This window comes from Novosphingobium bradum (genome assembly GCF_042646485.1).
In the GTDB taxonomy this organism is placed as follows: domain Bacteria; phylum Pseudomonadota; class Alphaproteobacteria; order Sphingomonadales; family Sphingomonadaceae; genus Novosphingobium; species Novosphingobium bradum.
In genome coordinates this window covers 55,513-168,463 of sequence record NZ_JBHRTQ010000009.1, presented here as the reverse complement: position 1 = coordinate 168,463, position 112,951 = coordinate 55,513, and the positions used below count along the sequence as shown (strand labels likewise).

At 68.4% G+C, this 112,951-nt stretch carries 104 protein-coding genes, 4 tRNA genes and 1 other RNA gene (1 of these 109 cut by a window edge); 44 read left to right on the top strand and 65 right to left on the bottom strand.

Translation table 11 applies throughout. The annotated features are described in order from the left end of the window. The 22 genes from ACFOD9_RS11115 to rpsB form a co-directional block, all read right to left on the bottom strand. Window positions 1-516 carry the 5' portion of a hypothetical protein gene (locus ACFOD9_RS11115; protein WP_379510184.1) on the bottom strand. 15 nt of this gene lie to the left of the window's left edge, so only the first 516 of its 531 coding nucleotides appear in the window; its start codon is at window positions 514-516; the stop codon falls past the left edge of the window. A 17-nt stretch (window positions 517-533) separates the two neighbouring features. Next, a complete protein-coding gene (locus ACFOD9_RS11110) occupies window positions 534-2,492 on the bottom strand; it encodes a potassium transporter Kup (RefSeq protein ID WP_379510183.1) in 1,959 nt (652 codons plus the stop codon). Window positions 2,493-2,589: 97 nt separating this feature from the next. Then, window positions 2,590-3,237, bottom strand: a complete 648-nt coding sequence (locus ACFOD9_RS11105; RefSeq protein WP_379510182.1) for a tetratricopeptide repeat protein — start codon at window positions 3,235-3,237, stop codon at window positions 2,590-2,592. Continuing rightward, window positions 3,234-3,671, bottom strand: a complete 438-nt coding sequence (locus ACFOD9_RS11100; RefSeq protein WP_379510181.1) for a cytochrome c-type biogenesis protein — start codon at window positions 3,669-3,671, stop codon at window positions 3,234-3,236. The genes ACFOD9_RS11105 and ACFOD9_RS11100 overlap by 4 nt, the downstream gene beginning before the upstream one ends. Continuing rightward, on the bottom strand, window positions 3,668-4,216 hold the full coding sequence (locus ACFOD9_RS11095) for a redoxin family protein (protein WP_379510180.1): 549 nt from the start codon (window positions 4,214-4,216) through the stop codon (window positions 3,668-3,670). The genes ACFOD9_RS11100 and ACFOD9_RS11095 overlap by 4 nt, the downstream gene beginning before the upstream one ends. Continuing rightward, the gene (locus tag ACFOD9_RS11090; protein ID WP_379510179.1) at window positions 4,213-6,159 is read right to left on the bottom strand and encodes a heme lyase CcmF/NrfE family subunit; all 1,947 of its coding nucleotides are present in this window, start codon (window positions 6,157-6,159) and stop codon (window positions 4,213-4,215) included. Before ACFOD9_RS11090 ends, ACFOD9_RS11095 begins: the two co-directional genes overlap by 4 nt. Further along, window positions 6,156-6,626 (bottom strand): cytochrome c maturation protein CcmE, encoded by a 471-nt coding sequence (gene ccmE / locus ACFOD9_RS11085; RefSeq protein ID WP_379510178.1) that lies wholly within the window; start codon window positions 6,624-6,626, stop codon window positions 6,156-6,158. The genes ACFOD9_RS11090 and ccmE overlap by 4 nt, the downstream gene beginning before the upstream one ends. Further along, on the bottom strand, window positions 6,623-6,766 hold the full coding sequence (locus ACFOD9_RS11080; RefSeq protein WP_379510177.1) for a hypothetical protein: 144 nt from the start codon (window positions 6,764-6,766) through the stop codon (window positions 6,623-6,625). The genes ccmE and ACFOD9_RS11080 overlap by 4 nt, the downstream gene beginning before the upstream one ends. A 14-nt stretch (window positions 6,767-6,780) precedes the next feature. Beyond that, entirely contained in the window at window positions 6,781-7,530 is a 750-nt protein-coding gene (gene ccmC / locus ACFOD9_RS11075; protein WP_379510176.1) for a heme ABC transporter permease CcmC, read from the bottom strand. Window positions 7,531-7,653: 123 nt separating this feature from the next. After that, window positions 7,654-7,730 (bottom strand) — tRNA-His (locus ACFOD9_RS11070). A gap of 161 nt (window positions 7,731-7,891) precedes the next feature. Continuing rightward, a complete protein-coding gene (gene rpmE / locus ACFOD9_RS11065) occupies window positions 7,892-8,116 on the bottom strand; it encodes a 50S ribosomal protein L31 (protein WP_379510175.1) in 225 nt (74 codons plus the stop codon). Between the two features lie 228 nt (window positions 8,117-8,344). Further along, entirely contained in the window at window positions 8,345-8,806 is a 462-nt protein-coding gene (gene fabZ / locus ACFOD9_RS11060; protein ID WP_379510232.1) for a 3-hydroxyacyl-ACP dehydratase FabZ, read from the bottom strand. Window positions 8,807-8,845: 39 nt separating this feature from the next. Continuing rightward, entirely contained in the window at window positions 8,846-9,517 is a 672-nt protein-coding gene (locus ACFOD9_RS11055) for an OmpH family outer membrane protein (RefSeq protein WP_379510174.1), read from the bottom strand. Next, entirely contained in the window at window positions 9,517-12,219 is a 2,703-nt protein-coding gene (gene bamA, locus ACFOD9_RS11050) for an outer membrane protein assembly factor BamA (RefSeq protein ID WP_379510173.1), read from the bottom strand. Before bamA ends, ACFOD9_RS11055 begins: the two co-directional genes overlap by 1 nt. Window positions 12,220-12,431: 212 nt before the next feature. Next, window positions 12,432-13,553, bottom strand: coding sequence for an RIP metalloprotease RseP (gene rseP, locus ACFOD9_RS11045; RefSeq protein ID WP_379510172.1), 1,122 nt, complete (start codon window positions 13,551-13,553; stop codon window positions 12,432-12,434). Between the two features lie 4 nt (window positions 13,554-13,557). Beyond that, complete coding sequence (locus ACFOD9_RS11040) at window positions 13,558-14,709, bottom strand: 1-deoxy-D-xylulose-5-phosphate reductoisomerase (RefSeq protein ID WP_379510171.1); 1,152 nt, start codon at window positions 14,707-14,709, stop codon at window positions 13,558-13,560. Window positions 14,710-14,721: 12 nt separating this feature from the next. After that, window positions 14,722-15,417 carry a phosphatidate cytidylyltransferase gene (locus ACFOD9_RS11035; protein WP_379510170.1) on the bottom strand — a complete coding sequence of 232 codons (696 nt, stop codon included), beginning with the start codon at window positions 15,415-15,417 and terminating at the stop codon, window positions 14,722-14,724. 144 nt (window positions 15,418-15,561) lie between these two features. Continuing rightward, window positions 15,562-16,236: a polyprenyl diphosphate synthase gene (gene uppS, locus ACFOD9_RS11030; protein WP_379510169.1), complete on the bottom strand. Its 675-nt coding sequence runs from the start codon at window positions 16,234-16,236 to the stop codon at window positions 15,562-15,564. 28 nt (window positions 16,237-16,264) lie between these two features. Further along, entirely contained in the window at window positions 16,265-16,822 is a 558-nt protein-coding gene (gene frr / locus ACFOD9_RS11025; RefSeq protein WP_379510168.1) for a ribosome recycling factor, read from the bottom strand. Between the two features lie 2 nt (window positions 16,823-16,824). Next, window positions 16,825-17,547, bottom strand: a complete 723-nt coding sequence (gene pyrH / locus ACFOD9_RS11020) for a UMP kinase (RefSeq protein ID WP_379510167.1) — start codon at window positions 17,545-17,547, stop codon at window positions 16,825-16,827. A 176-nt stretch (window positions 17,548-17,723) separates the two neighbouring features. Further along, window positions 17,724-18,668, bottom strand: coding sequence for a translation elongation factor Ts (gene tsf, locus ACFOD9_RS11015; protein ID WP_379510166.1), 945 nt, complete (start codon window positions 18,666-18,668; stop codon window positions 17,724-17,726). Window positions 18,669-18,781: 113 nt separating this feature from the next. Further along, the gene (rpsB, locus tag ACFOD9_RS11010) at window positions 18,782-19,534 is read right to left on the bottom strand and encodes a 30S ribosomal protein S2 (RefSeq protein ID WP_379510165.1); all 753 of its coding nucleotides are present in this window, start codon (window positions 19,532-19,534) and stop codon (window positions 18,782-18,784) included. 376 nt (window positions 19,535-19,910) lie between these two features. On the opposite strand from rpsB, the gene ACFOD9_RS11005 reads away from it, so the two are divergent. Further along, window positions 19,911-20,189 carry a hypothetical protein gene (locus tag ACFOD9_RS11005; RefSeq protein WP_379510164.1) on the top strand — a complete coding sequence of 93 codons (279 nt, stop codon included), beginning with the start codon at window positions 19,911-19,913 and terminating at the stop codon, window positions 20,187-20,189. On the opposite strand, the gene ACFOD9_RS11000 is transcribed toward ACFOD9_RS11005, so the two are convergent. From ACFOD9_RS11000 to ACFOD9_RS10990, 3 genes are all read right to left on the bottom strand, one after another. Next, on the bottom strand, window positions 20,128-20,976 hold the full coding sequence (locus ACFOD9_RS11000) for a CDP-alcohol phosphatidyltransferase family protein (RefSeq protein ID WP_379510231.1): 849 nt from the start codon (window positions 20,974-20,976) through the stop codon (window positions 20,128-20,130). The two genes, ACFOD9_RS11005 and ACFOD9_RS11000, sit on opposite strands and share 62 nt — an antisense overlap. Before the next feature lie 86 nt (window positions 20,977-21,062). Next, window positions 21,063-21,812: a phosphatidylserine decarboxylase gene (locus tag ACFOD9_RS10995; protein ID WP_379510163.1), complete on the bottom strand. Its 750-nt coding sequence runs from the start codon at window positions 21,810-21,812 to the stop codon at window positions 21,063-21,065. Between the two features lie 205 nt (window positions 21,813-22,017). After that, a tRNA-Tyr gene (locus ACFOD9_RS10990) sits at window positions 22,018-22,103 on the bottom strand. A 160-nt stretch (window positions 22,104-22,263) separates the two neighbouring features. Between ACFOD9_RS10990 and ACFOD9_RS10985 the strand changes: the two genes are divergently transcribed. Then, window positions 22,264-23,115: a TrmH family RNA methyltransferase gene (locus ACFOD9_RS10985; protein ID WP_379510162.1), complete on the top strand. Its 852-nt coding sequence runs from the start codon at window positions 22,264-22,266 to the stop codon at window positions 23,113-23,115. Between the two features lie 26 nt (window positions 23,116-23,141). Beyond that, window positions 23,142-24,008, top strand: coding sequence for a hypothetical protein (locus ACFOD9_RS10980; protein WP_379510161.1), 867 nt, complete (start codon window positions 23,142-23,144; stop codon window positions 24,006-24,008). Window positions 24,009-24,221: 213 nt separating this feature from the next. On the opposite strand, the gene ACFOD9_RS10975 is transcribed toward ACFOD9_RS10980, so the two are convergent. The 7 genes from ACFOD9_RS10975 to recR form a co-directional block, all read right to left on the bottom strand. Next, window positions 24,222-26,582, bottom strand: a complete 2,361-nt coding sequence (locus ACFOD9_RS10975; RefSeq protein WP_379510160.1) for a TonB-dependent receptor — start codon at window positions 26,580-26,582, stop codon at window positions 24,222-24,224. Between the two features lie 269 nt (window positions 26,583-26,851). Continuing rightward, window positions 26,852-27,124, bottom strand: a complete 273-nt coding sequence (locus ACFOD9_RS10970; RefSeq protein ID WP_379510159.1) for an HU family DNA-binding protein — start codon at window positions 27,122-27,124, stop codon at window positions 26,852-26,854. Between the two features lie 384 nt (window positions 27,125-27,508). Beyond that, on the bottom strand, window positions 27,509-29,941 hold the full coding sequence (gene lon, locus ACFOD9_RS10965) for an endopeptidase La (protein ID WP_379510158.1): 2,433 nt from the start codon (window positions 29,939-29,941) through the stop codon (window positions 27,509-27,511). 153 nt (window positions 29,942-30,094) lie between these two features. Further along, window positions 30,095-30,436: a YbaB/EbfC family nucleoid-associated protein gene (locus ACFOD9_RS10960; RefSeq protein WP_379510157.1), complete on the bottom strand. Its 342-nt coding sequence runs from the start codon at window positions 30,434-30,436 to the stop codon at window positions 30,095-30,097. Next, window positions 30,433-32,313, bottom strand: coding sequence for a DNA polymerase III subunit gamma/tau (locus ACFOD9_RS10955; protein WP_379510156.1), 1,881 nt, complete (start codon window positions 32,311-32,313; stop codon window positions 30,433-30,435). The genes ACFOD9_RS10960 and ACFOD9_RS10955 overlap by 4 nt, the downstream gene beginning before the upstream one ends. A gap of 81 nt (window positions 32,314-32,394) precedes the next feature. Further along, window positions 32,395-32,489: signal recognition particle sRNA small type (ffs, locus tag ACFOD9_RS10950), an RNA gene on the bottom strand. Window positions 32,490-32,528: 39 nt separating this feature from the next. After that, window positions 32,529-33,125: a recombination mediator RecR gene (recR, locus tag ACFOD9_RS10945; protein WP_379510155.1), complete on the bottom strand. Its 597-nt coding sequence runs from the start codon at window positions 33,123-33,125 to the stop codon at window positions 32,529-32,531. 58 nt (window positions 33,126-33,183) lie between these two features. Between recR and fmt the strand changes: the two genes are divergently transcribed. Both fmt and truA read left to right on the top strand, forming a co-directional pair. Then, window positions 33,184-34,092 carry a methionyl-tRNA formyltransferase gene (fmt, locus tag ACFOD9_RS10940; protein ID WP_379510154.1) on the top strand — a complete coding sequence of 303 codons (909 nt, stop codon included), beginning with the start codon at window positions 33,184-33,186 and terminating at the stop codon, window positions 34,090-34,092. Beyond that, complete coding sequence (gene truA, locus ACFOD9_RS10935; protein ID WP_379510153.1) at window positions 34,089-34,832, top strand: tRNA pseudouridine(38-40) synthase TruA; 744 nt, start codon at window positions 34,089-34,091, stop codon at window positions 34,830-34,832. Before fmt ends, truA begins: the two co-directional genes overlap by 4 nt. A 126-nt stretch (window positions 34,833-34,958) precedes the next feature. Here truA and cobS read toward each other — a convergent pair whose 3' ends face one another. Continuing rightward, window positions 34,959-35,951: a cobaltochelatase subunit CobS gene (cobS, locus tag ACFOD9_RS10930; RefSeq protein WP_379510152.1), complete on the bottom strand. Its 993-nt coding sequence runs from the start codon at window positions 35,949-35,951 to the stop codon at window positions 34,959-34,961. A 128-nt stretch (window positions 35,952-36,079) separates the two neighbouring features. Here cobS and ACFOD9_RS10925 point away from each other — a divergent pair, with 128 nt between their 5' ends. From ACFOD9_RS10925 to ACFOD9_RS10885, 9 genes are all read left to right on the top strand, one after another. Next, window positions 36,080-36,712, top strand: a complete 633-nt coding sequence (locus ACFOD9_RS10925; protein ID WP_379510151.1) for a glutathione S-transferase family protein — start codon at window positions 36,080-36,082, stop codon at window positions 36,710-36,712. 103 nt (window positions 36,713-36,815) lie between these two features. Further along, a complete protein-coding gene (locus ACFOD9_RS10920; protein ID WP_379510150.1) occupies window positions 36,816-37,271 on the top strand; it encodes a VOC family protein in 456 nt (151 codons plus the stop codon). Between the two features lie 42 nt (window positions 37,272-37,313). Continuing rightward, a complete protein-coding gene (locus ACFOD9_RS10915; RefSeq protein ID WP_379510149.1) occupies window positions 37,314-37,697 on the top strand; it encodes a DUF1428 domain-containing protein in 384 nt (127 codons plus the stop codon). Continuing rightward, a complete protein-coding gene (locus ACFOD9_RS10910) occupies window positions 37,694-38,488 on the top strand; it encodes a VOC family protein (protein WP_379510148.1) in 795 nt (264 codons plus the stop codon). Before ACFOD9_RS10915 ends, ACFOD9_RS10910 begins: the two co-directional genes overlap by 4 nt. Before the next feature lie 3 nt (window positions 38,489-38,491). Then, complete coding sequence (locus ACFOD9_RS10905) at window positions 38,492-39,124, top strand: glutathione S-transferase family protein (RefSeq protein WP_379510147.1); 633 nt, start codon at window positions 38,492-38,494, stop codon at window positions 39,122-39,124. Next, window positions 39,121-39,606, top strand: a complete 486-nt coding sequence (locus ACFOD9_RS10900) for a VOC family protein (RefSeq protein ID WP_379510146.1) — start codon at window positions 39,121-39,123, stop codon at window positions 39,604-39,606. The genes ACFOD9_RS10905 and ACFOD9_RS10900 overlap by 4 nt, the downstream gene beginning before the upstream one ends. Window positions 39,607-39,612: 6 nt before the next feature. After that, on the top strand, window positions 39,613-40,266 hold the full coding sequence (locus ACFOD9_RS10895) for a glutathione S-transferase family protein (protein WP_379510145.1): 654 nt from the start codon (window positions 39,613-39,615) through the stop codon (window positions 40,264-40,266). A gap of 4 nt (window positions 40,267-40,270) precedes the next feature. Further along, window positions 40,271-40,660, top strand: coding sequence for a VOC family protein (locus ACFOD9_RS10890; RefSeq protein ID WP_379510144.1), 390 nt, complete (start codon window positions 40,271-40,273; stop codon window positions 40,658-40,660). After that, complete coding sequence (locus ACFOD9_RS10885; protein WP_379510143.1) at window positions 40,657-41,103, top strand: SRPBCC domain-containing protein; 447 nt, start codon at window positions 40,657-40,659, stop codon at window positions 41,101-41,103. The genes ACFOD9_RS10890 and ACFOD9_RS10885 overlap by 4 nt, the downstream gene beginning before the upstream one ends. Window positions 41,104-41,156: 53 nt before the next feature. Here ACFOD9_RS10885 and ACFOD9_RS10880 read toward each other — a convergent pair whose 3' ends face one another. Continuing rightward, window positions 41,157-41,720: a J domain-containing protein gene (locus ACFOD9_RS10880; protein WP_379510142.1), complete on the bottom strand. Its 564-nt coding sequence runs from the start codon at window positions 41,718-41,720 to the stop codon at window positions 41,157-41,159. A gap of 66 nt (window positions 41,721-41,786) precedes the next feature. On the opposite strand from ACFOD9_RS10880, the gene ACFOD9_RS10875 reads away from it, so the two are divergent. The 6 genes from ACFOD9_RS10875 (at window position 41,787) to ACFOD9_RS10850 (ending at window position 47,717) form a co-directional block, all read left to right on the top strand. Further along, window positions 41,787-42,059: a BolA family protein gene (locus tag ACFOD9_RS10875; protein WP_379510141.1), complete on the top strand. Its 273-nt coding sequence runs from the start codon at window positions 41,787-41,789 to the stop codon at window positions 42,057-42,059. A gap of 63 nt (window positions 42,060-42,122) precedes the next feature. Then, window positions 42,123-42,803 carry an ATP phosphoribosyltransferase gene (gene hisG / locus ACFOD9_RS10870; RefSeq protein WP_379510140.1) on the top strand — a complete coding sequence of 227 codons (681 nt, stop codon included), beginning with the start codon at window positions 42,123-42,125 and terminating at the stop codon, window positions 42,801-42,803. Then, complete coding sequence (gene hisD / locus ACFOD9_RS10865) at window positions 42,803-44,095, top strand: histidinol dehydrogenase (RefSeq protein WP_379510139.1); 1,293 nt, start codon at window positions 42,803-42,805, stop codon at window positions 44,093-44,095. Before hisG ends, hisD begins: the two co-directional genes overlap by 1 nt. Then, complete coding sequence (gene nusB / locus ACFOD9_RS10860) at window positions 44,092-44,535, top strand: transcription antitermination factor NusB (RefSeq protein WP_379510138.1); 444 nt, start codon at window positions 44,092-44,094, stop codon at window positions 44,533-44,535. The genes hisD and nusB overlap by 4 nt, the downstream gene beginning before the upstream one ends. A 90-nt stretch (window positions 44,536-44,625) precedes the next feature. After that, a complete protein-coding gene (gene thiL, locus ACFOD9_RS10855) occupies window positions 44,626-45,498 on the top strand; it encodes a thiamine-phosphate kinase (RefSeq protein WP_379510137.1) in 873 nt (290 codons plus the stop codon). A 122-nt stretch (window positions 45,499-45,620) separates the two neighbouring features. After that, window positions 45,621-47,717, top strand: coding sequence for a sodium-translocating pyrophosphatase (locus tag ACFOD9_RS10850; RefSeq protein ID WP_379510136.1), 2,097 nt, complete (start codon window positions 45,621-45,623; stop codon window positions 47,715-47,717). 539 nt (window positions 47,718-48,256) lie between these two features. Here the strand turns inward: ACFOD9_RS10850 and ACFOD9_RS10845 are convergent. Continuing rightward, window positions 48,257-49,561, bottom strand: coding sequence for a bifunctional diguanylate cyclase/phosphodiesterase (locus ACFOD9_RS10845; RefSeq protein ID WP_379510135.1), 1,305 nt, complete (start codon window positions 49,559-49,561; stop codon window positions 48,257-48,259). 143 nt (window positions 49,562-49,704) lie between these two features. On the opposite strand from ACFOD9_RS10845, the gene ACFOD9_RS10840 reads away from it, so the two are divergent. The 9 genes from ACFOD9_RS10840 (at window position 49,705) to ACFOD9_RS10800 (ending at window position 58,057) form a co-directional block, all read left to right on the top strand. After that, a complete protein-coding gene (locus tag ACFOD9_RS10840) occupies window positions 49,705-50,487 on the top strand; it encodes an NAD kinase (protein ID WP_379510134.1) in 783 nt (260 codons plus the stop codon). Window positions 50,488-50,587: 100 nt separating this feature from the next. Then, window positions 50,588-50,662, top strand: a tRNA-Asn gene (locus ACFOD9_RS10835). Between the two features lie 192 nt (window positions 50,663-50,854). Then, complete coding sequence (locus ACFOD9_RS10830) at window positions 50,855-52,285, top strand: methyl-accepting chemotaxis protein (protein WP_379510133.1); 1,431 nt, start codon at window positions 50,855-50,857, stop codon at window positions 52,283-52,285. A gap of 29 nt (window positions 52,286-52,314) precedes the next feature. Continuing rightward, window positions 52,315-53,973 (top strand): methyl-accepting chemotaxis protein, encoded by a 1,659-nt coding sequence (locus ACFOD9_RS10825; protein WP_379510132.1) that lies wholly within the window; start codon window positions 52,315-52,317, stop codon window positions 53,971-53,973. A 188-nt stretch (window positions 53,974-54,161) separates the two neighbouring features. After that, window positions 54,162-54,563, top strand: coding sequence for a PDZ domain-containing protein (locus ACFOD9_RS10820; protein ID WP_379510131.1), 402 nt, complete (start codon window positions 54,162-54,164; stop codon window positions 54,561-54,563). Between the two features lie 3 nt (window positions 54,564-54,566). Continuing rightward, window positions 54,567-55,253, top strand: coding sequence for a winged helix-turn-helix domain-containing protein (locus ACFOD9_RS10815; protein ID WP_379510130.1), 687 nt, complete (start codon window positions 54,567-54,569; stop codon window positions 55,251-55,253). Further along, window positions 55,250-56,686: a sensor histidine kinase gene (locus ACFOD9_RS10810; protein ID WP_379510129.1), complete on the top strand. Its 1,437-nt coding sequence runs from the start codon at window positions 55,250-55,252 to the stop codon at window positions 56,684-56,686. The genes ACFOD9_RS10815 and ACFOD9_RS10810 overlap by 4 nt, the downstream gene beginning before the upstream one ends. Window positions 56,687-56,895: 209 nt before the next feature. After that, window positions 56,896-57,603: a calcium-binding protein gene (locus ACFOD9_RS10805; RefSeq protein WP_379510128.1), complete on the top strand. Its 708-nt coding sequence runs from the start codon at window positions 56,896-56,898 to the stop codon at window positions 57,601-57,603. 253 nt (window positions 57,604-57,856) lie between these two features. Further along, window positions 57,857-58,057, top strand: a complete 201-nt coding sequence (locus ACFOD9_RS10800) for a hypothetical protein (protein ID WP_379510127.1) — start codon at window positions 57,857-57,859, stop codon at window positions 58,055-58,057. A gap of 71 nt (window positions 58,058-58,128) precedes the next feature. Here the strand turns inward: ACFOD9_RS10800 and secA are convergent, their stop codons facing one another. Beyond that, on the bottom strand, window positions 58,129-60,849 hold the full coding sequence (gene secA, locus ACFOD9_RS10795) for a preprotein translocase subunit SecA (RefSeq protein ID WP_379510126.1): 2,721 nt from the start codon (window positions 60,847-60,849) through the stop codon (window positions 58,129-58,131). Window positions 60,850-60,944: 95 nt separating this feature from the next. Next, window positions 60,945-61,211, bottom strand: a complete 267-nt coding sequence (locus ACFOD9_RS10790; RefSeq protein WP_379510125.1) for a hypothetical protein — start codon at window positions 61,209-61,211, stop codon at window positions 60,945-60,947. 142 nt (window positions 61,212-61,353) lie between these two features. On the opposite strand from ACFOD9_RS10790, the gene ACFOD9_RS10785 reads away from it, so the two are divergent. The 3 genes from ACFOD9_RS10785 to ACFOD9_RS10775 are packed head-to-tail and all read left to right on the top strand — an operon-like array spanning window position 61,354 to window position 64,491. Further along, on the top strand, window positions 61,354-62,427 hold the full coding sequence (locus ACFOD9_RS10785; protein WP_379510124.1) for an acyltransferase family protein: 1,074 nt from the start codon (window positions 61,354-61,356) through the stop codon (window positions 62,425-62,427). A 31-nt stretch (window positions 62,428-62,458) separates the two neighbouring features. Continuing rightward, entirely contained in the window at window positions 62,459-63,685 is a 1,227-nt protein-coding gene (argJ, locus tag ACFOD9_RS10780) for a bifunctional glutamate N-acetyltransferase/amino-acid acetyltransferase ArgJ (protein ID WP_379510123.1), read from the top strand. A 5-nt stretch (window positions 63,686-63,690) separates the two neighbouring features. Next, window positions 63,691-64,491 carry an inositol monophosphatase family protein gene (locus ACFOD9_RS10775; protein WP_379510122.1) on the top strand — a complete coding sequence of 267 codons (801 nt, stop codon included), beginning with the start codon at window positions 63,691-63,693 and terminating at the stop codon, window positions 64,489-64,491. A 56-nt stretch (window positions 64,492-64,547) separates the two neighbouring features. Here ACFOD9_RS10775 and trxA read toward each other — a convergent pair whose 3' ends face one another. The 7 genes from trxA to ACFOD9_RS10740 form a co-directional block, all read right to left on the bottom strand. Beyond that, window positions 64,548-64,868, bottom strand: coding sequence for a thioredoxin (gene trxA, locus ACFOD9_RS10770; protein ID WP_379510121.1), 321 nt, complete (start codon window positions 64,866-64,868; stop codon window positions 64,548-64,550). Window positions 64,869-64,958: 90 nt separating this feature from the next. Then, window positions 64,959-68,462 (bottom strand): double-strand break repair helicase AddA, encoded by a 3,504-nt coding sequence (addA, locus tag ACFOD9_RS10765; protein ID WP_379510120.1) that lies wholly within the window; start codon window positions 68,460-68,462, stop codon window positions 64,959-64,961. Further along, a complete protein-coding gene (gene addB / locus ACFOD9_RS10760; RefSeq protein WP_379510119.1) occupies window positions 68,459-71,548 on the bottom strand; it encodes a double-strand break repair protein AddB in 3,090 nt (1,029 codons plus the stop codon). Before addB ends, addA begins: the two co-directional genes overlap by 4 nt. Further along, the gene (locus tag ACFOD9_RS10755; RefSeq protein ID WP_379510118.1) at window positions 71,541-72,269 is read right to left on the bottom strand and encodes a nucleotidyltransferase family protein; all 729 of its coding nucleotides are present in this window, start codon (window positions 72,267-72,269) and stop codon (window positions 71,541-71,543) included. Before ACFOD9_RS10755 ends, addB begins: the two co-directional genes overlap by 8 nt. Then, complete coding sequence (locus ACFOD9_RS10750; RefSeq protein ID WP_379510117.1) at window positions 72,266-73,249, bottom strand: aminoglycoside phosphotransferase family protein; 984 nt, start codon at window positions 73,247-73,249, stop codon at window positions 72,266-72,268. The genes ACFOD9_RS10755 and ACFOD9_RS10750 overlap by 4 nt, the downstream gene beginning before the upstream one ends. Then, window positions 73,246-73,707, bottom strand: coding sequence for a tRNA (adenosine(37)-N6)-threonylcarbamoyltransferase complex ATPase subunit type 1 TsaE (tsaE, locus tag ACFOD9_RS10745; protein ID WP_379510116.1), 462 nt, complete (start codon window positions 73,705-73,707; stop codon window positions 73,246-73,248). Before tsaE ends, ACFOD9_RS10750 begins: the two co-directional genes overlap by 4 nt. Further along, complete coding sequence (locus ACFOD9_RS10740) at window positions 73,704-76,073, bottom strand: sensor histidine kinase (protein WP_379510115.1); 2,370 nt, start codon at window positions 76,071-76,073, stop codon at window positions 73,704-73,706. The genes tsaE and ACFOD9_RS10740 overlap by 4 nt, the downstream gene beginning before the upstream one ends. 252 nt (window positions 76,074-76,325) lie before the next feature. Between ACFOD9_RS10740 and ACFOD9_RS10735 the strand changes: the two genes are divergently transcribed. Next, window positions 76,326-80,423: a beta strand repeat-containing protein gene (locus ACFOD9_RS10735; RefSeq protein ID WP_379510114.1), complete on the top strand. Its 4,098-nt coding sequence runs from the start codon at window positions 76,326-76,328 to the stop codon at window positions 80,421-80,423. Between the two features lie 51 nt (window positions 80,424-80,474). Here the strand turns inward: ACFOD9_RS10735 and ahcY are convergent, their stop codons facing one another. Beyond that, on the bottom strand, window positions 80,475-81,914 hold the full coding sequence (ahcY, locus tag ACFOD9_RS10730; protein WP_379510113.1) for an adenosylhomocysteinase: 1,440 nt from the start codon (window positions 81,912-81,914) through the stop codon (window positions 80,475-80,477). A 125-nt stretch (window positions 81,915-82,039) separates the two neighbouring features. Next, on the bottom strand, window positions 82,040-82,483 hold the full coding sequence (locus ACFOD9_RS10725) for an S-adenosyl-L-homocysteine hydrolase (RefSeq protein ID WP_379510112.1): 444 nt from the start codon (window positions 82,481-82,483) through the stop codon (window positions 82,040-82,042). A gap of 262 nt (window positions 82,484-82,745) precedes the next feature. Between ACFOD9_RS10725 and ACFOD9_RS10720 the strand changes: the two genes are divergently transcribed. After that, window positions 82,746-83,225, top strand: coding sequence for a peroxiredoxin (locus ACFOD9_RS10720; protein ID WP_379510111.1), 480 nt, complete (start codon window positions 82,746-82,748; stop codon window positions 83,223-83,225). Window positions 83,226-83,277: 52 nt separating this feature from the next. Here ACFOD9_RS10720 and ACFOD9_RS10715 read toward each other — a convergent pair whose 3' ends face one another. From ACFOD9_RS10715 to ACFOD9_RS10705, 3 genes are all read right to left on the bottom strand, one after another. After that, on the bottom strand, window positions 83,278-84,672 hold the full coding sequence (locus ACFOD9_RS10715; RefSeq protein WP_379510110.1) for a hypothetical protein: 1,395 nt from the start codon (window positions 84,670-84,672) through the stop codon (window positions 83,278-83,280). 142 nt (window positions 84,673-84,814) lie between these two features. Next, on the bottom strand, window positions 84,815-85,438 hold the full coding sequence (folE, locus tag ACFOD9_RS10710; RefSeq protein ID WP_379510109.1) for a GTP cyclohydrolase I FolE: 624 nt from the start codon (window positions 85,436-85,438) through the stop codon (window positions 84,815-84,817). Between the two features lie 14 nt (window positions 85,439-85,452). After that, window positions 85,453-86,973, bottom strand: a complete 1,521-nt coding sequence (locus ACFOD9_RS10705) for a phospholipase D-like domain-containing protein (RefSeq protein ID WP_379510108.1) — start codon at window positions 86,971-86,973, stop codon at window positions 85,453-85,455. A gap of 234 nt (window positions 86,974-87,207) precedes the next feature. On the opposite strand from ACFOD9_RS10705, the gene ACFOD9_RS10700 reads away from it, so the two are divergent. From ACFOD9_RS10700 to ACFOD9_RS10690, 3 genes are read left to right on the top strand one after another with little or no spacing between them, the layout of a single operon-like run. Beyond that, window positions 87,208-87,963 carry a glycosyltransferase family 2 protein gene (locus ACFOD9_RS10700; RefSeq protein ID WP_379510107.1) on the top strand — a complete coding sequence of 252 codons (756 nt, stop codon included), beginning with the start codon at window positions 87,208-87,210 and terminating at the stop codon, window positions 87,961-87,963. Continuing rightward, window positions 87,960-88,739, top strand: coding sequence for a methyltransferase domain-containing protein (locus tag ACFOD9_RS10695; protein ID WP_379510106.1), 780 nt, complete (start codon window positions 87,960-87,962; stop codon window positions 88,737-88,739). Before ACFOD9_RS10700 ends, ACFOD9_RS10695 begins: the two co-directional genes overlap by 4 nt. 42 nt (window positions 88,740-88,781) lie before the next feature. After that, window positions 88,782-88,988 (top strand): hypothetical protein, encoded by a 207-nt coding sequence (locus ACFOD9_RS10690; RefSeq protein ID WP_379510105.1) that lies wholly within the window; start codon window positions 88,782-88,784, stop codon window positions 88,986-88,988. Window positions 88,989-89,206: 218 nt separating this feature from the next. On the opposite strand, the gene ACFOD9_RS10685 is transcribed toward ACFOD9_RS10690, so the two are convergent. Together ACFOD9_RS10685 and ACFOD9_RS10680 are read right to left on the bottom strand one after the other, a co-directional pair. After that, window positions 89,207-89,283, bottom strand: a tRNA-Arg gene (locus tag ACFOD9_RS10685). A gap of 46 nt (window positions 89,284-89,329) precedes the next feature. Beyond that, on the bottom strand, window positions 89,330-89,740 hold the full coding sequence (locus ACFOD9_RS10680) for a (deoxy)nucleoside triphosphate pyrophosphohydrolase (protein WP_379510104.1): 411 nt from the start codon (window positions 89,738-89,740) through the stop codon (window positions 89,330-89,332). Window positions 89,741-89,929: 189 nt separating this feature from the next. Here ACFOD9_RS10680 and ACFOD9_RS10675 point away from each other — a divergent pair, with 189 nt between their 5' ends. After that, on the top strand, window positions 89,930-90,115 hold the full coding sequence (locus ACFOD9_RS10675) for a Flp family type IVb pilin (protein WP_379510103.1): 186 nt from the start codon (window positions 89,930-89,932) through the stop codon (window positions 90,113-90,115). A 114-nt stretch (window positions 90,116-90,229) separates the two neighbouring features. Further along, the gene (locus tag ACFOD9_RS10670; RefSeq protein ID WP_379510102.1) at window positions 90,230-90,403 is read left to right on the top strand and encodes a Flp family type IVb pilin; all 174 of its coding nucleotides are present in this window, start codon (window positions 90,230-90,232) and stop codon (window positions 90,401-90,403) included. Between the two features lie 347 nt (window positions 90,404-90,750). Here ACFOD9_RS10670 and ACFOD9_RS10665 read toward each other — a convergent pair whose 3' ends face one another. Genes ACFOD9_RS10665 through ACFOD9_RS10650 form a run of 4 tightly spaced genes read right to left on the bottom strand, consistent with a single transcriptional unit; the run spans window position 90,751 to window position 94,623 of the window. Further along, complete coding sequence (locus ACFOD9_RS10665; RefSeq protein WP_379510101.1) at window positions 90,751-91,695, bottom strand: acetyl-CoA carboxylase carboxyltransferase subunit alpha; 945 nt, start codon at window positions 91,693-91,695, stop codon at window positions 90,751-90,753. A gap of 11 nt (window positions 91,696-91,706) precedes the next feature. Further along, window positions 91,707-92,648: a tyrosine recombinase gene (locus ACFOD9_RS10660; RefSeq protein WP_379510100.1), complete on the bottom strand. Its 942-nt coding sequence runs from the start codon at window positions 92,646-92,648 to the stop codon at window positions 91,707-91,709. Next, window positions 92,645-94,486, bottom strand: coding sequence for a hypothetical protein (locus ACFOD9_RS10655; protein WP_379510099.1), 1,842 nt, complete (start codon window positions 94,484-94,486; stop codon window positions 92,645-92,647). The genes ACFOD9_RS10660 and ACFOD9_RS10655 overlap by 4 nt, the downstream gene beginning before the upstream one ends. Further along, entirely contained in the window at window positions 94,483-94,623 is a 141-nt protein-coding gene (locus ACFOD9_RS10650; RefSeq protein ID WP_379510098.1) for a hypothetical protein, read from the bottom strand. The genes ACFOD9_RS10655 and ACFOD9_RS10650 overlap by 4 nt, the downstream gene beginning before the upstream one ends. Window positions 94,624-94,753: 130 nt before the next feature. On the opposite strand from ACFOD9_RS10650, the gene ACFOD9_RS10645 reads away from it, so the two are divergent. Together ACFOD9_RS10645 and aroB are read left to right on the top strand one after the other, a co-directional pair. Continuing rightward, window positions 94,754-95,347 (top strand): shikimate kinase, encoded by a 594-nt coding sequence (locus ACFOD9_RS10645; protein ID WP_379510097.1) that lies wholly within the window; start codon window positions 94,754-94,756, stop codon window positions 95,345-95,347. Continuing rightward, window positions 95,338-96,447: a 3-dehydroquinate synthase gene (aroB, locus tag ACFOD9_RS10640; RefSeq protein WP_379510096.1), complete on the top strand. Its 1,110-nt coding sequence runs from the start codon at window positions 95,338-95,340 to the stop codon at window positions 96,445-96,447. Before ACFOD9_RS10645 ends, aroB begins: the two co-directional genes overlap by 10 nt. A 374-nt stretch (window positions 96,448-96,821) precedes the next feature. Here aroB and ACFOD9_RS10635 read toward each other — a convergent pair whose 3' ends face one another. The 8 genes from ACFOD9_RS10635 to ACFOD9_RS10600 all read right to left on the bottom strand — a co-directional run bounded on the left by ACFOD9_RS10635 (window position 96,822) and on the right by ACFOD9_RS10600 (window position 108,061). Continuing rightward, on the bottom strand, window positions 96,822-98,843 hold the full coding sequence (locus tag ACFOD9_RS10635) for an acetyl-CoA carboxylase biotin carboxylase subunit (RefSeq protein WP_379510095.1): 2,022 nt from the start codon (window positions 98,841-98,843) through the stop codon (window positions 96,822-96,824). Window positions 98,844-98,860: 17 nt separating this feature from the next. Further along, window positions 98,861-100,144 (bottom strand): O-acetylhomoserine aminocarboxypropyltransferase, encoded by a 1,284-nt coding sequence (locus ACFOD9_RS10630; RefSeq protein ID WP_379510094.1) that lies wholly within the window; start codon window positions 100,142-100,144, stop codon window positions 98,861-98,863. A 37-nt stretch (window positions 100,145-100,181) separates the two neighbouring features. Then, entirely contained in the window at window positions 100,182-102,329 is a 2,148-nt protein-coding gene (gene scpA / locus ACFOD9_RS10625; protein ID WP_379510093.1) for a methylmalonyl-CoA mutase, read from the bottom strand. 1 nt (window position 102,330) lies between these two features. Then, window positions 102,331-103,122, bottom strand: a complete 792-nt coding sequence (locus tag ACFOD9_RS10620; RefSeq protein WP_379510092.1) for an enoyl-CoA hydratase-related protein — start codon at window positions 103,120-103,122, stop codon at window positions 102,331-102,333. Beyond that, window positions 103,122-103,559, bottom strand: a complete 438-nt coding sequence (gene mce / locus ACFOD9_RS10615) for a methylmalonyl-CoA epimerase (protein ID WP_379510091.1) — start codon at window positions 103,557-103,559, stop codon at window positions 103,122-103,124. The genes ACFOD9_RS10620 and mce overlap by 1 nt, the downstream gene beginning before the upstream one ends. A 1-nt stretch (window position 103,560) precedes the next feature. After that, a complete protein-coding gene (gene bktB, locus ACFOD9_RS10610; protein WP_379510090.1) occupies window positions 103,561-104,739 on the bottom strand; it encodes a beta-ketothiolase BktB in 1,179 nt (392 codons plus the stop codon). Between the two features lie 20 nt (window positions 104,740-104,759). Further along, window positions 104,760-106,286: an acyl-CoA carboxylase subunit beta gene (locus tag ACFOD9_RS10605; protein WP_379510089.1), complete on the bottom strand. Its 1,527-nt coding sequence runs from the start codon at window positions 106,284-106,286 to the stop codon at window positions 104,760-104,762. Between the two features lie 134 nt (window positions 106,287-106,420). Next, window positions 106,421-108,061 carry a lysine--tRNA ligase gene (locus ACFOD9_RS10600; RefSeq protein WP_379510088.1) on the bottom strand — a complete coding sequence of 547 codons (1,641 nt, stop codon included), beginning with the start codon at window positions 108,059-108,061 and terminating at the stop codon, window positions 106,421-106,423. Between the two features lie 196 nt (window positions 108,062-108,257). Here ACFOD9_RS10600 and ACFOD9_RS10595 point away from each other — a divergent pair, with 196 nt between their 5' ends. The 3 genes from ACFOD9_RS10595 to ACFOD9_RS10585 all read left to right on the top strand — a co-directional run bounded on the left by ACFOD9_RS10595 (window position 108,258) and on the right by ACFOD9_RS10585 (window position 111,909). Beyond that, complete coding sequence (locus tag ACFOD9_RS10595) at window positions 108,258-108,419, top strand: hypothetical protein (protein WP_379510087.1); 162 nt, start codon at window positions 108,258-108,260, stop codon at window positions 108,417-108,419. A 67-nt stretch (window positions 108,420-108,486) separates the two neighbouring features. Next, window positions 108,487-111,321, top strand: coding sequence for an ATP-dependent DNA helicase (locus ACFOD9_RS10590; RefSeq protein WP_379510086.1), 2,835 nt, complete (start codon window positions 108,487-108,489; stop codon window positions 111,319-111,321). Window positions 111,322-111,357: 36 nt separating this feature from the next. Beyond that, a complete protein-coding gene (locus ACFOD9_RS10585) occupies window positions 111,358-111,909 on the top strand; it encodes a SixA phosphatase family protein (protein ID WP_379510085.1) in 552 nt (183 codons plus the stop codon). Window positions 111,910-111,940: 31 nt separating this feature from the next. On the opposite strand, the gene ACFOD9_RS10580 is transcribed toward ACFOD9_RS10585, so the two are convergent. Further along, window positions 111,941-112,429, bottom strand: coding sequence for a MerR family transcriptional regulator (locus ACFOD9_RS10580; protein ID WP_379510084.1), 489 nt, complete (start codon window positions 112,427-112,429; stop codon window positions 111,941-111,943). Window positions 112,430-112,449: 20 nt separating this feature from the next. Beyond that, entirely contained in the window at window positions 112,450-112,746 is a 297-nt protein-coding gene (locus tag ACFOD9_RS10575) for an integration host factor subunit alpha (RefSeq protein WP_379510083.1), read from the bottom strand. Between the last annotated feature and the right edge of the window lie 205 nt (window positions 112,747-112,951).

The following is a 112,951-nucleotide window of genomic DNA, read 5'->3' as shown; positions in this document are numbered from 1 at the left end:
CAGGAGCGGTTGCAGCGCGACATGGGCGGCCCAGTGCCCGGCCAGACCGGCGAGCCAGCCATGCCGGCAATAGAGCCAGCCCCACAGCACCCCGGCCGCCCCGTGGAGCAGCACCTCGCGGACCAGAGCCAGGGCCGACCAATGGAGGCTGGACAGGTAGGGCAGGACGGTCAGCGGCCAGACCAGCAATGCCGCCGCCAGGATCGCCGGCCAGAACGCCCGCCAGCCACCGAGCCCGCACCGCCGAGCCAGCCAGGCCAGGGTGGTCACCACCCCCAACCGCAGCGCCACCTCATCGCCCAGCGCTCCCCACCAATTGAAGGCGAGGCGCTGGGCAATGGTGAACTGGGCGACCATCTCGCGCTGAATCGGCGGCACCGCACCGCGCAGCATGGTGGCATCGGCCAGGGCCATCCAGGCTCCGAAGGTCAGCCCGCAGGCCACGGCGACCGCCAGCGAACGCCCGCCTTCGCGCAGGGTCAGGCAGAGGCCGAGATCGCGCAGGGCGCGCAGCACTGGCCGGCCGCCCCGGCTCAGATCTCGACCTGGCTGCCGAGTTCGACCACGCGGTTGGTCGGCAGGCGGAAGAATTCCATCGCGCTGGCCGCATTCCGCAGCATCCACGCAAACAGCTTTTCGCGCCAGATCGCCATACCCGGCTTGGACGAGGGGATCAGGGTCTGGCGCGAGAGGAAGAAGCTGGTCTTCATCATCTCGAACGGCTCGCCGCACATGGTTACCCCGGCGAGCGCGCTGGGCACGTCGGTTTCCTCAAGGAAGCCGAAGCGCAGGGTCACCTTGAAGAAGCCCTCGCCATATTGCTTGACCGAGCTGCGCTCCGCCACATCGACATAGGGCACGTCCTGGATCGCCACGGTCAGCACCACCACGCGGGCGTGCAGCACCTTGTTGTGCTTGATGTTGTGGAGCAGCGCCGAAGGCACGCCATGGGGGGTGGAGGCCATGAACACCGCGGTGCCGGGCACGCGCGCCGCGCTGGAATGGGCGCTCTTGGCGAAGACCTCGAAGGGGATCGTGCTTTCGGCCATCGACTGGCGCATCAGCGCGCGGCCCTTCGACCAGGTGGTCAGCAGGGTGAAGATCACCAGGCCCATCGCCAGCGGCACCCAGCCGCCATCGGGGATCTTGGTGAAGTTGGCCGAGAGGTAGGCCGCATCGAGGCTGAAGAACAGGGCCAGCAGCGGCACGGCCTGCCACCACTTCCAGTTCCACAGGTTGAACAGCACCACGGCCAGCAGCACGTTGTCGATCGCCATGGCGCCGGTGACGGCGATGCCGTAGGCCGCAGTCAGGTTGGAGGAATGCTGGAACATCAGCACCAGCAGGATGACCGCGATCATCAGCGCCCAGTTGACCACCGGGATGAAGATCTGCCCCGCGTTGAGGCTGGTGTACTTGATCGCCATGCGCGGCATGAAACCGAGCTGGATCGCCTGCTGGGTGACCGAGAAGGCGCCGGTGATCACCGCCTGGCTGGCAATCACCGCCGCGGCGCTGGCGATGATCAGCAGCGGCCACTGGAACCATTCCGGCGCCAGCAGGTAGAACGGGCTTTCCAGCGCCGGCTCACCCATGCGGACCAGCAGCGAGGCCTGGCCAAGGTAGTTCAGGACCAGGGCCGGCAACACGAAGACCAGCCACGAGACCCGGATCGGCGGGCGGCCGAAGTGGCCCATGTCGGCATAGAGCGCCTCGGCGCCGGTGACGGCCAGCACGGCCGAACCCATGGCGAGGAAGCCGCGGAACGGATCGGAGGCGAACAGCAGCACGGCATGATGCGGGCTGAGCGCCTCGATCACCTGGGGGTGCGCGGCGATCGAAATGCCGCCCAGCACCGCGATCACCGCGAAATAGAGCAGCATGACCGGGCCGAAGAAGGCCGCGACCTTGGCCGTGCCCCGGCTCTGGATCAGGAACAGGCCAACGAGGATCGTGATGACGATCGGCACAACGGCGCCGGCCAGCCCCGGCTCGTAGACCGACAGGCCTTCGATCGCGCCCATCACCGACACCGCCGGGGTGATCATCGAATCGCCATAGAACAGCGAGGTGGCGAAGACCCCCAGCAGGACGATTCCCGCCGACCAGCGCTTGCCGGAAATGTTCTGGTTGATCAGGGCCAGCAGCGCCAGGCTGCCGCCCTCGCCCTTGTTGTCGGCCCGCATGATCACGGTGACGTATTTCAGGGTCACGATGATCATCATCGACCAGAACATCAGGCTGACGATGCCGTAGATGTGCAGGAGATCCAGCGGCAGGCGATGGTGCCCCGCGAAGGTATCGCGCATCGCATAGAGCGGGCTGGTGCCGATGTCGCCGAAGACCACCCCGATCGCGCCGACCGCAAGGCCGATGACCGAGCCGTGCCCGTGTCCATGGCCGGCGCCATGGCCGGACGAATGCCCGCCATGCGCGGCGGCAGTGGCCGGCGCGCCCTGATCAGGCGTGGGATGCGTTGCAGCTTCGCTCATCGTCGACGACTAGCGCCATGCCCCCGAGTCGCCGCCCCTGCGGCAAGGTGCTGCCGCTTAGCAACGCTCCACCCCGGTAGCAACCGCGCCCGATGGCTCATTGCGCCGGGCCGGGGGCCGCCTGGCCGCGCGCCATGTAGGCATCAAGCTCGGCAAGCCGCTGTTCGAGATCGGCGCGCCACGGCGCCTGGGCCGGGCTGCGGGCGAGAAGGTCGGCCCAGATCGCCCGCCCTTCCCCCAGCCGTCCCGACTGGATCAGGGCCATGCCAAGGAAGAACGGCGGCCCCGGGCTGCCCGGCTCGGCCTTGGCCGCCTGGCCGAAGGCGTGGATCGCGGCCGGCGAGATCGTGCCATCGGCATGGGCGACCAGGGCATTGGCCATGGCCAGCCAGGCCGGGGCATTGGCCGGATCTTCCTCCACCGCGCCGCGCAGCACTTCAGCGGCATCGGCGAACTGGCCGTGGCGTGCGAGGGCGTCGGCGATGATGATCCGCTTGTCGCCCGAGGCATCGCCTGCGGCCAGCTTCTGGCGCTCGGCGATGGCGGCGGCGGAATTGCCGGCGATCTTCTCGGCCGGAGCCTTGGGCGCGCCCGGCAGGCCCGGCGCGCCTTGCAGCGAATAGCCGGCCAGGCCCAGCAGCAGCGCCGCCCCGATCACTTCCCACCCGCCGCGCGGCAGGCGGAACAGCAGGGCCAGCGCGGCGAAGACGGCCAGCGCGAGGCCGATCACCAGAACCCAGGTCATTCCTGTTCCCCTTGCGGCGCCTTGCCGCTGATGAACCGTCGCCGCAGCAGGAAGGCGGCCAGGGCCAGGATGAAGGCGGGCGCGGCGAACAGCGGCCAGGTCAGCCGGGTCACGCGCGGGGTATAGGTGATATAGTCGCCATAGCGCTGGATCAGCCAGGCCCGGATGGCCTCGGGCTGTTCACCGGCGGCGATCCGTTCGCGGATCTGGCTCCGCATATCGCCGGCCATCGAAGCGTCGGAATCGGCGATCGACTGGCTCTGGCAGGTCAGGCAGCGGATCGTTTCCATCAGGCCTTGCGCCTTGGCCTCCTTGGCCGGATCGTCGAGCTGGCGATAGGCATAGGGCGCGGGCGGCATCGAATCGTCGGCCATGGCCGGGGCCAAGCCCATCGCGCCGGCCAGCAGCGCCAGGATCAGCAGCAGCCGGTTCATTGCCCCGCCTCCCGAAGCTTGCCGAGCAGCATCGCCACGTCGTCGGGCCGGATATCGCCGATGTGCTGGTAGCGGATCACGCCCCGGCCATCGATCACGAAGGTTTCGGGAACGCCCGAGGAGCCGATCGCCAGCTGGACCTTGCCCAGGTTGTCCGCCCCGATGCGGGCATAGGGATTGCCGTGGCGGGCGAGGAAGCCGGCAAGGTCGTCCTTGTGATCGCGGATCGCCACGCCGTCGATCTCGGCGCCGGCGGCGGCCAGCGCGGCCAGCTGCGGCGCTTCGGCCGCGCAGGGGATGCACCACGAGGCAAAGACGTTGAGCAGCCGGGGCTTGCCGGTGAAATCGGTGCTGGCCAGCCCCGGCTTGCCATCGGCCGCGGGCGGCAGGGCGAAGGCCGGCAGCGGCTGGCCGACGAAGCGGCTGGGCACGGTATCGTCCTTGGGATGGACCAACCCCCAGGTGACCAGCACGGCGAACAGGGCGAACAGGCCCAGCGGCAGCCAGCGGGTCCAGCGCGAAGCGGGCGGCGGCGGCGCGGTCATCGGCCCTGCCTCTCGCGGCGGAAGGCGATCTTTTCGCGCGCGATCGTGCGGCGCAGGTCGGACCAGACCCGGCCCAGCAGGGCCAGCAGGCCGCCCAGCGCGATCAGCAGGCCGCCGATCCAGATCATCGGCACGAACGGCTTCCACCACAGCCGCAACTGCCAGCGCCCATCTTCCGCCTGATCGCCCAGCACGGTGTAGAGCTGGCCGTTCCACCGGGTCAGCAGAGCACTTTCCGCGGTATTCTGGGCCGGCGCCCAGAAGGTGCGCGCCTGGGGGTGGGTTTCGATCGGTGCACCGCCCTTGTAGCTGGCTTGCAGGCTCGCTTCGAGCGCGGTCCAGTTCGGCCCGGCGACCGGTTCGATCGCGGCAAGACGGATGCGCCACGGGCCGACCGGCGTGGTCTCGCCCACCTGCACCGCGACCAGCCGCTCGACCGTGAAGGCGCTGTCACAGGCCATGCCGAACAGGGCCACGGCGATCCCGAAGTGCGCGACGACCATACCCCACAGCGGCAGTTTCACCTGGCCCAGCTTGCGGCCCTTGAGCGGCAGCAGGCTGGCCACGGCGATCGCCGGCGCCAGGGTCAGGCCGATCACCGGCAGGACCTTGCCCGGCGCCACCACCACGGCCACGCCAAGCGCGGCCAGGGCCACCAGGCCCGCGACCAGCAGCATCAGCCGCACCCTCTTCAGGCTGTCACGCCGCCAGCGCAGCAGCGGACCAACCGCGAGGACCAGCAGCATCGGCACCACGAACACGGCGGTCATCGGGTTGAAATAGGGCGGGCCGACCGAAACCTTTTCATCGAAAGCCTCGGTCACCAGCGGGTAGAGCGTGCCCATCAGGACGATGCCGAGCGCGCCGGTGAGCATCACGTTGTTGAAGACCAGCGCGCTCTCGCGGCTGGTGACGGCGAAGCGTTCCCCCTCCGTCACCGTTGCCGCGCGCAGGGCGAACAGGGTCAGCGCGCCGCCGATGTAGATCGCCAGCAGCGCGAGGATGAAGGTGCCGCGCCGGGGATCGACCGCGAAGGCATGGACCGAAGTGAGGATGCCCGAGCGCACCAGGAAGGTGCCGACCATCGACATCGAGAAGGCGACCACGCCAAGCATCACCGTCCAGGCGCGCAGGGCGTTGCGCGCGGCGAGAACGCCGGCGGAGTGGAGCAGCGCGGTGGCCGCCAGCCAGGGCATCAGCGAGGCGTTCTCCACCGGGTCCCAGAACCACCAGCCGCCCCAGCCCAGCTCGTAATAGGCCCAGTAGGAGCCGGCAGTGATCCCCGCGGTGAGGAAGATCCACGCCCCCAGCACCCAGGGCCGCATGGCGCGGGCGAAGGCCGGTCCGACCTGGCGGGTGACCAGCGCCCCGATCGCGAAGGAAAAGGCGATCGAGAGGCCGACATAGCCGAGGTAGAGCGTGGGTGGGTGGAAGGCGAGGCCCGGATCCTGGAGCAGCGGGTTGAGCCCCTGCCCCTCCGGCGGCGCGGGATTGAGCCGCTCGAACGGGTTGGAGGCGAAGAGCAGGAACACGTAGAAGCCCAGGCTGACGAAGGCCTGGCCGGCCAGCGTGGCGAGCATGGTGGGTTCGGGCAGGCGCCGCTCGACCATGGCGACGAAAGCGCCGGCCAGGCCCATGACCGTGACCCACAGCAGCATCGAGCCTTCATGGTTCCCCCAGGCGCCGGCCACCTTGTAAAGCAGGGGCTTGGCCGAGTGGGAATTGAGGACGACAAGCTTCACCGAAAGGTCGGTTTCGGCAAAGACGATGAGCAGGGCGAGGAAGGCCATCGCCGCGAGCGCGCCCTGGACAATGGCAGCGGGCCGCACGACCGCGGCCAGGCTGGCGCTGCGCGGAGTCAGCGCCAGCGCGCCCGCGACAAGCTGCAACAGGGCCAGCGCCGCGGCGAACCACAGGGCGGCAAGGCCGATTTCGGCGATCACTTGGTTTCCTTCACCGTGGCGCGGGCCTGGTCGGCGGTCATGTCCTTCATTTCGCGCGGCACGTATTTCTCATCGTGCTTGGCGAGGAGATTGTCGGCCACGAAAGTGCCGGAGGCGTCGAGCCGGCCTTCCGCGACGACACCGGAGTTTTCCTTGAACAGGTCGGGCACGATGCCCTTGAAGCTGACCGGCACGCGGTTCTTGCCGTCGCCCACCACGAAGTGGACCGTGACCCCATCGGGCGCGGTGCGGATCGAGCCGCCTTCGACCATGCCGCCAAGCCGGATCGCCCGCCCCGCTTCGGGCCGATTGGCGGCGATATCGGCGGGGAGGTAGAAATAGCTGGCCTGGTTACGCAAGGCCCAGGCGGCGAGCAGGCCCGCCGCGACAAGCGCGGCCAGCGCGATCAGCACCAACACGAGCCGCTGGTGCTTGGCCTTCACGCCTGACGATCCCGTAATGCTCATTTCCCGCGTGTTCCATCCCGGCGGCGTTCGGCGCGGCGCATAGCCAGCCAGCCATGGGCCAGCAGGGCCACGGTGCCACCCAGGCCGATGGCATAGGCGGCGACAACGAAGTGCCATTGGTTGAGAGCTTCGTGCTGCATTTCCCGGCTTGCTCCTAGGCGGCCATGGCCTTGCGGCGCAGGCGGGCCTCGGCCTGCTGGTCGGCCAGCAGGGCGCGCATCCGCATCAGCACGACCGCGCCGAACAGCAGGCTGAACCCCACGGTGGAAACCAGCAGCGGCACCAGGAATTCCGGCGCCATCGCCGACTTGACCCCGCCTGCGCCAAACCCGAGCGAGGGCGGCTGGTGCAGGCTGTTCCACCACAGCACCGAATAGTGGATGATCGGAATGTTGACCGCGCCGACCAGCCCGAAGATCGCCGGAATGCGCGAGCCGCCCCCTGCTCCGCCGCCATTGCCATCGCGCTGGGCGGCATCGGCCAGGGCGAGATAGGCCAGATAGAGGAAGAACAGGACCAGCATCGAGGTCAGCCGCCCGTCCCAGACCCACCAGGTGCCCCAGGCCGGACGCCCCCAGATCGAGCCGGTGACCAGGCAGATCGCGGCGAAGACCGCGCCCGGCAGGGCGATCGCGCGGGCACCGATCCCGGCCAGAGGATGGCGCCAGACCAGTTCCGCAAGGCTGGCGAGCGCCAGGGCCGACCACCCGCCCATGCCGAGCCAGGCGGTGGGCACGTGGAGATAGACGATGCGGACCGTTTCGCCCTGGAGCTGATCGGCCGGGGCTACGAACAGGCCCCAGGCCATGGCCCCGCCGGCCAGCACGACCCCACAGGCCAGCAGCAGCGGGGTCAACCACCGGGCGAGGCGCAGGAAACGGGCGGGATTGGCTAAGCCGTGCATGGGGGCGGAATGGCTCTGACAGGACGATCCTGCCGCCCCTTTGGCAGGGTGCGCGACACCCGGCAAGCGGACTCTTGGGGCCGCTGGCGGAGCAGCCCGCGATATTCCGAAACGGGGAGAAAATGGGGCGACCGATGGGGTTCGAACCCACGACCTCCGGTACCACAAACCGGCGCTCTAACCAACTGAGCTACGATCGCCACACTTGCCGCGACCGCGCCTTGGCGGCGGTCCGGGCAGGGGCAGCCCATTTGCACAAGCCGCCCCGAATGGGAAGAGAAAACTTCGCCTCGCCAGGCTGCCTGGCAAAAACGAAAAGGGCGGCCAGTGGCCGCCCTTCCCTGCCGTGCTGGCGGCAAGCTTACTTCTTGAGCGTGAGCCCGCCGAAGCGCTTGTTGAACTGGGCAACGCGGCCGCCCTGATCGAGCTGGCGGGTGCCGCCGGTCCACGCCGGATGCGAGGTCGGATCGATATCGAGGGCCAGCGTGTCGCCTTCCTTGCCCCATGTGGAGCGGGTTTCGAACACGGTCCCGTCGGTCATCTGGACCTTGATCATGTGATAGTCGGGGTGGAGATCGGCCTTCATCGGTTTCTCTTTCAGCAATGACCGGTTCCGACCGGCCTGAAACAGGAAGCGGCGCCTTTAGCGGGGCGGCGCGGGATTGGCAAGCTGCACAGTTCCTCCCCGCTGGCGGGGAGGTGGCTGCCCGCAGGGCAGACGGAGGGGGAATTCCGACCAGCGCTGCGCCTGTTCGAGAGCCCCCTCCACCGCCGTTCCGGCGCCCCCTCCCCGCAAGCGGGGAGGAAGCAAAGCTCAGCTGTCCGCGATCATCGCCGTGAAATTGACTTCCGTTGCGATCTTGTCGCCCAGCATGGCCTTGCCGGCGAACTTGCAGACGCGGCTGCGCTTCTGGACGAAGCTGACGTGGAGATCGAGCAGGACGCCCGGTTCCACCGGGGTGCGGAACTTGGCATCCTCGATCGCCATGAAATAGACGAGCTTGCCGGAGCCGGACAGGCCGAGGCTTTCCACCGCGAGAATGCCCGCGGCCTGGGCCAGTGCCTCGATCTGGAGCACGCCCGGCATGATCGGACGGCCAGGGAAGTGGCCCTGGAAGAAATCCTCGTTGAAGCTGACAGCCTTGACCGCGTGGATCGACTCGTCCGCGACGAGATTCACCACCCGGTCGACCAGCAGCATCGGGTAGCGGTGCGGCAGGGCCGCAAGGATCGCCTTGATATCCAGCGACCTTGCGGCCTGCGCGCCATCTGCCATCGTGGCTTCGCCTTCGCTCATGCCCCTGCCCTGCCTGGCTCAGCGGCCCGAGGGCTGCGCGGCGGTCGACGGAGCGGCCGGCGCGGCGCCCTGCTGCTGGGCGCGGGCCTCGCGCACCTGGCGCGGCTCCCAGCCAGCCGGCGGCACGATCTGCGCGTTCGGGATGAGCGCGTTCAGTTCGGCCACGATCGCCGGGTTGAGGTTGTAGGAGGGGCTTTCGAGGATCACCGATTCCTGGCTGAGCAGCAGCTTGACGCCGCGCTTGGTCATCGCGGCATTGACCGCGGCGGGCATCTTCTCGGCCAGCTGCTCCTGCACATAGGCCTGCGAATAGACGATCGGCTGGGTGATCTGCTGCAGCTCGGCCTGGGCCGACTGCTGGAGCGCCTGGATCTGCTGGGCCTGCTGCTGGAGCGCGGCCTGGTTGGCGCCCGGCGCGGTGCGGGCCTTCTCGAAGGCCTGCTGCAGCCCCTGCATCTGGGCTTCCAGTTCGCCGCGACGCTTCTCGAAGGCGTCGTACTGGGCCTTGTAGGTGGTCTGGCGCTGCTGGTTGGCGACGCGGAAGGCGTTGCTCGCCTGGATCACGCCATCGGGGTTGGCATAGGCGATTTCCGGGCCGGCGGCAGCGGCGGCGGGAGCGGCGAGGACCGGAGTGGCGGCACCAAGGGCAAGTGCCGCGCCAAGGGCGGCCGAAGTCAGGAGCTTGGTCATCAGAACTGGGTTCCCACGTTGAAGGTGAAGGTCTTGGGATCATCGCCAGGTTGCTTCATCAGAGCCTTGGCGAAATCGAGGCGGAAGGGACCGAACGGCGAATTCCAGTTGAAGCCGATGCCCACCGATAGGCGCGGCCGGACCGAATCGCCGAGATAGAATTCACGCGACTGGAAGCCCGGCGCGGCGCAGCTTCCGCCGGCCGGGACGGCAACCTTGGACGAATCCGGGGCCGTGCCAGTCTTGGTGGGCAGGTAGTGCGTGGTCTGCGTGGAATCCGACGCGGTGCAGATGACCGTGTAGATGTCGTTCAGTTCCGGCTGGCGAATGCCCCAGACCGCGCCGACGTCGGCGAAGATCGAGGGCCGGATGCCCATCTCGCGCGCGCCGGAACCGAGCGGAATCTCGAGTTCGGCCCGGCCCTGGTAGTAGTACTTCCCACCCAGCGCGTCGTCCTGCCAGCTGTCGCGGTTCTGGGCGAAGGTGACATTGCCCGAAGAGTCGAGCACCGGGGCGCCTGCGCTGTCGAGCGCGACGGGCTTGCGGACCACGCGCGGGCCGATGCCGCGAATATCGAAGCCGCGGATGTCGGGTTCGCCCAGGTAGAACCGGTCGGTGAGATAGACGCCTTCGACTTCGATCGGGTTGCCGCTGGAATCCACGCCCATGCGGTGGTTGAGCGCCTTGATCGCGCCGGCCTCGCCCGAGACCGAGAACACGAAGCCCTTGCCCAGCGGCCAGTACTTGGCGGCATTGGCGCGGAAGCGGGCATATTTGACCGAGCCGCCCAGCCCGGCGAAATCGACGCTGGCCGAAGCGGTGTTGCCCTTGGTGGGCCGGGCGCGGTTATCCAGGTTGTCGTAGACCAGCGAGGCGCCGAGGATCGAGCTGGTGCGGTTGCCGATGGCATCGCACAGGTAGCGCCCGGCCAGGGCCGGATCGCAGGCCAGCACGCCGGCCGCGTTGAGCGAATAATAGCTGTTGCCCAGCGTCACCTTGTCGAAGTTGAGCGTGTAGCGCCCGATCAGGCTCATGAACTCGGTCAGCGGCACGCCGAGGCGGAGCTGGAAGCCAGTCGTGGTCTGCTGGTAGGTGTCGTTGCGGTTGGTGTTCAGGTAGTTGAACGAATTGTAGTCGCGCCGGTAGATGTTGCCGCCGAACGAGACGTTCCGATCGAACACGTAAGGCTCGGTGAAGCTCAGCTCCACGCTCTTGGAATAGCGCGAATAGGAGCCGCTGACGCCCACGGTCTGGCCGCGGCCGCGGAAGTTGTGCTGCTGGACCGAGGCCTGGAAGATGAAGCTCTCGATCGAGGAGAAGCCGGCGGAAAGCTGGAGTTCGCCGGTCGGTTTTTCCTCCACATTGGCTTCCAGCACGATCCGGTCGGGCGCGGAGCCGGGCTTCTGCTCGACCTCGAACTTCTCCTGGAAGTAGCCCAGGGACTTGATCCGGTTGGTCGACCGCTTGACCTGGAGCGAGTTGAACGCATCGCCTTCCGCGAGGCGGAACTCGCGGCGGATCACCTTGTCCTGGGTGAGCGTGTTGCCGTTGACGTCGATCCGTTCGACATAGACGCGCGGCGCCTCCGCGATCTGGAAGGTGACCCCCATGGTGAGGTCGTCCTTGTCGCGGTTGTAGGCCGGGCGCACGTCGGCGAAGGCATAGCCATATGTCCCGGCGGTCTGGTTCAGCTTGTCGATCGTGTCCTCGACCAGCTTGGCGTTGTACCAATCGCCCTTGTGCATCGGGAGCTGTTTGGCGAGGGTATCGCCATCGAAGTCGCGCAGCTGGCTTTCCACCTTCACGTCGCCGAACTTGTAGCGCTTCCCTTCCTCCACCACGTAGGTGATGATGAAATCGTGCTTGTCGGGGGTCAGCTCGGCCACGGCCGAGATCACGCGGAAATCGGCATAGCCCTTGGTCAGGTAGAACTGGCGCAGCTTTTGCTGGTCATAAGCCAGGCGATCCGGATCATAGCTGGTGCGCGAGGACATGAAGCGGAACGAGCGGGCCTGCTTGGTCACCATTTCGCTTCGCAGGTCACCGTCGGAGAACACCTCGTTGCCGATGATGTTAATCTGGCGGACCTTGGACTTGGGGCCTTCGCTGATCTCGAACACGATATCGACGCGGTTCTGTTCGAGCTGGACCATCTTCGGCTCGACCGTGGCGGCGAAGCGGCCCTGACGCTTGTAGAGCTCGATGATACGCGCAACGTCGGCGCGGACCTTGGAGCGGGTAAAGATCTGGCGCGGCGCCAGCTTGATCTCGGGATTGATCTTCTCATCCTTGAGGCGCTTGTTGCCCTCGAAGATGATGCGGTTGATGACCGGGTTTTCCTTGACCTGGATGGTCACCACGCCGCCTTCCTGGCGGACCTGGACATCGGCGAACAGTTCGGTGGCGAAGAGGTCCTTCAGTGTCTGGTCGGCGGCGGCCTCGCTGTAGGGCTGGCCGGGGCGCATCCGAATGTAGGACAGGATCGTGTCGGGCTCGAGCCGCTGGTTGCCGACGACGTTGATCCGCTGGATCAGTGTGGGCACGACCGGCACCGGGGCAGCAGCGACGCCCGGGGAAGCCTGGGCCGAAGCCTCCTGCGCGAGTGCCGCGGCGGGCGCGAGGAAGGTGGTTCCCATCAAGGCGAGGACCAGCGCCGAGGACCGGCGAAGTGCCGCGTTGTTGACCATGTTCCGTCCCTTCATCGACGCGTAATCCCGAATTCGTCCGCGCTCGTCGGATTGCCCGGCCCTGGCTGGGGCCATTGCCGGCCGGAAGCAGGCAACGGCCACCTGTCGGGCAGTCGCTGCCCTCTGCCCGATGCCGCAACGCCAATCAAGCAATCTGTCCGATCCCGCTATTAAGGTTTGGCAAGATTTCCGGGAGTTTTACCCGGTTTCGTTTCTTCTTCGGCGCTTCAACTTCCCCTGGCCGGCAACAGGCCGGCAAGGTCGTTGAGCGTGACGAACAGCATCAGCGCCAGCACCAAGGCCAGCCCGGTGCGATAGGCCCAGTCCTGGCTGCGGGCATCCAGCGGGCGGCGGCGGATCGCTTCCGCCGCGTAGAGCGCCAGGTGCCCCCCATCCAGCGCGGGGATTGGCAGGAGGTTGATGAATGCCAGATTGATCGAGATGAACGCGGCAAAGGAAACGAACGAAAGCCAGCCCAGGCTGAGTTGTTCGCCTGAATACTTGGCCGTCTTGATCGGCCCGCCCAGTTCGCTGAGCGAGCGCTGGCCGGTGACGATCTGCCGGATCCCCACCCCCAGCATCCGCACGATGCCCCAGGTCTGCCGCCCGGCCAGGGCCGCCGCCTCGACCGGCCCGACCGGCTCGATCCGCGCGCGGCCCGGCGAGATGCCGAGCCGGCCGATGCGGCTCTCGTTGCCGAACGCGTCCGTGAGGACCTTCGCCTCCAGCCGCACCGGGACCACATGGCGCGCGCCGTCACGGGCGATGGTGATCGCCACGGTCATCCCCGGATAGGGCACGACCAGGCCGACGATATCGGGAAACTGATCAATTGCATGGTCGTTCACCGCCACGATCCGGTCACCCACGCGGATGCCGGCATCGCGCGCGGCCGACTGTTCGGCAAAGCTGGCCACCACCGGCGGCGCGACGACCTTGCCGAAGGCCAGGTTGAAGGCGGTGAAGATCAGGACCGCGAACAGCAGGTTGGTGAGCGGGCCGGCCGCGACGATCGTGGCGCGCTGCCACAAGGCCTTGGCGTTGAAGGTCTGCGCGCGTTCCTCGGGGGCGAGATGGGCGAATTTCGCGTCATCGGGCCGCGAGGTCGGATCCATGTCGCCAGCGAACTGGACATAGCCGCCCAGCGGAATGGCCGAGAGCTTCCAGCGGGTGCCGCGCTTGTCGGTGAAGCCGAGCAGTTCCTTGCCGAAGCCGACCGAGAACGCCTCTGCCTTCACCCCGCACCACCGCGCGACAAGGTAATGGCCCAGCTCGTGGATCACCACCAGCGGCCCCAGCACCAGCACGAAGCCGATAATCATCATCAGGATGGACGGCGAATGGGTCATCAGGTCAGGCCGGTTCCATCAGTTCGCGGGTCCGGGCGCGGGCCTCGGCATCGAGCGCGATGACCTCTTCCAGAGTGGCCGGCACGCCCGGGGCGAAGGCGCCCAGGGTTTCTTCCACTTGTGCCGCGATCCGGGTGAACGCCAGCTTACCATCGAGAAAGGCGGCCACGGCCACTTCGTTCGCGGCATTCAGCACGGCCGGCACCCCGCCCCCGGCGGCGGCCGCCTCGCGCGCCAGCCGCGTGGCGGGAAAGCGCGTCTCGTCGGGCGAGCGGAAGGTCAGCTCGCCGATCGCGGCGAGATCAAGCGGGGCGCAGGGCGTGTCCATCCGCGCCGGCCAGGCCAGGGCGGAGGCGATCGGCACCCGCATATCCGAAGGGCCAAGCTGGGCGAGCGTCGAGCCGTCGCGGTATTCGACCATCGAGTGGACGATCGACTGCGGGTGAACAATGATCCTGAGGCGCTCGGTGCCCACCGGGAACAGGTGGAAGGCCTCGATATATTCGAGCCCCTTGTTCATCATGGTGGCGGAATCGACGCTGATCTTGGCACCCATCGCCCAGTTGGGATGCTTCACCGCCTCGGCCGGGGTGGCGTGGGCGAGGCGTTCGGCCGGCCAGTCGCGGAACGGGCCACCGCTGGCCGTCAGCGTGATCCAGCGGACGTGAGCCAGATCGTTGCCGGCCAGGCACTGGAAGATCGCGTTGTGCTCGGAATCGACCGGGAGCAGGGTCGCGCCCGACCGGGCCACGGCGGCGGTCATCACCTCGCCGGCGGAAACCAGCGCTTCCTTGTTGGCCAACGCCACGGTGCGCCCCTGGGCGATCGCGGCCATGGTCGGCGCGAGGCCCGCGCAGCCGACGATGGCGGCAACGGTGACATCGGCGGGCCGCGCCCCTGCCTCGATGAGGGCCGCACTGCCGGCCATTGCCGCAATGGACGTTCCCGAAAGGCTCTCGCGCAGCGCGGGCAGGCAGCCCTCGTCGGCGACAACGGCCACCTCGGCGGAAAATTCCCGGGCCAGTTTCGCCAGCTCGGCCGCGTTGCTGTTGGCGGTGAGCGCGACGACGCGCCATTGATCACGATTGCGGCGGATCAGGTCGAGCGTGGAGGCGCCGATGGAGCCGGTGGCGCCAAGGATGGAAATGGAGCGCATGGGGCGAGGCAGTCAGGCCGGGGTCGGCAAGAACGGCGCGCCACGCGCGAGGGCCAGGAGAACGGTGCCAAGCATCAGGAGGCCGATGGTAAAGCACACGGCCAGCAGGCCGTCCACCCGATCGAACAGGCCACCGTGTCCAGGGATCAGCTTGCCCGAATCCTTCACGCCCGCGCGGCGCTTCATCCAGGACTCGAAGAAATCGCCGGCCTGGGCGATGATCGCCACCAGCGGCCCGGCCAGGGCAAAGAGGCGGTTGCCGGGCAAGGTCAGGAACAGCATCAGGCTGGCCCCCGCCATGCCGCCAAGGAGGCCCGACCAGGTCTTGGACGGGCTGATGGCCGGGGCGATTTTCGGGCCGCCGAATTGCCGTCCGGCGAAATAGGCCCAGATGTCGACCGCGATCACCGTGCCGGCCACGACCGGCACCGGCAGCAATCCCTCGGCGCGCAGCATGATCAGCGCCACGCAGGCCAGGCCCACGTAAAGCAGCCCGCCCAGGTGCCATGCCAGCCGCGCCGCCGCGCCCGGTGCGAAGGCCAGCACCAGCTTCGACCATTCCATCAGCACTCCGGCCGCCACCAGCCCGACCAGCACGGCCCAGACCCCGCCGCCCAGCCACAGGCCGGTGCCGGCGACGGCGACCATGACGATGGCGGAGACCGTGCGAGCGGGCAGGTCGGATTTTTTCGCGGGAGCGTCAGTCATCACAAATCCTCCCCACTCGTGGGGAGGTGGCGGCCCGCCGGGCTGACGGAGGGGGTTCTCCCCCGCAGCGCAGCGCCTGCCTGAATGCCCCCTCCACCGCCGTTCCGGCGGTCCCCCTCCCCGCATACGGGGAGGTTTCGCTGCCTACCGCCCGCCATAGCGCCGCTCCCTGCCCGCGAAGTGATCCAGCGCGGCCTTGAGGTCGTCCGCCCCGAAATCGGGCCAGAGCGTATCGACGAACAGCATCTCGGCATAGGCCGCCTGCCACAGCAGGAAGTTCGACAGCCGCACTTCGCCCGAGGTGCGGATCAGGAGATCGAGCGGGGGCAGGTCGGCGGTATCGAGATGGGCGGCGATAGTTTCCGGGGTGATCTCCCCTGCCCGCGCCGCCGCGCGCGCGGCCCGGGCGATCTCGTCCTGCGAGCCATAGTTGAGCGCAACGGCGAGAGTCGTGCCCGAATTCCCCGCCGTGCGCGCCAGCGCACCTTCGATCAGGTCGACAAGATCGGGTGCAAAGGCCTTGTAATCGCCGATGATCTTGAGCCGAACGCCGGCCGCGGCAAATTCGTCGAGATCGGCCAGGATGAACTTCTTCATCAGGCCCATCAGGGCCGAGACCTCTTCCTCCGGCCGGGTCCAGTTCTCGGTCGAGAAGGCGTAGAGGGTCAGCGCCTCCAGCCCCAGGTCGCGGGCGGCGCGGACCGTGCGGCGCACGGCCTCGACCCCGCGCTGGTGGCCCAGCGCGCGCGGCAGGTGGCGCTGCTTCGCCCACCGGCCATTGCCATCCATGATGATGGCGACGTGGCGGGCCGCGGTCACACCCTGCCCTGTCGGAAAGCCGGGCGGATCACTTGCCGAGGATTTCCTTTTCCTTGGCACCGGCCACCTCGTCGGCGGCCTTGATCACCTCGTCGGTCAGCTTCTGCAGCTCGGTTTCCGAACGCTTGCGCTCGTCCTCGGAGATTTCCTTCTTGGCCTCGTCGGTCTTGAGCGCGTCCATGCCGTCGCGCCGCACGTTGCGGATCGCGATGCGCGCGTTCTCGGCATATTTGCCGGCCAGCTTGGCCAGTTCCTTGCGGCGCTCCTCGGTGAGGTCCGGGATCGGCAGGCGCAGGGTATTGCCATCGTTGATCGGATTTAGGCCAAGCCCGGCCGAGCGGATCGCCTTCTCGACCGGCGAGATGTTCGACTTGTCCCACACCTGGACCGAGAGCAGCCGCGGCTCGGGCACGGACACCGTGGCCACCTGGTTGAGCGGCATATGCGCGCCATAGACCTCGACCGTGATCGTATCGAGCAGCGCGGTGTTGGCGCGGCCGGTGCGAAGGCCGGACAGATCGTGCTTCAGCGCCTCGACCGCGCCCTGCATCCGGCGTTCGAGATCAGCCTTGTCGTATTTCGCCATGATCAGGTTCCTTGCTTGACGACCGTCTGGGTGCCCTCGCCCGACAGGACCTTGGCAAGGTTCCCCTGTTCGCGGATCGAGAAGACGACGATCGGAATGGAATTGTCCCGGCACAGGGCCACGGCAGAGGCGTCCATCACCTTGAGGTTACCCGCCAGGACTGTGCCATAATCCACTGTATCATAACGCTTTGCCGCAGGGTTCAGCTTGGGATCGGAATCATAGACCCCATCCACGCTGGTGCCCTTGAGGAGCGCATCGCACCGCATTTCCGCCGCCCGCAGCGCCGCGCCGGAATCGGTGGTGAAATAGGGTGCGCCAACCCCGGCGGCGAAGATCACCACGCGGCCCTTTTCCAGGTGCCGCTCGGCACGCCTGCGGATCACCGGCTCGCAGACCTGGTCCATCTGCACGGCGGACTGGACGCGCGTTTCCACGCCGATCTGTTCCAGCGCGTTCTGCATGGCCAGCGCGTTCATCACCGTGGCCAGCATTCCCATGTAGTCGGCCTGGGCGCGGTCCATCCCCTTGGCGGCGCCGGCCATGCCGCGGAAGATATTGCCGCCACCGATGACGAGGCAGATCTCCAGCCCCGTATCCTTGGCCGCCTTCACTTCCCTGGCCAGTTCGGCAACGAAATCGGGATCGATGCCGAAAGGCTGGCTGCCCATCAGGACTTCGCCGGAAAGCTTGAGCAGGATTCGTTTGTAGCCAGGCTTGCTCATGGGGCGAAAACGCTCATCGAATAGGTGGTGCGGGACTGCGCGAGGCGGATCGCAGCGGCCTTAGACCGCGCCCCGCCCTCTGCCAAGGGCACACGCGAAACGGGGCGCCGATCCCCTGTGGACCGGCGCCCCGTTCGGATTTGCGGCAGCCCGAAGACCGGGCCGCGCCGCGCTGCTTACTTCAGGCCGGCGGCGGCAGCCACTTCGGCGGCGAAGTCGCTCTCGACCTTCTCGATGCCTTCGCCGAGCTGGAAGCGGACGAAGTCCTTCAACACGATCCTGGCGCCGGCCTCCTTGCCGGCCTGGTCGACGACCTGGCTGATCGGGGTCTTGTTGTCCATGACGAAGACCTGGCTGAGCAGGGCGTTCTCCTTGGCGAACTTCGCCACGGCGCCATCGGCGCGCTTGGCGAGGATCTCGGCCGGGATTTCCTTGCCGCTCTTGGCAGCTTCCTCGGTCGCCTTTTCAAGGGCGATCTTGCGCTCGCGTTCCAGCGTGGTGGGATCGAGATCGTCAACCGAGAGCGCCTGCGGGAAGGCCGCGGCGATATGCATGGCGATCTGCTTGCCGAGCGCTTCCAGCTTGTCGGCCGGGGCTTCCGATTCGAGCGCGACGAGCACGCCGATCTTGCCGAGGTTCGGCGCGGCGGCATTGTGCATATAGGGCACGACGACGCCCCGGCTGACCGCAACGGTCTTCATGCGACGGACCTGCTGGTTCTCGCCGATGGTCGCAACGTTGTTGGTCAGCGTGTCGGCCACGGTGCCACCGCCCGGGTAGGCCGCGGACTTGAGCGCGTCGACGTCGTCGGCGGCCACGCCCAGCGCCACTTCGGTGGTCTTGCGGACGAAGTCCTGGAACTGGTCGTTCTTGGCAACGAAGTCGGTCTCGGAATTGACTTCCACGGCCACGCCGCGGGTACCGGCGACGGCCACGCCGACCAGGCCTTCGGCGGCCGTGCGGCTGGACTTCTTGGCGACGGCGGCCAGCCCCTTGGCGCGCAGCGCGTCGACCGCGGCCTCGAAATCGCCGCCCGATTCGTCGAGCGCCTTCTTGCAATCCATCATGCCGGCGCCAGTGCGCTCGCGCAGGTTCTTCACGTCAGCGGCGGTGTAAGCCATCGCGATTGTCCTTGTTCTGGAATGGAAACGGCGCCGGGTCGATGGACCCGGCGCGCGACAGATGTGTGACGGGCGGTCCCGCCCGGACGATCCCGGCGGCCACCCGCGCGGGATCAGCCCTCCAGGGCTTCCTCGACCGGATTGTCGAGCGCGCCGACATCCACGCCCGAATCGACGATGCCTTCACGGCGACCCTTGGTCGCGGCCTGGGCAACGGTTTCGCAGTAGAGGCGGATCGCGCGGCTGGCGTCGTCGTTGGCCGGGATCGGGAAGGCGATGCCATCGGGCGAGACGTTCGAATCGAGGATCGCGACGACCGGAATGCCAAGGACATTGGCTTCCTTGATCGCCAGCTCTTCCTTGTTCGCGTCGATCACGAACATCACGTCGGGAATGCCGCCCATGTCGCGGATGCCACCCAGCGAGAGCTCGAGCTTGTCACGCTCGCGGGTGAGCTGGAGGACTTCCTTCTTGGTGAGGCCGGCGGTGTCGCCGCCAAGCTGCTCTTCCAGCGACTTGAGGCGCTTGATCGAGCCCGAGATGGTCTTCCAGTTGGTCAGCATACCGCCGAGCCAGCGGTGGTTGACGAAGTGCTGGCCGCACTGGCGGGCCGCTTCGGCGATCGGCTGCTGGGCCTGGCGCTTGGTGCCGACGAACAGCACCTTGCCGCCGGCGCGAACCGTGGCATCGATGAAGTCGAGCGCGCGGGCGAAGAGCGGCACGGTCTGCGACAGGTCGAGGATGTGGACCCCGTTGCGGGCGCCGAAGATGTACGGCTTCATCCGCGGGTTCCAGCGGTGGGTCTGGTGGCCGAAGTGGGCACCGGCTTCGATGAGCTGGTTCATGGTGACGACGGGAGCCGCCATAGGTATTTCCTTTCCGGTTCGTGCCCCGAAGAGCCCTGGCGGGAAGCTGGAACCGTGCGGGAAAGGCCCGGAGGCCATGAGATCCGCTGCGGCACCGGGATGAGTGCTTCCCGTGTGGATTTTCCGCGTCAAGGCCATGTGCGGATCGCACGCCGCCTCCGCGGATCGCCGGCCCTTAGCCCCGCCCGCGCTGAAATTCCAGCGCTAATTCGGACCTGCGTCGTAAATGGAACAAACAGGGAATTTTTCGCTTGACCGATGGAACGCAAGCGGAACATAAAGTGATCACAAGCCCAAACGGGAACGCATCGGAAAGCCCCCGGTTGGATCTAGACAGGGAAGCCGGCAGCGGCCCCACCAGAAGGACGCCAGAGTGATGACCACCATGTTCGTCAGCTTCGCCCTCCCCTTCCTGTTCGTGGGCAGCGGCCTGTTCGCCCTCGCCGTTCTGGCCCTGACCTGGAAAGCCTATGGCCGCGAACTGGCGGGTCTGCGCGCGCAACTGGCGGCAACCCCTGATCTGCGCGAATTCGAGGTCCGCCTGGCCGTCACCCAGGTCCGCGAACTGGCCCCGATGGTGCGCCGTGGCAGCGTCAGGGTTCGGTCGGCGTCCGCTCCGGCGCGGCGCCCGGCAGGCCGGCGCGCTGCCGCCTGACCTTGGCATAGCGCCACATCCCGTAGGGGATCAGCAGGAGATAGACCGCATCGATCGCCACGAGGGTGAGCCAGGGTTCGGTCAGCAGGGCCGCGCAAACCAGGGCGATCCCGGCGATCAGTTCAAGCCGGATCGATCGGCGCGGCCGCAGCGAGGTCCACGACAAGGTCGGAACGCTGGAGATCAGCAGGAAGGCGATCACCACCAGCCAGCCGCCGACCAGCATGGGATCGCGGAACAGTTCGCGGCCCGTCGCCAGCCACACGAACAGGGGCAGGAAGGCCAGGCCAGCGCCGGCCGGGGCGGGAACGCCGGTGAGGAAGCCGGCGGACTTGTGCGGCTGTTCGACCATGTCGATCCGGGCGTTGAACCGGGCGAGGCGCAGGACGCAGCAGATCGCGAAGGCGAGCGCGGCAAACCAGCCAAGCCGTGGCAGGTCCTGGAGCGACCACAGGAACAGGATCAGCGCCGGGGCCACCCCGAACGAGATCGCGTCGGACAGGCTGTCCAGCTCGGCTCCGAAGCGCGATTGCGCCTTGAGCAGGCGGGCGATGCGGCCATCGATCCCGTCGAGCACCCCGGCCAGCAGCACGGCGAGCACGGCCTTCTGCCAATCGTCGAGCGGGAGGCCGGACGCGGCGCCGGGTTCGGGGGCGTGTCCGCTCGCCGCAGTGATGGCAAAGCGGATGCCGGTCAGGCCGAAGCACAGCGCGGACGCGGTGATCGCGTTGGGAATCAGCGCACGCAGGGTCAGCCCGCCGGGCAGGCGGACGGGCCTGGCCCGCACGGCGCTGGCGGCGCTGGCAACCTGTTCGCGCGGACGCGGGGACGCCGGGTCGTTACCGGCGCCGCCGCTGCCGCGCGCATCGCCTGTCACTGGCACACGCCTTCGAGCAGCGGCTCCTGGCCGATCTCGGCGAGAACCGTTTCGCCGGCGATGACCTTCTGGCCCATCAGCACCTTGGGCTCAGTGCCCGCCGGCAGGTAGACATCAACCCGGCTGCCGAAGCGGATCAGGCCCACGCGCTGGCCGGCGGCAAGGATGTCGCCCGGCTTGACGAAGGGCACGATTCGCCGCGCGACCAGCCCGGCGATCTGGGTGAACCCGATCATGGTGCCGTCGCTACGCTCGACCAGAAGGTGCTGGCGTTCGTTCTCCTCGCTCGCCTTGTCGAGGTCGGCGTTGAGGAAGCGGCCGGGAATATAGACCACCCGGCGCACGGTACCGCCGATGGGCGAGCGATTGATGTGGACATCGAACACACTCATGAAGATCGACACGCGCGTGACCGGCCCCTGGCCCAGCCCGCTGGCGCCCGTGCCATCATCCATCACCAGTTCGCGCGGCGGTTCGACCTTGCAGATCAGCGAGACCAGCCCATCGGCCGGCGAGATCACCAGGCGTTCGCCCTGCGGGGTGATCCGTTCCGGATCGCGGAAGAAGGCCAGCACCCCCAGGGTGAGGAAGCCGAGCGGCCAGGCCACCGTTTCCCAGGCAAGGAAGGCGAAGACCAGCGCGGCGGCGGCCACGATCAGAGCGAACTTGCGCCCTTCGGGGTGAATGCTGGGCCAGCGCCAGGCGGCGGAGCCGCGGCCACGATTATCGACGATTTCTCCGGACATGGCGTCCATCTAGGAGGAGATGCGTCGCGGGACAAGGCGATTGGCCAGTCCGCCCCGGGATCGCCCGCGCGGCGCGGCCGAGCGCGGATAATCATCTGGAGCGCGATGCCCCTTGTCGATGATCAGCGGCTAAATGGGCTGGGGCAGTGGCGGGTGGGGCAGTGGCGGCTGAGCCGGGTAGCGGCCGGGCCGGGAAGAAGCTGGGTGGTGGACAGGGCTAGATTCGAACTAGCGTACGCTTGCGCGGGCAGATTTACAGTCTGCTGCCTTTAACCACTCGGCCACCTGTCCACACCAGCTTGCCGGTGGCGGTTACCCGCCGTCTGTGTGGTCCCGCAAGGGGACCTTCCGGCCGAGAGGCGGCCCCAATGGCGAAGCGAGGCTTGCCTGTCAATGGGGTGGCGGGCATGAGCGCCACAAGTTTGCGTGAACGAAAAGGAACAGCACGGACATGGCCAAGCGCCGGGGTGGTCAGCATGACCGGGGACAGGGCAGCCAGGACAGCGGCGAGGCGCGGCCTTCGCGCGCCCTGCGCGGCCGGGCCGGGCGGATGTCCGGGGGGCGCGGCTCGGGCCGGGGCTCGGCCGGCGCCGTGCGCCTGTGGGGCCGCCACGCGGTGGAAGCCGCACTGATGAATCCCGAGCGCAAGCACCGCAAGTTGTGGGCAACGCGCGAGGGCGTGGCCGCGCTCGATGGCGAATTGCCGGCCGATTTCCCGGTGGAATGGGCCGACGTGGCCGACCTTGCGCGGCTGGTAGCCCGCGATGCGCCACACCAGGGGCTGGTGCTCGACTGCGAGCCCCTGCCCGACCTTTTTCTCGACGAGGTGCTGACCGGCGATCCGGCGCGGCCGCTGGTGGTGCTCGACCAGGTGACCGATCCGCACAACGTCGGCGCCATCCTGCGTTCGGCCGCGGCCTTCAATGCCTGCGCGGTGGTGACCCAGGATCGCCATGCCCCGCCCGAATCGGGCACGCTCGCCAAGAGCGCCTCGGGCGCGCTGGAAGTGGTGCCGTGGATCCGGGTGGTGAACCTGGCCCGCGCGCTCGATGAGGTGGCCGAGGCCGGATACTGGCGCATCGGGCTGGACGGCGATGGCGAGCTGACACTGGGCGAGGCTCTCCCCACCGGCCCCGTAGCGCTGGTTCTGGGCGCGGAAGGCGAAGGGATGCGGCACAACATCATCCAGCATTGCGACGCCCTGGCCCGCCTGCCGATCAGTTCCGCGATCGAAAGCCTGAATGTGTCGAACGCTGCGGCAATTGCGCTGTATGCTGTGGCGACTCGGCCGGACGGGGATTGATCCGGCCTTCGCGCGAGGGGGCAGGCATGATCGGTGGACAGGGTGGATTGCCGGGCAGGCGGCTGGCGGCGGCGGCGCTGGCAGTGGTGCTGGGCCTGATGGTTTCGGCCTGCCTGCTCCTGCCGGGCAAGTTCACCTCCAGCCTCGACCTCAGGAAGGACGGGCGGTTTACCTACGCCTATGCGGGCGAGATCCGGCTGCTGGCGCTGAGCAAGCTGGCGCAAGGCGGTGGCCGCAAGGCCTTTGCGCCGGAAGCCTGCACCGACGACGAGATGAAGGAGCGCCCCTGCACTCCCGCCGAACTGGCCGAGCAGCGCCGCAACTGGGACGAAAGCCAGCGCGCCGCGGCCGACAAGGCCAGGAAGGACGCGGAAGGGATGAAGGCCGTGCTGGGCGGGATCGATCCCTCCAGCCCGCAGGCGGCCGAGGAACTGGCGGCGCGGCTGCGGCGGCAGGTCGGCTGGAGGAGCGTGGTCTACAAGGGCGACGGGCTCTACCTGGTGGACTTCGCGCTCAGTGGCCGGCTTGACCATGATTTCGCCTTCCCCACGATCGAGCGGTTTCCCATGGCCAATGCCTTCGTCCAGCTCTCGCGCCGGGCCGATGGGTCGGTGCGGGTCGATGCGCCGGGCTTTGGTCCGTCGAGCGGGACCAATCCGTTTGCCGCGATGATGGGCATGGGCATGGGTGGCGGCATGACCGAGGCCGGCGACAAGGAGGCCGCCCCGCCCTCGCCCGCCGAGGGCACGTTCACGCTGACCACCGATGGCGTGGTGCTGGCCAACAACACCGACGAGGGGCCGCAGAGCTATCCGGCCGGGCAGAAGCTCGCCTGGGCGGTTAACACGCGCAGCGCCGGGGCGCCGACGGCGCTGATTCGCCTGGGCAACTGACTGGCGCGAACAAGCGAGGCTTTTCCGCCACCCGGCGGCGCGTGCCGGCGTTCCGGACGCCCAGGGCATGAATGATACTTTTCCAACGCCTTCCGCACGGTTCAGGCTGCCAACGAGCGCGGCGGGAGCCGTACCGCCACACGCGAGGATGACAGGCGGCCGGCGTGTGGAAAAGCCGCGCGCCGCCCGGTTTCCCGGGCTGGCGCGCCGCGCTCAGCGACTGGCGCGCAGGGTCAGGCCGATCATCCGCGGATCGCCGGGCGTGCCAAGGATCAGGCCGGAATTGCCGGCCTGCACGGTCACGTTCTGGAGATAGTGGCGGTTGAACAGGTTGCGGGCGAACAGCGCCACTTCCCAGCCCTGCCCGTGGCGCAGGCCCACCGCGGCGTTGACCAGGGCGTAGCCGGGAATCGCGGTATAGGCCGAATCCGTGGCATCACCATGGATCGCGGTGCGCGCGCTGGCATCGCCCCGCACGAAGACCGTCCCCACAGAAGTGGGAACGGCATATTCGCCGCCCAGCGATCCCGACCAGCGCGGCAGGCCGGGCAGCCCCTTGCCGGTGAGATCGCACCGGGTGGTGCTGGCCCCGGTCAGTTCGATCGGACAGGGGCCGGCGGGATAGCTGGCATAGTGGCCATCGGCGAAGGCCCCCGAGGCGCGCAGGAACAGGCGCGAGCCGATCCTGGCGGTCGCGTCGAATTCGGCGCCCTTGACCGTAACCAGCGGGATATTGGCAAGATGGCTCCGCAGGGCGATGACGGCCGCGTTGTCGACCACATTGGCCTGAAAGTCCCTCACCCGGGTGTAATAGCCATTGACCGCGAGGATGAGCGCGCCGCCGAGCGCGGTGACCTTCACGCCGCCTTCCCAGGTGGAGTTGTGCTCCGGCCCCACGGTGACGGTGGAGAGGATCGGATCACCCGAGGCATGGCCCGGCACCCCGGCGGGCCAGACCGGCAGGCCCGACATATTGATCCCGCCCGACTTCTGCCCGCGCGCATGGCTGACATAGATCATCAGGTCATCGTTCGGACGCCAGGCAAGGTTCACGCGGCCCGAGGCGCTGCCATCGGCGACGGTGCCGGTGTAGCTCTGGCCGCGCAGGATCGAAGCCTTGTCCGCCAGCAGCGAGGCCGTGGTGGTGACGAGACCGCCGAAGGCGCGGACATCATAGGAGCCCACCTTCTCTTCGTAGGTGTAGCGCAGCCCCCCGGTCAGCGCGAGGCGCGACGCCAGGTGCCAGGTGACTTCGCCGAACACCGCGTGGGAATCGGTGCGAAATTCGGTCGTGCCGTCGGTCTGATAGCCGTCGAGCAAGTCGGCCGGGCGCCCGGCGGGCAGCAGCCAGTATGTGGCCAGCGGCCCGTAGACGCTGATCGGATGGCCGACGATCTTCTGGTGGAACCAGTAGAGCCCGGCGACATACTCGATCGCAGCCGGGTGGTTGGAGGCGATCCGCAGTTCCTGGCTGACCTGATCCTGGCGCGAGGGGATGTGCTGGATCAACTGGATCGGCAGGCCGGTGTAATCACGATCGTTGGCGGCATCCCAATTCCAGAAGCGCCAGGCCGAGACGGAGGTGATCGTGGCCGCGCCGGCGGTATATTCAGCAATGGCCGAGACCCCGCCCTCGTTGGTATCGACGCCCGCATCGGCGTCGATATCGGTCAGCCGGTCGTAGGGGTTCATGCTGGGCGGGGCATAGCCGCCGGCGCGCGCGCCGGCGCTCAGCGCGGCATATTGCTGCGCGAGGGGCTTGAGGGTGGGCGCCACGCGCACGGGCACCTGGGTGCAGCAGGTGTTCCTGAAGCTGGTCCAGTCCGCGATCAGGCGCAGGCTGAAATCGGGGCCGGGCGTGAACAGCAATTGGCCGCGCAGGCTGTCGTTGTGGACATCATTGAGCCAGCGGCCGGTGGTGACGTTGCGGACCACGCCATCGCGCCGGGTGAGTGCGCCAGACAGGCGAACGGCCAGGCGATCGGCAATCACCGGCCCAGTCACGGCGGCCTTGGCCTGGAGGAAACCCTGCTGGCCCACGGAAACTTCGCCCTGGGCACCGAACCGGAAATCGGGCGCGCGGGTAGCGATGGTGATCGCGCCGGCGGTGGTGTTCTTCCCGAACAGGGTGCCTTGCGGTCCGCGCAGAACCTCGACCTGGGCGAGATCAACCTGATCGAACGCCGCCGTGGCGGGACGGGCGTGATAGACCTGATCGACATAGAAGCCGACGCCGGGCTCCAGCCCGTCGTTCGCCTGGCTGATGGCGACCACGCTGCTGCCCAGCCCGCGGATGGTGAACGCGGTGTTGCGCGGATTGGGGGACGAATAGTTGAGCGTGGGAACCAGTTGGCTGAGCTGGCTGGTGTTGACCGTGTAGGTGGCGGTCAGCGTAGCGGCGCCGACGACCGTGAGCGCGGCGGGCACGGCCTGCACGTCTTCCGCGCGCCGGCGCGCGGTGACGATGATCGGCTGGCCGGCCACCTGGCGTTCGGCATCATCGGCGGCGGATTCGGCGTGGGCGGCGGCAGGCATGGCCGACGCGAGCGTGGCAAGCAGGACGATACGGCGCATGGAAACTCCCTGAAGGCGCGGCATTCAGGGCCGGCGACTCACTATATTCAGCGGAATATAGCGTAGCACCAGGTTTGCCAATGCCCGCCTGCCTCGCCGGCCGTTCTCCGCGCGACTGAAACGGGCGCCGAGGGGGCTGACGTCGGGAACCGCTGAGGGAGGCGCGCGGCGTCACCCTGCCCCGGACGCAAGAACGCCGCGCTCTCGGGGTGAGGCGCGGCGTTTGGCTTGCCGGGGGGACTGGGGTCAGGCCCGCGCGGGTATCCTGATCAGTTGCAGGCGTCCTTCAGGCCCTTGCCGGCCTTGAACTTCGGCTGGGCCGAGGCCTTGATCGCCATCGGTTCGCCGGTGCGCGGGTTGCGGCCGGTGGACGCCTTGCGGCGGGCAACCGAGAACGTGCCGAAGCCGACGAGGCGGACTTCATCGCCCTTCTTCAGGGCGCCGGTGATGGCATCGAACACGCCTTCGACGGCCTTGGTGGCATCGCTGCGGGTAAGGCCGCTGGAATCGGCGACCGCGCTGATCAGTTCGTTCTTGTTCATTCGGGAACCCCCTACCTCGTGTGAAACCGCTGTGAAATTGAATCGCCTCGGCGGCGCGGAATTGAGCGAGTTTCATGCCCCCTGTCAAAGCGAAAAACGGCAGCCAACCGCCGTTTACCCCCCATCTGGCGTCGATTTTCCGCAATCGCCGGGCCACGACCGCAACTCGTCGCGCCTTTTGCCGCAATGCACCCCGAAAATGGCCGATTCCGCTGCATTGCACAGCCGAATCGGCGCCTCGGGGCCGGCGCTCAATCGAAAGCCTTCCCGCAATCGGATGCACGGCTGGCCGGATGCCTGACGGGCCAGTGGCATGGTGCACGGCCACGGGAGGCGGCGGGCACATGGTCCGCCGCCCGATGCCCGCCGCCCGATGCCTGATCGTCAGTGGGCAGTGGGCGTGGTGCTCGCGGCGGCACCGGCGGCGCCGGGCTGGCTGGCCAGATCGTCCTGCTCCGTCCAGTCAATCGGCACGACCGGCGCGGTAAGCGCGCGGGCGAGCACTTCATCGACATGGGCCACCGGGATGATCTCCAGGCCTTCCTTGATGTTGGCCGGGATCTCGGCAAGGTCCTTGCGGTTTTCCTCGGGGATCAGCACGGTCTTGATCCCGCCGCGCAGGGCCGCCAGCAGCTTTTCCTTGAGGCCTCCGATGGCGAGCACCCGGCCGCGCAGGGTGACCTCCCCGGTCATCGCGATATCGGCGCGCACAGGGATCCCGGTGAGCGTGGAGACCATGGCGGTGACCATGCCGATGCCGGCCGAGGGGCCATCCTTGGGCACGGCGCCTTCGGGCAGGTGGATGTGCAGGTCCTTGCGCTGGAACACCGAGGGCTTGATGCCATAGGCCGGCGCGCGCGCCTTCACGAAGGAGAAGGCCATCTGGACGCCTTCGCTCATCACCTCGCCAAGCTTGCCGGTGGTCTTGACCGCGCCCTTGCCGGGGACGGTGACGCTTTCGATGGTGAGCAGTTCGCCGCCCACTTCCGTCCACGCGAGGCCGGTGACCGCGCCGACCTGGTGCTCGGTATCGGAGACGCCGTGCTTGAACTTGCGGACGCCCGCGAAGTCTCCCAGGTTTTCCGGCGTGATGGTGATCGCCTTGTCCTTGCCTTCCAGGATGCGGCGCAGGGACTTGCGGCACAGCCGCGCGATCTCGCGCTCCAGCGTGCGGACGCCGGCTTCGCGGGTATGGTAGCGGATCAGGTCGCGCAGGGCATCGTGGGTAAGCGTGAACTCGCCCTTCTTGAGGCCATGGGCTTCGACCTGCTTGGCGACCAGGTGACGCTCGGCGATCTCGACCTTTTCATCCTCGGTATAACCCTCCAGCCGGATGATCTCCATGCGATCGAGCAGCGGCTGGGGCAGGTTGAGGCTATTGGCCGTGCAGACGAACATCACGTCCGAAAGATCATAGTCCACCTCCAGGTAATGGTCCTGGAACCTGGCGTTCTGTTCGGGATCGAGCACTTCGAGCAGGGCCGAGGCCGGATCGCCGCGGAAATCCTGGCCGAGCTTGTCGATCTCATCCAGCAGGAACAGCGGGTTGGACGTGCCGGCCTTGCGGAGGTTCGAGATCACCTTGCCCGGGAGCGAGCCGATATAGGTGCGGCGGTGGCCGCGGATCTCGGCCTCGTCGCGCACGCCGCCCAGCGACTGGCGAATGAATTCGCGGCCCGTGGCCTTGGCGATCGACTTGCCAAGGCTGGTCTTGCCCACGCCCGGCGGACCGACGAGGCACAGGATCGGCCCCTTGAGCTTGTTGGTCCGCGCCTGGACCGCAAGATATTCGACAATGCGATCCTTCACTTTGTCCAAGGCATAGTGATCGGCGTCGAGCACGTCCTGGGCGCGGGCGATGTCCTTCTTGAGCTTCGAGCGCTTGCCCCAGGGCAGGCCGAGCAGGACATCGAGATAGTTGCGAACGACCGTGGCTTCCGCGCTCATCGGCTGCATGGTCTTGAGCTTCTTCAGCTCGGCCACGGCCTTGGCGCGGGCTTCCTTCGAAAGCTTCAGCTTTTCGATCTTTTCGGCGAGTTCGGCGACTTCATTCGCCTCTTCCCCATCGCCGCCGAGTTCCGACTGGATCGCCTTGAGCTGTTCATTGAGGTAATATTCGCGCTGGGTCTTCTCCATCTGGCGCTTGACCCGGCCGCGAATGCGACGCTCCACCTGGAGAACGCCGAGTTCGCCTTCCATGAAGGAATAGACCATCTCCAGCCGGCGCAGGGGATCGTTCTCGGTGAGCAGGGCCTGTTTGTCGGCCACTTTGGCGCCAAGCTGCGCGGCGACCGCATCGGCCAGGCGCGAAGCATCGTCGATCTCGCCCAGCTGGTCGCCGGCTTCGGCCGAGAGCTTCTTGTTGAGCTTGGCATATTCGGCGAACTGATCGACCACCGTACGCATCGTCGCCGAGACTTCACTGCCCGACGAGACGACCGGGGGGATCGCCTCGATCGTGGCGGAAAGCATGGTCTTGCCTTCGTCGATGGCAACAAGGCGGGCGCGATGCGAGCCTTCGACCAGCACGCGCACGGTGCCATCGGGCAGCTTGAGCAGCTGGAGCACGCTGGCGACCACGCCGGTATCGTAAAGATCATCGGCCTGGGGATCGTCACACCCCGGATCGAGCTGGGCGAGGAGGAAGATGTCCTTGGTGCCCGAGCCGGTTTCCCCGGCCGGAGCCGAGCCCGAGGCCGCCATCGCCGCTTCAAGCGCGGCGACCGACTTTTCCCGCCCGACGAAGAGCGGCACGACCATCCCCGGGAACACGACGATATCGCGCAGGGGAAGCAGGGGGAGAGTTAGCTGTTCCATGTCCGTCCATTCTGCGACCCTTGCGGGTCTAGCCCGCAATCGGCCCTAGCGGGACCAAGATTGACCCGAATTGAAGCGGGATATGGGGAGGTGTCCTGACCGGTGCAATGGGCCGCGCGATGGCACTTGTGGAAGATGCCCGATCGGGACGCTTCAGCCCAGGCCCGGGAAGTTGAACCCCGGCGGCAGGCCAAGCCCCTGCTGCATCTTCGCCATTTCCTCGCCCGAGACCTGGTCGGCCCGGCCGCGCGCATCGTTGAAGGCGGCCGCGACGAGGTCTTCCAGGATGCCCTTGTCGGAGGGCTGGAGCAGGCTTTCATCGATGGCGACGCCGACGACCCGGCCCTTGGCCGTGCAGCGGATCTTCACCAGGCCGCCGCCCGAAACGCCTTCGACCTCGATCTGGTCGAGCTTGGTCTGGGCCTGGTTCATCTGCTGCTGGATGGTCTCGGCGGCCTTCTGGGCGGCCTGGATCATCTCTTCCATCGACTTCATGCGCTGCGACTCCAGTTGCGCTCGCCACGCGGCGAGGCGGCTTCATCCTCGATCAGTTCGGCGCCCGGGAAGGCGGCCAGGGCGGCGGCGACCAGCGGCGAGCGGCGCAGGGTCTCGCGCGCCTCGCCCTCGGCGGCGGCCCGGGCCTCTTCCAGGCTGGGCGCGGCCTCGGCTTCGGCGGGCGCGCGCTCGACCTGCCAGGTCATGCCCGTAGCAGAATCCAGTCCCTTGCGGATATCGCCATCGGCCAGCGGCGCGAGACCCGGGACGAGCTGATAGCGCAGGTGCCCGGGCATCAGGGCGACCACGCGAACGCCCAGCCGCAGGCTGGCACCCAGCATCGGCGAGCCATGTTCCACCCGCTCCACCAGGGCCGCCCAGTTGACCGGGGCGGCGGCCGACCCGGACGGGCCACCGGAAGCGCCATCGGCCGACGGCGCGGCGGGGGCGAAGGCGGCGGGATTGGCGGCAAGCGCCTCGATCTTGCGGGCAAGCTGGCCGGGATCGGGCAGTTCGGCGGCATGAAGCACGCGCAGCAGGGCCATTTGCGCGGCAACCAGCGGATCGGGCGCGGCGCGCACTTCCTCGAAGCCCTTGAGCAGGAGCTGCCACAGGCGGTGCAACTGGGCGGCGGCGAGCTTGCCGGCCCATTCGTCGATCGCGGCGCGTTCCTCGGGCGAGATCGCCTTGGCCCCGCTGCGCGAGACCTGGGCGACGGTGATCCGGTGAACCAGCTCCATCTGCGAGCGCAGCAGGGCGAGCGGCTCGACCCCGAGGGTGAACTGCGCCTCGACCAGTTCGAGCACGGCCGGGGCATCGGCATCGAGCAGGGCGGCCAGCAGGCGGCGCTGGACCGACTTGTCGGCCAGGCCCAGCATATCCTGGACCTGGACCGGGGTGACCCGCCCCTCCCCGCCCTCGGCATGGCTGGCCAGATCGGCATGGGCGATCGCCTGGTCGAGGATCGACAGGCCATCGCGGACCGAGCCTTCGGCGGCCTGGGCGATCATGGCGAGGGCTTCGGGATCGGCCGGCACGCCTTCCTCGGCGCAGATGCGGGCGAAGTGTTCGGCCAGCAGGGCGCTGGAAATGCGGCGCAGGTCGAACCGCTGGCAGCGCGAAAGGACAGTGACGGGAAGCTTGTCCACCTCGGTGGTGGCGAACAGGAACTTCACGTGGGCCGGCGGTTCCTCCAGCGTCTTGAGCAGCGCGTTGAAGGCGTTGCGCGAGAGCATATGGACTTCGTCGATGATGTAGATCTTGTAGCGCGCCGAAACGGCGGCATAGCGCACCGCCTCGATGATCTCGCGCACGTCGTCGACGCCGGTGTGGCTGGCGGCGTCCATCTCGATCACGTCGATGTGGCGGCCCTCGGCGATGGCCTGGCACGGCTCGCAGACCCCGCAGGGATCGATGGTCGGTCCGCCCTGCCCGTCCGGCCCGACGCAGTTGAGCGCCTTGGCGATGAGCCGGGCGGTGGAGGTCTTGCCGACCCCGCGCACCCCGGTCATCAGGAAGGCGTGGGCGAGGCGATCGCGGCGGATGGCGTTGGCGAGCGTCTGGACCATGGCGTCCTGCCCGATCAGCGCCGAGAAAGTCTGCGGGCGATACTTGCGGGCCAGGACGCGGTAGGGCTGCGCGGCGGCCGGCGCCGAGGCCGGAGCAGGAGCAGGAGCAGGAGCAGCGACAGCGGCGGGCGCCGGTTCGGATGCGGCTACCGGCGCGGGCACCGGCGGGGGCGCCGGGGGCACGGCTGCCGGATCGGGCGCGCCGAACATCGAGGACTGGCCCGCCGCCTCAAGCTCGGCGGCGGAGGCGCGGTCTTCCGCGGCCTCATCGGCAGGGTCGGTGCCGAACATATCGGATGAATCGTCCATCGCCGCCCTAGGTAGGCGCGCAGCCGCTCCTTGTCGATTGGAGCGCGGCGGCGCCAAGCGGGAAACTGGGGAAGCGTGGGGAATAAAGGAGCCGGCCGACCCGCCGCAACCCGTTGTGGCTGCTACCTTCCGGTCCTGACCAGGTTGGCGGACGCAAGCGTCCGACCGACTCCCGTGCGGGCATATGGCGGCGACGCGAAGGTTTGTCCAGTGCCTCAGCCCAGCGGGCGGCGGGCGCGCAGGGCCTGGGCGAGCGTGCCCTCATCGAGGTAATCCAGTTCGCCGCCGACCGGCAGGCCATGGGCCAGCTGGGTGAGCCGGATCGGGAACTGTTCGAGCCGTTCGGCCAGGTAGTGGGCGGTGGTCTGGCCTTCGAGCGTGGCGTTCATGGCCAGCACCACCTCGTCGATCCCGCCCTCGGCCACGCGGGCCAGCAGGCGGTCGATGGTGAGGTCTTCCGGGCGCACGCCTTCGAGCGCGGAGAGGCGCCCGCCCAGCACGTGGTAGCGCCCGGCGAACAGGCGCGCGCGATCCAGCGCCCACAGGTCGGCCACGTCTTCCACCACGCACAGCGAGCGCGGATCGCGGCGCGGATCGACGCAGATTCCGCAGGGACTGGCGGTATCGACATTGCCGCAGGTGGCGCATTCAACCAGGCTTTCCTGCACCTGGGCCAGGGCTTCGAGCAGGGCCGGCAGCGCGCTCTCGCGGCGCTTGATCAGCCACAGCACCGCGCGGCGGGCAGAGCGCGGCCCCAGCCCCGGCAGCCGGGCCAGCGCGCCGGCCAGTGTCTCGATCTCTTGCGATGCCATGGCGCGACAGATAGGGACCGGCGGCGCCGAGGGAAAGCCATCGGCCAAGGATACGAACATGCGCGTGATCTTCATGGGTACGCCCGACTTCGCGGTGCCGACACTGGTGGCGCTGGTGGAGGCCGGGCACGAGCTGGCCTGCGTCTATACCCAGCCGCCGCGCCCCGGCGGGCGGCGGGGCAAGGAGCTGACCCCCTCCCCCGTCCAGCACGAGGCCGAACGGCGCGGGATTCCCGTGCGCCATCCGGTTTCGCTGAAGGGCGGTGATGAGCAGGCGGAATTCGCCGCGCTCAAGGCCGATATCGCGGTGGTGGCCGCCTATGGCCTGATCCTGCCGCAGGCGATCCTGGATGCGCCCCGGCATGGCTGCCTCAACGTCCACGGCTCGCTCCTGCCGCGCTGGCGCGGGGCGGCGCCGGTGCAGCGGGCGATCCTGGCGGGGGATACCCGCACGGGCGTTGGCATCATGCGGATGGAGCGCGGGCTCGATACCGGGCCGGTCCTGCTGGAAGGCCGCACGGCGATCGATGGCAAGACCGCGGGCGAGCTGACCGGGGAACTGGCCGCGATGGGGGCGAAGCTGATGGTGCGGGTCCTGGCCGATCTGGCCGCCTTCCCCGAAATGCCGCAGCGCGAGGACGGCGTGACCTATGCCCACAAAATCGACAAGGCCGAGGCACGGATCGACTGGGCGCGCAGCGCGGCCGAGATCGAGCGGCAGGTGCGCGCGTTCCACCCGGCGCCGGGCGCCTGGTTCGAATTTGCCGGCGAGCGCTGCAAGGTCTTGGGCGCCGACATCGCCGAAGGGTCGGGCGAACCGGGCGTGGTGCTGGATGATGTCCTGACCGTGGCCTGCGGAGCGGGCGCGATCCGGCTGACGCGGCTGCAGCGCGCCGGGCGGCCGGCGATGGACGCGGCCGACCTGCTGCGCGGCTGGGCCATTCCGGCGGGGGCCGTGCTGGTTTGACCCGCTTCGCCCTCACCCTCGAATTCGACGGCGGCCCCTACATGGGGCTGCAGCGCCAGGCCCATGGGCCAAGCGTGCAGCAGGCGGTGGAGGAGGCGGTGTTTTCCGTCACCGGCGAGACGGTGATCATGTGTGCGGCCGGGCGGACCGATGCCGGGGTTCATGCCCGGGCGATGCGGGTGCACGTGGACATCGAGAAGGCGCTGACCGCCTTCCGGCTGATGGAGGCGCTCAACGCGCGGCTGCGGCTGGCCGGCGAGGCGATCGCCGTGCTGGATTGCACGGAAATGACCGGCAACTGGCACGCGCGGTTTTCCTGCGTGGGGCGGCGCTATCTCTACCGCATCGTCAACCGCCGCGCGCCGCTGACGCTGGATGCCGGCAAGGCCTGGAACGTCAAGCAGCCGCTAGACGAACGGGCCATGCACGCGGCGGCCCAGGCGCTGGTGGGGCGCCACGATTTCACCACCTTCCGCTCCACCCACTGCCAGGCGGACTCTCCGCTCAAGACGCTGGACCGGCTGGATGTGCGGCGCGAGGGCGATGAGGTGCTGATCGCGGCGGCGGCGCGCAGCTTCCTGCACCACCAGGTGCGCTCGATGGTGGGCTGCCTGGTGCTGGTCGGCCAGGGGCACTGGGAAGTGGCCCGCATGGCCGAGGCGCTGGCCGCCCGCGACCGCGCCGCGCTGGGCCACAATGCCCCGCCGGACGGGCTTTACTTCATGGAAGCGGTTTACTGAGGCCTTCGTGCCGACGTCGTCCCGGGCTTGACTCGGGACCGGTGCCTGGCTTCAGGCGCAGGTCCGCCGGCAGGCACGTAACAGCTTCGCAATGGCCAGCGGTCCCGGATCAGGTCCGGGACGACTTCACCCCCGACCCACCACGCTCTCCGGCAGGTCCTGCCCGAACACCCGCTGGTAATATTCGGCCACCAGCATCCGCTCGGTCTCGTCGCACTTGTTGAGGAACGAGAGGCGGAAGGCGAAGCCGGCGTCCTTGAAGATCTGCGCGTTCTGCGCCCAGGTGATGACCGTGCGCGGGCTCATCACGGTGGAGATATCGCCGTTCATGAAGCCCTGGCGGGTGAGATCGGCGACGCGCACCATGTCGGCCGCCATCTTCTCCGACAGTTCCGGCACCTTCTTGCGGACGATCTCGGTCTCGGTCGCATGGGGCAGATAGTTGAGTGCGACGACGAGGTTCCAGCGGTCCATCTGGCCCTGGTTGATCGCCTGGGTGCCGTGATAGAGGCCCGAGGTATCGCCAAGCCCCACCGTGTTGGCCGTGGCGAACAGGCGGAAGAACCTGTTCGGGCGGATCACGCGGTTCTGGTCGAGCAGGGTGAGCTTGCCCTCGGTTTCCAGCACGCGCTGGATCACGAACATGACATCGGGGCGGCCGGCGTCGTATTCGTCGAACACCAGGGCGACCGGGCGCTGGAGCGCCCAGGGCAGCAGGCCTTCGCGGAACTCGGTGACCTGGAGGCCATCGCGCAGGACGATGGCATCGCGGCCGATCAGGTCGATGCGGCTGATGTGGGCATCAAGGTTGATGCGGATGCACGGCCAGTTGAGGCGCGCGGCGACCTGTTCGATGTGGGTCGACTTGCCGGTGCCGTGATAGCCCTGGACCATTACCCGGCGGTTGTAGGCAAAGCCGGCCAGGATCGCGAGGGTGGTGTCCGGATCGAACACGTAGCTGTCGTCCCGGTCGGGCACGCGTTCGTCGGCCACGGAAAAGGCCGGAACCATCATGTCGACATCGATGCCGAAGACCTCGCGCACGCTCACCTCGGTGTCGGGGGCGGCGAGGATCGTGTTGTCGCGCGTGTCGGGCTGGATCTGGGGAATGTCGGTCATCGGGGAAGCGACTAGCCGGGTGGCCCGGCGGCTGCAATAACCAACCGTTCCGGACCGGCATTCTCGGGCCATCATCTTCCGGCCATCATCTTCAGGGCCGGCCATCATCTTCAGGGAAGGTGCCGCGCATGAAACTCTATGGTGCCCTGCTTTCGCCCTTCGTCCGCAAGGTGGCGGTGGTCTGCGCGGTCAAGGGGATCGCCTACGAATTGCGCCCTTTTCGCAACCGCGACGGGTTCCTGCCCGAATTCCTCGCGGCAAGCCCGTTCGGGCGCATCCCGGCGATCGACGACGACGGCTTCGTGCTCGCCGATTCGAGCGCGATCGTCCATTATATCGAGGCGAAGTGGCCGCAGCCTCCTGTGATCCCGGCCGATCCGCAATTGCGCGGGCGGGCAATGTGGTTCGAGGAACTGATGGATGCGGAACTTTCACCCGCCGGGCTGAAGGTCCTGTTCAACCGCTACGTAGGCCCGGTCCTCCGCAAGGTTCCGGGCGACGAAGCCCTTGCCCGCGAAGGCGAGGCGCAATTGCCGCGCGGGCTGGACTATCTCGAACAGGTCGTGCCCGACGAAGGCTGGCTGGTGGGCGACAGCTTTACCGTGGCCGATATCTCGGTGGCCGCGATCCTGTGCTCGCTGGTGACGGTGGGCCTCGGCCCGTCCGCGGCGCGGCCGCGCACCCTGGCCTGGTATCGCCGGGTCGAGGCGCACCCGGCCTGGGCGGCGGTGGCAGCCACGGAGGACGCGGCGCGCAAGTGAAGGGCCGCGCGCCACCGATGGTCGCCGCGCCGGCACCGATGCGCTCTTGCCGCATTATCCCAGCGAATGGCCCGCCACGCCAGGGCCGGGCAGGAGAACCGGCATGACCGACGGCCCCCCGATGATCCCGCGAATGATCTTCATCAACCTCCCGGTGACGGACCTTGCCCTGGCCAGGCGGTTTTATGACGCACTCGGCTTCGTCAACGTGCCGCGCTTCACCGACGAGACGGCGGCGGCCATGCGGTGGAGCGAGACCATCATGGTCATGCTGCTGACCCACGCAAAATGGGCAAGCTTCACCTCTCGTCCGATCCCCGGTGCCGGGTCGAGCGAGGTCATGCTGTGCCTGAGCTGCACCGGGCGCGATGAGGTTGACCGGCTGGCCCAGGCGGCCGCGGCCCATGGCGGCGCGGCTGACACAAATCCGCCGCAGGACCATGGTTTCATGTACGGCAGGAGCTTCACCGATCCCGATGGGCACGTGTGGGAAGTGATGTGGATGGACCCGGCCGTGGCCATGGCCGACGAACCGCCGGCGCCGGGAGAGAGCCTGTAACCCGGCGGCCAGCAGACGGAGCAAGCGCGAAGGAGAAGTGCGATGCCCTATATCGATGGGTTCGTGATCGCGGTGCCCTCTGCCAACCGCGAAAAGTTCATTGCCCATGCCCTGCTGTTCGACCGGATGCTGATGGCCGAGGGCGCGCTGCGGGTGGTCGAGACCTGGGGCGACGATGTTCCCCATGGCAAGCTGACCGACTTCCATGGCGCGGTCCAGGCCCGCGACGGCGAGACCGTCTGCTTCAGTTGGGTGGAATGGCCCGACAAGGCCACCCGCGATGCCTGCCATGCCCGGATGCAGGAGCGCATGGCCAGCGGCGAACTGGCCCAAACCCTGGGCGAGGCGGGCGAGATGCCGTTTGACGGCGCGCGGATGATATTCGGCGGCTTCGAGGCCGTGGTGAACCTGGGAGGACAGGCATGAGCAATCCGGTGGGCAGCTTCATCTGGTATGAACTGATGACCAGCGACGCGGCGGGCGCGGCGGCGTTCTATGGCGCAGTGGTGGGCTGGCGCTTCACCGCGCCAGATGCCGGCGCTCCGATTGAATACTGGCATATCGGCCGCTCCGACGGGGGTAGCGCGGGCGGGATGCTCCAGCTTTCGCCCGAAATGCTGGGCGGCGGTGCCCGGCCCGCCTGGCTGCCCTATCTCAACGTGGCCGACGTGGACCGGGAGGTGGCCGCGATCCAGGACGATGGCGGGCACGTGCTGATGCCCAAGATGACCATCCCGGTCGGCTCGATGGCACTGGTGACCGATCCGCAGGGCGCCCCGTTCTATGTGATGACCCCGGTGCCCCCAGCGGACAATCCGCAGGCCACCAGCGACGTGTTCTCGCCCAGCGAAGCCCAGCACGTCCGCTGGAACGAGCTGTCCACCTCCGATCCCGACGGGGCCAAGGCGTTCTATGCGTTCCACTTCGGATTCGAATTCAACAATTCGATGCCGATGGGGGCGATGGGCTCCTACGATTTCATCGACCATCACGGGCAGGTGCTGGGCGCGGTGATGCGCCTGCAGGATCCGGCGGGGCGGCCGCAATGGCTGCCCTATTTCGGCGTCCCCTCGGCCACGGCGGCCGAGGCGGCGATCCTGGCCGGCGGCGGCACGGTGATCGCGGGGCCACACGAGGTTCCGGGCGGCGACTGGGTGGTGATGGCCGTCGACCCGCAGGGCGCCGCCTTCGGCGTGGTCGGACCCAGGGGGGAATAGGGCATGGCCGAATATACCTTCTATACCCATCCGATGAGCCGGGGGCAGATCGCGCGCTGGGCCTTGCACGAGGCCGGGGCCGACCATGCCCAGGTCCTGGTCGATCTCGGCAGCCGCCCCCCTGCCCTGATGGCCGCCAATCCGATGGGCAAGGTGCCGACCCTGGTCCACCACGCGCTCGATGGGGAGCGGGTGATCACCGAGGCGGCGGCGATCTGCGCCTATCTTGCCGATGAACATCCCCGTGCCGACCTCGCCCCGCAGGACGGCGAGCGGGCAGACTATTACCGCTGGATGTTCTTTGCCGCCGGCCCACTGGAACAGGCGGTGACCGCCCGTGCGCTGGGCTATGCCCCCACCGATCCGCGCCAGCAGGGCATGGCCGGCTTCGGCACCTACGAGCGCACGATCGATGCCTTCGAGACCCTGTTCGCCGATAGCCGGCCCTGGGTCTGCGGGGATCGCTTCACCATGGCCGACGTCTACGTGGGCAGCCATGTCGACTGGGGGCTGAACTTCGGTTCGATCCCGCCGCGGGTGGCTTTCGTCGCCTATGCGGAGCGGATGCAGCAGCGCCCGGCCTACAAGGCGGCCAAGGCGGTGGACAATGCCCTGATCGCGGAGATGAAGAAATGAGCACGGCCGACAAGGTCCGCATCTGCCTGTGGTATGAAGGCGAAGCCCGCCAGGCAGCGGAATTCTACGCCGCGACCTTCCCCGACAGCCGGGTGGAAACGGTCCAGCAGGCTCCGGGCGACTATCCCGACGGCAAGGCGGGCGACGAGCTGGTGGTGCTGTTCACCGTGCTGGGCCTGCCCTGTTTCGGCCTGAACGGCGGGCCGCAGTTCAGGCATTCCGAGGCCTTTTCCTTCCAGGTCTACACCGACACCCAGGAGGAGACGGACCGCTACTGGAACGCCATCGTCGGCAATGGCGGGCAGGAAAGCGCCTGCGGCTGGTGCAAGGACCGGTGGGGCATTTCCTGGCAGATCACCCCGCGCGTGCTGATGGAATCGCTGGGCGATCCCGACCGCGCGGCGGCCGGGCGGGTGTTCGAGGCGATGGGGGCGATGGGCAAGATCGACATCGCCGCGATCCAAGCGGCCCGCGCGGGTTAGCCGGCCATGCTTGCGCTCTATGGCCATCCGTTCTCCTCCTACACCTGGAAGGCGCAGATCGCCTTTCATGCCGGCGGGGTGGATCATGAATTCCGCGAGGTCGGGCCGGAGCACGCCGAAAACGGCGAGTTCCTGGTTACCCATGGCGGGCCTTGGGGCAAGTTCCCGGTTCTGGTGGACGGCGAGACGATCTTGTTCGAATCGACCGTGATCATCGAGCACCTGGCGCTGCACCATGCCCCCGGCGCCGGGCTGATCCCCGCCGATCCCGCCGCGGCCCTGGCCACGCGGATGCTGGACCGGGTGTTCGACAACTATGTGATGGCGCCGATGCAGGCCGTGGTCGACGAACACCTGCGGAGCCCCGCCGATCCCGATGCCGCGCGCTGCGCCGAGGCGCGCGGACGGCTGGAGCGCAGCTATGCCTGGCTGGAGGCCTGGCTGGCGGGCTGGGACCGTTCGGGACCGACCACGCTGGTGGAATGCGCGGCGGCGCCGGCCCTGTTCTATGCCCACTGGGTCGAGCCGATCGGCCCGGACTTTCCCCTGCTGCGGGCCTGGCGCAAGCAGCTCAACCACCGGCCCGAAGTGGCGCGCTGCATCGCGGCGGCCCGCCCGTTTCGCGGCAACTTCCCGCCCGGCGCCCCCGAGGAGGACTGACGCGATGACGGCCCAGCTCAACCACACCATCGTCTGGTCGAGCGACCAGCGCGAGGCCGCGCGCTTCTTCGCCGGGGTGCTGGGCCTGCCCGAGCCGGGCCGGTTTTCGCACTTCGACGTGGTGCCGCTGGGCAACGGGGTCTCGCTCGATTTCGCCGATGCGGAGGGGCCGATCGTGCCCCAGCATTACGCCTTCCTGGTATCGGAGGCCGAGTTCGACGCCGGCTTTGCCTGGATCACCGCGCGGGGGCTGGACTACTGGGCCGATCCCGGCCGCCAACAGCCCGGCGAGGTCAACCGGCACTGGGGCGGGCGCGGGGTCTATTTCGAGGGGCCGGACGGCCATTTCCTCGAACTGATCACCAAGCCCTATGGCAAGATGGAGGACCTGTGAGCGCGCTTTACGAACTGACGATCACCCGTCACATCGCCGCTGCGCCCGACAGGGTCTGGCAGGTCATGGCCCACCGCACCGACGAATGGTGGTGCCCGGTGCCGTGGCGGGCCGACACCAGCGGCTGGGAGCGGCGCGCCGGGGGCAGCGCGGCCACGACGATGCATGGCCCCGACGGCGAAGTGCACGAGCATGGCGGGGTGTTCCTCACCTGGGACGAGGGCCGACGCTTCGCCTCGACCGATGCGGTGACGGCCGATTTCGCGCCGGCCGGGCCGTTCATGATCGGCATCTGGGAGATCGCGCCCGAGGGCCAGGGCACCCGCTATACCGCGCGGGCACGGCACTGGACCGAGGAAGCCATGCGCCAGCACGAAGAAATGGGCTTCGCGGAAGGCTGGACGGCCTGCGCCGACCAGCTGGCGGCGCTCTGCGAGGGGTGATCACGAGGCGGGGCGCTGAAAGGCCAAAGCGAGTCAGGATAGCGCCGCTCCGCTCAGGCGAAGTGGGGCGAGGCCTTCAGCAGGTTGTAGGCTTCGACCACGGCCTGGAGCTTGGCTTCCATTGATCGGTCGCCGCCGTTGCGATCGGGGTGGTAGCGGCGGACGAGCTGCGAATAGCGGCTCCGCAAGGCCTGGCGATCGGCATCATGGGCAAGGCCAAGGGTTTCATGGGCGCGGCGTTCGTCCGGGGTCATCGGCCGGCCATCGGGGCGGACCGCCGTGCGGAAGGCGCGGGCGCGGGCGTGGATCGCGTCAAGCGGATCCTTGAAATCGGCCCAGCGCGGGGCGGCGTCGACCCCGGCGGTGGGGCGGAAGGCGCGGCTCTCCCCGTCCCAGCCGGCGGCGGGATGCTGGGCGGCGGCGATCTCATCCGCGCTCATGCCCGCGAACCAATCGTAGCCGGCGTTGAATTCACGCACGTGATCGAGGCAGAACCAGCGATACTCGCCCGGGCCATCGAAGCCGGGCGGGCGGTGGCCGGGGGCGCGGAATTCGCCTTGCGCGCGGCAGCCCGGCCTTTCGCAGCCGCGCGGCCCGGCACCGGAAGCCGCGCTCATGCGGCCATGGAACCTGTCGTGTCTCACGGCGTGGCAAATGGGGAAGAATCGGCTAGATGGGAAGCCATGTCGGGACCATTAAGCTTAGAAATCGAACGGCTGCTCAGCGCGCGGTTCGCCCCCACCCACCTTGCCGTCATCAACGACAGCGCCACGCACCGCGGCCACACCGGCGACGATGGCACGGGCGAGAGCCATTTCACCGTGGAGATCGAATCGGCCGAATTCGCCGGGGTGGGCCGGCTCCAGCGCCAGCGCATGGTCAACGCCGCGCTGGGCGACATTCCCGGCCAGCGGGTTCACGCCCTGGCGATCAGGGCGCGCGCGCCGGGGGAATGACCGGGCGCCCGTCCTTGCGCCAATTCCTTGCCCTTTCGGCGATCCGCCCGTAGAGGCGCGGCCATGCCTGCCGACAAGAAACCCCTGACGTTCGCGGTTCCCAAGGGCCGCATCCTCGACGAGGCGCTCCCGTTGATGGAGCGCGCCGGGGTGGTGCCCGACGCCGAGTTCCACGACAAGAAGTCGCGCGCGCTGTCGTTTGCCTGCGCCGAGAACAGCCAATGGGGCCGCGATATGCGGATCATCCGCGTGCGCGCCTTCGACGTGGCGACGTTCGTGGCCCACGGCGCGGCCCAGGCCGGGATCGTGGGTTCCGACGTGGTGGAGGAATTCGCCTATGCCGACCTCTACGCCCCGGTTGACCTCGATATCGGGCACTGCCGCCTGTCGGTGGCCGAACCGGCCGGGGAACTGGGCTGCAACGATGGCGCAAGCCACCTGCGCGTGGCCAGCAAGTATCCCAACCTCACGCGCAAGCACTTCGAGCGGATGGGCGTGCAGGCCGAGGTGGTGAAGCTCAACGGGGCGATGGAACTTGCCCCCGGGCTGGGCCTGGCGAGCCGGATCGTCGACCTTGTGTCCACCGGGCGCACGCTCAAGGACAATGGCCTGGCGGAGACCAGCGTGATCCTGCCGGTTTCGGCCCGGCTGATCGTCAACCGCGCCGCGCTCAAGACCGACGAGCGGGTGGCCGCCCTGGTCGAGGCCTTCCGCGAGGCGGTCGCCCGGCTGAAGGCCGCCTGATGCTGCGGCTCAACACCCGCGATCCCGGTTTCGAGAAGGCCTTCCGCCGCCTGGTGCGCGACCGGCGCGAGAGCGAGGGCGATGTCGCGCGCGATGTCGAGCTGCTGCTGGCCGAAGTCCGCAACCGGGGCGACGCGGCCCTGGTGGAGCTGACCGCCAAGTTTGACCGGCACAGCCTTGCCAGCGAGGACGACTGGCGGATTTCGCCCGAGTCCTGCGCGGCGGCCTATGCCGCGCTCGACGATGACCTGCGCGCGGCGCTGGATCTCGCCGCGGCGCGCATCCGGGCCTATCACGAAGCGCAGAAGCCCGAGGACCGCGACTATACCGACGCGGCCGGGGTGCGGCTGGGCGCGGTGTGGCGGGCGGTTGACGCGGCCGGGCTTTACGTTCCGGGCGGGCGGGCGAGCTATCCCTCCTCGCTGCTGATGAACGCCCTGCCGGCCAAGGTCGCGGGCGTGGAGCGGCTGGTGGTGGTGACCCCGACCCCGGGCGGCGTGGCCAATCCGCTGGTGCTGGCCGCAGCCCACATCGCGGGCGTGGACGAAGTGTGGCGCGTGGGCGGCGCCCAGGCGATCGGCGCGCTGGCCTATGGCACGCAGCGGATCAGGCCGGTCGACGTGATCACCGGCCCGGGCAATGCCTGGGTGGCCGAGGCCAAGCGCCAGCTCTACGGCGTGGTGGGCATCGACATGGTGGCCGGGCCGAGCGAGATCCTGGTCATCGCCGACGGCAGGAACAATCCCGAATGGATCGCCGCCGACCTGCTCAGCCAGGCCGAGCATGATCCGGCCGCGCAGGCGATCCTCATCACCGACGACCCACTGTTCGCCGACATGGTCGCCGACCAGGTGGGCGTGACCCTTTCCCTGCTGCGGACCGCCCGGGTGGCGAGCGAGAGCTGGAACACCCATGGGGTGATCATCGAGGTGGCCAGCCTCGACGAGGCGCCGGCGCTCGCCAATGCCCTGGCCGCCGAGCACGTGGAGATCGCGGTGGACGAGCCGGAAGGCCTGTTCCGCGCCATTCGTCACGCCGGCTCGGTCTTCCTGGGGCGGCACACGCCCGAGGCCATCGGCGATTATCTGGCCGGGCCGAACCACGTGCTGCCCACCGGGCGCCGGGCGCGGTTCGCCTCGGGCCTGTCGGTGCTTGATTTCATGAAGCGCACCAGCTTCATCCAGATGAGCGAGAAGGCCATGGGCGCGATCGGCCCCGCGGCCGTGGCTTTGGCCGAGGCCGAGGGGCTGCCCGCCCACGCGCGCTCGGTAGCAGTGAGGTTGGGCCAATGAAAACCGGAGCAAAGGCCCGCGCGGCCGCGCGGCTCGCCGCCGTGCAGGCGCTGTACCAGTTCGAGATGGAGGCGACCCGCCTCCCCCAGTTGCTCGACGAGTTTCACCGCCACCGGCTGGGCGCCGAGATCGAGGATGACCAGTACATCGACGCCGATGTGGCCTTCTTCGACGACCTGGTGAAGGGCGCCCTCGCCCGCCGCGACGAGATCGATGGCCGCCTGTCCGAAAAGCTGGCCACCGGATGGCGGATCGAGCGGCTGGACCGCACGATGCTCCAGATCCTGCGCGCGGGCGCCTATGAGCTGATGGCCCGGGCCGACGTGCCCACGCCCACGGTGATCACCGAATATGTCGACGTGGCCCACGCCTTCTTCGACGAGCGCGAGGCCAAGTTCGTCAACGGCGTGCTGGATGCCGTGGCCAGGGCGGTTCGGTAGCATTCCGCCGGGCAGCGCCCCCGATCCAGGCTGCGCTGGCGGGAAAGTCCGCACGCTTGGCCATCCTTCCCCCATCGAGGGGGAAGGCGCGTGAGTTCGGAGCTTTCGTTCATTGCGGCCCTGCGTGGGCTGGCTGCCCATCCCGCCGCGCGCCATCTGGATGATGATTGCGCGGTGCTGGAGATCGGCGGCGAGGCGCTGGTGCTGACGCACGACGCCATGGTGGAGGGCGTGCATTTCCTTGGCCAGCAGGATCCGGCGGACGTGGCCTGGAAGCTGGTGGCGACCAATATTTCCGATCTGGCGGCCAAGGGCGCGGAGCCGATCGGCGCGCTGCTGGGCTACCAGCTTGGCGACGGCGACGCGCGATTCGTGGCGGGCCTGGGCGAGGCGCTGGCGCATTATGGCGCGGCCTTGCTGGGGGGCGATACGGTCGGCGCCCCCGGTCCGCGGCACTTCGGGCTGACCGCGATCGGGCGGGCGACCTGCCGGCCGGTGCCTTCGCGCGGCGGCGCCCGGGCGGGCGACGGGCTGTGGCTGACCGGGGCGGTGGGCGCGGCGATGGTGGGGCTGGAGGCGCTGCGGCGCGGCTCCGGCGACAGCCTGGCCTATCGCCGCCCGCGGGCGCGGCTGGCCGAGGGGATCGCCCTTGCGCCGCACGTCACCGCGATGATGGACGTTTCGGACGGGGTGCTGATCGACGCCTGGCGCATGGCGCGGGCCAGCGGCGCCTGCCTGGCGGTGGACAGCGCGGCGGTGCCCCTCGCCTGCCCCGAATCGCGGCGGGCCGAGGCCTTGCGCTGGGGCGACGACTATGAATTGCTGTTCGCCCTGCCCGCCGGCGCCACGCCGCCGGTTCCGGCCACCCGCGTGGGCGAGGTGCTGGCGGGGCCGGCCGGATGCCTGCGGATCGATGGCGAACTGGTCGAATCGGGGGAAAATCTCGGATTCGAGCACCGTTGACAACATTGCCAGCCGATTAACGGTTGCGCCTGAGACAATTCCTCCATAGCCCATGCCCCGGGCGACCCTGTGCCGATAGCGGGGCGCTTTCGAGAGTAGGATCCACAACGGGAGGGCACATCGTGAATCTTGTCACGATCGCTATTGTCCTGGGGCTGCTGGCCGTCGTGTACGGCTTCGTCACCAGTCGACAGGTACTTGGAGCCGATGCCGGTTCCGCGCGTATGCAGGAAATCGCCGCCGCTATCCAGGAAGGCGCCCAAGCCTACCTGAAGCGCCAGTATTCCACGATCGGTATCGTCGGCGTCGTCGTCGCGGCCATCATCTTCTTCACCCTGGGCGGCATTTCCGCCGCCGGTTTCGTGATCGGCGCGGTGCTTTCGGGCGCGGCGGGCTTCATCGGGATGAACGTCTCGGTGCGCTCGAACGTGCGGACGGCGGCGGCGGCGCAGAGCGGGCTGCAGCAGGGGCTGACCCTGGCCTTCCGCGCCGGCGCGATCACCGGGATGCTGGTGGCCGGCCTCGCGCTGCTCGCCATCGCGGTGTTCTACTGGTACCTGATCGATGTGGCCCACTACACCGTGGGCGGCGAGGATCGCACCGTGGTCCAGGCGCTGACCGCGCTGGCCTTCGGCGCTTCGCTGATCTCGATCTTCGCCCGGCTTGGCGGCGGCATCTTCACCAAGGCCGCCGACGTCGGCGCTGACCTTGTGGGCAAGGTGGAAGCCGGCATCCCCGAGGATGATCCGCGCAACCCGGCCGTGATCGCCGACAACGTGGGCGACAATGTGGGCGACTGCGCCGGCATGGCCGCCGACCTGTTCGAGACCTACGTCGTCACCGTGGGCGCCACCATGGTGCTGACCGCGCTGATGCTGAAGGGCGCCAGCAACCTCATGGACCTGATGGCCCTGCCGCTGCTGATCGGCGGCGTGTGCATCGTCACCTCGATCATCGGCACCTACTTCGTGAAGCTGGGTGGCGGGAAGAACATCATGGGGGCCATGTACAAGGGCTTCCTGGTGACGGCCGTGCTTTCGATCCCGGCGATCTGGTGGGCGATCTCCTATGCGCTGAAGGGCGACATGGAAGCCCCGATCGGCGCCGAGGCCTATAGCGGCCGCGTGCTGTTCTACTGCTCGCTGCTGGGGCTGGTCATCACCGGCCTGATCATCTGGATCACCGAGTACTACACCGGCACCAACTTCCGCCCGGTGAAGTCGATCGCCAAGGCTTCGGAAACGGGCCACGGCACCAACGTGATCCAGGGCCTCGCCATCTCGATGGAATCGACCGCGCTCCCCACGCTGGTGATCGTGACCGGCATCATCGTGGCCTTCAAGCTCGCCGGCCTGATGGGCATCGCCTATGCGGCCACCGCGATGCTGGCGCTGGCCGGCATGGTCGTCGCACTGGATGCTTACGGTCCTGTCACCGACAATGCCGGCGGCATTGCCGAAATGGCCGGGCTGGACGACAGCGTGCGCGAGAAGACCGATGCGCTCGACGCGGTGGGCAACACCACCAAGGCGGTCACCAAGGGCTATGCGATCGGTTCGGCGGGGCTTGCAGCCCTGGTGCTGTTCGCCGCCTACACCGCCGACCTGCGCGAGTTCTTCAAGGACATCACGGTCGATTTCAGCCTCGAGAACCCCTACGTGATCGTGGGCCTGCTGCTCGGCGCGCTGCTCCCCTACCTGTTCGGCTCGATGGGCATGACCGCCGTCGGCCGCGCGGCGGGCGACGTGGTGATCGACGTGCGCGACCAGTTCCGCGACAATCCGGGGATCATGGCCGGCACGTCCAAGCCCGACTATGCCCGCACGGTGGACCTCGTCACCAAGGCGGCGATCAAGGAAATGATCGTGCCTTCGCTGCTGCCGGTGCTGGCGCCGATCGTGGTCTACTACGTGATCACGGCCGTGGCCGGCCAGGCCAACGGCTTTGCCGCCCTGGGCGCCCTGCTGCTGGGCGTGATCGTGGGCGGGCTGTTCGTCGCCATCTCGATGACCTCGGGCGGCGGCGCATGGGACAATGCCAAGAAGTACATCGAGGACGGCCACCACGGCGGCAAGGGCAGCGATGCCCACAAGGCCGCGGTGACCGGCGACACGGTGGGCGATCCCTACAAGGATACCGCCGGCCCGGCCGTCAACCCGATGATCAAGATCACCAACATCGTGGCGCTGCTGCTGCTCGCGGCTCTCGCGGCCCACTGATCAGGACAAATTCCTGAGCGGGGGCTTCGGCTCCCGGTCTACCTGGCCCCGCCGCGAGCAATCGTGGCGGGGTTTTTCTTGTGGGGTTCGGGCATAGTGCTCGATCCTGAGCAGGGTTGAAACATCAACCTATTGCAGTTACCGTGGTATTACGAACGGGAAGTGTGAAGGATTTGGCGTGTCTGCACCGAAACTTGTCCTATCCATGAGCAATGTCCACATCACCAACAATATAATTTACGTTGGAAACTGGGTGAAGTCCAGGGAACTACTTGATTTCAATAGGCATGAAGTTGAGATAATAATGGACCGCTATGTCCGTGATATAAAACATAATACATGGAAAAAGATCACCGGACTACAATATGGAATAAGCAGCTCCGCAATGCCCAGGCGGGGATCACTAAACTTCTATACTGACGATAAGAAGGGCGAGATTCATTACTCGATCCGGTCGGTCAAACCAACCCGTGCAGTTGGCGTGCCGGCTCGCTAATTCGGGGTCTTCCTTCCGCGCGGGATATTCGCCGCGCGTAAAATCAGTGCTTGGCCAGCGCCAGGAACGCCTCGGCGCTCATCGGCCGTCCGCGCAGGAAGCCCTGCATCGTGGCGCAGCCTTCGGCGGCCGCGACCTGTTCCTGGGCCGCGTCCTCGATCCCTTCGGCCACCACCTCCAGGTCCAGCGCGCGGGCCATCGCGACAAGGCCGCGCAGGACCGCGCGATCGCGCCCATCCTCGGCCACGCCGTCCATCAGCGAACGGTCGAGCTTGAGGTAGTGGAGCGGGAGGAGCTTGAGGTAGCGGAAGTTGCAGAAGCCGGCGCCGAAATCGTCGAGCGCGAGGCGGATGCCGGTGGCGGCGAGCCGGCCGAGCGTTCCGGCGGCCGCGGCGACATCGGCGATCAGCGCTTCCTCGGTGACTTCAAGCGTCAGCCGATCAGGCGGGAAGCGGCTGGCGGCCACCTGCGCGAGCAGGCGTTCGGGCCAGGCCGGGGCAGCGATATCGCTGGAAGTGACGTTGAGCGAAAGCCGCAGGGATGCCGGCCAGGCGGCGGCCTCGGCCAGCGCGGCGCGGGCGATGGCGGCCGAGAGCGGCAGGACGAGATCGGCCCGCTCCGCCAGGGCGAACAGGGCCGCGGCGCCGATCCGGCCGAGCCGCGGGTGGTTCCAGCGAGCGAGCGCCTCGGCACCGGTCAGGGCTGAGGTTTGGGCGCCCCCCTGGACCAGCGCGTATTGCGGCTGGAACAGGACCTCGATCTCGCCGCGCTCGACCGCGCCTGCCAGTTCCACCTCGAGCGCGGGGCCGGCGATGCCGGTCCGCACGCTGGTCCCGTCGGCCCAGACCAGGGCGCGGCCGGCGCGCTTGTCGAGCAGGCCGAGCGCCTGGACGAGGCGGTCGATCAGCGAATCGGCCTGCTCGCCCGGCAGGGCGCGGACCAGGGCAATGCGTGGGCCGGCGCGCACCGCGGCCGAGGCGCCGGGCAGCGGCCCGCCGATCCGTTCGGCGAGGCCATGGGCCAGCATTTCCCAACGCTCGCGGCTGAGCGGTTCGCCGGCCAGGAGGAGGAAGGTCGAGCCGCCCGCGCGGGCCGCGAACCACGGCCCCTCGAACTCGGCGGCGGCGAAATGGGCGAGGCGCTGCGCGGTTTCCGCCAGCAGGGCATCGCCGGCCTTGGTGCCGTGGGCCAGGTTGATCGCCGGCAGGCGCGGCAGCGACAGGAGCAGGCCGTGAGCCGGGGTCTGGCCGGGCCAGGCATCGAGCCGGCGGCGCGCCTCGGCCAGGCCCGGCAGCCCGGTCAGGGCGTCGCGCTCGTCGGCGGGGTGGTCGGTGCGGGTTCGCGGCATCGTCCTGCCTTAGCCCGGACCGGTTGCCAAAGTCTCAAGCTTCCGCGCGAAATCAGGGGCAAACCGCGCGTGGGGCCGCTTCGGTTGCCAAATGGCGCCGCGCTCCATATCACTCGCCGGCACAGGCAAGGATGAATGGGGCGATGAAGAAGGACCGCGGCAAGATCGCCCTGCTGGTATCGGACAGCCTGAAGGCCCAGGCCGGCGCCGAGGCGCTGCGCCAGGCCCATGACTGGGCGCCCTTTGCCGAGGCCGACGCCTGCGTGGTGCTGGGCGGCGACGGCTACCTGCTCCACGTGCTCCACCGGATGATCGACAGCAATGCGGTCAAGCCGTGCTACGGGATCAACCTGGGCACGGTGGGCTTCATGCTCAACCGCAATGCCAGCTCGCGCCCAATCGCGGAACGGGTGCACCGCGCCCGCGAGGTGGAGGTTTCCCCGCTGGCCATGGACGCGGTGGGCCGCGACGGGGTGCATCACCGATTCTATGCGATCAACGAAGTCTCCCTGCTGCGCGAAACCCGGCAGACCGCCAAGCTGGAAGTGGCGGTGAACGGCAAGGTGCGGATGCCGGAACTGGCCTGCGACGGGGTGCTGGTGGCCACCCCCGCCGGATCGACCGCCTACAACCTTTCGGCCAATGGTCCGATCCTCCCGCTGGGCTGCCGGATGCTGGCGCTCACCCCGATCAGCCCGTTCCGCCCGCGGCGCTGGCGCGGGGCGATTCTCCCCGAAAGCGCCAAGGTTTCGTTCCGGGTGCTCGAGCCGGAAAAGCGCCAGGTGGCCGCCGTGGCCGACCAGAAGGAAGTGCGCGACGTGGCCGAAGTCCACATCACCGCAGCGCGCGACCACCGGCTGACCCTGCTGTTCGATCCGGGCAAGACGCTGGAGGAACGCATCTTCGCGGAACAGTTCCAGGCCTGATCCCGGACGAGCCGAAGACCACGCGGATTTCGTGCTGGATGGGGTTGCATTGCCGATCGGCGCTGTTATAGGCGCACCCCTGCCCCGGAGACGGGGCTGCTCCCTGATAGCTCAGCGGTAGAGCACTCGACTGTTAATCGAGCGGCCGTTGGTTCGAATCCAACTCAGGGAGCCACATTTTCCTTCTCCGACAGCCTGATCACTGGCCCCCGCTCTCCGGCGGGGTGGGCCGGTGTTTGCGCGTGCGTCTGCGGGACGCTCTTCTTGTCGGGCGGATAGGGAGAGGCACCTATCCGGCGGTGTCCATAAATTCTTGCCTTGGCCTTTACAGTCTCACGCATCCCATTGCGTAGACAAGGCCCGTCGTATGCCTGACATCAGCGTTCCGGAATTGATCGATTACTTCGATGTCCACCCGGCGGAAGCCGATGCCCGAGCGCGGGTGGCCGATTTGATCAGGAATCATGGGCACGCGGCGCTGGGCGCGCTTTACGACCGCATCGCCGCCACCCCCCGGACCGCCGCCTTCTTCCCGAGCACCGATGCGATGGACCAGGCCAAGGGCTTGCAGTTCCGCCACTGGCTGCGCCTGTTCGAGGATGGCCCATCGGCCGAATACCACGCCGCGGCCGAGCGGATCGGCACGACCCACGCCCGGATCGGGCTGGACCCGCACTGGTATGTCGGCGGCTATGCCACGGTCATGGACCGGCTGCTTTCCCGGTTGCTGCGAAACCCGCTGAGGCGGCTCAGCGGTTCGCGGCTTTCGGCCACGGTCCGCAGCTTCGTGCGCCATGCCCTGCTCGACATGACCATCGCGCTGGGCGGCTATTTCCGCGCCGAGGCGGAGAAGAAGGACGCGGTTGTCCGCAAGCTGTGCCAGGCGATGAAGGAATTGTCGGCCGGCAATTTCGCGGTCGAGATCGAGGACCTCCCGGCCGACTATGCCGAACTGAAGCGCGATTTCGACGCGATGCGCGACACGGTCGGGCAATTGCTCGGCAACCTGGCCGAGACCTCGCATTCGGTGCGGATCTGTTCGAGCGAGATTCGCGCCGCCTCCGATGATCTTTCGGTTCGCAGCGAGCACCAGGCCGCCTCGATCGACGAGATCACCCGCGACGCGGTGGCCGGCGGCGAGGTGGCCGGCCAGGCGGCCGCGGCGATGGCCGCGATCTCCGAGGCCTCGGCCAAGGTCAGCGCGTTCAGCGACGCGATCGACAGCATTTCCTTCCAGACCAGCCTGCTGGCGCTCAACGCCGGGGTGGAAGCGGCGCGTGCCGGGGATGCCGGGCGCGGCTTTGCCGTGGTTGCCAGCGAGGTGCGGGCGCTGTCGCAGCGCGCGGCGGAAACCGCGCAGCAGATCAAGAGCCTCTCGACGCTCAACGCCGAGCGGATCTCGCAAGGCGCCAACCGGGTTCACACCATGGGCGACCTGCTCAATTCGATCGCCGGGCGGATCGAGGAATCCAACCGCATGATCCAGGCCAATGCCGCCCTCTCGGAACAGACCAATGCGGCCACCCGCAGCCTGGTCGAACAGGCCGACGTGCTCGACCGGATGGTGTCGCAGTTCCAGACCGCCGGCTCTGCCCGGGGCGATGCGGATCGGCCCGCCGCTCGGCCCGAGGCAGCCGCATCGCGCCCGCCGGCCACCACCATCGCCGGCACGCACTCGTCCGGCACATCCACGCCTGGCACCGGCGCAAGTCCCCGATCCGGCCCCGGCCCGCGCCAGGCGCTGCCGCGCCCCCTCGCCCATGCCGCCGTCAACATGAATGACTGGTCGGAATTCTGAATTCTTCCCAACGCTTCAGGAACGCAAGCATGAAGATCACCTCCATCAAGCAGCGCCTTGTCGTCTGCCTGGTCGCCCTCGCGGGTGTCAGCGTGGCGCAATTCTCGATCTCGACCGCGCTGAAGTTCCGGCTGGACGCCACGACCAGCGAGGAACGCACCCTGTTCGACGTGCAGAACCGCCAGATGTATGGCGACATGAAGCACGACGCGGTCCAGGCGGACCTGTTCCGCCTGCGCGATGCGGCGCGGCTGGGCGACCGCGGCCTGGTCGAACAGGAGCGGACCCATCTGACCAGGGATCTCGCCGCGCTGGACCAGACCTTCGCGGCGATCGAGCGGCATCGGCCCACTCTCGCGCTTCAGGCGCCAGCGCTCCAGGCCGAGGTCGATCGCGCGGCCGTGGCCCGCAAGGACTATGCCGCCCAGGCCGGCCAGGCCGCCACCGCCCTTGCCGCCCATGGCGAGGCTCCGCGCGAGCTGGCCGCCTTCACCCGCAGCTTCGATGCCTTCGAACAGATCCAGGAGAACCTGGGCACGGCCATTCGCACCGAGATTGACACGCTCCAGCACGCGATCGACAGCCAGACTGCGCTCGCCCTGCTGGTCCACGGCCTGGCCGCGCTGGCCGTGGCCGCGGTGCTGGTGGTCTCGGCGGTGATGGTGCGCCGCCGGGTCATCGGGCCGCTGGGCCGGGTGAGCGAGGCCATGCGGCGCATGGCCGGCGGCGACTATGCCACGGCCGTGCCCGACCTAGGCCACGACCGCGAGCTGGCCGAAATCGGCAGCGCGGCGAAGATCTTCCGCGAGACGGCGCTGGCCCGGCGCGCGGCCGAGCAGGACCAGCAGGCGGTGGTCGCCCAGCTTTCCACCGGCTTGCAGCATCTGGCGCGCAAGGATCTGGAATATCGCATCGAGACCCCGTTTGCCCCGGCCTATGACGAATTGCGCCACAACTACAACACGGCCGTGCGCGAACTGGCCGACACGATCTCGGCCGCGCGGGTCGGCTCGATCAGCGTGATCACCGCGGTGACCGAAATCCGCGATGCCTCCGATGACCTGGCGCTTCGCAACGAGCACCAGGCCAGCGGGGTCAACGCGGTTCACGGCGACGTGATGCGCGGCGGTCAGGTGGTGAGCAAGGCGGTCGAGGCGATGGGCGAGCTGGAGCAGACCGCCACCGACATCGCCCAGATCACCGGGGTGATCGACGGGATCGCCTTCCAGACCAGCCTCCTGGCGCTCAACGCCGGGGTCGAGGCGGCGCGCGCGGGCGATGCCGGCAAGGGCTTCGCGGTGGTGGCCAACGAGGTGCGCGGGCTGGCCCAGCGCACGTCGGAAGCGGCCAGCCAGATCAAGGGGCTGATCGAGCGCAGTTCGGGCCAGGTGGGCATCGGGGTGAGCCACGTGCGCGAGACCGGGCAGATGCTGGAGCGGATCGTCAACCAGTTCGCCCAGATCAGCGATACCATCCAGCAGAACGCGGCCATGGCCGAACAGACCACGGCTTCGACCCGCTGCCTCCAGACCGAGGCCGAGCGCCTCGCCGACCTGGTCAGCAGCTTCCGCACCCGCCAGATCGAGACGCGGCCCGCCGCGACCCCGATCGCCGGCCAGATCCGGCGCCTGTCGCTGGGCGAAGGCGAGGCGCAGCCCCGGTTCGGCATGGCCCCGCAGCCGGCCTGACGGGGCGGCGGATGGGGCGCAAGGCCGGCTCTCCGGGCCGCCTGATGCCCCCCACGCCCCTCGCCGGTCAAGGTCCTGTGTGACGGGCGCATGACCAAAGCTTAACGTGACCGGCGCGCGGTTATGGGCTGATGTCGGGCGGTCATGATCGGCTATCCGTCCCGTATGGCGGCCGGCCCGTGCACGGGGTGAGCGCCAAGGTCACCCGGCCCGGGAGGCTGCCCAGGCACCTGCCCAGGAGCCTGTCACGCAGCCTGCTGGCCGCGCTGGCCGCTGGCGGCGTCATCGGCAGCGTGGCGATCATGCTGCACGGCCCGCCCCGGTTGCGCCCGCCGCGCACTATGTTGCCCGGTTTCACCGCCGAGGAAACCGCCGGCCACCTGGTCGTCACCAGCGTGCGCGACGGCAGCAGCGCCCAGCGCGCGGGCCTGGCCCCCGGCGACGTGGTGGAAACACTCGACGGCCGGCCGATTCGCCGCTTGCAGGATGCCGCCCTCGCGCTCAGATACGATCCTCACGGCGCGGTGCGCGTGGGGCTTGTCCATGCGGCCCGGCATCACGATGTTACCCTTCGCAGACGGGAGCATTGACACTTGGTTCAACGGGTTCTGGTCGTCGAGGACGACGACGCGACGGCCAGCTACATCGCCAAGGGGCTGACCGAGCACGGCATGGTGGTGGATCGCGCCGCCAATGGCCGCGACGGCCTGTTCCTGGCGACCGACGGCAGCTATGACGCCATCGTGCTCGACCGGATGCTCCCGCAGATGGACGGCATGGCCGTTCTGGGCGCCCTGCGCGCGGCGGACATCGCCACGCCGGTGCTGATCCTCTCCGCCCTGGGTTCGGCCGACGAGCGGGTCGCCGGGCTGACCGCCGGCTCGGACGACTATCTGGTCAAGCCCTTCGCTTTCGCCGAACTGCTCGCCCGCCTCCAGATCCTGATGCGGCGCGGCGGCGCCAGCCCGGCGGTGGAGACCCGCCTCTCCTGCGAGGACCTGGAGATGGACCTGCTCTCGCGCAAGGTAAAGCGGGCGGGCAAGCCGATCGATCTCCAGCCGCGCGAGTTCCGCCTGCTCGAACACCTGATGCGTCATGCCGACCAGGTGGTGACCCGCACCATGCTGCTGGAGCACGTGTGGGACTATCATTTCGATCCCGGCACCAACGTGATCGACGTCCACATCAGCCGCCTGCGCCGCAAGATCGACGACGGCCATGCCCGGCAACTGCTCCACACCGTGCGGGGGGCCGGCTACCGCCTGGGACCACCGGCTTGACCGGCGGCCCCCAGAGCGCATCGGAAAGCGGCGTGGGGCGCGGCGTGAAGCGCCGGCTTTTCGCCGGGTTCGGTTCGGCCACCTCGCAACTGGTCACGCTGATCTTCCTGCTGCAACTGCTGCTGACGATCGTCCTGCTCGGCTATGTCCAGTGGGCCGCCGACCAGCAATTGCACCGCGAGCAGCGGACCTATGTGGCCGAGCTGCGCGACACGCTGAGCGAGATCTACGTCCAGGACGGCCCGGCCCGGCTGGCCACCGCGATCGAGGCGCGGGTCGGCACCGGCGGCTGGTCGAACGGCGCGGTGCTGCTGACCGCCGCCGACGGCACGCCGATCGCCGGCAACCTGCGGGCCTGGCCGGGGATCATGCCGGTGGGCGTCTCGTGGCAGGAAATCGACCTCTATCGCAAGGATGCCCCCCACCCCGAGCGGATCGGGCTGAGCACCACGCGCCTCGCCGGCGGCGAGCGCCTGCTGACCGGCTGGGTGCTTGACGACGGCCTGCGGCTGCGCCGGTCGGTGGAAGGCGCGATGCTGGCCGCGCTGTTCCTGGCCGTGCCGATCGCGCTGGCCTCGGCGATGCTGCTCGGGCGCGTGCTGAGCCGGCGGCTGGGCGCGATCAGCGGGACCACCGTCGCCGTGGCCGGGGGCGACCTCACCCGACGGGTGCCGCGCGATGGCAGCGGCGATGCCTTCGACGAACTGGCCCGCCAGGTGAACGCCATGCTGGACCGGGTGGAGACCCTGGTCAGCGAATTGCGGCTGGTCACCGACAGCCTCGCCCACGACCTGCGCTCGCCCCTCACCCGCGTGCAATCGCGGCTGGAACAGGCCAGCGCGGCCGTGGGCGACGGGGGCGCCGGCGGGACCGCGCTCGCCGCCATCGGCGATGCCCAGGCCGAACTGGGCGCGCTGTTGCGGATCCTCTCCACCGCGCTCCAGATCAGCCGCGCCGAGGCCGGGATCGGCACCGAGCAACTGGCCGACGTCGCCATCGCCGACCTGCTGGGCGACATCGCCGACCTCTATGGCCCGGTGGCCGAGGACAGCGGCTTTGCCCTGGCGGTCGAGGTGCCGGCCGATCTCCACGCCAGCCTGCACCGCGAACTGGTCGGCCAGGCCCTGGCCAACCTGGTCGAGAACGCTCTGCGCCATGCGGTGGGCGGGCGCCGCATCGTGCTGAGCGGCGCGCGGGCGGGCGAAGGCGTGGCGCTGGCGGTGGCCGACGACGGTCCGGGCATCCCGGCAGACCTGCGCGACGAGGCGCGGCGGCGGTTCGTCCGGCTGGATGCGGCGCGCAGCGAGGCCGGTTCGGGCCTGGGCCTGGCGCTGGTCGACGCGGTGGCGCGCCTGCATGGCGGCCACCTTGACCTGGCCGATGCCGGGCCGGGCCTGCGTGCCACCCTGGTCCTGCCGGCCCGCGCCCGCTGAGTGGCTTTCCGCCGGGCGATAGGTCCGTTTCGGAGCTAGAAAACCCGCCCTGCAAACCCCTGCCAAAGTGCTGATTTCAGGAGATTCCGCCAACTCCGCCAAGCCAGCTACGGGCTTGACCGGATAGCTTCGCCGCCAGCCGGCAACCATGACCCGCGAACATTCGAGACGGCCCCGCCCGGTGGGCCGGTTGACAGCGGAGCGAACCCATGGCTGCAAGCAGCATCATCTACGGCACCCTCAACGCCGACCTGTTGACCGGCACCACGCTGGACGATGCGATCTTCGCCAAGGCGGGCGATGACACGATCGACGCCGGCGATGGCAACGACAGTGTCTTCGGCGGCGCCGGGAACGACTATGTCCAGGGCTGGCGCGGCGACGACCAGCTGTTCGGCGACGCCGGGAACGACACGATCTACGGCCATTTCGGCAACGACCTGCTGTCGGGCGGCGCGGGCAACGACCAGCTCTACGGCGAGGCCGGCAACGACGTCCTCTATGGCGGCGACGGCAACGACATCCTCTCGGGCGGGACCGGCAACGACGCCCTGGCCGGCGGTGCCGGCGACGATGTGATCGCCGGCGGTGACGGGATCGACTTCATCACCGGCGATGCCGGCAAGGACGCGCTGACCGGCGGGGCCGGGGCTGACGAGTTCTACTGGTATGCCCGCGGCGAAAGCGGCGCGGGCGTGGCCAACCGCGACTTCATTTCCGATTTCCAGGCGGGCGTGGACCATATCCACCTCGCCGGCTTCCACATCGCCGCCGAGGACATCCACTTCTATTCGATCGCCAACGGACACAGCACGGTCCTGGCGATCGACTTCGACCACAACGGCTCGAACGATTTCGAGATCCAGCTCAACAACGTGGCCTTCGGCTCGATCAGCGCGGCCGACATCATCCTGTAGCGCGCCCTCGGGCGCCGATTGGCGCCGTTGCACCAGCCGTCAAGCGTGGTTTCCAGGCCGGGAACCACGCTTGTTGGGCTTGTTGCTGAACCCATGCTTCATCCTGTTCCGCCATTCCCGTCACACCATCGGGACCGGCGGAGATGACAATGGGTTTGCTGCTCCGACCCCCTGCCTTGCGGGGGATTCACGCTCAGCCAGGCACGCGGGGCACGCCCGCCATGCGGGGGGAACCAGCCACGCGGGGCGCGCGATGATTCCGCTCACCAAGGCCTTGCTGCCCGGCATGATGCTGTCCTGGCTGGTCTCGACCTTCGTCGGCACCAGGGGATCGCCCGGCGGGCTGCTCAACATCCAGCACTTCACCGTGGCGAGCACCCAGATCTATGGCTCGTGGACGCTGCTGATCATCGGCACGGCGCTGGGCTGGGCCATCCTCAAGATGATGGAATAGCCAGCCCCCCGCCGGCCGTGCGCCGGACCGGACCGGCCGCGCGCCCGTCCGGTCCGCTCAGCCTTCCCCGCTCAGGCCACGGCGCCGTGGCAGTGCTTGTACTTGGAGCCCGAGCCGCACGGGCACGGCGCATTGCGCGACAGGCCAAGGTCGGCATAGGGATTGTCGCCCGCGGCCGGAACGGCCGAGCCGAGCCCCGACAGCATCGCCTCGACCGAGGGCGACGACGCCCCGCCGGCATCATCGAGCCCGGTGAGCGGATCGATGTGGCCGGAAAGGAAGGCGGGCAGTTCCGGCAGGGCCATGTCCTGCGGCTGCTGGAAGCGGAATTCGGCCGTGGCGAGAATGCGGGTAACGTCCTCGCGGATCGTTTCCAGCATCTTCTCGAACAGCCCGAAGGCTTCCTGCTTGTATTCGTTGATCGGCTGTTTCTGGGCATAGGCGCGCAGGAACACGACCTGGCGCAGCGCGTCGAGCGTGGCGAGGTGCTCCTTCCAGTAGTGATCGAGGCGTTCGAGCAGGATCGACTTTTCCAGTGTACGCCAGACTTCCGGCTGATCGGCCGTGCGCGCGGCCATGTGGGCATCGGCCAGCGCGGCGAGGCGCTCCTCGATCTGTTCGGGATCGACGCCGTCTTCGTCCAGCCATTCCTGGAGCGGAATCTCGACTCCCAGCACCTCGCGGGCGCGGGCGACCAGGCCGGCGGTGTCCCACTGCTCCGGATAGGATCCCGGCGGGCAGGCATCGCCGACGACGGTGTTGACCGTGTCCTGGCGCATATCGTGGACGACTTCATCAACCGCTTCGGCATCCATGATGTCGGCGCGCTGCTCGTAGATGACCTTGCGCTGATCGTTCATCACGTCGTCGTATTCGACGACCTGCTTGCGGATATCGTAGTTGCGCGCCTCGACCTTCTTCTGCGCGGTCTCGATCGCCTTCGACAGCCACTTGGAGCCGATCGCCTCGCCATCGGCCAGGTTGGAATTCATCATCCGGCTGAACAGGGTGTCCGGCCCGAAGATCCGCAGCAGGTCATCCTCCAGGCAGAGGTAGAACTTGCTCATCCCCGGATCGCCCTGGCGGCCCGAACGGCCGCGCAGCTGGTTATCGATGCGGCGGCTTTCGTGGCGCTCAGTGCCGATCACGCAGAGGCCGCCGGCAGCAAGGACCAGATCCTTCTGCTCGGCCACTTCCATCTTGATCCGGGCGATCGCGGCTTCGCGGTCCGGCCCTTCGGGCAGGTCCTTCAGCTCGTCCTCCACCCGGAATTCGGCATTGCCGCCCAGCTGGATGTCGGTGCCGCGCCCGGCCATGTTGGTGGCGACGGTCACCGCGCCGAGACTGCCGGCCTGGGCGACGATGCGGGCTTCCATCTCGTGGAAGCGGGCGTTGAGCACGGCGTGCTTCACCCCTTCGCGGTTGAGGTATTCCGAGAGCAGTTCCGACTTCTCGATCGACACCGTCCCGACCAGGACCGGCTGGCCGATCTCCTGGCGCTGGCGGATCAGGCGGGCGATGGCGGCGAACTTGTCGGCGGTGTTCTTGTAGAACTCGTCTTCCTCGTCGATCCGCTGGACCGGCACGTTGGTGGGGATGGTCACCACGTTCATCTTGTAGATGTCGAAGAATTCCGGCGCTTCGGTGGCGGCCGTGCCGGTCATCCCCGAAAGCTTGGGATACATCCGGAAGTAGTTCTGGAAGGTGATCGAGGCCATGGTCTGGTTCTCGGGCTCGATCTGGACGCCCTCCTTGGCTTCCACCGCCTGGTGCAGGCCATTGGACCAGCGCCGGCCATCCATCATGCGGCCGGTGAATTCATCGATGATGATGACCTTGCCGTCCTTCACGACATAGTCGATGTCGCGCTTGAACATGACATTGGCCTTGAGGGCCTGGTCGAGATGGTGGACGACCTGGGTGTTTTCGACGTCGTAGAGGTTCGAGCCTTCGAGCAGCCCGGCCTCCTCCAGCGCGCGCTCGGCCCATTCGACGCCATCCTCGGTGAGCGAGACGTTCTTCGACTTTTCATCGGCCTCGTAGAGATCTGCCGGCAGGCGCTTCACCACGGCATCGACCGAGATGTAGAGGTCCGACTTGTCGTCGGTCGGCCCGGAGATGATCAGCGGGGTGCGGGCCTCGTCGATCAGGATCGAATCCACCTCGTCGACGATGGCGTAGTTGAAGGGGCGCTGCACCATCTGGCTGCGCTCGTGCTTCATGTTGTCGCGCAGGTAATCGAAGCCGAGCTCGTTGTTGGTGGCATAGGTGATGTCGGCCTCGTAGGCCGCGCGCCGCTCCGCCTCATTGAGATTGGGCACGATCACGCCCACGGTGAGGCCGAGAAAGCGGTGGAGCTGGCCCATCCATTCCGCGTCGCGCTTGGCGAGATAGTCGTTCACGGTGACGACGTGGACGCCCTTGCCTTCCAGCGCGTTGAGGTAGGTGGCGGTGGTGGCGACCAGGGTCTTGCCCTCGCCGGTCCGCATTTCGGCGATCTCGCCGCGATGGAGGACGATGCCGCCGATCATCTGCACGTCGAAGTGGCGCATCCCGAACACGCGCCTGGAGGCTTCGCGCACGGTGGCGAAGGCTTCGGGCAGGATGTCGTCAAGCGTGGCGCCCTGTTCCAGGGCCAGGCGGAACTTGGCGGTCTGGCCCTGCAGTTCCTCGTCGGACAGGGCTTCGAGCACCGGCTCGAAGGCGTTGATCCGGGCGACAACCTTTTCGAGCTTCTTGACGTAGCGATCATTGGAGGAGCCGAAAACGGCCTTGGCGAGTGCGCCGAGCATGGGCAAATCCTGTCTGTGAGATGGGGCCGCCGCAGCCGTGGCGCGGCAATTGGAATGGGAGCAGGCGCGGGGCGTGGCCCGCCGCCAGGCCGCGCCTATTCGCGCGCGCGATCGATCCCGACGAGGACCGGGGCACGGCCTGGCGCAGTCTTGATCAGCGGCCGGACGGGCCGGACCAGGCGGGCCGGCGCGTGGGCAGCCGGACGGGCCGGGCTTCCGGCAAGAGCGACGGCACCGCCATCCTCCGGCGCGGCGAGAACCACCGCCGAGGCAACGCCCGCACAGACCCGCGCCTGCACGGGGGCAACCTGTGCGGCCAGGCCCAGCAGGGCCAGAAGGGTAAGCAGAAGGCGCTTTGCCATGCCCGCCAGATAGGCCGGGCTGAGTCGCTCGTCCAGTGGGACAGGCGTTCCGCGCGATTTTATCCCGCAAGCCTTGCTCCAGCGCAATTTGCGCGGACGCGCGCCTCGGCTATGGCGGTTGGGGCTAGGGAGGGGTTGGACATTGACGCAAGCATCCGCAATCGGGGCGCAGGCATCCGCAACCGGCGCCGACGCCGCGCATCCGGGCCGTCTTTCGCAGCTCGATGGGCTGCGCGGGTTCGCCGCCCTGGTGATCATGCTCTATCACAGCGCGCTGGTCTTCCGCACCCACGGCCCCTTCGTGCGCGGCTACCTGCTGGTTGACCTGTTCTTCCTCTTGAGCGGTTTCGTGCTCGCGGTGTCGACCGAGAAGAAACTCAATGCCGGAGTTGGCGCCCTCGCCTTCGCCTGGGCGCGGTTCCTGCGGTTGTGGCCGCTGGTCGCGGTAGGCGCGGGCGTGGCGGCGGTCTGGGCGGTGGTGGGTGGCGGACGCCCGGTGCTGGATACGGCCTGGGTTCTCCTGCTCGATCTGGCGATGATCCCGGTGCTGTCGGGCGCCGGGCCGTTCTACCGGCTCAATGGCCCGCAGTGGACCCTGTTCTGGGAACTGGTCGCCAATTTCGTCCATGCCCTGCTGCTGCGCCGGGTGCCCACGCGCTGGCTGCTGCTGCTGGCCGCGCTGATGGGCGCGGCCCTGATCCACACCGTGCGGCGCCATGGCGGCGATACCATGGGGGTAAGCGCGCTGACCTGGAAAACCTGGTGGATGCCGATCCCGCGCGTGGGCTTTTCCTACGTGCTCGGCGTCTGGCTGGGCCGGCTCTACAAGGGCGGGGCGCGGACCCCGGCCCTGCCCTGGTTCGTGGCGCTGGCCCTGCCCGTGGCGGGCGTGATGGCAGTGCCCTACCTGCCGCTACGCAATGCCCATGGCGACCTGGTCTTCGTGATGGCCTTCCTGCCGCTCGCCATGTGGCTGGTGGCCATGGCCCGCATTCCGGCCTGGCTCGCGCCCCGGCTGGACTGGCTGGGCGCCTTCTCGCTCCCGCTCTACTGCGTGCACCTGACCGTTCTGGTTGCCGTCTCCACCCTGGGGCATGGCCTGCCGTTCCTGACCCTGGCGATCGCCGCGTCCTGTGCGGTGGCCTGGGTGTTCCACCGGCTGGTCTCGTTCAAGGGCAAGCCCCTGGCGGTGAAGGGCGCGGCTGCTGCGGCTTGACCTGCCCGGCCGGGGGGCTAATCCGGCCTCCATGTCCGACGCCGTCTCCCCGCTCGCCTCGCCCTTCCCTGCCCTGCCGGCCATCGCCGGGGTGACACCCCATGTCGCGCGCGCCGGCTACAAGGACTGGGGGCGCTGCGACCTGACCTATGTCGAACTGGCCGAGGGCACGGCCGTGGCCGGGGTGTTCACCCGCAATGTGTGCTGCTCCTCCGAGGTGGAGATCGGACGCGAGGCGGTCAAGCAGGGCCGCGCGCGGGCGCTGGTGGTCAATGCCGGAAATTCCAACGCCTTCACCGGCTATCGCGGGCGCGAGGCGGTCGAGCAGATCATGGAACAGGTGGCCGATCATCTCGACTGCACGATGGACGAGGTCTTCGTCTCCTCCACCGGGGTTATCGGGGTGCCGCTGCCCAAGGACAAGGCCCGCGCCGGCGTGGAAGCCGCCCTGGTGGCCGCGCCCTGTTCGTGGGAGGAAGCCGCGCGCACGATCGGCACCACCGACACCTTCCCCAAGGGCGCCCTGGCCACGGCCGTGGTCGATGGGCGCACGATCACCCTCGCCGCGATCATCAAGGGGTCGGGCATGATCGCCCCCGACATGGCGACCATGCTCGGCTACATCTTCACCGACTGCGCGATCGCGCCTGGCTATCTGCAGGAGCTGCTTTCGGCCGCCAACCGCAAGACCTTTTCCTGCATCACCGTGGACAGCGATACCTCCACCAGCGACACGGTGCTCGCCTTCGCCACCGGCAAGGCGGGCAACCAGCCGATCAACTGCTCCGGCTGCCCGGGGGCCGATGCCTTTGCCGCCGCGCTGGACGACGTCTGCCGGCAAATGGCGCATCTGGTGGTCAAGGATGGCGAAGGCGCCCAGAAATTCATCCAGATCGCGGTGAGCGGCGCGGTGGATGACGAGAGCGCGCGAAAGGTCGGCATGGCCATCGCCAATTCGCCGCTGGTGAAAACCGCCATCGCCGGCGAGGACGCCAACTGGGGCCGCGTGGTCATGGCGGTCGGCAAGGCGGGCGAACCGGCTGACCGCGACCGGCTCTCCATCGGCTTTGGCGGTACCTGGGCGGCGAAGGACGGCCAGCCACTGGCCGACTACGACGAAGCGCCGGTCGCCGCCCACCTCAAGGGCCGCGAAGTGTCGATCGAGGTCGATCTCGGCCTCGGCGAGGGCCGCGCCAAGGTGTGGACCTGCGATCTCACCCACGGCTACATCTCGATCAACGCCGACTACCGGAGCTGAGCGCGATGGACAGCCTGAGCCGCGCCGTGGAAGCGGTGATGCGCGAGGCCGCCGAGCGGGCGATCCTGCCACGCTTCCAGCAGCTTGCCGCCCACGAGATCAGCGAAAAGGCGGCCGACGATTTCGTGACCGTGGCCGACCGCGAGGCCGAGGAAATCCTGGCCGAAGGGCTGGCGCGGCTGCTGGCGGATGCCAGCATCGTCGGCGAGGAAGCGGTGCATTTCGATGCAAGCCTGCTCGATCGCCTGTCCGATCCGCTGTGCTGGATCATCGATCCCGTGGATGGCACCCACAATTTCGCCCACGGCAAGCCGCCGTTCGGCGTGCTGGTGGCCCTGGCGGAAAACGGCGTGGCGACCGGCGGGTGGATCCTGGATGTGCTGAGCGGGCGATTCTGCCATGCGCTCGCCGGCCAGGGTGCTTTCGTGAACGGCGAGCCGGTGCGCGCGCGGACTACGGGGATCGAGCCGCCGGTGGCCGCGATCTCGCTGCTGTTCGCCGATCCGGTGCGGCGCGAGGCGCTGAAAACCCATATCGCCCCGCACTATACCCTGGCCGATATCCCGCGCTGCGCGGCCGAGCAGTATCCCCGCATCGTGCTGGGCGAGAACGACGTCTCGATCTTCGAGCGCACCTATGCCTGGGACCACGCGGCCGGCGTATTGTTCTGCAACGAGGCCGGCGGCAAGGCGGCCCGGCCCGACGGTTCGCTCTACCGGGTGGACGAACACCTGGCGCCCGGCCTGCTGGCGGCGGCCAGCCCGGCACTGTGGGACGAGCTGGCCGAACGCATGGCCGGGATCTGATTTCGCCGGATAGCGTCGTCCCGGACCCGATCCGGGACGACGCTTGTTCGTGCGCCTTACAGCGCGCCCTCGATCCAGGCCTTGAGCTGGCTCTTGGGCGCGGCGCCCAGCTTCTGGGCGACCGGCTGGCCGTCCTTGAACAGGATCAGCAGCGGGATCGACTGGACGCCGAAGCGGCTGGCGGTTTCGGTGTTCTCCATGATGTCGACCTTGGCGATCTCCACCTTGTCGGCCAGTTCCTCGGAGATTTCCTCAAGGCTCGGCCCGATCATCTTGCACGGCCCGCACCAGTCCGCCCAGAAATCGACGAGGACGGGCTTGCCGGACTGGAGGACTTCGGCATCGAAGCTGGCGTCGGTGACGGCCTTGGTGGACATTCTCGGAGACTCCGTAAGGGATGACTTGCAGCGCAATCTAGGGCTTCGGGCGCCGCGTGCAACACGGCTGCGGCGATAGCATTAATCGCCTCAGGCGAAGTCTGGCTTGTGGGCGGCGAGAACCTCGGCCGGAATTTCGATCAGGCGCGGCTCGTGGGTGTAGAGCAGCGCGACCTCGGCGGTGCGCCCCGGGAAGGTGGCTTCGAGCGCGGCGGCATAGGCGGCCATCTGGCGCAGGATCGCGGCGGGCACCTCGGCCAGGCTGGCCGGCGGGCGGCGCGCGGTCTTGAAATCGACCAGGCACAGACGATCGGCGGTGACCAGCAGCCGGTCGATCGTGCCGGCGATGACCCGGCCGCCCACCGTGGCGGCCACCGGCACCTCGGCCAGCGCCTCGGCCCCGAACAGGTCGGCCCAGGCCGCCACGGCGAGCACGCGGCAGGCCGATCCGGCGATCTCGGCGCGGGCCTCGGCCGGCAGGCCAGCGGCATTGCGGGCCAGCCAGCGCTCGGCGGCGGCGGGGCGCGCTTCGGGGGCAAGCTCGGGCAGGCGTTCGAGCAGCTTGTGGATCAGGGTACCGCGCAGCGCGGCCCGCCGATCGCCGCCGGGGGCATGGGGCGGATCGGCCCCGGCATCCTCACCCAGCGCGGAAGGGGCGAGCGGGCGCGGCGGGACCGGTTCCTCGCCGATGGCGCGGGTCAGCCAGCGCGGGCGCGCGGCGGGCAGCGGCAGCAGCCGGGTTTCGGCGGCGCGCGGCGGCGCGGGCGGCGGGGCCACGCCATCGGCGGCCACCGCGCCCCACAGGTCGTCGGCCTGCCAGGCCTCGGCGGGCATGACCTCGGCAATTTTCGCATACCAGGAATCGTCGGCCGGCGCGCTTTCGCGCGGGCCGAGCGAGCCGGTGACGAACAGCGCTTCCTCCGCGCGGGTCATCGCCACGTAGAGCAGGCGCCAGTGCTCCTCCCGCTCGGCCGCCCTGGCCTCGGCCTCGGCCACGGCGATGCGGCCGACCTTTTCCTCCTTCTGCAAGCCCGGCAGTGGCAGGACGCGCGCGGGGTGATGGAAATGGTCCGCGCCCGGCGCGCGCGGCTCGGCCAGTTCCAGCGCCACGCCCTTGGGACTGTCGGGGTTGTCCGCCGCATCGGCCAGGATGACGATCGGCGCCTGCAAGCCCTTGGAACCATGGACGGTCATCACCCGGACAAGGCCGCCGGCGCTTTCCGCCTCGCGCTTCAGTTCGCCATCGCCGGCATCGAACCAGTGGAGAAAGCCGGCCAGGCTCGGCACGTCGCCGGCGGCATAGGCGTGGGCGGCGTTGAGCAGTTCGTCGATCGGATCGCCGGCCTCGCGCCCGAGCCGGGCGATCAGCTTGCGCCGGCCCTGCCACGGGCCGACCAGCAGCCAGTGCAGCAGGGCGGCGGGCGGCGCATAGTCGGCCTTGCCGAGCAGGGTGACCAGCTGCTCGACCGTCTGCACCACCAGCGGCTCGCGCGATTGGCGCAGGTGATCCCACAGCGCCACGCCCTTCTCGCGCCAGCCGTGGGCAAGCAGGTCGTCCTGGCTCCAGCCGATCAGCGGGGAAACCAGCAGGCTGGCGAGCGTGAGATCGTCGAGCGGCTGGAGCGCGACGCGCAGGGCGGCGACCAGATCCTGCACCGCCAGCGGCGCGCCAAGGCGCAGGCGATCGACCCCGGCCACCGGCACCCCGCGCGCATGGAGCCGGGCAACGATCAACCCGGCCAGCTCCTTGCGCTTGCGGACCAGGATCATGATGTCACCAGCCTCGGCGCGGCGGGCATGGCCCTTGACCAGCGGGTGGCCGGCCTTGCGGCTGTCGAGCCAGTCGGCGATCTGGCGGGCGAGGCGGTCGGCCAGCTGGCGGTCGGGGCGCGAGAGCCAGTTCTGCTCCCCCTCCTCCGGCTGGTCCTCGGCGAGGTCAGCCTCGTCGCGGCCGATTCGAACGGGTTGCCACAGGGTGACAAGGCCCGGCCGGTCCTGCCCCACATGGCGTTCGGGCAGGTGCTTCAGGCCGAAGCGGGCGTGGCCGACATGGGCGATGGTGCGATCGACATAGTCGAGGATCGGCGTGGCGGTGCGGTAGGACCGGTCCAGCCCCAGTTCCTGCAAGGTGCGTGCATCGGGGCCGCTCCGCAGGTGCAGGGCGTTTGCGGCCGCGCCGGACATCTGCTGCTTCACCTTGCGGCGCGCGGTCTCGAAGTTTTCCGGGCTGGTGCCCTGGAAGCGGAAGATCGCCTGCTTGTAATCGCCCACCACGAACAGGGTTCGCAGCGCCTCGGCGCCGTGCTGGCCGGCACCGGTGAAGAAGTCGCCGGTCAGCGCCTCGATGATCTGCCACTGGGCGGCGTTGGTATCCTGGGCCTCGTCGATCAGGATGTGGTTGAAGCGGCGATCGAGCTTGTAGCGGATCCAGTCCGACAGGTCGGAACGGTTGAGCAGCTCGGCGGCCTGGCGGATCTGGTCGTCGAAATCGATCAGGCCTTCGCGGGCCTTGGCCTCGTCCCAGGCCAGCGCGAAGGTGCGGCCAAGTTCGAGCGCGGGGGTGAGCCACTCGGCCAGCGCGATCAGCGCCTTGCGGCTCCGCACAAGGTGGATGCCGTCGATCACCCGCTCGACATGGCCGGAATAGGCCGGGTCCAGCTTGTCCTGCGACTTGCTGGCGCGTTGTTCGCCGGCCTTGGTCAGGAACACATCGGCCAGCGCCTCGATCGTCTCGCCGCGCCGGGCGGGATCGCGGGCCAGCCAGTCGCCGATGGAATTGGCGTTGGCCTGGCCGGTGGCGGCGGTCCAGGCGGCGTTGATCTCCATGCAGCGGCGCAAGGAGCGCACGTCGAACGCGCTGTCCTCGCACAGTTCGGCAAGGCTGGCGCCTTCGACCAGGCCCAGCAGGTCTTCGACGCGCGGGCGCAGCGGCGGGATCCAGCTGCCGGGGCCGAACCAGGCCTCGCGGCAATCCGCGCAGCGCAGGAGGAAGCGTTCGACATCCTCCGGCCCCATCCGCAGCGAGAGCGATTCCAGCGCCTTGAGCCGGGCATGATCGCCCCGATCCTCGGCTTCGAGGAGAAGGGTGGAGAGCACCTCGCGGCTGAGCACCGCGCGGTCGCGGTCTTCCATGGCGCGGGTGCCGGGGGTGAGGCCGGCTTCCTCGGGAAAGCCGGCCAGCAGCCACTGCGAGAAGGCGTGGATCGTGTTGATCCTGAGGCCGCCGCCGGGGCAATCGAGCACGGCGGCGAACAGGGTGCGGGCGCGGGCGCGGGTGGCCGGATCGGACGGGGCGCCGATCGCCTGCAATTGATCGACCAGCCCGGGCGATTTCCCCGGCGTGCCGATATCGGGCATCCGCACCCAATCGGCCAGCACCTCGTTGACGCGGGTGGCCATTTCCGCCGCCCCGGCCTTGGTGAAGGTGAGGCAGAGCAATTGCGACGGATCGACATCCTCCTGCAACAGCAGCCGCAGGACGCGCGCGGAGAGGACCTGGGTCTTGCCGGTGCCGGCCGAGGCGGAGAGCCAGACGGTCTGCGCCGGATCGACCGCGCGGGCCTGGTTGTCCTGCAAGGGGTGGAGCCGGCTCATGCCGCGTCGCTCCCGCCGTCGCCCGCGCGGGCCTGCCATTCGTCGAGGCGCATCAACTGGTCATAATCGGCATAGCCGGGCAGATCGGGGTTGAGGCGGGCGGTGAAGGGTTCATCGCCCTTGATCCACCGGACGATGGCATCGGCGAGGAATTCCTCGGTGCGATCGAGGAATTCCTCGCGCACGATGCCGTTCTTCTTCCGGCCTTCCAGCACCGGCTCGCTGCATTCGCCAAAGCCGGTGGCGCTTTTCTTCGCCTTGGCCAGCGACCAGTATTCGAAGCGGGTGGGCTCGCCGCTGACCGGCTGGCGGTCGGCGTCGTGGAAAGCCCCTTCCCGCGCCATCAGGCCGATCAGGCCAAGCTGGAGGGCGAAGCCTTCCTCGACCCGGCGGGCCGAGGGCGGGCTGCCGGTCTTGTAGTCGATCACCGCGAGGGTGCCGTCGGGCAGGCGGTCGATTCGGTCGGCGCGGCCGTGGATGCGGACGCCCCGGAACAGGATCTCGCCGCGCGCCTCGGTGGTGGCGACCACCCGGCCTTCGGCCTCGAGCCGGGCGATCTCCTGTTCGACCCATTCCAGCGCGGCCACCAGGCGCGGCCACCACAGGCCGCGCACCAGGGGATGCGCGCTCATCTTCGCCAGTTCGGCCTCGGCAATGGGGAGCAAGGGGCCAGGATCGCCGGCGGCGCGCTGCTTGTGCCAGCGATCGAGGATCTCGTGGACGGCCGTGCCCTTCCAGGCCGCGGTCGGCTCGGCGTCGAGCGCATCCCAGGCCTTCAGGCGCAGCACGTCGCTGGCGTAGAACTGGTAGGGATCGCCGCGCAGCCGATCGAGGCCGGTGACCGCGATCGGCACGTCGCGCTGGGCGGCCGAGGGGCGCGGCTCGGGGCGAGGATAGGGGGGCGCGCTGTCGCCAAGGTCCAGCTCGGCGGCGAGCTTGACCGCCTCGGTTTCGACATGGTCCTTCAGCAGCTTCTCGCCCAGCATGGCGCGGACGCGCAGCACGAAGCGCGAGGGGATGGCCGGGCCGCTTTCATCGCGCCGGGCATGGCTGAGCACCACTTCGGGCGCACCCAGCGCGGCGGCAAGATCGTGGGCGGCAAGGCCGATGCGGAAATCGGCGCCGGGCACGCCAAGCGCGCGCAGCACGGCGGGGGCCAGCAGGGCATCGGGCGCGCTGGTGCCGGGCCAGGTGCCTTCGGTGAGGCCGGCGCAGATGACGAGATCGGCCCGGCTCATCCGCGCCTCGATCAGGCCGTAGATCGCCACGCGCGGATGGCCGCCCCACGGCGGGCGCACGGCCTCGCGCTCCATCGCATCGCCCAGCATGGTGGGGAGGTCTTCGGGGGCGAGGCTGGTGGCGGCATCGGCGGCGGCGACGCGCAGCGAGTCGATGAAGGCGGCGAGCGCGCGGCCATCGGCACCCGACCAGACCGCGCCGCCCGACAGCGCCTCGGCGGCGGCGGCGAGGCGATCGAGCGCCTCGGCCAGCGGCACCTCGCCCGGTTCGAGCAAGGGTGCGAGCAGGGCTTCGACCGCCTGCCACCATTGGCCGAGGCGCGGCTGCTCCTTGCGGGCGAGCGCGGCGCGGGCATGGCCGAGGCCCGGCTCCGGGCGCGGGCCGCGCAGCGCCTGATCGAGCCGGCGGGCATGGGTCAGCCAATCGGCGCGCGAGCCGTCCCAGCCGGACAGCGGTCCAAGCCCGGCCAGCGGGTGGGTGAGCAGGGCCACCAGCGGCACCGGCGCGGCGGCACTGGCGGCAACCTCGGCCAGCAGCAGGAACAGGCGCCCGGCGACCGTGGCGGACAGCGGCTGGCCGGCGGTATCGTCGGCCGCGATGGCCCAGCGGCCGAGATGGGCGATGACCCGGGCGGCCAGCGCGCGATCGGGCGTGACCAGGGCCACGCGCCGTTCGGGCACTTCCAGCGCCTCGCGGATGAGGATGGCCACGGCCTGCGCTTCCTCGCCGGGATGGGCGCTTTCCATCAGGCGCACGCCCGACAGGCGGCGATCCTCGGCCTTGAGCCGGACCCAGCGGGCGCTGGCTTCGGGGGGCAGGAACAGGTTGGAGATGGCCCGGCTGCGCGCCGGCGGCGCGGGCGAAAGGCCGGAGCGGTGCCACGGCTCGAATTCATCCCGCCGCACGCCCATGCGGCCAAGCAGGAGTTTGAGGTGATATTGCGGGTGGGTGACCGCATCGGCGCGGCCGATCGGCGGATCGTCGGGTTCGACCGGAGAGCCGGCGGTGCCGAGCGAATCCCAGATCGCCTCGTCCATGGCGAGATCGAGATCGGGCAGGATCACCGCGCCGCGCGGGGTTTCGGCCACCACCCGCAGCAGATGGGCCAGTGCCGGCGAGGCGCTGGTGACGCCGGCGGCAACGATCGGGTGGGGCGGCGGGCTGTCCTGCCAGGCCCGGGCGGCGGCCGCGAACAGGCGGTTGCGGCGGGTGGGCGGATCGACTTCGCCGCGCGCCGCGAGTTCGCCCAGCCAGCGCGCGCGCACCCGGGCGAAGGTGCGGATCGAGCCTTGCCAGTGGGCGGCCTGTTCACCGACCACGCCGATAACCCGTTCGCCCAGCAGGTCTTCGGGCGCGATGCCTTCGACCAGCAGCCGGTCCATGGTCCGCGCGATCTCGAAAGCCTGGCGCAGCAGCGCGGGCGCTCCGGGGGCGGTGTGGCCGTCCCTGCCCCCCAGTTCCTCGCGCAGGAAATCAGCCAGGCGCAGCCAGCGGCGCACCGGATCGGCGGCGGGGGGAATATCCAGCCCGGCGCCAAGCGGATCGAGCAGCGGGCCAAGCGTTTCATCGAGATCGAGATCGCCCACCACGGCCATGCGCGGGAGCAGCAGGCCGGCCTGGCCTGGCCCCTTCTCGCCCGTCGCCCCGTTCCCCGCATGGCGGATGAAGGCTTCGGTGACCGTGCGGACGGCGCGGCGGCTGGGCAGGAGCAGGGTCAGCCGGGCGAGGCCGACCTGCGGCTGGGCATAGCGCGGGACAAGGCCGGCCACGAGCGCATCGGCGAAACCCCGGTGCGCGGCGATCGAATAGAGGCTTGGCCCCGGCCTTTCGCCGCCGCGTTCAGCCACGCGAGAGCAGTGCCTCGGTTGGCGCGATGGCCTGGGGCGTGCCAACCTCGAACCATTCGCCGGTATGGACCCAGCCGCACAGCCGGCCCTCGGCCATGGCGCGCGACCACAGCACGTTGGTGGAAAACGGCCCTTCGGGCGCATCGCGCAGCAGGCGGTGGGAAACGAGCTGGATGCCGGTGTAGATGAACGGCGCCACCCGGCCCGGCTTGCGCCGGCTGATCCGGCCCAGCGGATCGAGATGGAAATCGCCCGCGCCATCATGGCCGTGGGCGGCAGGATGGCGCACGACCAGCAGCAGCGCGTCCATCCGCGCCGGATCCCAGGCCGCGCTCAATTCCGTGAAGGCATCGCGCGGGCCATCAAGCCAGATATTGTCGGAGTTCAGGCAGAAGAACGGATCGGGCAGGTGCGCCTGCGCCCTCACCATGCCGCCGCCGGTTTCGAGCAGCAGCGCGCGTTCATCCGACACGGTGATGGCCAGGTCAGGATGGCGCTGGCCATAGCCGGCAAGGTGGGCTTCGAGCGCATCGGCCAGGTAATGGGCGTTGACCACGGCGCGGGCGATGCCGGCGGCGCGCAGGGCATCGAGGCTCCAGTCGATCAGGGCCTTGCCGCCAACCGGGACCAGCGGCTTGGGCCGGGTGGCCGTGAGCGGGCGCATCCGCTTGCCCAACCCGGCGGCCATGACCATCGCGGTATCGGAGGCGAGCCTGCTCATGCCGGATAGGTGCCGCCGCCGCTTTCGCGCAGTTCCTGCGGGATATTGGCATCGAACCAGTGCGCCACCGGGGCCAGCGCCGGGTGGGCCAGATCGCGTTCGAGCAAGGCCCAGACGCGGGGGATCAGCGCAAGGTAGCGCGGCTTGCCGTCACGCTTCCACAGGCGCACGAAAATGCCGACGATCTTGGCGTTGCGCTGCGCGCCGAGGCGGGCATAGTCGGCCCGGAACACGGCGGGATCGGCGTGGCCCTGGAGGTAATGGGCGAGCATCGCCTCTTCCAGTTCGGGCGCAACATCGCGGCGCGCATCCTGGAGGAGCGACACCAGATCGTAGGCCGGGTGGCCGACCAGCGCATCCTGGAAATCGAGCAGCCCCTGCTTGTGCAGTGCACCCAGCAGCATGATGTTCTCGGCATGGTAATCGCGCAGCACGGTGACGCCGGGGCGCTGGCGGCCAAGCAGCGGCATAAGCGCGGCATCCCAGGCTTCGGCCCAGCCCTTGCCATCGACATAGAGGTTCTGCGCCGGGCAGTACCAATCGATGAACAGCTTGGCCTCGCGCTGGTATTCGCTGAGCGAATAGGCGGTGAACGGCCCGGGCGGCACGCGGTGCAGCGCGGTCAGCGTATCGACTGCGGCGGTATAGACCTCGGCCTCGTCGTCGGGCCAGTCATCGAGATAGTCGCGCATCCGCACGTCGCCGAAATCTTCCAGCAGGACGAGCCCTTGCGCGGCCTGCTCATGGAGCACGCGGGGCGGACGCAGGCCGACGTCTTCCAGCCAGCGGGCGGCGCGCAGGAAGGGGGCCGGATCCTCGTTGGGCGGCGGCGCGTGCATCAGCATGGCCGAGCGATCGCCCAGGCTGACGCGGAAATAGCGGCGGAACGAGGCATCGCCGGCCAGTGGCTCGATCAGGGCGCCGGCCCAGCCGGCCTGGCCAAGGAAAGGTTCGACCGCTTCGGGGATAGATGAGCTCATGGCATCCGCCCTAGCCAATCGGCCCCGGGGCTCGCAATGGCGACCCGCCCCTGGCCGGGAGTTTCCAACAAGCCTATTTCCAATCTGATGCCAAGGCAGCCCGGCTCATGCGCGAAACCACCGGCCATTTCCGGCCATTCGGCGATGAGCGCGGCACCGTGGCGGCAATCATCCAGCCCGAGTTCGGCGACTTCGCCGGGATCGTCGAGCCGGTAGAAATCGGCGTGGACCACCGGCAGGCGCACGGCGGGGGGATCATAAAGCTCGACGATCGAGAAAGTGGGCGACGGCACTTCGCCGGCCTGGCCCAGCGCGCGCAGGATCGCCCGGGCAAGCGTGGTCTTGCCCGCGCCCAGTCCGCCCGACAGCGCGACCACGTCGCCGGGGCGCAGCGCGGCGGCGATCCGCGCGCCATAGGCCTCCATCGCGGCAAGATCGGGGAGCGCAGTGGTGATCATGGCAGCTGGATGATCGCGGCGGTGCCCTGCCCGGGTTCGGACAGCAGTTCGAAGGTGCCGCCGTGGGCCTCGACGATCCGGCGGGCGAGCGGCAGGCCAAGGCCGCGCCGGCGATCGATCGCCTTGGCCGGCGCGGCGGCGGCGGAACCGGATTTCAGCCCTTCGAGCGCGCGGGCGAGCGTGGCCGCGTCCATCCCCGGGCCATTGTCGGAAACCACCAGGCGCGGGCCTTCGCTGGTGGGCGCCAGATCGACCAGCACGCGCCCGCCGCGCGGAGTGGCGGCGATGGCATTGTCAATCAGGTGGCCGACGACCCGCGCAAGACGGCGGCGATCGCCGGTGATCCGGCCGGCCGACTGGTCGCCCCGCAGATCAAGCGTCAGCCCGGCCTCGCTGATCGCGCCGGCGCGTTCCTCGACCAGGCGGGTGACGAAGGGCAGCAGCTCGATCTCCTCCTGCGCCAGCGGCAGCAGGCCGGCCTCGCTTTGCGAGAGATCGAGCACGGTCTCGATCTGCTCGCCCAGGCTGTGGACCGAGGCGAGGATCGCGGCGACATAGTCGCGCCCCGCATCGTTCAGCTCGCCGCCAAGGCCGGCTTCGAGCAATTCGGCAAAGCCGCCGATCGAGGTGAGCGGGGTACGGAATTCGTAGCTCATGTTGGCGAGGAAGCGGGTTTTCACCGCATCGGCTTCGAGCAGGGCGGCATTGCGTTCGCGCAGGGCGCCTTCCGCCTTCTGGCTGTCGGTGATGTCGAGCACAGTGAGCAGGCCGTTGCCATCGGGCAGCGGCACGCCGGCGAATTCGAGCGTGCGGCCATCAGCCAGGACCACGCGCCCGCCGGTCTGCTTGCGATCGAGCGTGGCGGCGCGGACCACCTCGCCCACCAGTTTCGCCTGGGCCGGCCGCTGGAGCCGGGCGGCGATGCGTTCGAGCAGGAGATCGACCTTGGGGTGGGTGTCGAGGAATTCGCCGTCCAGACCCCAGTCCTGCGCGAAGCGGCGGTTCCACAACTGCATATGGCCATCGGGCGCGAAGACGCCGAGCGATTCGAACAGCGAATCGAACGTGGCCGTGCGGGTGCGAAGCAGCGTGTCGCGGTTGGCGGAAAGGCGCAGTTCCTCGGTCCGGTCCTCGGCGATGAGCAGCAGGCCGCCATCGGGCATCGGCTGGGCCACCACGCGCAGGTGGGTGCCATCGCCCAGCAGCCAGGCTTCCTCGTGAGCCGCGCTGTCGCGGAACCAGGCGGCCTTTTCGCGCCGCCAGGCCGGAAAGTCGCGCGCTTCGGGGAGGCGACCGGCATCGCGGGCCATGTCGAGCAGACGCTCGAACGGCGGCGGATCGAGCAGGATCGTGGGCTTCAGGGCAAAGATGCGCTGGAACGGCTGGTTGGCAAAGACCAGCACGCGCGCGGCATCGAACTGGGCAACCCCGGCGGAAAGCTGATCGAGCATGGCGCGCTGGGCTTCGCGGAAGGCGCGCAACGAGCGGGCCAGCTCCTCCATGTCCTCGATGTCGACCGCGTAGCCGGCCACGCCTTCCTCGCCCAGCGGCAGGTCGGACAGGCGCAGGGTGCGGCGCTGGCCGGCGATGGTGGCCGGGACCATGCGCTCGATCGGGCGGTTCATCTGCGCGGCCTGGAGCGCGACCTGGGCGGCGCTGAGGCCATCGACCGCCTCGACCAGTTCGGCCTGCTGCTCCACCACGCTGGCGGCGCTTTCCCCCTGCACCGCTTCCACATAGGCACGATTGACCAGGCGCAGGCGACCGTCGCGTTCGCGGAACCACATCGGCATGGGCGCAGCCTCGATCAGGCCGACCAGCGCGGTGAAATCGGCCCGCGCCCGGATGGCATCCTCGCGCAGGCGGACCAGTTCGCCCTCGCTCTCGGAAAAGTCGAAGACCCAGACCAGCGCCGCCCCGCCGGGCGAAACCTGTGGATCGGCCAGGTGCCCGCGCAGACTGAGCGAGCGGCGCGACCCGGCCGGGGTGACAACCATGCGGAACGGCGCGCCGGTCTTCTGGGTGCGGCGCACCAGGTCGGCCAGCTCACCAAGCTGCATCACCGGAATGCCGCCGCCACCCGCACCGGCACCGTCCTCCTGCAATTCCGTGAGAAATTGCGGCACCCGCTCCAGCCCGAGCCACTTGGCCAGCCGCGGACTGGCCTCGATCCGGCCGTCGGTGCGGACCAGCAGCGGGATCGCCGGCGAATCCTCGACCATGCGCGCCAGCCGCCGGGCATTGCGGAGGGCGCTCTCCGCCCGCTTCTCCCGCCCGCGCGCCGCCAGCACGAACCACGCGGCCACCAGCACCCAGGCCGCCAGCAGCAGCCCGGCCAGCACCAGCGCGGTGGGTGAAAGCGTCATCCCGCTTGGCTATGCGGCGGGGCCGGTGTTGGCAAGCGGGGGCGAGGGGAATGTCTGCATACAGACATGAGGCAGACTTGGCTCCACGCTTGCCCGGCGACGGACTTGCCCTTGACAGTTCTCCAGCGACAGAGTCCTTGCATCATACGCCGCGCCTCGTTTAACGATTTGCCCGGGAGAACATCCGTAATTTCAAAATTTTCCGGGAATGTGTTTTCAATTATAATAGAATAATCAAAGAGGAACTGTATTTTGACCACCCCCACCGAAGGACCGGACAATCTCATCGGAACTGCCGGCGCGGACACAATCTATGGACTCGGTGGCAACGATACCATTACTGGCCTCAGCGGTGACGACATCCTCTTCGGTGGACAAGGTGACGACCTTATATATGGGAGCGATGACCAAGATCTCATCCTAGGGCAGGACGGTAACGACACCGCTCACGGGGGCGGCGGCAACGATACACTGGGGGATGGCCTTGGCACCGATGTCATATTTGGCGACGAAGGTGATGATTACATTCTCGTTGGCGACCCTAGAGCTCCCTACGAGAACGACACCTTCGATGGAGGTCCAGGTTTCGATACGATCGTGATCGAGACCTTCAGCGATTATGATCGACTTAATTTTTCAACTTATGTGCACGTGTCCGGCTTCGAGCAGCTGATCTCGATGGCGATTCTCACCATGACGATCGCCCAGATCGGGCAATTTCAGGCGATCGACGTACCAATCCTGATAGTTGGTGATAGCGGCTCGTTGTCGCTGACGGCCGCACCTTCAACCATTTCCCTCAATTCCGCCGGCAATGCGGTAGACCTGAGCGGCATTGTCACGTCGCCCTACCCCATCGCAGTCATCGGACGCGAAGGAAACGACAGTGTCGAAGGATCGCAAGTCGGAGACCATCTGATCGGCGGTGCAGGCGATGATACACTGCGCGGGAACGGCGGCAACGACACACTGACGGGCGATAGTGGCAGCAATCTGCTGGTGGGCGGCGCCGGCGACGACACCTACTACACCGACAACCCATTGGACGTTCTGGTGGAAGCCGACAACGGTGGAACCGACACGATCGTCACGAGCAATGACTATACCTTGCCCGGCGCCTTCGAGAATCTCACCCTCTTCGGCAGCAGCGGGCACATCGGCAACGGCAATGCCGCGAACAACATCATCATGGTGTCCGGCGGGCCGGACACCATCCATGGCGGCGACGGAAACGATACGATCTCGGGCGGCGGTCGATTCCTCTATGGCGATGCCGGTGACGACCAGATCATGACCGGCGGCGCCCGCATCCTGATCGATGGCGGCTCGGGTTTCGACAGCATTGTCGTGCAAGGCTTCGGGTTCAACGACACGATTGTCGTGCGCGACGAGGACGCGATCGACGGGGGCAACGTCAGCTTTCTCCGGATCGACTTTTCCGGGGCTGAGGCCAATACCACGCTCGACTTGCAGGCTCAGTGGAGCGGCGGGACTACACTCTATGGTGCCCGCGGGTCGATCACCGGGGCAAGGAGCATCGATACCTACGTCGGCAGCGCCTTCAATGATGTCCTCATCGCTGGCGATGGCCTCGCTTACGGATTCTCCACCAAGGCAAGCGGCGGGAACGATCGCGTGGTCGGAAGCGGCGGCCCCGACCGACTGGTTACCGGCGCGGGCGACGACACGCTCGAAGGTGGTGGCAGCAATGACACGCTCGACGCGGGGACAGGGACGGATCAGGTATACGGCCAGGCGGGCAACGACCTGTTGATGACTTACTCAGCGTTCAGTGCCGGCACAATCTTCGATGGCGGCGACGGAACCGACTTTCTGCGCATCGAACTATTCGGAACGGCTGCCCTGTCGCTTGATCTCACCGGCTACTGGGCCACTCACTCGCTTGTCACTGGCGGGGTCACGCTGCGCGATATCGAAAAGTTCACCCTGCTCCTGGCCGATGGGGACGATTCGGTCGTGTTCGGCGCGGGAGCGACTGACAACCTGCTCATCAATGGCTGGGGGGGCAACGATCTGCTTGGCACCGGCACCGGCGATGACACGCTCGATGGCGGGGACGGAGCCGATACCCTCGTCGGCGGCGCGGGCAATGACACCTACGTGGTCGATCAGGCAGGCGACACGATCACCGAACTGGCCGGCGAAGGCACCGATACGGTCCGCACCGCGCTCATCGCCTATATGCTCACGGCAGCCAATGTCGAAAACCTGGTCTATACTGGAAGCAGCGCCGCTTCGCTGACCGGCAACGGCCTCGCCAACCAGATTACCGGCGGCGGCGGCAACGACACACTTGATGGCGGCGCCGGCAGCGACACGCTGGCCGGCGGCGCGGGCAACGATGCCTACGTGGTTGATGACGTCCGCGATCTGGCCATCGAGGCCAGCGGCGCCGATGGCACCGACACGGTCATGGCCTCGGTCAGCTTCACCCTCGGCCCCAACATCGAGAACCTCGTCCTGCTTGGCAGCGGCAACCTGGTCGGAACCGGCAACTCGCTGGCCAATGCGATCACGGGCAACGCCGGAAACGACGTGATCGACGGCGGCGCGGGCAACGACACCTTGTATGGCGGCCCAGGGGCCGACACCATGAGCGGCGGCGCCGACAATGACACCTACTTCGTCAACAATCCGGGCGATGTCGTCATCGAAGCGAGTGGACAGGGCACCGACGAGGTACAGACGAGCCTGGCCGCCTATACCCTCACCGCCAATGTCGAACGCCTGTTCTTCAACGGCACCGGCGCGACCGCGCTGACCGGCAACGCCCTGGCCAACCAGATCACCGGCGGCGCCGGCAACGATACGCTCGATGGCGGCATCGGGGCGGACGCGCTGACCGGTGGCCTTGGCGACGATACCTACCTTGTCGACGATGCCGGCGACAGCGTGGTCGAGGGCGCCAACGGAGGCACCGACACCGTCCTCACCGTGCTGGCCTCCTACACCCTGGCCAGCGAGGTCGAGCGGGTAACCTTCACCGGCAGCGGACCGGCCTCGCTCACCGGCAATGCCGCCAGCAATATCCTTACCGGCGGCGGCGACAACGACTTGCTGCTCGGCCAGGCGGGAGACGATACGCTGGTGGGTGGCGCCGGGGCAGACACCCTTACCGGCGGCGCGGGGAACGATTCGCTCGATGGCGGGGCCGGCTTCGACGTGGCGACCTTCGGCGCCGCCTCGGCCCAGGCCTCGGTCACGCGGCTTCCGGGCGGCGGGCTGTTGGTCAGCACCCCCGTCGACGGCACCGACACCCTGCACGCCATCGAGCAGGTGCGTTTTGCCGATGGCCTGCGCTCGTTCGTGTTCAACGCGCCGGGCAGCGTGCTGGTGGCGAACTTCGCGCCCGGGGCCGGCGGGTGGTCCTCGCAGGACATCTACCCCCGCCACGCGGCCGACGTGAACGGCGATGGCAAGGCCGACATCATCGGCTTCGGGCAGGCCGGGGTGTGGGTCTCGCTGGCCGGCGCCAATGGCAGCTTCGGCGCGCCGACGCTGGTGGTGAGCAATTTCGGGCAAAGCGCGGGATGGAGCACGGACGACCAGTTCCACCGCGTGCTGGCCGATGTGAACGGCGATGGCCGCGCCGATGTGATCGGCTTCGGTATTGCCGGAACCTGGGTTTCGCTCGCCACGGCCGGAGGCAGCTTCGCCGCGCCAAGCATGGTCGTGGCCAACTTCGGAGCCAACCAGGGCTGGTCGTCGCAGAACGGCTTTGCCCGGACCATGGGCGACGTGAACGGCGACGGCAGCGCCGACGTGATCGGCTTCGGCATCGCGGGAACCTGGGTGGCGCTGGCAAATGGCGACGGGACGTTCCAGGCGGCGAAGTTCGCCGTGGCCAATTTCGGCGCGCAGCAGGGGTGGAGCAGCGACGCGGCCTTCCACCGCACGCTCGCCGACGTGAACGGCGACGGCAAGGCCGATGTGGTGGGCTTCGGGATCGCCGGAACGCTGGTTGCGCTCTCGAACGGCGATGGCACTTTCGGGGCCGCAACCCTCACCCTGCCAGACTTCGGCGCCAACCAGGGCTGGACCAGCAACGACGCCTACCCGCGCTATTCGGCCGACGTGAATGGCGACGGCAAGGCCGATCTTGTCGGCTTCGGGCAGGCGGGAACCCTGGTCGCTTTCGGCAAGGGCGATGGCACCTTCACCCAGGCCAGCCTCGACATCGCCAATTTCGGCCAGGCCCAGGGCTGGTCGAGCGACACGACCTATCACCGCGAACTGGCCGATCTGGATGGCGATGGCCTGGTGGATATCGTCGGCTTCGGCCAGGCCGGCGTCTATGGCGCGCTCAACCAGGCCGACCTGCTGATCTGAGGCATGATCCGGGCGGGCGGGCCAAGCCCTCCCCGCCCGGGCAATGCGCGATCAGTAGCGGTAGTGATCCGGCTTGAACGGACCTTCGGTGCTGACCCCGATGTAGTCCGCCTGCTTCTTCGAAAGCTTGGTCAGCTTCACGCCGAGCTTTTCGAGGTGGAGCGCCGCCACCTTTTCATCGAGGTGCTTGGGCAGGACGTAGACTTCGTTCTTGTAGTTCGCGTTCTTGGTGAACAGCTCGATCTGGGCCAGCGTCTGGTTGGTGAAGGAGGCCGACATCACGAAGCTGGGGTGGCCGGTGGCGCAGCCCAGGTTGACCAGGCGGCCCTTGGCCAGGACGATGATCTGCTTGGGCGCCTGACCGTTTTCGGCAGGGAACTCGACCAGGTCGGTGCCCGGCTTCACTTCGGTCCACTTGTAGTTGTCGAGCGCGGCGATCTGGATCTCGCTGTCGAAGTGGCCGATGTTGCAGACGATCGCCATCGGCTTCATCGCCTTCATGTGCTCGGCGGTGATCACGCCCTCGTTGCCGGTGGCGGTCACGAAGATGTCGGCGCGGGTGACCGCCTCCTCCATGGTGACGACCTCATAGCCTTCCATCGCGGCCTGGAGCGCGCAGATCGGATCGATCTCGGTGACGAGGACGCGGGCGCCGCCATTGCGGAGCGAGGCGGCGCTGCCCTTGCCGACATCGCCGAAGCCGGCGACGCAGGCGACCTTGCCGGCCAGCATCACGTCGGTCGCACGGCGGATCGCGTCGACCAGCGATTCCTTGCAGCCATAGAGATTGTCGAACTTCGACTTGGTGACCGAATCGTTCACGTTGATCGCGGGGAACGGCAGCTTGCCGTCCTTGGCGATCTGGTAGAGCCGGTGGACGCCAGTGGTGGTCTCTTCCGACACGCCCTTGATGTGGGCGACCGACATGGTGAGGTAACCGGGCTTCTTCTTGAGGAAGGCGGTGAGCGCGCGGACGAACTCGATTTCCTCGGCGTTGCTCGGCTCGAACAGCGTTTCGCCTGCTTCCACGCGGGCGCCCCACAGGGCGAACATGGTGGCATCGCCGCCATCGTCGAGGATCATGTTGGCGGTGCGGCCGGTGCCGTCATCCCAATCGAAGATGGAACCCACGTAGTCCCAGTAATCGGCCAGGCTTTCGCCCTTCACGGCAAAGACCGGGATGCCTGCGGCGGCGATAGCGGCGGCGGCATGGTCCTGGGTCGAGAAGATGTTGCAGGTGGCCCAGCGGACTTCCGCGCCCAGCGCGACCAGGGTTTCGATCAGCACCGCAGTCTGGATGGTCATATGCAGCGAGCCGGTGATCCGCGCGCCCTTGAGCGGCTGCGACGCGCCGAATTCCTCGCGCAGGGCCATGAGGCCGGGCATCTCGGTTTCGGCAATGGCGATTTCCGCACGGCCGAAGTCGGCGAGGCCGATATCGGCGATGACATAGTCGCGGGCGGCGTCGAGCGTGGCGGAGGTGGCAGACACGGGGGGCATTCTCCTGAACGGACGCGCCGCAAGCGGAAGGCAATAGGGCGGCGCCGGATGGCACCGCCCTTAGCCCGTCCTCGGGAGAATATAAAGATGTCTTTATATGGCCTGATATGGCCTGTTCAGCGACCGGCGAAGGCGAGCTGCGGCGCGGCGCTGGGCGCCAGCAATTCGTTGGCGGCTTCGACCAGGGTGGCGCGGCCCTTGATCCGGGTGAGCACGCGGGTGGCCTGCTTGAGCTGGGCGCAATCGAGCCAGGGATGGCCCTGCCCATATTCGTTGGCCATGCCGGTGCTGATCCGGTCGAGCGCGCGGTTCGCGCCGGCGGCGCCCGCCCGGGCAACCAGCCCCTGGCGCAATTCGGCCGCCGCGGCATTGAGATCGGCCATGTGCGCCGCCTCGAAAGCCGCGAAATCGGCCCGGAAATCGCTGGGCGTGGTGCGGCAGCGCAGCCCCGTCACCATCAGCATGATATCGAGCCGGCGCAGCTTCTCCGCCTCTCCGGGCGCCGAAGCCTGTGCCGGCACGGCACTTGTAAGCACGAGCGCGGCGGTTGCCGCGATCATTCCTGTCCACCTGTTGTTCATCTGCCTGGCCTTTTCGCAAACGATAGTTCCCCACGTGCGATTGATTGCTGCGGGCAGGCTTAATTGGCGGTCACGCTTCGCGCTTAACCGCAAAGACACCATGTTCGGTTCATCGCATTTTACATTCTTCCCGATTTCGCCCCGGCTGGCGGGCCAGGCGGCGATCGGCGGTTGCGAAGGACTCGCAATGCGCCCTATGGCGGGCGCAGGATTCCGACACCCCGATGAAGGAGAGCAAACCATGACTATTGCTGCTGGCGACAAGCTGCCCGACGTGAAGCTGATCAAGGCCACCGCCGATGCCAACGAGCCGGTGCAGACGGCCGACTATTTCAAGGGCAAGAAGGTGGCGCTGTTTTCGGTCCCCGGCGCCTTCACCCCCACCTGCTCGGCCAAGCACCTGCCAGGCTTCGTGGACAAGGCCGCCGAGCTGAAGGCCAAGGGCGTGGACGAGATCGTCTGCACAGCGGTCAACGATGCCTTCGTGATGAAGGCCTGGGGCGCGGCCAACGGTTCGCCCGAGGTGACCATGCTGGCCGATGGCAATGGCGAATTCGCCAAGGCGCTGGGCCTGGTCATGGACGGCAGCGGCTTTGGCCTGGGCCAGCGCGGCCAGCGCTTCTCGATGGTGATCAACGATGGCACGGTCGAGCAGCTGAACGTCGAAGGCCCGGGCGAGTTCAAGGTCAGCGCGGCCGACTATATGCTCGGCCAGCTCTGAGCTTCCACCGATTGGGTGGACAGGGGGCGCTCCGCGAGGGGCGCCCCTTTTGCTATGGGCGCGGCGCGCCGGGAACGGCCGGAACGAAGGCGACGGCCCGCCCGGGCAATGGCCCGTGCCCCGGCAGTTCGCGCCAGTGGGCGCGGTCGGCGCGCAGGGCGGCGATCAGCGGCGCGTTCCACTGCGGGTCGAGCAGGAAGGCGGCGGGATGCCATGCCGCCTCGACCTGCGCGAGGGACAGCTCACCCCGGCTGGCCTTGCCATAGGCGTCCCATTCTTCGGGCGTGTAGCGGTAATAGCGCCCGTCATAGGCGAGGCGCCATTGCGGATAGCCGGCGTCTATCAGCGGGCCGCCCCAGGGGAAATGGGCATAGATCGTGCCGGCCGCGCCCGATGCGCGCAGGACGGCAATCTCGGCCAGCGGCAATTGCGGGCTGAAGCGGACCGGCAGCAGGATCCCGGCCAGGGCGGCAAGCACCAGCGGCGCGCCGCGCAGCCAGCCCGGCAACCGCGCCTCGGGCTGCTGCGCCACAGCCGCCCGCGCCACCACCGGCACCAGCGCGATGGCCCAGAACAGCACGAAACGGTAGCTCGCCATCGTCAGCACCAGCAGAGCCAGGGCGGGCAGCAGTTCGTCGAGCGCGAAGCGGCCCGAGCGGCGCAGCAGCCAGGCGGTGACCCCGGCGACCGCCAGGATCGGCAGCGCGACCTGGCGGTTGATCGGCGCCCACAGCGGCAGCCATTCGCTCACCCCCATGGCGCGGCTCATCGCGGCATTGGCGGCCGAGACCGAGAGGATGCCGATCCCCTCGGGCGTGGCGAACAGCGCGAGCCCGGCCAGCAGGGCCAGCCCGGTCGCCACCCATGGCGGAGCCAGCCGGCGGCGAAGAAAGGCCAGCCAGCCCCATGCCGCAAGGGCGCCCAGCCAGACCACGGCGATGGCAACCGATGGGTGGAGATTTTGCCAGACGACCAGCAGGATTGCCCCCCAGGCCAGCTTGGGGGCCGGTCGCAGGCGGCTGAAGACCAGGGCGACAAGCAGGCCAAAGCCCAGCGCGGCCAGGCTCTGCGGGCGCACCGAGGCCTGCGGCAGGGCGGCGATCAGCCCCATCGCAAGTCCGAGCGCAAGGCCCAACGCCGAGGCGCCGCGCCGCCGCGCCGCCCAGCCCGCCGCCCAGAAGCCGCCCAGCCAGAACAGCGCGTCGAAAGTCCGCAGGAGCGGCCAGCCACCCGCTTCGCGCAGGGCGGCATAAAGCGCCTGCCCGGCCCAGGCGACCGTGGGCAGCGGTTCGCCCAGATGGCGGGCGGCGAAGGGTTCGCGCAGGATCGGCCCGCCATGGGCGAGGATCATCTCGCCCAGCCGCAATTGCCAGAACACGTCGACGTCCCAGACCGGCCGGGTAACCAGCAGCAGCAGCGACAGCGCCGGGACCACGGCCAGCGCCAAGGGGCCGAGGCGGCCGGGTGCGGGCGCGGCGGCAATGTCAGGTTGTGGCGCGGGGTCCCTCACGCGGGCCATCGTGCCGCCCCGGAGAGCGGCACGCAAGGCCCGGCCACCCGATCGTCCGCCGGCTGGCCGCGATCCGGCCTCAATAGCCCATCAGGCTGAGCACTTCCTTGCGGCTGCGATCGTCTTCCAGGAAAGTGCCCATCATCCGGCTGGTCACCATGTTGACGCCGGGCGTGCGAACGCCGCGCGCGGTCATGCAGGCGTGGCTGGCCTCGATCACCACGGCAACGCCCAGCGGCTGGAGATTGTCCCAGATGCACTGGGCAACTTCGGCGGTCAGCCGTTCCTGGATCTGCAGGCGGCGGGCGAAGCCATGCAGCACGCGGGCCAGCTTGGAGATGCCGACCACGTGATCGCGCGGGAGGTAGGCGATCGCGGCCGTGCCGATGATCGGCGCCATGTGGTGTTCGCAGTGCGACTGGAAGGGAATGCCCTTGAGCAGGACGACCTCGTTATAGCCGCCCACTTCCTCGAAGATGCGCGAGAGGTGGATCGCCGGATCCTCGCCATAGCCCTGGCAATATTCACGCCAGGCCCGCGCCACGCGGCGCGGCGTATCGATCAGGCCTTCGCGCGTCGGATCGTCGCCCGACCAGCGGATCAGGGTGCGGATCGCCTCCTGCACATCTTCGGGAACGATGATCTTGCCGTCGGCGCCGACGGGATCGAAGCCGTCTTCATCCGGTCCATCGATGCTGCTCAACTGCGTTTCCTTCTCTAGCGGGGCCGGCGGAGGAAGCCCCCGCGGCGGAACAGGCCGGTGCGACGACTCATCGGCTCGAACAGCTCCCCGGGCCTTTCCGGATCGAGGAGCGCGCTGTCGGCCAGCGCCTTTTCAGTATCGCCAAGCGGACGCAAGTGAAAAGGTTCCAGCCGCCTGGCGCTGAACGGACGGGCATCGATCATCGCCGCCATGGTGCCGTGTTCGTCCAGCAGGGCGCCGGCGGTCGCGGCCGGGATGCCGCAATGCTCGCCCAGCATCCGCAGCCTCAGATGGCGAATCGCGGCGCGCACCGCCTCGCGGTCGTTCGCCGGGCGGCGGCTGTCGATGAACAGGTCGGCCTCGGTATCGAGCCCCAGCGAACGGTTGTTCATGTTGGCCGAGCCCACGCGCAGGATTGCATCGTCGACGATCATCAGTTTCGAATGTACATAGATGGGCTTGGCCCCGGAATACGGCACAAAGACCCGCAGCCGCCGCTGGGGATCGCGCTCGCCCACGGCGTGGAGCAGGCGCACCCGGGCGCCGTCCATCGCGGTCTGTTCCAGCCAGCCATGGGAAACCAGCGGAGCGATCATCACCACCTCCGGCGGATCGGCCGCCGAGAGCCGCGCCGCCAGGGCCTCGGCGACCCTGCGCGAGGCGAAGTACTGGCTTTCGACATAGATGAAGCTCCGCGCGGCGGCGATATGTTCGAGAAACAACGCCTCGACCTCACGGACCTCGTCGTAACTACCCCATTGCGCGCTGGTCCGCGCGATGCCGACCTCGACATCGCGGAACTCGGCCTCGATGCGCTCGGGCCAGGGGGTCGGCTGCTGCGGGGTACAGGCCTCCAGCCGCGGCCCGCCGGCCCGGTGCCAACGCGCGCGCCCCAGGTCACCCAGCGCGCGGGCGGCCTCGCCCTCGACCAGCATGGTCAGGTCGTGCCAGGGATCATAGGGGCGGCGGGCGGCGTTGATCCGGCGCGGATCATGCTCACGATGCTCGGGGGTGTCCCAGCGCTCGGTGGTCATGTCGATGCCGCCGCACACGGCGAAGCGATCGTCGATCACGGCGATCTTCTGGTGGTGACTGCACCCGAGCGGATGGGCCGAATCGAACTTGAAGTCGATCGCCGGGTGGCGGAACCAGCGGATCAGGTCGAAGACCATGGTCCCGCGGAAGATGAATTTCAGCGCGCCGAAATTCCACTTGAGCACCCGCACCTGCAAGGCCCGGTTGCGATTGGCCAGCCAGACCACGAACGGGCCAAGCCGCGCCGGATGGCGCTTGCGGGTGGGCCGGTTCCACCAGCGCCGCCCCGGCCCCAGCCGCACCCGTGTATCGAAATCCCAGCCGATCAGCATGATCCGCTGGCGCGCCTTGAGCATGGCGTCCTGCATCAGGAGAAAATAGTCGGCTGCATCGACCACCACGTGCGCGCGCGTGGCCATGGCATGGCACCAGGCCGAAGCCGTGGCGCCCCGCTCCGCCTCCCCGTCGATCCCTGCTTCGGGCGCACATTCCGGATCCATCGCGGCTCCCCCTGCCCCAGAATAGCCGGACCGGCGCCCGGGAGGAACCCGTGTTCACGTGGGCGCCGGTCCGGTCAGCGCGGGCCGAACCACGCCGGGAACACAGGGAATCCGGGCACACTGGACAAGTTGCCATCGCCGCGAATAGTCATCAACCGGGAGAAAAATCTGATACCTGTCAGTAAGGGTCAGGAAAGGACGTCACCAAGGTGATCGCCGGGCTGGGAAACGACCATGAAATTTGCCGTGATTACACCCTATTATTCGGAATCCACCGACCAGTTGTCGCAGTGCCATGATTCGGTGGCGGCCCAGTCCGTGGCCCGCCAGGTGGAGATCGAGCACTTCCTGGTCTGCGATGGCCACCCGCAGGCCAACGGCTCATCGATCTCGGGCGTCAGGCATCTCGTCCTGCCCTGCAACAGCGCCGATGCCGGCGCCACGCCGCGCGGCATCGGCATGGCCCTGGCCTGGACGAACCCCGAAATCGAGGCCGTCCTGTTCCTTGACGCCGACAATACCTACCAGCCCGAACACATCGAGCAAATGTGGCAGGAGCAGCGCCGGACCGGGGCCGACGTGGTCACCTGCCCCAGGCGCCTGTTCCGCCCGGACGGCAGCTTCCTGGGGATCTGCACCGAATCGGACGGCGACACCTTCAACGACACCAATTGCTACCTGATCATGCGATCGGCCTGGCCGACCATCTGCCACGCCTGGCTGTGCCAACCGCGCAACCTGGGGCTGTGGAGCGATCGCCTGGTATGGGACGCGGCCAAGTCCGGCGGGCTCAATTTCGCGCGCAGCCCCCATGCCACCATCAACTATGTCAGCCTGGTGGCCTCCCACTATACCGAGCGCGGTGAGGAACCGCCGCAGCAGGCGCGCAACGTCATCCTGATGGGTGACACCGCGATCCACATGAACCAGGCCGAGGTCCGCGAATTCTTCGGCGACTCCAGCACACAGGCGAACGGAAAAGAGGCATGAGCACCAACGAACACTACAACCCGGCCTTCTATGCGGACCAGGTTTCGGGAAGCCAGGTGGCGGCCCGCATCGTGCTGCCGCTGCTGTTCCGCGACTGGCTCCCCGGCAGCCTCGTCGACGTGGGCTGCGGACTGGGCACCTGGAGCGCGGCCGCCCGCGAACTGGGCGTGGCCAACTGCGTCGGCATCGACGGTTCGTACGTTCAGCCCGATGCCCTCCTGATCCCGCGCGATGCCTTCATCGCCCACGACCTCGAAGCACCCCTGCCCGCCCACCTGGGCGCGGACATGGCGATCTGCATCGAGGTTGCCGAACACCTCTCCGCCAGCCGGGCGCCGGGCCTTGTCGAAGACCTGTGCCGGATTGCCCCCGTGGTCCTGTTCTCGGCCGGCGTGCCCTACCAGGGCGGCTCGGGCCACGTGAACGAGCATTGGCCGGAATACTGGGCGGCGATGTTCGCGCAGTTCGGCTTCCTGCCCTATGATCCGGTGCGCGACCTGATCTGGGGCGATGCCCGCGTTCCCTGGTGGTATCGCCAGAACCTGATCATCTTCGCCCGCCCCGAAATCGCGGGCGGCGTGGCCATGCTGGGTCAGCCCGCCCAGGCCAGCGCCCTGGCGAGGATCCACCCGGAACTCTTCCTCACCGCCGTCCATAGGCGCCGGCTCCAGGCACCGCGAACCCTGGGCGACGATCTGGAAGCTTACCAACGCGCGGTCGCCGGCCAGGGCGCCCCTGCCGGTTACGGCATGGAATTCGATGTGGTGCTGGACTGAAATCCCGACACCCGACCAGCAGCCCCTTTCGACGAGCACCCCATGACCAGTCCATTCGCCCAGTTGCTGGCAGGAGGAATCCTGTCGCTCATCCTCGCTATCAGCGCGAGGATCGCCGATCGCCGCCGACAGCGGCGGCGCAATCTCGATTCGGTCGGCTTCATGCCGTGGGAGGCGATCTTCGTCCTCGCAGCCCTGGCCGTGGTGGTGCTGTTCAGCCTGGCCCTCAAGGCCTGGCTCTCCGATTGAGCGCCATCGGGGCCACCGAGCCGCCGACGCAACCGGCGCGAGGCGCGACCGTGGCTTGATCCCGATGGATTGAGAATGTTCCCGCGCGATTCGCCTCGCCGGCAGGGCACACGCCTGCCCGGAATCCGAGCGCCAGGCCGGCGCCGAAACGAAAAGGGGCGGCGCCTTTCGGCACCGCCCCGTTTTTCCCAAGTCCTTGTTTTTCCCCTTGGGGAAAATGGCGCGCCCGGAACGATTCGAACGTCCGACCCTCAGATTCGTAGTCTGATGCTCTATCCAGCTGAGCTACGGGCGCCCTCGGGAGCGGCGCCAATAGGACAGGCCCCGCGGCTTGGCAATGGCTAAATGTGCCCTTGCGAAAGAAGTCTGCAAACCTGGCTGGCGAGTGGATAGTCGAGGGGCGGCATCGGCTGGGCCGACAGCGCATCAGGGGCGAACCAGCCGATCGCCCCGCCCTCCAGCGCCGCCGCTTCCCCGCTCCAGGCGCGGCAGGCGTAGAGCAGGATCACCAGGCCGCCATCGGCGGCGAAGCCGCACGGCTCGAGGCTGCCCAGGTCCAGCGCGATGCCCAGCTCCTCGGCCAGCTCCCGCGCGAGTGCGCCTTCGGGCGATTCGCCCGGCTCCACCTTGCCGCCGGGAAACTCCCAGAGCCCGCCATGCGCCTTTTCATCAGGCCGGCGCTGCAGGCACACCCGACCGTCGGCGCCAATCAACGCCGCGGCAACCACGAGCACGGGCACGGGCACGAGCACAGGCACAAGCACAGGTGTCGGATTTTCTGGCATAATTTCTTAGGAAAAATCCCCTAGCAACGTGCCCTGGGCAGGACTGGCGGCATTTGCGCCTGTCGGACTTTTTTGCACGTTAACCCTGCCACCTAACCTGCCGGTAACGACGCCTCCCTCACATCGGGCTCATCGCAATATTCGGCAGGGCTTCTCATGAACCTCGTGATCACCATCAGGCAACTGCTTCGCGACTGCCGCGCGGCAACTGCCGTCGAATATGGGCTGATAGCGGCACTGGTCGTCGTGACCATCATGTTCACCGTCCAGGGTGTCGCCAACGAAACGAACGCCATGTGGTCCAACGTGGGTTCGACGATGCAGCGGGCCACCGCAGCCTAAGGCAAGTATTTCCGCTTAACCTTTTGTTGAGGACTGACTGCTACTTCGAAAGTCGCTCCGACCGGTGGGACGGGAAGAGCCGGGTACCAAGACTGCTAAACCAGGAGACTAGATATGACCTTCTTCAAGAAGCTGATCCGCGACGAAGCTGGCGCCACCGCGATCGAATACGGCCTGATCGCCGCTCTCATCGCCGTCGCCGTGATGACCACCGTCTCGGGCCTCGGCTCGCAGCTGAACACGACTTTCTCGAAGACCTCGTCGCAGCTGAACGCCGCCAACGCGTAATCAGCCGACGCAAGTCGAACAAGTCGAGGGGCGGCAGGGCAACCTGCCGCCCCTTCTCTTGTGCGCGGCGTAGGCGCCCGCTTCGCGCGACGAAACAGGCTCGCGCGGAGGCGCGGATGAGAAAAGTGGGAGTCGCGCAACGGCGCAAAGGCCCGGCGCCAGATCGCCGCGCAGCGGCTATCATCGAAACTGGCCTCGAGGTCCGGAGCGGCTTCGCCGCCTGACGCGGCCCCTTCGCGCCTTTGCGCCTTCGCGCGAGAATCCTGCCTTCTGCGCGCCTCGGCGCCTCTGCGCGAACGATCCTTGTTCTTGTTCGCGCCCCTGGACGAAAACCCTTCAACCCCGACTCAGGCGCCGATGGCGAGGAAGCGTTCTTCGCGGCGGCGGACGAGGTCGGCCGCCTTGACCTTGGCCAGGGCATCCAGCTCCTCGCCGATGGCCGCGCCAAGCGAGACGGCGGTACGCAGCGGGTCGCGGTGGGCGCCGCCCATCGGCTCGGGCACGATCCGGTCGATCACGCCGAGCTTGAGCAGGTCCTGCGCGGTCATCTTCATCGCTTCGGCGGCGTCGGGCGCCTTGTCGGCGGTGCGCCACAGGATCGACGAGGCGCCTTCCGGCGAAATCACCGAATAGACCGCGTGTTCGAGCATCAGCACCCGTTCGGCGCTGGCCAGCGCCACGGCGCCGCCCGAGCCACCCTCGCCCACGATCGCCGCAACCATCGGCACCGGCAGCGCAAGACAGGCCTCGGTCGACCGGGCGATGGCCTCGGCCTGGCCGCGTTCTTCGGCTTCCACGCCGGGGAAGGCGCCGGAGGTGTCGACCAGCGTTACAACCGGCAGGCCGAATCGCCCGGCCAGTTCCATCAGGCGAACCGCCTTGCGGTAGCCCTCGGGCTTGCCCATGCCGAAATTGTGGCGGATGCGGGTCTGGGTGTCGTGGCCCTTTTCGTGGCCGATGACCATGACCCGGCGGTTGCCCAGCATGGCAAAGCCGCCGATGATCGCCTGGTCGTCGCCATAGAGGCGATCGCCGCCCAGCGGCATGAAATTGGTGAACGCGCCCGCGATGTAATTGACGAAGTGGGGCCGCGCGGGATGGCGGGCGACCTGCGTTTTCTGCCACGGGGTCAGCGCCTGGTAGGTGCTGGCGAGCAAGCTCGCGCTCTTCTTTTCCAGGCGCTCGATCTCGGAGGCGAGATCGATGTCGCCATCGGCGGCGGTGGCCCGCAATTCGGCAATGCGCGCTTCGAGCGCCGCGACCGGCTTTTCGAATTCGAGGAAGGAAATCATCGCTGCTGCGCTTAGTCCGGTGCGCCGCGCCCCGCAAGGGAATCCGGCCCGCCCGTCCCCGGCCGATTCGCCCCCGCGCCTGCCAGCGGGTGGCGCGCGTTGACCAGAGCCACCAGCCGGGCGCCCTCGACATGGGTGTAGATCTGGGTCGTGGCGATGTCGGCATGGCCGAGCAGGGTCTGCAGCACGCGCAGGTCCGCCCCGCCTTCGAGGAGGTGGGTGGCGAAGGCATGGCGCAGGACGTGGGGCGAGACCTTGTCGGGCGCGATATCGGCCCGCGCGGCCAGCTCGCGCAGGATCTGGAACAGGCGCACCCGGGTGAGATGGCCCTGCCCGCTGCGCGAGGGAAACAGCCGGGTGCCACCGCTGCCGCGCACCGCCAGCCAGCGCGAGAGCGCCTGGGCGGCGCGGGTGCTGACCGGGACCAGGCGCTGCTGGCCGCCCTTGCCGGTAACGTGGAGGAACGGCGCATCGCGCGGCACGGCGGCCAGCGGAAGCGAGACCAGCTCGGTGGCGCGCAGACCCGAGCCATAGAGCAGTTCGATCAGGGCCAGCTGGCGCAGCGCCGCGGCCTGGCCACCCACCGCCTCCTCCTCGGCGCGCTCCAGCATCCGCTCCACCTCGGCATGGCTGAGCAGGCGTGGCAGCGGGCGGCGGGTGCGCGGGCGCGGCAGGGCGGGCGACGGATCGTCGGCGCGCAGGCCTTCATCCACCAGGAAGCCGTAGAACTGGCGCAGCGCGGAACATTTGCGCGCGAGGCTGGCCGGGGCGAGATCGGCCCAGGCCGTGCCCAGGCTGGCCAGCGCCGGGCCGTCGGCCCGGGTCAGGTCGCCCAGCACCTCCTCGGCGCCTTCAAGGTCGCGGCGATAGGCGGCCAGGGTGTTGGCGGCGGCCCCGCGCTCGGCCGCGAGCATGGCCAGGAACAGGTCCGTGGCGCCGACGCCGGTGTTCACCCGCGCGCCACGGCCTCGGCGGCGATCATCCGCGCCTCGGCCGACAGGCCCACCCGGTTGAGCGCGGCAACCACGTGGTAGAGGTTGCGCGGGGTCATCCGCTCCCAGTTGTCGCCCTGCATCCCCAGACCGGCCAGCAGCGCGACCAGCGCCCGGTTGTCATATTCGGCGGCCCGGTCGATCGCCTGCGACCAGCGGCCCTGAGAATCGAGCGCGAAGCCGTATTTGCCGGCCAGATCGGCCGCGGCGGGCAGCGGCAGGCGGCCAAGCCCGGCCAGCCCGGCCACGAGGAAGGCCGACTGGCGCGCCCCCCTGCTTTCGTCGGCGCCGTGGAAATCGTCGATCGCGCCCTTGTCGGCGGCGGCGGCGGCGGGACTGGCCAGGGCCAGCAAGGCCCAGCCTTGCGTCCCGCTCTTGACCACGCCGGCCCAGCGCGCGGCATTGCCATCCAGTCCGGCGGCCAGCATCGCGGAAATCAGCGGGCCGGCATCGGCGGCCAGGTCCTCGCTCGCCGGCAGGCGGGCGGCGGCATAGGCGGTCAGCACCTGGCGCGAATAGAGCCGCGCGGGATCGCTGGAATCGCCCCACAACTCCTTGATCGCGGCCAGCCGGTCGGCCACGGAACCCGCGACATAGGCATCGCGCAGGCGGGCCGCGCGCTGCGCCCATTCGCCATTGGCATCGTCCTCGTCGAACAGCTGGCCGTAGAGATCGACCATCGCCGCGCTCGACAGCACGCCGCAGGCTGCGGCCTTGTCGGCCGCCGCCGCCCGGCCATCAAGCGCGAGGGCCGGCGCGGTCGCCGCCATGAAGGCATAGTCGAGCGACAGGTCCTTCATCAGCGCGGGCGGGGGCTGGAGGCCGACCGCAGTGGCCATCGCAAAGCGCCACGCGGTCATATCCGTGACCTTGTCCCACTCGATCGTCACCGCGCGGCGGGCCTTGCCGGCGGACCCGGCGTATTTCTGCGCCAGCAGCATATCGACGCGCGGCATGGCGCCATAATAGGTCAGCCGGTCAAGCGCGGCCATCGCGCGGCTGCCCTCGCCGGCGAAGGCATCGCAGACCGCCTGGAGCACCTGCCACGGCTTGTCCTTGCGGGCCGCGCCCTGGAGCGCGATCACCGGGCACAGGCCGGTGAAATCGCCGGTGGCGACATAGGCATCGAGCGCGGCCTGGGTCAGCTCGGGCGAGAAATTGGCGGTGTCGACATCCTGCACCAGGGCGCGGGCGCCCTCCCCCTCGCCCATGCGGACCAGCAGGGCGGCGCGCAGGGCGGCGAATTCGGCCGGGTTCATGCCGGCGGGCGCATCGAGCCGCGAGGCCAGGGCGCGGCGCAGCAGGATGTGCCCCCAGCGCGAGACCAGCTTGCCCGAATTGCCTTGCAGCACCGCGCGCACCAGGCCCGGGTCCTGCTTGCCCAGATTCCAGAACGGCAGGCCGCCCTCACCCTCGTCGATCACGCCGACCCGGGTCATCGCGCGGCGGGCAGCGGGGGGGATATCGTCCTTGGGCCTGAGGTCGAGAGCCTTGTCGAGATCTTCCGGGCTCATCGACTCGAGCTGGTCGAGCGAGGGCAGGTTCGCCGGCAGCGATACGGCCACGGCGGGCGCAGCGCCCGATCCTGACGGGAGCGGCTGGACCACGGCGGTGGAAGTGGCGGCTGCCGCCGGGCCGGCATTCGCCGCCGGCGCGGCGGCGGCGGCGGGCGTCCGGGCGGGTCGCGCGGCGGGGCGGTCAAAACCCGGGGGAAGCAGCGATTCGGGCGCATCCTGCGCCATGACCAGCGCCGAGGTGAGCGCCAGGACCGCGCCGCCGGCCAGCCAGCGCCGCTTCATCGCGCGCTCTCCGGAACGGCCACCGGCTCGGCGATCTCGCGCAGCGGTTCGCGCCCGCCATTGGCCCAGGCCCAGGCGAGCAGCGCCGCGCCAAGGACCGCGATCAGGATCAGCGCGATGCGCCCGGGCCGTTTCATGCCGATCGATATTCCTGCTGCCACCAAGCGACCTGTCCGCCAGTCCGATGTGCCGCCCGTTGCATCGGCCCTGCAAGGCCGGCGCAACGCGCTTGCACGGGCGAGTAGCGCAACTATAGGCGGCCCTGCAATGGACCATGACGAAGCCCGCCTCGATCAAGCCGAAAACGCGGCCCTCGCGCGGCAGATCGCCCAGCAGCTCACCCGGCCGATCGTGCTGGTGGGGATGATGGGCGTGGGCAAGTCGTCGGTGGGTCGGCGGCTGTCGCACGCGCTCGGGCTGCCCTTCGTCGATGCCGACGATGCGATCGAGGAAGCGGCGCAAATGGCGATCCCCGAAATCTTCGAGACTTACGGCGAGGCCTATTTCCGCGATGGCGAGCGCCGCGTTATCCAGCGCCTGATGGCCGAGGGCGCGGGCGGCCGGCCGATGGTCATCGCCACCGGCGGCGGGGCTTTCGTCAATCCCGAGACCCGGGCGCTGATCCTCGACAAGGGGATCGCGGTCTGGCTCGATTCGGACGTCGATACCCTGGTGGAGCGGGTGGGCCGCAAGGACAATCGGCCGCTGCTGCGCGGTGGCAACCCGCGGGAGATCCTGGCCCGGCTCAAGGCCGAGCGCGAACCCGCCTATGCCCAGGCGCCGGTTCACGTGATGAGCGGCAACCAGCCCCACGGCCGCACCCTGGCCATGGTCATGAAAGGCATTTCGCAATGGCTGTGATCCCGGTCAACATCGCCGGCCACCCCTATGAGGTGCGGATCGCCGCCGGCCTGCTGGCCCGGGTGGGCGAGGAATGCGCGCCCCTGCTCCGCAAGCGCCGGGTGCCGATCGTCACCGACGCACGGGTTCATGCCGCCTGGGGGCAGACGGTTGGCGCCTCGCTGGTGGCCGCCGGGTTCGAGCCGGCGTGGAAGGTGCTGCCGGCGGGCGAGCAGACCAAATCGTGGGAACACCTCGCGGGCGTGACCGACTGGCTGCTGGCCGAGGGCGTGGAACGCAAGGACCACGTGCTGGCGCTGGGCGGCGGGGTAATCGGGGATCTCACCGGCTTTGCCGCCGCAATCCTCAAGCGCGGCTGCCGGTTCATCCAGTTGCCCACCACGCTGCTTTCGCAGGTTGATTCGAGCGTGGGCGGCAAGACCGCGATCAACACGCCGGCCGGCAAGAACCTGGTCGGCGCCTTCCACCAGCCCTCGCTGGTCCTGGCCGATCCGCTGGCGCTCGATACCCTGCCCCGCCGCGAGGTTGGCGCGGGCTATGCCGAGGTGCTGAAATATGGCCTGCTCGGTGACGAGGCCTTCTTCGCCTGGTGCGAGGACAACGGCGCGGCGCTGATGGATGGCGACGGCGCGGCGCGCGAATATGCGATCGCCCGCTCGGTCGAGGCCAAGGCCCGCATCGTCGAACAGGACGAGTTCGAGACCACCGGCCTGCGCGCCCTGCTCAACCTTGGCCACACCTTCGGCCATGCGCTGGAGGCCGAGACCGGTTATTCCGACCGCCTGCTGCATGGCGAAGGCGTGGCGCTGGGCATGGTCCTGGCGGCGCGCTATTCGGCGCGGACCGGGCTGATGGATGCGGGTGATGCCGAGCGCGTGGCCGTCCATTTCCGCAAGCTGGGGATGATGGCCGAGTTGGTCGAGCTGGGTCTCAACGTGGATGGCCAGGCGCTGGTCGCCCATATGCTGCACGACAAGAAGATGGACGCCGGCACCCTGCCCTTCCTGCTGCTGCGCGGGATCGGCCAGGCCTTCCTGTCTAAGGACGTCGACCTGGGCGACGTGGCGACCTTCCTCGACGGACAGTTGCAGGGGCGCTGAGGCCTCTGCCTTTGCACTCCGCCCAGCGGAAGCGTGGCGAAGGCAAAAAGTGGAGATTCGCGCGAAGGCGCGAAGGCGCAAAGAGGGGGGCACCAGATCGCCGCGTTGCGGCCTTCTTCAAGAATGGGCTTATGAGATGTGGAGCGGCTTCGCCGCCTGTCGTGGCCCCTTTGCGCCTTTGCGCCTTTGCGCGAATCTCCCTCCTTCTCCGCGTCTCCGCGCCTCCGCGTGAACCCATTCCTTCTCTGCGCCCCTGCGCGAACCAGATGAAAAGGGCCGAGGTTGCCCCCGGCCCTTTGCATTGAAGATAGCTCACAGCATCGCAACCGGCACCGGTCCCGGGGCGAGCCCGGGACGACACCTGCTGGCTGAGCCTATTCCAGTTCGAGGATGATCGCGTCGACCGCCAGGCTCTCGCCGGCCTTGGCGTTCACCTTCTTGACCGTGGCCGACTTTTCGGCGCGCAGGATGTTTTCCATCTTCATGGCTTCGACCACGGCGAGCGGCTGGCCGGCCTCGACCTTGTCGCCTTCCGCCACGTTGAGCGAAACCAGCAGGCCGGGCATCGGGCAGATCAGGAACTTCGACAGGTCCGGCGGGACCTTTTCGATCATGTGCCGGGTGAGATGCGCGACATGGGCGGGGAGGATTTCCACCTTGTGGATCGCGCCGCGGGTGGTGAGCTTGAGGCCCGAACGCGTGGGTTCGACCTTGAGCGCCAGTTCGTCGCCATCGGCCTCGGCGAAGACCACGCGGTCACCGGGGGTATATTCCATGGCGAGATCGACGATCCTGCCATCGACCGACACGTCGTCGGCATCGACCTCCACCGCGAAAGTGGTGCCACCCAGCTTGATCGACCAGCCGAACGGCGGCGGCAGGTGATGGGCGAGCTGGCCATCGACATTGCGCGCGCGATCGGCGCGGGCCGTGGCGATGAACCCGGCGACGGCAGCAAGCTTGGCCTTCAGTTCCTCGCTGGTGGCCGCCCCGGTGAAGCCCTCCGGGTATTCCTCGGCGATGAAGCCGGTGGTCAGCTCGCCCGAGCGGAAGCGCGGGTGCTGCATGATCGCGTTGACGAAATCGATGTTGTGGCCAAGCCCCTCGATCTCGAAGGCATCGAGCGCAGCGATCTGCTTGTCGGCCGCTTCATCGCGCGTTTCGCCCCAGGTGATCAGCTTGGCGATCATCGGATCGTAGAACATCGAGACTTCGCCGCCTTCATAGACGCCATCGTCGACCCGCACGCCATCGACGCCGCGCCGGCCGTTCTCGGCGCCATCGTCCTCCCAGCCGGGAACCGGCGGGTTGTAGCGCACGAGGCGGCCGGTGGAGGGCAGGAAGCCGCGATAGGGATCTTCGGCATAGACGCGGTTCTCGATCGCCCAGCCATCGATCTTCACGTCGTCCTGGGTCAGGCTGAGCTTCTCGCCGGCGGCAACGCGGATCATCTGCTCGACCAGGTCGATCCCGGTGATCGCTTCGGTGACCGGGTGCTCCACCTGGAGGCGGGTGTTCATTTCGAGGAAATAGAAGCTCTCGCCGCTGGGATCGGCGCCCGAGACGATCAGTTCGACCGTGCCCGCCGAGTAATAGCCCACGGCCTTCGACAGGGCGACGCACTGTTCGCCCATGGCTTTCCGCATCTTGGGCGTAACGAAGGGCGACGGGGCTTCTTCCACCACCTTCTGGTGGCGGCGCTGGATCGAGCATTCGCGCTCGTTGAGATAGAGTACGTTGCCGTGCTGGTCGCCCAGGATCTGGATCTCGATGTGGCGCGGGTTGAGGATGAACTTCTCGATGAACACGCGGTCATCGCCGAAGGAATTGAGGCCTTCGCGCTTGGTGGCCTCGAAGCCCTCGCGCACGTCCTTTTCGTTGTAGGCCAGGCGCATCCCCTTGCCGCCGCCGCCGGCCGAGGCCTTCATCATCACCGGATAGCCGATCTCGTTCGAGATCCGCACCGCGTGCTCGGTATCCTCGATTTCGCCGACGAAGCCGGGGACGACGTTGACGCCGGCCGCCTTGGCGAGCTTCTTCGATTCGATCTTGTCGCCCATGGCGGCGATCGCATTGACCGGCGGGCCGACGAAGGCGATGCCCTCGGCGGCGAGCGCCTCGGCAAAGGAGGTGCGTTCCGAGAGGAAGCCATAGCCCGGATGCACCGCATCGGCGCCGGTCTGCTTGGCGGCGGCGATGATCTTGTCGGCGATCAGGTAGGACTGGGCGGCGGGCGCCGGGCCGATGTGCACGGCTTCATCAGCCATGGCCACGAAGGGCGCGCGCGCATCGGCATCGGAATAGACCGCCACGGTCTGGATGCCCATGCGGCGGGCCGTCTTGATCACGCGGCAGGCGATTTCGCCACGGTTTGCGATCAGGATTTTCTTGAACATGGGCTCTCTTTCCAGTCTCAGATCTGTTCCAGCGCCTGGGCCAGGTCAGCGATGATGTCGTCGATGTGTTCGATGCCGACCGAGACGCGAACCGTGTCGGGTCCGGCGCCGGCGGCTTGCAGTTCTTCCTCGCCCAGCTGGCTGTGCGTGGTCGAAGCCGGGTGGATGATCAGCGAGCGGGTGTCGCCGATATTGGCGAGCAGGCTGAACAGCTTGACCGAGGAGACGAGCTTGACCCCGGCCTCGTAGCCGCCCTTCACGCCGAAGGTGAAGACCGCCCCGCCCTTGCCGCCAAGATACTGGCGGGCAAGCTGGTGATAGGGATCTTCCGGCAGGCCGGCGTAGGACACCCAGGCCACCTTGGGGTGGTTCTGGAGCCATTGCGCGAGGGTTTGCGCGTTGGCGCAGTGGCGCTCCATCCGCAGCGACAGGGTTTCCATGCCGGTGAGCGTGAGGAAGGCGTTCATCGGGGCCATGGCCGGGCCAAGATCGCGCAGGCCCAGCACCCGGCAGCCGATGATGAAGGCGATCGGGCCGACCGGCGCGAGGGCGTCGGTCAGCACGGCGCCGTGATAGCTCGGGTTGGGCGCAGTGAGCGAGGGGAACTTGTCCGAAGCGGCCCAATCGAACTTGCCCGAATCCACGATAAGGCCGCCGACCGAATTGCCGTGGCCGTTGAGGAACTTGGTGCAGGAATGGACGACGATGTCGGCCCCGTGCTCGATCGGGCGGCAGAGCATGGGGGTGGCCATGGTGTTGTCGACCACCAGCGGCACGCCAGCCGCATGGGCGACATCGGCGATGGCGCGGATGTCCTGGACCACGCCGCCGGGGTTGGCCAGGCTCTCGATGAAGACCGCGCGGGTCTTGTCATTGATGGCGGCGGCCACCTCGGCCGGATCGTCGGCATCGACGAAAACCGCCTTCCAACCGAACTTGGCGAAGGAGTGCGCCAACTGGTTAAGCGAGCCGCCATAGAGCTTCTTGGCCGCGACGATCTCGCAGCCCGGCTCCATCAGGGTGTGGAACACGAGGAACTGCGCGGCATGGCCCGAGGCCACGCCCAGCGCGCCCACCCCGCCTTCCAGCGCCGCGATCTTCGCTTCGAGCGCGGCGTTGGTGGGGTTCATGATGCGCGAATAGATGTTGCCGAATTCCTGGAGGCCGAACAGCCGCGCGGCATGTCCGGCATCGTCGAACACGTAGCTCGCCGTCTGGTAGATCGGCGTGATGCGGGCCTTGGTCGTCGGATCGGGTTCGCACCCGGCGTGGACGGCCATGGTTTCAGGCTTGTGCGACATCGTGTCCCCCCGTGTGGAGTTTCGGCGACCCCAAAGGTTATTCGGCGACTTCGAGCTTCTGGTCCAGCGGCGGCATATTGTGGCCGAGCAGGCGCAGCATATCGGCCGCGCATTCGACCACGTTGGAACCCGGGCCGTAGATGCCCTGGACGCCGGCCTCGCGCAGGTAATCATAGTCCTGCGGCGGGATCACGCCGCCGGCGACGACCTTGATGTCAGGCCGGCCGGCGGCCTTGAGGTGGCCGATCAGTTCGGGGATCAGGGTCTTGTGGCCGGCCGCGAGGCTGGAGGCGCCGACCGCGTCGACATCGTTTTCGAGCGCCAGCTTGCAGGCTTCCTCGGGCGTCTGAAACAGCGGGCCGGAGGTGACGTCGAAGCCCATGTCGGAGAAGGCCGAGGCGATGACGTTGGCGCCGCGATCGTGGCCGTCCTGGCCCATCTTGGCAACGAGCAGGCGCGGCTTGCGCGAGAGGCGGCGGGTGACGGCTTCCACGCCGTCGAGCACCTGCTGGTAGCGATCGTCGCCGGCATAGGCCGAGCCGTAGACGCCCTTCACCGGGGTCGGCTGGGTGCCGTAGCGGCCGAACACGGCTTCCATCGCATCGGAGATTTCGCCGAGCGTGGCGCGTTCGCGGGCGGCATCGACCGCGAGGGCCAGCAGGTTGCCGCCGGCCTTCGCGCCCTCGGTCAGCGCGGCGAGCGCGGCCTGGCACTTGCCCTCGTTCCGGGCGGCGCGGGTGGCCTTGAGGCGGGCGATCTGGCCTTCGCGGACCACGTGGTTGTCGATATCCAGCGTTTCGAGGTGATCCTCGCTGGCGAGGCGATACTTGTTGACGCCAACGATCACGTCCTCGCCCTTGTCGACCCGCGCCTGGCGGGCGGCAGCAGCTTCCTCGATCATCGCCTTGGGCCAGCCGGCGCCGACCGCCTTGGCCATGCCGCCTTCGGCCTGGACGCGGGCAATGATTTCCCAGGCCTGGTCGACCAGTTCCTGGGTCAGCGCCTCGATGTAGTACGAGCCGCCGAGCGGATCGACCACGTTGCACATCCCGGTCTCTTCCTGGATGACGATCTGGGTGTTGCGGGCGATGCGGGCGGAGAAATCGGTGGGGAGGGCGATGGCTTCATCGAGCGCATTGGTGTGGAGCGACTGGGTGCCGCCCAGCATCGCGGCCATGGCCTCGATCGTGGTGCGGATGACGTTGTTGTAGGGATCCTGCTCCTGCAAGCTCACGCCCGAGGTCTGGCAGTGGGTCCGCAGCATCTTGGAGCGTTCGTCCCTGGCGCCAAGCTGGGTCATCGCGCGGTGCCACAGGACGCGGGCGGCGCGCAGCTTGGCCACTTCCATGAAGAAGTTCATGCCGATGGCGAAGAAGAACGAGAGGCGGCCGGCGAACTTGTCGATATCGAGGCCCGAGGCCACGCCGTAGCGGACATAGTCCATGCCGTCGGCAATGGTGAAGGCCAGCTCCTGGACCTGGGTCGCCCCGGCTTCCTGCATATGGTAGCCGGAGATGGAAATGGAGTTGAATTTCGGCATCTTGGCGCTGGTATAGGCGAAGATGTCGGAGATGATCCGCATCGAGGGTTCGGGCGGATAGATGTAGGTGTTGCGGACCATGAACTCCTTCAGAATGTCGTTCTGAATGGTTCCGTCCAGCTTTTCGGTGGGAACGCCCTGTTCCTCGCCGGCGACGATGAAGAAGGCGAGGATCGGGATCACCGCGCCGTTCATGGTCATCGAGACCGACATCTGATCGAGCGGGATGCCGTCGAACAGGATCTTCATGTCCTCGACGCTATCGATCGCCACGCCGGCCTTGCCGACATCGCCGACCACGCGGGGATGGTCGCTGTCATAGCCGCGGTGGGTGGCGAGGTCGAAGGCGACCGAAAGCCCCTTCTGGCCCGCCGCCAGATTGCGGCGATAGAAGGCATTCGATTCCTCGGCGGTCGAGAAGCCCGCGTACTGGCGGATGGTCCACGGCCGGCCGGCATACATCGAGGCGCGCACGCCGCGGGTGAAGGGCGCGAAACCGGGCAGGCCGGGTTCGACGGTCACGTCCTCGGCGGTGTAGAGCGGCTTGACGGCGATGCCTTCCGGCGTCTGCCAGGTCAGGTCCCTGCCCTTGACTTCCTTGGCGGCGGCGGCCTGCCACTGGTCGATGCTGGGTTTGTCGGTCATCTTACTGGCCCTTGAACTGCGGCTTGCGCTTCTCGCCGAAGGCGGCGATCGCCTCGGCAAAATCGGCGGTGCGGCCAAGCCGCGACTGGTTGTCGCGCTCGTGATCGAGCGTGGCGTTGAAATCATGATCGAGCGCGAAGGCAACCTGGCGGCGGATCGCGCCGATGGCCTGCGACGGCCCCGCGGCAAGCTTCGCGGCCAGGCCTTGCGCCGTGGCCAGCGCCTCGCCATCGGGCACCACGCGGGTGACAAGGCCGGCTGCCTTGGCCTCGGCCGCGCTCATCCGGTCGCCGGTCAGCGCCATGTCGAGCGCGCGGGCGCGGCCGGCGCTGCGGGCGACCAGCCAGGTGGCGCCGGCATCGGGCACCAGCCCAATGTTGACGAAAGCAAGCAGCAGGTAGGCGCTCTCGGCCATCACCACGATATCGCCCGACAGCGCGAGCGACAGCCCCGCCCCCGCCGCCGGACCGCTCAGCGCGGTCACCACCGGGATCGGCAGTTCGGCCAGCAGGCGCGAAAACGGATTGTAGGCTTCATCGACCAGTGGCCCCAGGTCTTCCGGCAGGCCTTCATAGCCCTGGCCATCGGCCTGGATATCGGCGCCGGAACTGAAGAACCGGCCCTCGCCGGTCAGCACCAGCGCGCGGGCGCCACCGGCCACGGCCTCGCGGATCGCGGCGGACAGTTCGGCAAAGACACCCGGGGTGAGCGCGTTGAGCTTGTCGGGCCGGTTGATCGCCACCGTGGCGACATCGCCCTGGCGGCTGGCGGTGATGAACGTCCACTGCGCCATCAGTGCGCGCCCTTGGGGGTTTCCATGATCTCGGTGAGCTGGCCGCCCATGTCCTTGGGGTGGACGAAGAAGATCAGCGTGCCGTGGGCGCCGATGCGCGGTTCACCCAGCACGCGCTTGCCCAGGCTCTCGAACCAGGCCTTGGCCTGGTGGATATCGGGCACTTCGTAGCAGATGTGGTGCTGGCCGCCCAAGGGATTGCTCACCAGCCACTTGCCCACGGCCGAATCGGTCGCAGTGGGCTGGAGCAGTTCGATCTGGGTGCCGGAGGTGCCGTTTTCGCCCGGCGTGTTGACGAAGCACACGCGGACCTGCTGGCTTTCCAGCACGAACGGCTCGGTGATGTCAGTCGCGCCCATCACGTCGCGGTAAAAGGCGATCGAGGCATCGAGGTCCGGGGTGGCGACGCCGATGTGGTTGAGACGGCCAAGTTTCATGTCAGACGCGCTCCACGACCATGGCGATGCCCTGACCGCCGCCGATGCACATGGTGATCAGGCCATATTTGCCGCCCGTGCGCTGCAATTCGTAGACCGCCTTCACGGTCAGGATCGCGCCGGTCGCCCCGATCGGGTGGCCAAGGCCGATGCCCGAGCCGTTGGGGTTGGTTTTCGCGGGATCGAAGCCGAGCTGCTTGGCGACGCCGCAGGCCTGGGCCGCGAAAGCCTCGTTGGCCTCGATCACGTCGATCTGGTCGAGCGTCAGGCCGGCGCGCTTCAGGGCCACCGGCACGGCCTTGACCGGGCCGAGGCCCATGGTGCCCGGCTCGACCCCGGCATGGCCCCAGCCGAGGATCCTGGCCAGGGGCTTCAGCCCCTTGTCGGCCACGGCCTTGCCGCTGGCGAGAACCACGGCGGCGGCGCCATCGTTGATGCCCGAAGCGTTGCCGGCGGTCACCGTGCCGTCCTTGACGAAGGCGGGGCGAAGGCCGGCCATCGATTCCAGGCTGGCATCGGCGCGGACGTGTTCATCGGTGTCGAACACGGCGGTGCCCTTGCGGGTCTTGATCTCCACCGGGACGACCTGGCTCTTGAAGCGACCTTCCGCGATGGCGGTGGCGGCGCGGCGGTGGCTTTCCACCGCAGCCTCGTCCTGCTGCTCGCGGGTGATCTGGCACAAGGTTGCCACGTTTTCAGCCGTGACGCCCATGTGGATGTTCTCGAAGGGATCGTGCAGCGCGCCGAGCATCATGTCCTGCAAGGCCATGTCGCCCATCTTCTGGCCGTTGCGGCTGCCTTCGAGCACGCGCAGCGCGCCCGACATGACTTCGGTGCCGGCGCCGATCGCGATCTCGTGTTCGCCCAGCGCAATGGCCTGGGCGGCCGAGACGATCGCCTGCAAGCCCGAGCCGCACAGGCGGTTGACGTTCATCGCCGGGCTTTCGATCGGAATGCCGGCGTTGACCGCCGCCACGCGCGAAACGTAGGCATCCTTGGGCTGGGTCGGCACGACGGTGCCCACCACCACGTTTTCGACGTCAGCCGCCGCAATGCCGGCCCGCGCGATGGCTTCCTTCATCACCAGCGTGCCCAGCTCGGCCGGGCGGAAGGAGGAAAGCGAACCGCCGAACGCGCCGATGGCGGTGCGGGCGCCGGAAACGATGTAGATCTCGGTCATGATGGTGCGATCCTTTCCGCTCACAGCGGAATGTTGTCGTGCTTCTTCCACGGATTTTCCAGCGCCTTGTTACGCAGCTTCCTGAGGCCCAGGGCGATGCGGCGGCGGGTGGAATGGGGGTGGATCACCTCGTCGATGAAGCCCTTGCCGGCGGCGACGAAGGGATTGGCGAAGCGGTCTTCGTATTCCTTCGTCTTCTCGGCGATGCCTTCGGGCGAGAGGCCGCGGAAGATGATCTCCACCGCGCCCTTGGCGCCCATCACCGCGATCTCGGCGGTGGGCCAGGCATAGTTGAGATCGCCGCGCAGGTGCTTGGAAGCCATGACGTCATAGGCGCCGCCATAGGCCTTGCGGGTGATCACGGTGATCTTGGGCACGGTGGCTTCGGCATAGGCGAACAGCAGCTTGGCGCCGTGCTTGATGATGCCGCCCATTTCCTGCGAGGTGCCGGGCAGGAAGCCGGGCACGTCGACGAAGGTCAGGATCGGAATGTTGAAGGCATCGCAGAAGCGCACGAACCGCGCGGCCTTCTTCGACGAATTGATATCGAGGCAGCCGGCCAGGACCATCGGCTGGTTGGCGACGACGCCGACGGTCTTGCCCTCGATCCGGCCGAAGCCGCACAGGATGTTGCCGGCATGGCCCGGCTGGATCTCGAAGAAATCGCCTTCATCCAGCGTCTTGCGGATCACCTCGTGCATATCATACGGCTGGTTGGCCGAGGCGGGGATGATCGTGTCGAGGCTGTTCTCCAGCCGGTCCCACGGATCGGCGCTGGGCCGCTCGGGCACTTCTTCCTTGTTCGACAGCGGCAGGAAATCGAAGAATTCGCGCGCCGCCAGCAGCGCCTCGACATCGTTTTCCAGCGCGAGGTCGGCCACCGAGGTCTTGGTGGAATGGGTGATTGCGCCGCCCAGTTCCTCTTGCGTCACGATCTCGTTGGTCACCGTCTTGACCACGTCGGGGCCGGTGACGAACATATAGGAGCTGTCCTTCACCATGAAGATGAAGTCGGTCATCGCCGGCGAATAGACCGCGCCGCCCGCGCACGGCCCCATGATGAGGCTGAGCTGCGGGACCACGCCCGAGGCGTTGACATTGCGCTGGAATATCTCGGCATAGCCGCCCAGCGAGGCGACGCCTTCCTGGATGCGGGCGCCGCCCGAATCGTTGAGCCCGATCACCGGCGCGCCGACCTTCATCGCCATGTCCATGATCTTGCAGATCTTCATCGCGTGGCGTTCCGAAACGGCGCCACCGAACACGGTGAAATCCTGGGCGAAGACGAAGACCAGCCGGCCGTTGATCGTGCCCGAGCCGGTGACCACGCCGTCGCCGGGGATGGTGTTTTCCGGCATCCCGAAATCGACGCAGTTATGCTCGACATACATATCGACTTCCTCGAACGAATGTTCGTCGAGGAGGATCTCCAGCCGCTCGCGGGCGGTCAGCTTGCCCTTGGCGTGCTGGGCATCGATACGCTTGCTGCCACCACCCATGCGGGCTGCGGCGCGGCGCTTTTCCATTTCTGCGACATTGGCGGACATTGCCGGGTTATCCCCCCTTGAAGTTCCGGGACTCTGGCCTCGCGCTAAGGCACGGGGGATTTCCCGCGTCAATAGGTTTTAATCGATCGATTAACAGGCCGGTGGATCGCCGGGCGCGGTCAGCCCGCCCCCGTTCACGCGCCGCCGAGCGCCTCGGCGATCAGTTTGCGGGTGTTCTCGACGCCATAGAGCGCGATGAAGCTGCCCATGCGCGGGCCTTGGGCGGAGCCGAGCAGGGTTTCGTAAAGCGCCTTGAACCAGTCGCGCAGGGCTTCGAAGCCGAAGTGGGGATCCTTGCCGATCTCGTAGACGAGGTTCTGGAGTTCCTCGGCCGTGGCGGTTTCGTCCATGCCGGCCAGCTCCTCGTCGAGCGCGGCCAGCGCCTTGGCCTCGTTCGCGTCGGGCTTGCGGCGCACGAGGGTGGGGGCGATGAAATCGCGGTTGTAGGCCAGCGCCTTGCCGACGAGATTGTCGAGCGCGGGGTGCGCGGCGGGATCGGCGTTTTCCACGTAGTTGCCGAGATAGGACCAGACCTGGTCGCGGCTGGCATTGGCCCCCAGCACGCCGACGAGGTTGAGCAGGAGGCCATAGGTGACCGCCAGCCCCTTATCCACGCCTTCACCCTCGCCCTGCGGCGCACCGTTGGTCCGCAGCAAGTGCCACACCGGGTTGCCGAGCTGCTGTTCGATCGGCTGGGCGGGCAGCTTCTCGCGGAACTGCCAGTATTCGTCGACCGCGCGCGGGATGATGCCGACGTGCAGGCTCTTGGCGCTCTTGGGCTCGCGGAACAGGTAGAAGCCGAGGCTTTCCTCGCTGCCGTAGGTCAGCCACTGCTCGATGGTGAGGCCGTTGCCCTTGGACTTGGAGATCTTCTCGCCCTTCTCATCAAGGAACAGCTCGTAGATCAGGCCTTCGGGGCGCTGGCCGCCCAGCACGCGGGCGATGCGGCCGGACTGGGTGACGCTATCGGTCAGGTCCTTGCCGCACATCTCGTAATCGACGCCGAGCGCCACCCAGCGCATCGCCCAGTCGACCTTCCATTGCAGCTTGGCCTGGCCGCCGAGAATGCAATGGTCGATATCCTCGCCCAGATCGTGGAAGCGCACGATCCCGGCCTCGGCATCGAGCACGGTGACCGGCACCTGGAGCACCTGGCCGGTGGTGGGCGAGATCGGCAGGACCGGGGAATAGGTCTGCCGGCGTTCCTCGCGCAGGGTGGGCAGCATGATGTCCATGATCGCCTGCCAGTTCCTGAGGACACCGCGCAGGGCTTCGTCGAACTGGCCGGAATTGTAGCGATCGGAGGCCGAGACGAATTCATAGTCGAACCCGAAGCGGTCGAGAAAGTCACGCAGCATCGCGTTGTTGTGATGGGCGAAACTTTCATAGCGATCGAACGGATCGGGAATGCGGCTCAGCGGATGGCCGATGTGGGCGGCAAGCAGGCCCTGGTTGGGAATGTTGTCGGGCACCTTGCGAAGCCCGTCCATGTCGTCCGAGAAGGCCACCAGCCGGGTGGGCGCGGCCGCCCCGGATTCATTGGCGGTCAGGACTTCGTAGGCGCGGCGCACCAGCGTGGTCCGCAGGACTTCCTGGAACGTGCCGATGTGCGGCAGGCCCGAGGGGCCGTAGCCAGTCTCGAACAACACGGGAGCGCCGCTCTGCTTGCCTTGCGGGAAGCGCTTGAGGAGCTTGCGCGCCTCCTCGAACGGCCAGGCCTTGGAAACCTGGGCGGCGGCAAGCACTTCGGGCGAGGTCAGGGCGGCGTCAGTCATGGGCCGCGCTCTTGCGGATGGCGGCGGCTGGTGCAAGCCCTTTTCCCCTTGCGGGACGCCCCCGGCCCCGGCCCGTCGCAAGCTCGGGAACCCAAGCCGGCCCGGATCATTGCGTTCGATTGAGGGGGCACGGACGGACCTGCCCGGATCGCCCGCCCTCCGCTTCGTCAGGGGAGCTCTCATGGGCCTATCTCGCATGATGTTGTCCGGTGCCACCATCTCCGGTTCCCGCCCCGACCGCTGGCTTGCGCCGCACCAGACGCTCGATCCGTGCATGAGGCGGCTGACCTATGGCCCGATCAAGCCGATGGACTGGTCGGACCGGCCGTTCTGGCAGCGGCTGATCGGGCGGGCCTGACGGGTCGGCGGCCATCCGCGCCGCCGGCCGTGTTTACTTTTCGTTCCGCGCCCGGCATGGATCGGGAATGCCCGCCCTCACCCTTCCCGCGCTTCATGCCAGCCATGGCGGCTGCTGGCTGCACGAAGGCGGGCGCCAGGACCAGTCGGGAACGGGCCAGGCGCGAACAGGCCGATCGGCAACACGGGCCATCGGCAAGGGCGAGGCGATCATGGCCGCCGCCGATACGCCGGTGGTCCTGCTCAACGCGCCGCTGGTCGCCAGCCGGCTGGGCTATCCCGACCTCAACGGGCTGGACCTGCTGGAACTGTTCGCCTTCATCCATCCCGCGCGCTTCGTGGTGCCCACGCCCAAGGGGCTGGCCCACGCGCTGGGCCTCGCCGAGCCGGACAGCGATGGCGCCGTGCCCGAATTCCTCCTCGCGGCGGCCGGCGTCCTGCTCGATACCTGCGGCTCGGCGCACTGGGCCGAGCGCGATGGCGCCTGGACCCAGCTCCAGTCGCTCGCCCGCCTGCGCTGGACCTGGGCGCCCCTCCTGGCCGGCCACATCGCCCGGCCCGAGCGCGCCGAGCGCTGGCTGTTCTCGCGCCTGCCCGAATGGGACGAGGCGCCCGAGCGGCCCCAGCCGGCCCAGACCCTGCTCGACGATGAGGCGGTCACCGCGCGGCTGGCGCAGCTGACCGGCAGCGGCGCGGAACAGCGCCCCAGCCAGCAGGCCTATGCCCGCGAAACCGCCCGGGCCTTCGCCCCGCGCCGCAAGGAAGGCCAACCGCACCTGGTCCTCGCCCAGGCCGGCACCGGCATCGGCAAGACGCTGGGCTATCTCGCGCCCGCCTCGCTGTGGGCGCAGGAAAGCGGCGGCACGGTCTGGGTCTCGACCTATACCAAGGCCTTGCAGCGCCAGTTGCGGCGCGAAAGCCGGCGCGCCTGGCCGGGGCCGCGCGCCGATGGCAGCCAGCCGGTGGTGGTCCGCAAGGGCCGGGAGAACTACCTGTGCCTGCTCAACCTGGAAGACGCCTTGCAGGGCGGCTTCAACGGGCGGGCGGCAATCCTGGCGCAGCTGGTGGCGCGCTGGGCCAGCTACACCCAGGACGGCGACCTGGTTGGCGGCGACCTGCCCGGCTGGCTTGGCACCCTGTTCCGTCAGCGCGGGATCGCCGCGCTGACCGACCGGCGCGGCGAATGCGTCTATGCCGGCTGCCCGCACTATCGCAAATGCTTCATCGAACGCGCCGCGCGGGCCAGCGCCCAGGCCGATCTGGTCATCGCCAACCACGCGCTGGTGATGGTCAACGCCGCGCGCGGCAGAGATCATGCCCAGCGCCCCACCCGGATCGTGTTCGACGAGGGCCATCACGTGTTCGAGGCGGCCGATTCCACCTTCGCCGCCGCGCTCACCGGCACCGAGGCGATCGAACTGAGGCGCTGGGTGATCGGCCCCGAGCGCGGCACCAAGGGCCGGCGGCGCGGGCTTTCGGCGCGGCTGGCCGATATCGCCTCCTATGACGAGGCCGGCGCCGAGGCGATCGCCGCCGCGCGCGAGGCGGCCGAAGCCTTGCCCGCCGACGGCTGGCTCCAGCGGCTGGCCGAAGGCGCGCCCTCGGGCGAGATCGAGGAGCTGCTGGCCGGCGTGCGCGCGCTGGTCCATGCGCGCGATGAAAGCGGCGGGCAGGAAGCGGGCTATGGCCTGGAAACCGAAGCCGCGCAGTTGCCGGGCGAATTCATCGAACTGGCCGGCAAGGCGCAGGGCGCTCTGGCCGGCCTGCGCCAGCCGCTGGTGCGCCTCGGCGCCCGGCTGGAGGCGATCATGGCCGACCCGCCCGACTGGCTCGATGGCGCCGGCCGCGCCCGGATCGAGGGCGCGCGCCATTCGCTGGCCTGGCGGATCGACCTGATCGCCGCCTGGGAAGCCCTGCTCCAGCGGCTGGGCGGCCCGGTCGACCCGGAATTCGTCGACTGGCTGGCGGTGGACCGTTCCGACGCGCGCGAATTCGACATCGGCCTGCACCGGCGCTGGCTCGATCCGATGAAGCCCTTTGCCCGGGTGGTGCTGGAAGGCGCCCACGGGGTGATGATGACCAGTGCCACCCTGACCGACCGGGCAAAGGATGGCCGGGCGAAGGACAACCAGGAGAAGGATGGCTCGCAAGCCCCGGGCCAGGTGGACTGGGATTCGGCCGTGGCCCGCACCGGCGCGGCCCACGTGGATGCGGCCCCGCGCCTGTTCGCGGCGGAAAGCCCGTTCGACTATGCCGCCCAGGCCGAGGTGCTGATCGTCACCGACGTGCCCAAGGGCGACATTTCGGCCCTGGCCGGCGCCTATGGCCGGCTGATCGAGGCGGCCGGCGGCGGGGCGCTGGGCCTGTTCACCGCGATCCGCCGGCTGCGCGCGGTCCACGGCCGCATCGCCGACCGGCTCGCCCGCGGCGGCCTGCCGCTCTATGCCCAGCACGTCGATCCGATCGACACCGGCACCCTGGTAGATATCTTCCGCGACGATCCCCGCTCCAGCCTGCTCGGCACCGATGCCCTGCGCGACGGGGTGGACGTGCCGGGGCGCTCGCTGCGGCTGGTGGTGATGGAACAGGTCCCCTGGCCCAAGCCCTCGATCCTCCACCGCGCCCGGCGCGCGGCGAGCGGGGGATCCGCGGCGGACGACCGGCTGATCCGCGCGCGGCTGGCCCAGGCCTTCGGCCGGCTGATCCGCAGCAAGGACGATCATGGCCACTTCGTCGTGCTCTCCTCCGCCTTCCCCAGCCGGCTGCTCGGCGCCTTCCCGCCTGGCACGCCGATCCACCGCCTGACGCTTGCGGAGGCTTTACAACGGGTGAGCGCGGGGGTTCATGGCCCACGCGGCGAATCCCGCCCGCACGAGGAGGCTGATCAGGCGCGCGATGGATGAGCTTTGCGGGCATGATGCGGCCATGGTGATCTTGCGATGAAGAAGCTTCTCGGCCTGTTCCGCCACGCCAAGTCCGACTGGCACGATGCGACCGCGCGCGATTTCGACCGGCCGCTGAACCAGCGCGGGCGCAAGGGCGCGGCGGTGATGGGGCGGCACATCGCCGAGCACGGCGTCCTGTGGCAGCGGGTCATCGCCTCGCCGGCGGTGCGCGCGGCCCAGACCATCGAGATGGCGGCCGAGGCGGCGGGGCGCACGGTGCCGGTGGAATGGGACCGGCGGATCTACCTCGCCTCCTCGGCCACCCTTGCCGACCTCCTGCGCGAAATCCCCGAGCCGACCCGCGCGGTCCTGCTGGTCGGCCACAATCCCGGGCTGGAAGACCTGATCTTCGACCTGGTGCCCGACGATGGCTCATCGCCCTTGCGCGACCTGGTCGAGGAAAAGTTCCCGACCGCGACCTATGCCGTGCTGGAACTCGACGTGGGCAAATGGGCCGATCTCGACGACGGCTGCGCCCGCCTGGTCCACCTGATGCGCCCGCGCGATCTCGATCCCGACCTTGGGCCGGTGCTGATCGACGATTGACCCCGGCCAGCGGGAAGCCCCGCGGGCCTGCTCAGCCGCCAGCCGACGCGAGCCGGGCGCGAATGTGCTTCAGGCGATCGACAAGGTGGGCGCCCCCTGCCGACGCGGGCGCCGGACTGGCGGCAACAGGTTCGGTCCGCTCCGCCACGGCTTCGGCGCCGCGCCCTTCGATCGCCAGCCGGGCGCCGCGCAGGGTATAGCCTTCGTGGTGGACCAGGCGATCGATCAACTGGACCAGGGCGATGTCCGCCGGGCGATAGTAGCGGCGGCTGCCACTGCGCTTGAGCGGCCGCAGCATCGGGAACTGCTCCTCCCAGTAGCGCAGCACGTGCTGGCGGATGCCCAGCGCGCTGGCCACCTCGCCGATGGTCCGCAGGGCATCGGCGGCTTTTCCGTCGGCAAAGGGAGCCGCGACAACGCGCGCCGCGCCAAGGCCACCTCTGCCCGCTGCTGGCTGGCCCGCCACCGGCAGGTCCGCCGGGGTGGAATCGAACAGCGAGAACGGCGGAGCTTCCGGCATGGACATCTATCCCGAGGGGCTCACAGCCCGCAAATCTGGTCCTTCAGCATCTGGCTGGCGCGGAAGGTGAGCACGCGGCGCGGGGTGATCGGCACCTCGACGCCGGTTTTCGGATTGCGGCCGATCCGCTCCGCCTTGTCGCGCAGCAGGAAAGTGCCGAAGCCGGAGATCTTCACATTTTCGCCTTCGGCCAGGGCATCGCACATATGGCCCAGGATGGATTCGACCATGCCCAACGATTCACTGCGTGAAAAGCCAAGCCGGCGATTGATCGCATCGGCCAGATCGGCACGCGTAAGCGTACTCATCGAACGCATCTAAGCCCCTTCCCCAAGTTGACCTGCGACCCCTTGATTTCCCACGTGCAAGACTATCAACGGATTGGCGAAACGCAACGCAATCGCTTGTGCGGGATGGGATTTTTTCAGAAATCCGGCAAATTGTCGGCCATTTTCCCGATAATCCATCACCAAAGTTAGGAGCCGCGCCGCATCAATCAGCCCCGATCAGGCCCGATCAGGC

Coding starts and splice junctions, on each gene's coding strand:
- ACFOD9_RS11110 (WP_379510183.1), bottom strand. CDS start 2,492: ATGAGCGAAGCTGCAACGCATCCCACGCCTGATCAGGGCGCGCCGGCC.
- ACFOD9_RS11105 (WP_379510182.1), bottom strand. CDS start 3,237: ATGACCTGGGTTCTGGTGATCGGCCTCGCGCTGGCCGTCTTCGCCGCG.
- ACFOD9_RS11100 (WP_379510181.1), bottom strand. CDS start 3,671: ATGAACCGGCTGCTGCTGATCCTGGCGCTGCTGGCCGGCGCGATGGGC.
- ACFOD9_RS11095 (WP_379510180.1), bottom strand. CDS start 4,216: ATGACCGCGCCGCCGCCGCCCGCTTCGCGCTGGACCCGCTGGCTGCCG.
- ccmE (WP_379510178.1), bottom strand. CDS start 6,626: ATGAGCATTACGGGATCGTCAGGCGTGAAGGCCAAGCACCAGCGGCTC.
- ACFOD9_RS11080 (WP_379510177.1), bottom strand. CDS start 6,766: ATGCAGCACGAAGCTCTCAACCAATGGCACTTCGTTGTCGCCGCCTAT.
- ccmC (WP_379510176.1), bottom strand. CDS start 7,530: ATGCACGGCTTAGCCAATCCCGCCCGTTTCCTGCGCCTCGCCCGGTGG.
- rpmE (WP_379510175.1), bottom strand. CDS start 8,116: ATGAAGGCCGATCTCCACCCCGACTATCACATGATCAAGGTCCAGATG.
- fabZ (WP_379510232.1), bottom strand. CDS start 8,806: ATGGCAGATGGCGCGCAGGCCGCAAGGTCGCTGGATATCAAGGCGATC.
- ACFOD9_RS11055 (WP_379510174.1), bottom strand. CDS start 9,517: ATGACCAAGCTCCTGACTTCGGCCGCCCTTGGCGCGGCACTTGCCCTT.
- bamA (WP_379510173.1), bottom strand. CDS start 12,219: ATGAAGGGACGGAACATGGTCAACAACGCGGCACTTCGCCGGTCCTCG.
- rseP (WP_379510172.1), bottom strand. CDS start 13,553: ATGACCCATTCGCCGTCCATCCTGATGATGATTATCGGCTTCGTGCTG.
- ACFOD9_RS11040 (WP_379510171.1), bottom strand. CDS start 14,709: ATGCGCTCCATTTCCATCCTTGGCGCCACCGGCTCCATCGGCGCCTCC.
- ACFOD9_RS11035 (WP_379510170.1), bottom strand. CDS start 15,417: ATGACTGACGCTCCCGCGAAAAAATCCGACCTGCCCGCTCGCACGGTC.
- frr (WP_379510168.1), bottom strand. CDS start 16,822: ATGGCGAAATACGACAAGGCTGATCTCGAACGCCGGATGCAGGGCGCG.
- pyrH (WP_379510167.1), bottom strand. CDS start 17,547: ATGAGCAAGCCTGGCTACAAACGAATCCTGCTCAAGCTTTCCGGCGAA.
- tsf (WP_379510166.1), bottom strand. CDS start 18,668: ATGGCTTACACCGCCGCTGACGTGAAGAACCTGCGCGAGCGCACTGGC.
- rpsB (WP_379510165.1), bottom strand. CDS start 19,534: ATGGCGGCTCCCGTCGTCACCATGAACCAGCTCATCGAAGCCGGTGCC.
- ACFOD9_RS11005 (WP_379510164.1), top strand. CDS start 19,911: ATGACCACCATGTTCGTCAGCTTCGCCCTCCCCTTCCTGTTCGTGGGC.
- ACFOD9_RS10995 (WP_379510163.1), bottom strand. CDS start 21,812: ATGTCCGGAGAAATCGTCGATAATCGTGGCCGCGGCTCCGCCGCCTGG.
- ACFOD9_RS10985 (WP_379510162.1), top strand. CDS start 22,264: ATGGCCAAGCGCCGGGGTGGTCAGCATGACCGGGGACAGGGCAGCCAG.
- ACFOD9_RS10980 (WP_379510161.1), top strand. CDS start 23,142: ATGATCGGTGGACAGGGTGGATTGCCGGGCAGGCGGCTGGCGGCGGCG.
- ACFOD9_RS10975 (WP_379510160.1), bottom strand. CDS start 26,582: ATGCGCCGTATCGTCCTGCTTGCCACGCTCGCGTCGGCCATGCCTGCC.
- ACFOD9_RS10970 (WP_379510159.1), bottom strand. CDS start 27,124: ATGAACAAGAACGAACTGATCAGCGCGGTCGCCGATTCCAGCGGCCTT.
- lon (WP_379510158.1), bottom strand. CDS start 29,941: ATGGAACAGCTAACTCTCCCCCTGCTTCCCCTGCGCGATATCGTCGTG.
- ACFOD9_RS10960 (WP_379510157.1), bottom strand. CDS start 30,436: ATGAAGTCGATGGAAGAGATGATCCAGGCCGCCCAGAAGGCCGCCGAG.
- ACFOD9_RS10955 (WP_379510156.1), bottom strand. CDS start 32,313: ATGGACGATTCATCCGATATGTTCGGCACCGACCCTGCCGATGAGGCC.
- recR (WP_379510155.1), bottom strand. CDS start 33,125: ATGGCATCGCAAGAGATCGAGACACTGGCCGGCGCGCTGGCCCGGCTG.
- fmt (WP_379510154.1), top strand. CDS start 33,184: ATGCGCGTGATCTTCATGGGTACGCCCGACTTCGCGGTGCCGACACTG.
- cobS (WP_379510152.1), bottom strand. CDS start 35,951: ATGACCGACATTCCCCAGATCCAGCCCGACACGCGCGACAACACGATC.
- ACFOD9_RS10925 (WP_379510151.1), top strand. CDS start 36,080: ATGAAACTCTATGGTGCCCTGCTTTCGCCCTTCGTCCGCAAGGTGGCG.
- ACFOD9_RS10920 (WP_379510150.1), top strand. CDS start 36,816: ATGACCGACGGCCCCCCGATGATCCCGCGAATGATCTTCATCAACCTC.
- ACFOD9_RS10915 (WP_379510149.1), top strand. CDS start 37,314: ATGCCCTATATCGATGGGTTCGTGATCGCGGTGCCCTCTGCCAACCGC.
- ACFOD9_RS10910 (WP_379510148.1), top strand. CDS start 37,694: ATGAGCAATCCGGTGGGCAGCTTCATCTGGTATGAACTGATGACCAGC.
- ACFOD9_RS10905 (WP_379510147.1), top strand. CDS start 38,492: ATGGCCGAATATACCTTCTATACCCATCCGATGAGCCGGGGGCAGATC.
- ACFOD9_RS10900 (WP_379510146.1), top strand. CDS start 39,121: ATGAGCACGGCCGACAAGGTCCGCATCTGCCTGTGGTATGAAGGCGAA.
- ACFOD9_RS10895 (WP_379510145.1), top strand. CDS start 39,613: ATGCTTGCGCTCTATGGCCATCCGTTCTCCTCCTACACCTGGAAGGCG.
- ACFOD9_RS10890 (WP_379510144.1), top strand. CDS start 40,271: ATGACGGCCCAGCTCAACCACACCATCGTCTGGTCGAGCGACCAGCGC.
- ACFOD9_RS10880 (WP_379510142.1), bottom strand. CDS start 41,720: ATGAGCGCGGCTTCCGGTGCCGGGCCGCGCGGCTGCGAAAGGCCGGGC.
- ACFOD9_RS10875 (WP_379510141.1), top strand. CDS start 41,787: ATGTCGGGACCATTAAGCTTAGAAATCGAACGGCTGCTCAGCGCGCGG.
- hisG (WP_379510140.1), top strand. CDS start 42,123: ATGCCTGCCGACAAGAAACCCCTGACGTTCGCGGTTCCCAAGGGCCGC.
- hisD (WP_379510139.1), top strand. CDS start 42,803: ATGCTGCGGCTCAACACCCGCGATCCCGGTTTCGAGAAGGCCTTCCGC.
- nusB (WP_379510138.1), top strand. CDS start 44,092: ATGAAAACCGGAGCAAAGGCCCGCGCGGCCGCGCGGCTCGCCGCCGTG.
- ACFOD9_RS10845 (WP_379510135.1), bottom strand. CDS start 49,561: ATGCCGCGAACCCGCACCGACCACCCCGCCGACGAGCGCGACGCCCTG.
- ACFOD9_RS10840 (WP_379510134.1), top strand. CDS start 49,705: ATGAAGAAGGACCGCGGCAAGATCGCCCTGCTGGTATCGGACAGCCTG.
- ACFOD9_RS10830 (WP_379510133.1), top strand. CDS start 50,855: ATGCCTGACATCAGCGTTCCGGAATTGATCGATTACTTCGATGTCCAC.
- ACFOD9_RS10825 (WP_379510132.1), top strand. CDS start 52,315: ATGAAGATCACCTCCATCAAGCAGCGCCTTGTCGTCTGCCTGGTCGCC.
- ACFOD9_RS10805 (WP_379510128.1), top strand. CDS start 56,896: ATGGCTGCAAGCAGCATCATCTACGGCACCCTCAACGCCGACCTGTTG.
- ACFOD9_RS10800 (WP_379510127.1), top strand. CDS start 57,857: ATGATTCCGCTCACCAAGGCCTTGCTGCCCGGCATGATGCTGTCCTGG.
- secA (WP_379510126.1), bottom strand. CDS start 60,849: ATGCTCGGCGCACTCGCCAAGGCCGTTTTCGGCTCCTCCAATGATCGC.
- ACFOD9_RS10790 (WP_379510125.1), bottom strand. CDS start 61,211: ATGGCAAAGCGCCTTCTGCTTACCCTTCTGGCCCTGCTGGGCCTGGCC.
- argJ (WP_379510123.1), top strand. CDS start 62,459: ATGTCCGACGCCGTCTCCCCGCTCGCCTCGCCCTTCCCTGCCCTGCCG.
- ACFOD9_RS10775 (WP_379510122.1), top strand. CDS start 63,691: ATGGACAGCCTGAGCCGCGCCGTGGAAGCGGTGATGCGCGAGGCCGCC.
- trxA (WP_379510121.1), bottom strand. CDS start 64,868: ATGTCCACCAAGGCCGTCACCGACGCCAGCTTCGATGCCGAAGTCCTC.
- addA (WP_379510120.1), bottom strand. CDS start 68,462: ATGAGCCGGCTCCACCCCTTGCAGGACAACCAGGCCCGCGCGGTCGAT.
- ACFOD9_RS10755 (WP_379510118.1), bottom strand. CDS start 72,269: ATGAGCAGGCTCGCCTCCGATACCGCGATGGTCATGGCCGCCGGGTTG.
- ACFOD9_RS10750 (WP_379510117.1), bottom strand. CDS start 73,249: ATGAGCTCATCTATCCCCGAAGCGGTCGAACCTTTCCTTGGCCAGGCC.
- tsaE (WP_379510116.1), bottom strand. CDS start 73,707: ATGATCACCACTGCGCTCCCCGATCTTGCCGCGATGGAGGCCTATGGC.
- ACFOD9_RS10740 (WP_379510115.1), bottom strand. CDS start 76,073: ATGACGCTTTCACCCACCGCGCTGGTGCTGGCCGGGCTGCTGCTGGCG.
- ACFOD9_RS10725 (WP_379510112.1), bottom strand. CDS start 82,483: ATGATCGCGGCAACCGCCGCGCTCGTGCTTACAAGTGCCGTGCCGGCA.
- ACFOD9_RS10720 (WP_379510111.1), top strand. CDS start 82,746: ATGACTATTGCTGCTGGCGACAAGCTGCCCGACGTGAAGCTGATCAAG.
- ACFOD9_RS10705 (WP_379510108.1), bottom strand. CDS start 86,973: ATGGATCCGGAATGTGCGCCCGAAGCAGGGATCGACGGGGAGGCGGAG.
- ACFOD9_RS10700 (WP_379510107.1), top strand. CDS start 87,208: ATGAAATTTGCCGTGATTACACCCTATTATTCGGAATCCACCGACCAG.
- ACFOD9_RS10695 (WP_379510106.1), top strand. CDS start 87,960: ATGAGCACCAACGAACACTACAACCCGGCCTTCTATGCGGACCAGGTT.
- ACFOD9_RS10690 (WP_379510105.1), top strand. CDS start 88,782: ATGACCAGTCCATTCGCCCAGTTGCTGGCAGGAGGAATCCTGTCGCTC.
- ACFOD9_RS10675 (WP_379510103.1), top strand. CDS start 89,930: ATGAACCTCGTGATCACCATCAGGCAACTGCTTCGCGACTGCCGCGCG.
- ACFOD9_RS10670 (WP_379510102.1), top strand. CDS start 90,230: ATGACCTTCTTCAAGAAGCTGATCCGCGACGAAGCTGGCGCCACCGCG.
- ACFOD9_RS10665 (WP_379510101.1), bottom strand. CDS start 91,695: ATGATTTCCTTCCTCGAATTCGAAAAGCCGGTCGCGGCGCTCGAAGCG.
- ACFOD9_RS10655 (WP_379510099.1), bottom strand. CDS start 94,486: ATGAAGCGGCGCTGGCTGGCCGGCGGCGCGGTCCTGGCGCTCACCTCG.
- ACFOD9_RS10650 (WP_379510098.1), bottom strand. CDS start 94,623: ATGAAACGGCCCGGGCGCATCGCGCTGATCCTGATCGCGGTCCTTGGC.
- ACFOD9_RS10645 (WP_379510097.1), top strand. CDS start 94,754: ATGGACCATGACGAAGCCCGCCTCGATCAAGCCGAAAACGCGGCCCTC.
- aroB (WP_379510096.1), top strand. CDS start 95,338: ATGGCTGTGATCCCGGTCAACATCGCCGGCCACCCCTATGAGGTGCGG.
- ACFOD9_RS10635 (WP_379510095.1), bottom strand. CDS start 98,843: ATGTTCAAGAAAATCCTGATCGCAAACCGTGGCGAAATCGCCTGCCGC.
- ACFOD9_RS10630 (WP_379510094.1), bottom strand. CDS start 100,144: ATGTCGCACAAGCCTGAAACCATGGCCGTCCACGCCGGGTGCGAACCC.
- scpA (WP_379510093.1), bottom strand. CDS start 102,329: ATGACCGACAAACCCAGCATCGACCAGTGGCAGGCCGCCGCCGCCAAG.
- ACFOD9_RS10620 (WP_379510092.1), bottom strand. CDS start 103,122: ATGGCGCAGTGGACGTTCATCACCGCCAGCCGCCAGGGCGATGTCGCC.
- mce (WP_379510091.1), bottom strand. CDS start 103,559: ATGAAACTTGGCCGTCTCAACCACATCGGCGTCGCCACCCCGGACCTC.
- bktB (WP_379510090.1), bottom strand. CDS start 104,739: ATGACCGAGATCTACATCGTTTCCGGCGCCCGCACCGCCATCGGCGCG.
- ACFOD9_RS10605 (WP_379510089.1), bottom strand. CDS start 106,286: ATGTCCGCCAATGTCGCAGAAATGGAAAAGCGCCGCGCCGCAGCCCGC.
- ACFOD9_RS10600 (WP_379510088.1), bottom strand. CDS start 108,061: ATGACTGACGCCGCCCTGACCTCGCCCGAAGTGCTTGCCGCCGCCCAG.
- ACFOD9_RS10595 (WP_379510087.1), top strand. CDS start 108,258: ATGATGTTGTCCGGTGCCACCATCTCCGGTTCCCGCCCCGACCGCTGG.
- ACFOD9_RS10590 (WP_379510086.1), top strand. CDS start 108,487: ATGCCCGCCCTCACCCTTCCCGCGCTTCATGCCAGCCATGGCGGCTGC.
- ACFOD9_RS10585 (WP_379510085.1), top strand. CDS start 111,358: ATGAAGAAGCTTCTCGGCCTGTTCCGCCACGCCAAGTCCGACTGGCAC.
- ACFOD9_RS10580 (WP_379510084.1), bottom strand. CDS start 112,429: ATGCCGGAAGCTCCGCCGTTCTCGCTGTTCGATTCCACCCCGGCGGAC.
- ACFOD9_RS10575 (WP_379510083.1), bottom strand. CDS start 112,746: ATGCGTTCGATGAGTACGCTTACGCGTGCCGATCTGGCCGATGCGATC.